This is a genomic window from Bradyrhizobium sp. 4, from assembly GCF_023100905.1.
In the GTDB taxonomy this organism is placed as follows: domain Bacteria; phylum Pseudomonadota; class Alphaproteobacteria; order Rhizobiales; family Xanthobacteraceae; genus Bradyrhizobium.
Map to the genome: position 1 here is coordinate 1,482,404 of NZ_CP064686.1, position 115,343 is coordinate 1,597,746.

Consider the following 115,343-nt stretch of genomic DNA (forward strand, 5'->3'; position numbering starts at 1 on the left):
TCCGCCGCAATTGCAGTATTTCTCCCCCGGGCGTCCGGCCGTAGAGCGCATTCAACCCAAAATCTCGGCCAGCGCCGTTGCCAGACCTTACCTCGATCCCCTACCGGGAGGCCCATCCTTCCTCTTGATCGGCGACGTAGGCAAGCTCCTGCCGCAACGGCCCGCTCGCCCGGCCGCCTCTCGAGGAAGCGAAAGCCGGCAGCCCGAGCACGAAAGACCTGGAGGGCCTCGTCGAACGCTTCGTCGTAGGAATCGATCCCACGACCGTGTGCATGAGTTCGTTCAGCACGTAGGCGCGAACGAGACTCCTCAACATAGTGAGGGCGTTCTCGGCGGCTTCGCCGAAGAGCCCGTAATTCGGCTAGGACGCCGATTATCAGCGTATGCAGGTTTTCACGAGCGTCGCGCCACTCGGAACAATCACGGCCGCGCTCCGGAAAAGCGCGGCGGATGGAGCCGGCCTTTCGAGCGCGTAGGAGCGTATCGCGTGAGCGACCAAGTTCAGCGCGTCTTCGACGATTTTTTACGCGAGCCTTCTGCGGCCGGCAGAAATTCCCGGTAGCCCTTGACGGCAAGGAAGCCGCGCATCTCGGCGAACGTTTCGCGCGGTCGCCTGTGCAGATCTCGACTTCCTGGGCAAGATCTTTCGCCAGCTCCCGGTCCCAGGCGCTCGAGAGCATTTCTTTCACGGAAGGGTCGCGAGAGTTTTGTGGCAGTCATCGTCCTCAACCTCCGAATGGTCATGCGTCGTGAACAGCACCACCGCGATGCCGACCACAGCACGGTCGCGGATATCGTCGCGACGGTGGACAGAACGCTCATTGCCCTGAGAGCGCCCGTTAGGCCCTCCTAGACCAATGGATAAACGCCACTGCAAAAAGGATCCTCCAATTCAAAGTAGACCAGCATTCCGGAGGTTCGTACTCCAACTGGTGGATCCAGTCCGGCCCTGAACCGCCAGGCAGAGCTCTAACATTCGGCTAGGCGTCGGGCCGCGGTTATGCGAGTCTTGCAGCATTTCGAGGCGTGTCGGAAACGGAGGGACCCGATGTGCGATCGTTAACTGCGTGTCTCTTTCGGCGTGGTTGGAATTGGGACGGGTAAAGTCCTCGGACACTCAAAGTGACATGTGCCAGTGAAAGTACGCTCCACGACTGGACCGTAGGTGAGCGTGTAGTCGTTTGCGAAGCGGCTGGACCGCGTCTGAGCGGCAAGCAAGGAGTCGTTCTCGGGTTCGGTGCTACGCGCAGCAGGCTTCGCGTGTTGCTCGACGGTTGCAGAGGGCCGATCACGTTGCACATCACCTTCGTGGACCCGGTCGTGCAGCACGATCGCGCTTGAGAATGGTGCTGCCTACAAGGGGAAAGTCCGCGCGGCGTAGCACAATCGCAGCGCGGAAGCGGAAATGCGCGCCATTCTGGAGGCCGCCGTGCGTCCCGAGAAGATCGGCCTCACCAATGCCGATGTCGAGGCACTTGAACATGGCCGCGACGCGCGTCTCGCTGAGCCGATGCGCTTCGAATGATCCTGCTCGATACGAATCTGGTCTCCGAGCGATGAAGTCCGAACCGCATCCATCGGTTCGTGACTGGCTCGACGCCCAGGGGCCCGAGACGCTGTTTTTCTCCAGCGTCACCATCGCCGAACTGTTGTTCGGCATCCGCGCGCTGCCGCGCGGGTCGGGAGAAAGAAGGCCCTTGGTCAGCACCTCGACCTTGCAGCCGAGAACGGCCTCCCAACGTCCGTTCTGAGGCTGACAGCGGAATGGCGTACTGCTTCTGCTGCTGGACATCGGCATGCTGATGCCGCCGAGGATGATGATCGAGATCACGCCGATCGCGATCGGTGCTGGTCAGCTTGATCGCTGATCATCATGCTGGTCATCCCGATCATGATCGCGCGCGCTTCGAGGTTAGCCCACGGGCGCCGGTCACGTCGGCATCTCGCCGTGCGATGGCTCGCAACGTGCGCGCGCGATTTGGTGGCACTGGGCTTTTTGCCGAGCCCTAGTCCGGCGCGATCCTCAACCGAGGTCCGCCAGTGCTTGGACTTCTCCCGGAAGGCTCTGCCGGGGCGGAGGCGGTTCACGACGACAACAGTCTGCCAGGAATGCGGCGAAGGGACCGACATCACCTTGTACGCTCGCGCTCTCGAGTGCCCGCATGTATTCGTCGCGTCTGCCGACGGGAATGATTGTCCAAGGCAGTCCTCCCGATGCCATCATGACATTCATGAGGAAGCGGCCCGTTCGGCCATTGCCGTCTGGAAGAGGGTGTATGAAGGTGAATATGAAGTGTCCGAGCACAGCTCTCACGCGCGGATCCTTCTCCTCCTTCAGGCAATCAAGAAAAGCCTCCATGGCGTCAGGTACCGATTCCCAAGCGACCGGTGTGTGTCCCGAGTTCCTGATGAAAACGAAGTGAGTTCGATAACCGGCGAGGTTTTTGGGCTTGATGATGCCGGCTTGAACTGAGGGCTGAAAGAGGGCCCGGTACCAGTCGAGGTGCTCTCGATCGGCGATCTCGGCGGCGTCCTCGCCGTTGAGCACGCGGGCCACCGCGCCACGGACCACTTGGAACGCATCCCAGTAGCCCTTCGCGGCCATTGCATCCGTTTGTTTGCGATCTCCATCGCTGCCGTTGGGATCCCATTTTCCGGTCTTCACCTTCTCGATCAGTTCCTCCGTGACCGAGTAGCCTTCGATAGAAAGCGAGTGGTACGCGTCCGAGGTGTACCGTTCGTCGATCGCGGCCAGATATCCGTCATGATCGTTGATACGCCGCGGCTCAAGCTTGAAATTTGCTAACACCTTTTCGCGTATCTCCGCCCACATGAGACGGATTCGCGTCATGATTGGTGGCGTGGCCCGGCTTGGAAGCTGCATCGGTACCGGCGCTTTGAATGGATCGGCATCTTCCCTGACATCGTGCCCGCCCGCCGTCATCGCGGTGACGATATCGTCGGCGGCCCGCGTGTTGCCCAGCAGTCGGTACGCCCCGGCGATGCGCCCCGCCGCGGCCGCATGTCCGCCTTCCAGGAGGACTTTTAGGATTGCGCTGGCATTCCTCTGCGAACCGAGCAGGGCGATGACGTCGTTCTTCTGCGTCTGCCAGAAAGCTGGCGCGGCAGCGCAGATCGCCTCCGGCGCCGGAAAGGTCTGGACCCCGGCGGTCTTGACCGGGGTCACCAGCAGTTTGGTCGCCTTGTACAGATAAAGGGAGGTGCCATGGAGAAGGGGCTGGGTTTGGTTATTGGCGGTCGGTGCCGCGATCACGATCTGCTTCGGAACGTTGAGATTTTCTGCAAGTAGCGGGATTGAGTTTTCTGCCGAGAGGACCCAGTCACTCTTGAAGCGCTCGTTGCAGTAGGCGCGGCAAAACTCCCAGAACGACGAGTACCACGACGTGCTGTCGCCCGACCGCTCCTCGGGCCGCGTCATCAGCACCCATCCTTTGATGATCTCCTTCAGGAACCCGGCCTTCACCAGCCGTTCGCGGTGGGTGCGCGAAAGTTCGTCGCTCCGGAAGATTCGTCGATTTCCGCCGTTGCTGAGGGTCTTCAGCTCAGTGAGGGACTGGGCGAGTTTTTCGTGGAGAGTGGGCATGTTCCAGCTCGCGAGGTTCCGATAGTTTGATGTCCTGCGAATACAATAATATAACGCTGTTTAATATCAATAGTATTATGCTGGCGTTCTCAATAAAATTCAGTTGCGTAATTACAATAAATTATTGCAAGGCGCTTAGGCCGAGAAGCCGAGCTAGACCTGGCTAGAGCGCCTTCCGGTGGAAGGCCAACGTTAAGGTGCTTGTCTGGCTGAGAATGTGGCCGCCGATCGGCAAGGAACCCGGTTATGCCTACGCTTAGCGAGTCCTCCTGAACAACATCGACGCCCATCGGGCCGGATCCTGACGGGCGCGCCGGCGTTCCGAGCCAGGCGCCATGGCCAGAGCGTTGCGGCGGGCCCGCGCAATTGACCCTTCTCCTCAAGGATTCAAAATCGAGCTGCGTCATCGAAGGCGAGAAGCCGCCGCAGGATCTTATCCAGCGGTGGGATAGGGTCATCGGCGAAGCAGGATGGACACCGCTCGATGAGACGGTGTTCTTGCGCCTGCACCGCATTGTCATCGGTGATGAGCGTTTCGTGAAGCTCGGCTTTCGGAAGGAAGGCGGTTTCGTCGGTGAGCATGACCACGAGACGCAGAGACCCATTCCCGACCATATCAGCGCGCATCACGAAGATATCGCCTCCCTCGTCCACGGATTGATCGCGTTCGACCAGGCCTGGTCAATTGAGCTTGCCCCCGTTGTGGCTGCCGCCGTGCTGGCCTTCGGGTTCGTCTACATCCATCCATTCGAGGACGGCAATGGCCGCACCTGGCACGACGGATTCAATCCGGCGGCATCCACTTTCCGGTTTCAGCCGCCATCCTAAGACAAAATCGCCGAATACAAGGACGGATTAGAAAGCTATTCGAGTAGATTGCTGCCATGCGTCCAATGGCAGCCTACTCCACAGGGCAACGTCAAGGTCCTGAACGATACGGCTGACGTTTACCGCTTTTTCGATGCAACGCCGCACGCGGAGTTTCTGTACGAATGCGTGCAGAGGACCATCGAACAGGATCTTCCGAAGGAAATCCGGTTCTTGCGGAGCTTCGATACATTCCGGGCGGGCGTCGAAAACATGATCGACATGCCGGAGCGCACCCTCAACAATCTCTTTGGATTCTTGCAACAGAATGAAGGGCGACTCTCAAAGCGCGCCCGTGACAACGAATTCTCCCAATTAACGCCAGACGAAGTCACGAAGATTGAGGAGCTTTATCAAACGGCCTTCTCGAACGACTCCGGAACAGCGAGCTGAGCCTCTGTCATCTTCATTGGATCATAGCCTGGATGTCGAATCAGAATCCTCTTCAGCGGCCGCCACAAAATATGATCCAAAGGCTCGCCGCGTGCGTGAGTTTTGATCCTAGACGAGACCGACGAGATGGTCGATGCCCTCATCGTATTTTCCGACTACTCGTTGATCGTGCTCCAGAGCGAAAGCGATGAGTTCGAGAAGCTCTGCGCATTGCCGCCCCCTCACGTTCTATCCGATGAGGTGCAGGCTCAGACAGCCGAAGAAATCGACCGCATCAGGCGCATGGCGGCGGATGGTCCGCGCGTCCCGAACAGATGAAGACTCAGATCGCCGAAACGGAAGCAAGCATTGTGGCCTTTGCTGAACAAGCGAGGGCTGGGGAGACATTCGCGGAGCGCGATGAAGGACGGATTGGTCTCTCACAGGCCAAAGAGCGTTGAGTCAATGAGCGTGCCGCTCTGAACCGCGAGCTTCCAAGCCGACAGGTCGGGTATCGTCGATCGATCTGTGGAGCAGGGCTGCTCCCATGAGACCAGCCAAGCTGGCGACCGGCATTGAACAGGCCGATGCCGGATGCGCGGTTGCGGTCATTGAGGTTGCTGAAGCGATCAGGGTGATCGACAGGAAACGAAATGACCGATGCCCCGTACGCAGGAGCATCGGTAGGACACGGATATGGTCGGCGCCGGAGGCGATACGGGAGCTGGTGTCGGTGCTGGTGCGGGTGGGGCCTACTGGGGGCCACCCGTATACTTGTCAACCGTCGACATGAGCGGCTTCGGGGTCGACAGATTGGACATCAGCCCGAACCGACCTTCGGGACCAGTCTTGTCCAGCTCGTCGATCAGCTCGTAGAGATCGATCCACTCGATGAACGAATGCTGAGAGAACTTCGCCAGCATCGCATCCAGGTTTGAGTTACAGGCCGACATCGAGGCAGACGTCGAGGTGTTGACGAAGGTTGCGTCGTAGACCTCGGCGCCGTTCATCTCATTGATGGCGACTGGAACGCCGTAGCTCGACAGCTTTGTGAACAGGTTGAAGTTGGGACGAACTCCGCCCCAGTAGTTCGTCGGGTCCACGCCGGCATGCTCGTAATAGTGATAGCCGAGCACATCGATCTTGACGCCATTCGCCTTCATGAAGTCGCGATGTAGCCGAACATCGTCGATGTGGTGCCGACGATGCGCCGAAGGTTTCTGCCGGTGTCGCGGCGTACCTGCTCGATCGCGTCCGACATTCCCCGCAAGAGATTGGCGAAGTCGGCCATCGACGGATATGCCGCGAACTCGGCAGAGGTCCACCCCTTGCCGAACAACGGAGAGCCGTTGGCATCACGGACGGTCAGATTGATCTCATTACCAAGTTCCCAGTCGCCGACTGAAGATGCGAACTGGCGAACAAACGCCAGGGTCCGATTGTAGCCCTGGGAGTAGATCGCAGCAGCTTCGCCGGCAGGATACTTGCCGGCATCGGTCTTGTCGCCCCACATTAGCGGAAGCGCCAGAACAGGTTCAAGAGTGACGCCATAGTTGGCGGCAAGGCCCACGATCGAGGTGAAGCGCGTCGCTACCCATGGATCAGTGTCAGCCGCCAGAGGAATGGTCAGGCGGTATCGCTTGAGTTTATGTGCGGCGAGCGTCTTGAAGACGTCCTCGTCATTGATCTGGCGGTACGCCCCGGAGGCAAACATGGAGTGGCCATTGACGCCGATTTGAACTGTCAAGTCTTGTTCCTTGATTGCGCGAGGAAAGAAGAGGACGCCCGACGTTTTGCAGCAGATCTGATTTCGGGCGCGGCGGGGTAAAGGAGGAGAAACCCCCGCCGCAGTCGGGCCTTAGCAGTCGGTCGGCGCTCTGTGTCGCCGCTCCCTATTCTGTACTGCGAGTATGGTTGTATTTTGGCCTACTCTCCCCTGAGGGAGTGGACTCCGCGGACGTCCGAGACTGAAGGGAGCGGCGCGCGCCAAGCCGGGGCTTCCGTTTATTGGCGCCAGGATTGGGAGCCTCGGCCATGAGGTAGCTCGGTTGTCTCAATCCCTTGTGATCGCCCCAGTTGAGCTTCTGATCGCTCCCCTCGCCGCATGAGTGGGGGCAGTCAATGAATTCACAAGTCCAAGAGAGGATGCCCGTGAAAACGCTTCAGGAATCCACTCTTGCCATCGCCATCGTGGCAAGCACACTTGCGATCGCGGTGCCAGCGTGTGCAAATTCCGCGGCTTCGGAATAACCGGAGCGCCGTTCCGGCTCAAAGCTGTCGAACCAGGGGGAACCCTCATGATTTCCGGCCATCGGAAGGCGGTCGCGCTCTTTTCCTCCTATGCAGCGACCGGGGACCACACGCGTCTCGTCAGCTTCGCGCGGACCGCTCTGCCCCGTTTGCGGCACCACCTCTCAATGGCGCGCCGCCTCTAAGCGGGATACTCCAAAAGGTCGTCTGGCCAGGTCGCGGATGCGCTTAGCGGCCGGCCGTCGATCTCGCTGCGGCGTGCCTGTCAGTGACTTCTTTCGCGACTGAGCAACGCCGATTTCCGTCCGCACAGCTGGGCAACGGCTGGGACGGCATCAGTGCTGGCCGGCTCAGACGAGCTTGGAACGAGTCCTTCTCTGATGTGTTTGCGGGAACCGATGGGACGGTGCGACAAAGCCAAAGGATACCGTTATGAGCAACAACGCGCGCGACATATGTCGGCCTTCGGCACCTGCAGGAAGCCAATGAACAACTCAAGCGACTGAAGGACTGCCTGCAGGCTTGTGGGGAGAGCACCTCCAGTGCCAAGACAACGGCGCTACCGGCGAGGGCAAACCTGCAGGCCATGGCGCATGCGATGGCTGGACGAAATTCTGAACAATACGTTTACCAACAATGCTTTCGAGCCCTTCGAAATCGCTGCTTATAAGTCTCTCCTGGCTCTCTGCCCCGCGACCGGAATGGATTCAGCGCGGCCGCCGCTCGAGGCGACATCGAAGGAAGAGGAGCGGATGGCCCAATGGATAGACGCAAACGTACGGTGGAGTATGTGGAGCACGAGCAACGTGAGGCCGCCTGATCTTGCAGGTAAAGCCGGCGCATCGCCTTTGGTCAGCGGTGCTGGCGATACCATGGTACGGAGGATTGCACTCGGGCAATTGCCCTTCCGGCATTTGGTTAACTTTGCGCCCGGTCGGAACGCGCTCTGGAGGAGCGCGTTCGTTCTGATGAGGCAAGGAGGGAAACACAATGAAGCGGATCATGACCGAAATCACGGTTTTATCTCCAGCGGCATCCGGGCAAACGAACAAGCCAGATGTCTCATCTGCTCCGAGTGCGCAGAACTCCGGCGCCGGAATACCAGGTCAGCCGGGTAACAAGAACGGTCCTGCTGTCAAACCATGAGAGACGGTTGGCTCCAGCTCCGCGACAGACCAGCGCAATCCGACGGTTCAGGCGCAGGACCCATCTAACGTTAAAGGGTTGCCGGGAAGTAAGAGCGGCCCGCCTGCCAAGCAGCCGTCTCGCGACTAAGCGGATCTGAAGCAGGGGCCACGTCGCAGTATCTGGAGCGCGAATACTCTGGCCGGCATAGTGGTGCAGTCAGCTCGACCAGCAAGGCCCTGGCCGACCGGGTCAAGGAAGATACCCTCGAGAAGTGAAGGCCGAAAACCCTTGTCCGTTCCGGTCGACCTCGTCACCACCTCGGCCAGCGGGCTCGATCCGGATATTTCGCCGGAAAACTTCCGCGCCTTCGCCACCCGCGGCACCGGAATAGGGCGGCTCTTGCTGGGCGAGCCCCGGGTTAACGTTCTGGCCCTCAATCTGGCGCTGGATGCCGCGGCGTCCAAATGAGACCAGCTAGGCCGAGCCCAGTGTGAGGACTATCCAGTGTCAGGACTATATTGCCGTATGGTTTAAGCCGGCCACGATCATGAAAAAAGACCCGCGCCGGACGCGTTGCTGGAGGCCGCGCGGCGGGAGGGCGATCAAGCCGGAAAACTGAAGATCTTCGTCGGTGCCGCACCCGGTGTCGGCAAGACCTATGAGATGCTGCAAAGCGCGAATGCAAGGCTGAAGGCGGGCATCGATGTCATCATCGGTGTGGTCGAAACCCACGGGCGGCCCGAGACCGAAGCGCTGCTGAAGGGGCTGGAAGTGCTGCCGCGCAAGCGGCTGAGCTACAAGGACCAGACGCTGGAGGAAATGGACCTCGACGCGCTGATCGCGCGCCGTCCGCAGATCGCCCTGTCGACGAACTCGCTCATACCAGCGCGCCGGGCAGCCGTCATCCCAAACGCTATCTCGATGTCGAGGAGTTGCTGTCCCGTGGCATCGACGTCTACACGGCGGTCAACGTCCAGCACATCGAAAGCCTCAATGACGTGGTCGCGCAGATCACGCATGTACGGATGCGCGAAACCGTACCGGACAAGATGTTCGACCGCGCCGACGCGATCGAGCTGATCGATCTCACGCCCGACGATCTGGAGCATTATTTCTCGCCGGGCAATCTGACCGCGCTGCGCGAGCTGGCGTTGCGCCGCACCGCCGAGCGGGTCGACGAGCAGTTGCTCACCCACATGAAGGCCAATGCCATTGCCGGTCCCTGAGCCGCGGGCGAGCGCATTTTGGTGTGCCTCAGCGAGGATCCGCGCGCCGCGGGCCTGGTGCGCTACACCAAGCGGCTGGCGGACCGGCTGCATGCGCCCTGGACCGCGGTCACCATCGAGACGCGGCGCAGCCTGCAACTGACCGACGGGCCGCGCGACCGATTGGGCCGACACGATGCGGTTGGCCGAATCGCTCGGCGGCGAGTCCATCGCCATTCCCAGTGTCGGCCGCCGCATCGCCGATGATGTCGTTCAGTTCGCCCATGCCAATAACGTGACGCAGATCATCATCAGCAAGTCGACGCGCCCATGGTGGTTCGAGCTGATGCGCGGTTCGGTGGTGCATGATCTGGTGCGGCGCGCCGGCAATATCAGCGTCAATGTCATTGCCGGCGAGGAGCTCGCCGCCGAGCCTGTTCCAAAGAAAACGGTACGCAACGCGGAACGATCCAAACCGTTCGATCCAAAACCGTATTTGATGGTGCTGCTGGTCGTGGCCGTCGGCCTTGCGCCAGCGTCGCGGCCTCGCTGTGCTACAATTTCTTCTTCCTGCCGTCGATCTACACCTTCACGATCACCGAACCGACCAACGTTGCCGCCTTCTTCTTCTTCTTCATGCTGATTGCGATCCTGGTCTCCAATGTCGCGGCGCGGGTCCGCACCCAGGCGGTTACGGCGATCGGCAGGCTCCGCACCACCGAATCGCTCTACGCCTTCAGCCGCAAGCTTGCGGGCACCGCGACGCTGGACGACGTGCTGTGGGCGACCGCCCATCAGACCGCGCTGATGCTGAAAGTACGCGTCGTGCTGCTGCTGCCGGAAGACGGCGTGCTCACGGTATCCGGCTATCCGCCTGAGGATGAACTCGACAGGGCCGACCTTGCAGCGGCGAACTGGACCTGGTCCAACGATCGCCCGGCCGAACGCGGCTCGGATACGCTGCCGGGCGCCAAGCGGCTGTTTTTGCCGACCGGCCGCGGGCTGATCGGCGTCATCGGCACCCTCGTCGACTGCGTCGAGCGGCCCGACCTGGCGGCGGGCACCGAAGAACTCTCTAACGCGCTACAGACCGTGCGCGCCCTCGACGACCAAGCTCGTCGGGTTGACGACAGCTCGCGAGAACCAGTCGCTCGCTGGTATCCTCGGTTGCTGGCTGGAGAGCCGTCGCGAAGACCTCTTCGTCGACGAACTCCGCGGAAAATTGCTGACCGTCGTGAAGAGCGACATGTTCGACAAGGACGGCCGCCCGAAGCCTGGTGCGAGCTCGTGCTGGCCGAATGGCAAGAACGACTGGCGCCCTTGTTCGAACATGATCGCGGCGAGATGTCGTTCCTTGATGCTCTCTACGAAGAGGGACGGATCGACGTCAGCAGTCTCCAAGGCGATGCCGCCGTCAAGCACGCGATAGAGAACTTCCCCGCGCTGCAATGGAAGGCTCTGAACATCAGGAATCACGACGCCGGTCTTCCGCGCTTGTGGGCAGGCTCCGACGTTACGCCAGAGGGAGAGTAGAAGTTCTCCTTATTTGTCACACCAGGACGAAACGGGAGGGTGGGAGAACGGCGGCGGATGCCCGTTTCCGTAATCTCTTCGTCCCAGCCAGCTCAAGACGCTCCTCAGATAAGGTGACAGCGCCCGATCGCAGGCCCAGGCGGCCTGACCTGCGGCCTTCGCCGGCCGGTGTAGGCCGCAGCCCGATTCATTAACGCTTGAGCCAGGTCTCGGATTTTCTTTATCGGTCCGGGAGAACGCCTCCGTCAGCCAATCGTCAGCCAGACGGTCTATCTAGGCCTGCCGCGCCTCATCAGCCTGAACCCAATGCAAACGCAGGAGTGCCAATCATCATGTATGGTCGAATTGGTGCCTCGTTCGATGTCCACTACGGTGGCGAAGCTGACGAAGCGAATCAGTCGGGAGCCACCGGGCAAACGGACGTAGGAAGCCAAAGATTCGCGAACCTGTTTGCCCGGATGCATTTGGCCGGAGTGGTTCTACCGGCAATTCATCTTCGCGTAGATGGACGAAGAACGGTCCCGGTGAAAGGCAGCGCGCAATCAAACCTCCACTCTGTCTCTGAAAAACTGAGGATAGCGAGTGCGGCGTGATGCGATCGCGTGCCAGTCTCGGCCGATCTTGGGCTGCTGGCGTGTACTTTGGCCAGGATCTAGGCCGCGCCGTCTCGGGTCCGGGCTGACCATGACGGTTGCCGAAAACATGCCGCAGGTTCCTCAGATCTCATGCCATGCGCCATCTGGGCGATTGCACTTATGGGCCAAAGCCTTGATACACCATGGCTGAGCGACATCAGCCCGCAACATCATAAGCAGCGATTCTCGCCTTTATCAGAGATGGAATATGACGGGCATTGGCCGATCTGGCAGATCGCGCATTGGGGATGCTGGAGCCGGATCGAGCAGTTCACGCTCGCACTCAAGCCTAGCCCCTGGGGAAGGCAGTCAATCGTTCGATTCCGTCGTGGAGCGGATGCGCTCTGGGCCCCAAGATAGAGGGACGCCCTCCGCTAGCATGGCGCGCGGTGCCGACGATGCCCTTGGCGACAGGTCTTCCGGTCCCTCCGTTGGCCCAGATCGAATCCTAGGCGCTGCGCCACGTGCAGTCACTGCGCGGCGGCGCGGCTTTCCCTCAGTGTCGGAGGGTGGAGACACAACGCCGGTCGCCAGCCAGCCGCCAACTTCGGGTGTGGCAGTCTCCATTTCCTCATCAGAGGAAGAAATCAACGCAACAAAGCGACACATGGATCGCCTGGTTGAGGAACTTGACGCTTGCCGTAATGCGGCCTTGCACGCCCAGAACTCGGAGGAGGCGCAAGAGCTGAGCGATCGGTTCATCAAAGCAGGTTCGGCAGTTCTGGAGTACTACGCGAGGCTGCGCCCGGCCGTGGCGCGGAGCATTCTGTCCGACGCTGAGGTCCGTCGATACCGCTATGCCGTGCTCGATGCGGCCCACCAATGCAACGCACTGGCCTCATCGACTATCGCCGCCTTGCAAGAGCGCAGAAAGAATTCGGCAGCCCTGTTCCAGCGGATTTTCGAATCCAACGCTACCCCCGACCAGCTGAGCCGAGTGGCTTCCAGTGTGGCGAAGGAGCATGCGGCTTGCATGGAGTGGTGGGGAAAGAAGCTGTTGCGCTCGGAACGGATGGTGTCCGTCTGCGAGGCCACCGCCAACTTGCCAAGCACGACGCCCGAGATGCGGAAGCCCGAAGAGGCCGCACTACGCCTGAATACCGGCTTGGTACTTCATGCGGGGTACATGCGTCTGCAATCGCGGATTGCGCTCGCGCAGCTTATGATTGAGTCTCAGGCGAGCACGTTTGAACCGGCCGTGAGGGACGCCCTCATGGGTGAGAACGGGGGGGTGCATCTGCTCGGGACCTTTGTCCACGATGTTAATCCGGCATTCCTCTCGACGGAGGAAGCCGTTCTGCACAACGACGGAGCGGCACTCGACGCAGAGCACTGCACCGTTCTGGAAGGAGTCATGGAACGGCTTTCGGAATTTGCGTTGGCGTTGCACGACGACATCCTTGCCAAGCTAAGCGATAACCGAACAGGTGCCAGCCTGCCATTCGAACTGTTGGGCCAGATCGTAGACGACGCACGGATCACTGCGCACGAGGTCATGCACTTCCTGGCACTGCAGCTGAAAACGTCAGCCATCATTGCATCGCCTGCCGACGCTGGCGCTACGGTACCGGCCGACACTGCCGGCAAGGCAGCGGCGGCCAAAGGCACCGCTGCGCGCAGGGAGGGGAAAGGCAACCGCAAGCCGGCTGCTGATGCCGCGAGTTCGGCCGGGCGGCCCGAGCCGCAAGTCGCCGCGGGCGACAGCGACACCGCGCCAGCGGACAAGGTTCTCGTGCGCTCGGATCCAGGTACGAAGAAGCTTGTGAGCGCCAAGGAGGCGCATGCGAGTGCGTCGTCGGCGGCGGCACACTCGGCGGTCTGGCAGGCCCCGGCATCGACGGAGGCGTTGGCGCCACTGGTCAAGCGGTCGGACGAGCTTTTGCAGTTCGATCTGGCTGGTCAGCAAAGGACCGTCTCGCAAGCGCGCCAGATGAAGCCCGAGGACGCCGATCACGTAGTGGGCATCGTGGTCGAGCGCCTGCAGACGCAGCCCGCCGAGATGCAGGCCTGTCTGGACCCGCTGGAAGAGCCTGGTCGACGCGGCCTGCTCACGCCTGCGCATGTGCACGAAGTGCACGAGAAAACAGTCCGGCTCAAGATGAAGTTGTCCGAGGCGCAGGGACTGGCGAAGGCGGCGAACCCGGAATCAAGTCTTGCCCCTGGGGAAGGCAGCCAATCATTCGATTCCGCCGAGCGGATGCACTCTGGGCCTCAAGATAGAAGGAAGTCCTTCGCTCGCATTGCGCGCGGTGCCGATGATGCCCTTGGCGACAGATCTTCCGGACCCTCCGTTGGCGCACATCGGATCCTGGGCGCTGCGCCAGGTGAAGCCACTGCACGACGGTGCGGTTTTCCCCCAGTGCCGGAGGGTGGAGCGCCAGGTCGAGAAGAAACCTTTTTAGGTTCTGATGACAAACCCTGGCTCGGCAATAAAGGATCCAGAAGCTCGCAACCAGACACGGTGCTACCCCATAGGCAAACGGAGTCCGACCCGGGTGCAGGACCGGGAAGGCGGCGTTTCGTCCATGTAGCCGAACAGAGCTTCAAGCGTGGATACTCGGAAAACCTACTTAATAACGCTTTACATGACATTTCCTTCGCTGGCGACATCACTAAATTCTCGTGCGCTGTGGTGGAGTATGACAGGAAGCTGCAGGGTCGAGCGGACCACGCAACATTCCTGCAAAAGGCCGCTTCCGAGTTCAAACGCGAATTTGTCCCAAGATGGGAACAAGATATCCGCGCCCGGAATACATGGGGGTACGCCACCTCATGCAACACCATGAGCCGGGAGGCTGGAGGTCAGGCAGGCGTGGAAGCGTGCAGGGCCATGGCAGCTCAGGTGTCGAGCCTCGGCAATGCACTAAACGACGTCGAAAGCAAAACGCTTTCCCTATTCGTATTGTCGTTCAGTCGATATCCCGGGGTGGCGGAATGTCGCAATGGAATGATCCGAATCGCCAGATTTTTTCGTGAGCAACGCGGAGCACTTTCGGAGCTCAACGCTCAAAGTCTCGCTCTGCTGGTCAACGGCTTCAGCAAGTGCCCGGAACAGGAGAACTCTCGTGAGGCCACAATAGCAGTTGCCGCTGAGATTCGACGCCGCGCTCCCGGGCTCTCTGATTTTGGTCCGCAGAGCCTGGCTATCGTGGTGAACGGTTTGAGCAAGTGGCCGGAAGAGGCGGAGTATCACGGTGCTATAAGGGCAATTGCCAGCGAGGTCCGTCACCGCGCGGGCCGCCGCGACGTCTGGCTCTCTGACTTTGGTCCGCAGAACTTGGCTACCGTGGTGAACGGTTTGAGCAAGTGGCCGGAAGAGGCGGAGTGTCGCGGTGCAATGAGGGCAATCGCCGTCGAGGTCCGTCGCCGCGCGGGTCGCCGCGATGTCTGGCTCGCTGATTTTGATCCACAGGCGTTGGCGAACCTGGTGAACGGCTTCAGCAAGTGGCCGCAGGACTGTCGAGATGCTATAGTTCAAATCGCCGTCGAGGTCCGTTACCGCGCGGGCCGCCGCGATGTCGGGCTCTCTGATTTTGATCCACAGGCGTTGGCGAACTTGGTAAACGGCTTCAGCAAGTGGCCGCAGGACTGCCGAGACGCTATAGTTCAAATCGCCGACGAGGTCGTCCATCACCGCGGCGACCGGCTCTCCAATTTTACTCCCCAGCACTTGTCGAACCTCGTGAACGGCTTCAGCAGTTGGCCGGAGGGGGCGAAGTGCAACGACGCTATACTTGCAATCGCCGACGAGGTTCGTCGCCGCGCTGGCCGAGCGGACCGGCTCTCCAGTTTTACTCCCCAGCACTTGTCGAGCTTGGTGAACGGCTTCAGCAGGTGGCCGGAAAGGACAGACTGCCGCAGCGCTATAGTTGAAATAGCCGACGAGGTCCGTCGCCGCGCCGACCGGCTGTCTGGGTTTGATCCGCAGGGTCTGGCGAACCTGGTGAACGGTTTCAGCAAGTGGCCTGATGAGACGGGCTGTGGCGACGCCACGCTGGCGATCGCCGGTGAGGTCTGTCGCCGCGCCGACCGGCTATCTGGGTTTGATCCGCAGGGTCTGGCGAACCTGGTGAACGGTTTCAGCAAGTGGCCTGACGAGACGGGCTGTGGCGAAGCCACGCTGGCGATCGCCGGTGAGGTCTGTCGCCGCGCAGACCGGCTTTCTGGGTTTGATCCGCAGGGTCTGGCGAACCTGGTGAACGGTTTCAGCAAGTGGCCACAAGAGGAGAACTCACGTCACGCCACCGCTGTGATCGCCGGTGAGGTGCTTCGCCGCGCCGACCGGCTCTCCGATTTTACCTCTCAGCACCTGGCGAATCTGGTGAACGGCTTTAGCAAGTGCCCACAAGAGGAGAACTCACGTCAGGCCACCGTTGTAATCGCCCATGAGGTCCTTCGCGCCGACCGGCTGTCTGATTTCACTCCGCAGGGTCTAGCAAACCTGGTGAACGGTTTCAGCAAGTGGCTGCAAGAGCAGGACGCTCGCCAAGCCACAGTCGCGATTGCCAACGAGGTCTCTCGCCGTGACAACCGGCTCTCTGATTTTACTCCGCGGGAACTGGCGATCCTGGTGAACGGCTTTAGCAAGTGGCCGGAAGAGGCGGTGTGCCATGGGGCGATAATCGACATAGCGGGCAAACTCGGCTCGGGAGACCTCCGATTCGGAGCGTTCACCACAACTCAGCTCAGCATGATAGCCAATGCTCTCGGGCGAGGTGTCACGAGGGGAGAGGGCACTGGAGAGATCATACAGACCGCTCTGCTGAAGAATCGGCTGCACGGTATGGCCCACTACCTTCACTATGCCAGTGATCGCCTGGAGCAGACCCAGGTTCTGAACATCGCCATGATTTTCAAAGCGCTGGCTAAGGCTCAATTGTTTGACGATCTCGGTTTGCTCGCACGCACGGGGTTAGACCGGCTGGCGGAACTGCATCGTGCCCCTGGCTTTGCCGCTGAGAACGACCTCGAAACCATGGGTACTCTCTGCGTCGCTCTCCTGCCGCTGGCGCGCAGCCCGCACCTGCGCTGGCACCGGAGGTGGGCTTTAAACTTGCTGAACGACATTCAACCGATCGTCGAGCACAAGATCGAGGGGCATCTCAAAGCAAGCGATGCCGAGCGAGCCCGAGGGCCGTACTCGAGCCGTTGCCCCGCCTTGTCGATCTATCAAACGCTCAAGGCCCGTGCGGTTTTCGCGGCATTGTTCCGCCGGCCCTATGTCGAAGGCAAGAAGTCCGATTTGCGGGTGAGGCAGGAAGAGCTGCAGCGCAAGACTAAGGAGATTTTGGACAAAACGGGCGGCCTCGTCGGAGGCGATCTTTCCAACATGAGCTGGAACCTGATGGCGGAGATCGCGGCGGAGAGTCCGGTCGATGCGCTGGACACGTTCTTGGCGCAGAATGCGGCGACGGTCCAGGCCCAACATCCAGCGTCCGTGTTCGACGTCCATCAGGTGTTGCGAACCATGGCCCACGAGCCCAGACCTCCGCAGGGTGACGCGGGACTTATGCAGTTGTCAGTGGTGGACATGCAGGGCCGGCCAGTGGCCACGGAGCCCGAGACACGCTATTCGATTTTTCATCGCCTGACCTCGGGGGTTTTGCCCGTCGTCGCGGTCCAGCTGCCAGGAAAGCCGAGCGCGTTCATGCTGGCGCGTACGGTCACCGTCGAGGGTGTGCCATACCGCATGGACCTGTTCGGCGGAAGCAAGTTAAAGCCGCCCAAAAAGCCCGTGTCGCAGATCGCCGGCCGCCTTCCAGGTGTGGCGAGGGCAGAGTCTTCGGGGGGAAAGCTGCTGGCGATTCCGTATGCCGAAACGGCGCCGGGCACAGCGTTCGAGCAGCTGTCACGTGCCTGGGCCCCTTTCAAAGAGGCATACTATTACACTCAGCGCAGGGGTTTTGCCGCGCCGCCGGCAATCAAGGACCTAGGTCCTCGGGACTACGCGCTGGAGGGCGCCTTCAAACTGTCGCTGCTGCCGGACCGTCCTGCCAGCGAGGAGCATCCCTTCAAGCTGACTGGGCCAGAAGGCCCGATCGCCTTGCGGCCGCATGATGGTTGCGGTTTTATCAAGGCCTCGCTGGCCAACCGTATGCCAGCTGTAAATCGCGCCCGCCGACAGGAAGGTCCTGATCGGGTGCCTGCCTTTGCTGAGGGAAGAAGAATGTCCGTTCCCGCATCGGCGCTGCAACACTATCCCCGAAGCGAGCCGGTGACCGATGAGGCGCGGGAGAAGGCCAAAACCTGGCTCGAGAGCAGACAAGGGCGAGAGTTGACGTCTGAAGAGTTGTTTCGCACCGTGACGGCCGGACACATCGACGGTCCCGGCGCGGTTGCCGTACCGTCCAGCGATGACTGTCTCCATGTGCCGACGCTCAAGAGCGAGACGTTGATGGGGGCGAGCGGCGTGCTGATCGGGCGCTCGCCCTACGACAAGCCCAATCTGCGCCCGTTTGCCGCCGAGCGAATCAAGTCGGCCGTTGAGGGGGACCCGACCGCTGTGTTCCTCGAAAACTGCACAGCCATCCAATACAGCTTCAATGTCGCGCAGAAGTCGGGGAAGGAACTGGCGGGCGACGATCCGACTTTTTTTGCCAAAGGCATTCTGATGGTTGTGCCGGATAAGATGTGGCCGGCCGGCTACGCCGACCGTGGGCTGGTGTTGTCTGCCGAGGACGTCAAATGCCATTCGAGCTGGACCTCGAGCAAGGACCGCGCCAAGGTGGACACGCCGCTCGAGTGCGTCGGCATCCTGCAGGCTACCGAGGTGTTCGCTCCGGGCTCGTTGGTTGCCGTCCCGATCGGGGAACAGAAAAAACTTGACGGAGACTTCGACGGGGACACCGTCGTCATTGTCGGCGACCGGCCGCAGCTTTATGAGCATGTGCGCCAGTTCGATCGCAAGGAGCAAGCTCTCGGACTTCCGTCGCTGAAGCCGCCAAAGTCGCATACCCCCGCGCTTGAGGGCGACAATTACCAGTTCGGTCGCGCCCGCCAGATCCTCGCCGCCACGCAGGATGTCCTGGGAACCTATAGCTGCCTGCAGCGAAACTTTCTGGCTCAATCCCATGAAGCACAACGCTGGTTTGCCGAGCGTGCTGTCTTTGGCACCTATGAGGGCGTTCACCACGAGCTCAGGCGAGAGATCCGTCAGCTGTTGGGCCAGGAAGAGGTGAGTAGCCACGATATCCAGAACACGTTTGCGAGAGCGAGGAGCGAGATTGAGGTCGCCAAACATCTGGTTGCTCGCGAAATGGCCGAGTTGCTCGTCGACGACCTAGCGGCATGGGCAGTGAAGCCGAATGAGCAACCTCTGCCCGAAACAATCGAAAGTTCGAACGCCGCAAACCCGAGCCTCAGCGTAAGGCTCTGCAACCTTTTCCCGGATCTGGCGGAGACCTATCCGGCAACGACTCAGCCACGAGACCGCATCCAGCTTTTACTCGACCACTATCCTCCTCGCATCGATCCCCGCCCGGATGGTTACAATGCGGACGACCTCGTAAAAAGCGCAAACAACTTGCTGAGCCTCGGCATCAAGGTCGGCACCGACGCCTATAAATCCGATACTGGCGCCAACCTCTTTTTCCAGAAGAGCAGTCATCTTCAGCGGCTCCTCTACAAGACGCCGGGCTTGAAGTCCGTGCCCTACGTCAAGGGCGTGGCGGCGACCCTCGCCCGCGGAAGGTTTGATGTCGATGCGACCTTGGAGGATCTGAGGGACAACCCCACTCTGGCGGCTTCAATCATGGAGACCTCGATCAAACTCGCTGCGGAGCAGGGCATTTTGCGCAAACCGTCCGGCCTCCGGCCAGCCGCTGACGATGCTGACATGATCACGCTGACCCGCGAGCAGGCCTCAGAACGCGCTCAAAATGAGGCTGGCCGAGCTATAGCCGAAGAGAGGAAAATCACCGCAGCGGCACGCGAGGTTGCCGGAATCCTTGCGCAAGCCGGCATCGAGGTGAAGATGCCCCATCTGGAGCGCCGCTTGAAATCGCATGCCTCCATGACAGATCAGCTCACCGGAATGAGCATCCCACCCAGCAGCGCCCCACAGCTCTTCAGCAACGCGGTACGCCACGTCTTAGAAATTCCTGACAAGGATTTTACACGTGCCTTCAAGAAAGCCATGCTGGCCTTCGAGGAGCGGGACTACACCGAACGCCAGACAACCAACTGGTTCAGAATGCGCAGTCCGACTTTCGTCGGCATCAAGACAGTGCTCACCACGGCGGACTCTTATCGCTTCGAAGTGGAGTTCCACACGCCAGGCAGCTATCAAGCCAAGCTTGCCAATCACGACAGCTATAAAATTCTCGGCAGGCTGCGGCGGCAATCAAGGGAGGATGCTTTGGAGCAAGCTCAGGCCGAGAAACTGGTGCAGCGGACGAGAGAGGTTTGCACAGAGATTGCGATCCCCGACGGCGCCCTGGGCATACCCCACTGGGGAGCCGAAGGAGATCGTAAGGACGGTGCCGCTGCGGCATTTGGATTGCGAGCTTTCGATGAATCAAGAATGCCCGAGATCGCCAGGTCAACGGAGGCAAGAGAGATTATCGCGGCGACTTGTTCACACCGCGCAAAACCAGGGTGAGCCGCAGCTCCCCTGTGCGGTTCTGACCGGAATGGTATCGCCGATGTGCGGAAGCGAACAGAACAGCCATTTTGCCTGTGAGTAAGCTCGCGCTCGCTTGGCCCTTCTAAGGTTCAAGCGCCTCCAGCGGCCTCGGCCTCCACGCCCCCAAAAGTCCCCATGGCCGAGGCCGTCTTTAAGGCTACCGATGGCCCCATGGCGCCGATGGACCCTTCGACATTCAAATGGAAAGTTCCGAACCTCGGCGCCGAGCCGGCCACAGACGCCTCAAACGAACCGCGGCTCGACGTCCGACAACCGAAACGAACGCTATGGCTGCACCAGTCCTCTCCGGCCGCCTTAAGGAAGCTCTGCAAGTCGTAGGAAGTTTGCGAACAGTACGTCCCCTTGTGGGGTGAGTATCGACTCTGGATGGAACTGCACGCCATATGTTGGTTGATCGCGATGGGCGAGGGCCATGAGTTCCGCATCATCCGAGCGTGCTGTCACCGTCAGGTGACGGGCAGATGAAGGATCCAATTCGACGATAAGCGAATGGTAGCGCCCCACACGAAGTGGAGACGGTAGTTCTTTGAAAAGCCCGCCGCCTTCATGTGTGACATACGAGGACCGACCGTGCATAGGACGACGGGCGCGCGTTACGCGTGCGCCGAACACCGTCCCAATGCACCGGTGTCCGAGACAAATCCCGAGAATTGGCACCTGACCCGAAAGTTCACGAACGACGGCTGTCGATATTCCAGCCTCAATTGGAGTGCACGGACCGGGGGAGATGACAACCGCGCGGGGCCTGAGGTCAGCAAGTTCGCTCACGTCCATCGCGTCGTTCCGGACGACACGTGTTGCTGCACCAAGCTTGCGAAAATATCGCGCAATGTTGAAGACGAAAGAGTCGTAGTTGTCGATAATGACAATCAAGATGCACCGGCGTCTTCAGCAATGAATGCGCGAAAATGCGCTCTGCCTTTGCAAGGCTCTCCTCATATTCGGCGGCCGGATCGGACATTGCTGTTATCCCGGCCTGCATGGAAGACGGCCTGGCCGTCGCCGATCGTTACGGTGCGAATGGCAATATTTACATCCATATGTCCATTGAATCCTATGTAGCCTATGGCCCCGCAATACACCTCTCGCGCCACACGCTCGATATCCAAGATAATTTCCATCGAGCGTACCTTGGGAGCTCCGGTAACTGAGCCGCCGGGAAAGCAGGCCCTAAGTAGGCCTACGGCATCCTCTCCGTGTGCTAGCTCACCCGTAACGACGGACACGAGATGGTGCAGTGAGGCATAGGACTCGAGATTGCATAAGGACGGGACGTGGACTGATTCAGGCGTGCAAACGCGCGAGAGATCATTGCGCAGGAGGTCGAGGATCATGGTGTTCTCGGCGCGGTCTTTCTCCGAATGTACCAGCGTCTCAGCGCGACGCCGGCCTTCCTCGCAATCAGCAAAACGCGCCACCGTCCCCTTGATAGGTCGCGTTTCGACCTGTCGCCCGTCAAACTTTAGGAAACGCTCGGGCGAGCTCGATGCAATGGTGAGCTTGCCATACCGAAGAAGGGCGGCAAAGGGAGCCGGATTCATTTTCCGCAGCTGACAATAGAAGGCTATCGGATCGAACGAGTTCGCCAGGCGAGCGCTGAAGCGCTGCGCAATGTTGACCTGGAAGGCGTCACCCGACAGAATGAGATCAATCACGCGCTGTACCGCCGCGATGTATCCCTGGCGACTGAAGTTTGAATGCCATGAGCCGGCCTCGCCTGGTTTAAAATCAGGAGGAGGGGCTGAGACTGTAAGCAGCCCAGCAAATCCTTCGGCTCTTTGGCGAGCTCTCTCACGCCGGCGAACTGGATCCTGCTCCGGCCACCCGGTAGAAAGGATCCAGCATCTATCATGGCGATGATCGAAGCTTATCACGACGTCGTAAAGATGTAGGAGTGCCTGAGGCAAGCGATGCCCCCGATGGTCGGCACCGGCAATCGCTCCAGTGTCCTGTTCAGCTCGTATCCAAAAAAGCCGGCGGCGCCGCCCTGGAATGCCCGGAGATCGGCGCGATGTATTTGCGGATAGTTGGCTAGCAGAGCGCGAAGTGCCGCCCACGGATCGCCCACAATGGACTCTCCGTTGCAAATACCTCTCCCGTCCGCGATGATGTAAGTGCTGAAGGGATCGCACGTCACATACGAGTACTGCCCGAGCACCGCGTGTCTCGATGCGCTATCCAGGAACGTGAGGTGCCTCCGATGCGCGAGGCGTCGCATGGCTATGAGGGCTCATTCCACTGCAGTTCCAATACATGCATTAGTCTGTCGCTCAGCGATACATGGCCGATTGTAATCCCGTCCGGCGAAGGCGTGCTTCATGGGCACCCAAAACCCCCTACTTGCCTGCCAGGTTAATTACGCCCGCGGGTAGGGCCTGCCAAATGGCTCCGCATCTGTTGACATGCTGTAATCGGCCGCGAGACGTAGCTCTCGGAGCGGTCTTACCTGCCGGATCGACTCCTGGTGAAGCCCGTGCGCCTTATAGGCTACGAGTTCGACTTCGTCGTCGAATTCACCGTAGACGATCACGTCAATTTCGTTGCCAAGCCGGTCACTCTTGCGGTTGCGAGCGACCTCAAGCCGGCGTGCGTGCGGGATTTTGGCGAGTACGGAAAGGCCGTCGACTATTTTGTCGACATGCGCCTTATCTTTTGCGGTGAAGAATACGATGTGTCGAATCATAGATGACCGTCGGTAATCGCGAACTGCGGTTTGACTTCGCCCAAAGCGACAGATGCCTCATCGCAAAGTCTGCAAGCCTCGGGCAGCCGTTCAGATGCCACTGCAGGGCAGGCGCCCTGCACCATCGCGGTGGCGGGTGTTTAGCTAGCTGTTCTTCCTCCGCTATTACACAAGGTAGACAATCTCTGAGACGAAATTCTGCATCGAAGTAAGGAACCGCCTGATCATAGTCGCTAGGACAACTTCAGTAGATGCTTCCGTCGACGGTCATTAGCTTCGCGCGGATCTCGTGCATGAAACGGTCTCACTTGCAGGATCGGCGCATAAGAACTGCAGCAAAATGCGCTCCTTCGTTGAACACAGGCAGGGTCACCAAACAGAAGGGGGAAGGCCGCCGCCAGCCCCTGAAGCGATGACATCGACGCGTGACTTCAAGGTTGATTCCGCTCTTCGGCTGATCACCGCAGAGAGATGATCGTGAAACGACTTTCAATCGCGGAACGTGGCGATAGTCTTAGCCATACATGTCGCCTGGGAGGAGCTTATCGTTTCGGCGCTGCTCGTCGCGAAGCAACGAAGAAAGGTAGTACCTGGTGTACACGCTTGCCTGGAGGCGCTTCCAACGCGCAGCTGCATCGCGCCGGAAGGCTGCGCTGCCTTCCGGAAAGTCGCTGAAATGCTGCTCCGCCTTCGCCAAGTTTTGGGAAAAATGGCCGCCCGAGGTGCCGCGGTTCTGATCGAGCACTCCTAGACGGCCTTCACTTGGACCGCGTTGCTGGCATGGGCGTGAGAGCCCAACGCGCTGGTACATCGGTGGATGCGATTGCCCAGGGAAGCGCGGCTGCCATCTGCTTGACATCAATACAAGTAATTCGATGGTCTATCCTTAAGCAAAGCCTAGCGGAGGCAAGACATGCGCTATCTGCTGTTTATCGCTGCTAGCACTTCCCATGCCACTTGGCTTTGTCTCGCCTTCGGGTGTACGTCCTGCGACACGCTTGGCAGGACGCTCATTGTCTGCAAGGACGTATCTGGGGGGATCCTGGCAGTTGCCAGTTCTCGTTCGGGGATGGACGCCTATTGCGGTATCGACCCGAGACATACGCATTGGCGCGGCGGGTAGAACGATCGCGCTGACAACCAGTACAAGACGCCACGAAAAGACGCACAAGGGAAATGCGGGGTGTTGTTACGAAATCGTGTCTTCGACGAATAGTAGTGGCCTTTGAACGTGTGCAGCAGAAGCTGCTGACCTCGCAATGGCGGCCGCCGCTTAGATTGCGACCGCACTACTGCGCCTTAACCGCGCTTAGCCCTTTTTGCATCGCATGACTTGGCTGGCCGTGTCAAACTGTCGACTCTTCGATGGCCTGACGCTTGGGTTGCCACGGCTACTGCGAATTGAGCAGCAAGCGGACGGCAAGCGCACCGGCGCCTCAGGTCAGCGACGCCTCTAAGCGGCTCGCCTGACAAGTCTGTACGGTCGGGTTATCCACACGCCATCGAATTAGCGGCGGCAGACGCGCGTCTGCATAGCTTTCATGATCTGCTGCGCTGGAAAGCACTCCCATGCTTGCATTTGACGAAGGCGCGGCAGTCACTCCGAGCTCGTTTGAAGGATTTCACCGCGGAATTACGCGCAACGCAATTTTCGGCCGACAGGCAGGGGTTCATCGAACGAATCGATCGCGATATGCCGCTACAACAGAGGGTGAGCGCGAGGCCTGTTTCGGGAGCTGGAAAGTGCCAAGTATCCCGGGGAAGGGATTGCAGCAGGGCATGGTACGCAATTTCTATCAGCTCTGTATGGGGAAGTATGCCGGAGCGTTGATGCAGCGCAGCAGGTGTGAGCGGCAACAAATCCTCTGGCTGCAGTTCAACTTGATGAGGCTCGGAAAAGAACTCGCTCCGGTAGAGTATTGCCTCCCTGGGCAGAGCCAGCCAGTCCGACATGCAAGAGATGCGGTTAAGACAACGCGCAGGCAAATTGCCAGAATGATCGCATCGGCGCGCCCTGAGGCCCAGCGTGACGCAAGGCGCTTCCAAATGACAATTTGAATCTGGGAGTTCTTGCTTGATGGTCGCGCGACCATTGGAGTGTTTATGCACGCGCCTGCTACTTTGGAGGCGTATGTTTCCCTTTCATGGTTGACGAGTTTTCACTCGTCCGCCATAGAAAAAGGGTGGTCCCCCGGGATGCGCGCAATACTCAACTGCTTCGGTCGCAAGAATCGGATTACCGTTCGCCTAGCATATTCGGTGACGCGGGGACTTCGGGAGGGCGGTGGCTTCAAAATCGTAGGCGAGACAGGTGAGATTAAATTGTATCGCTTCCAGCTCCGAAATCGACCTGAGGCCATCTGACGGAACGGATCGAAAATGAGCCACGCTTCGGAAGTATCAGTTGAGCGGATCACGATTCCAATCCTGCAGCGGTGGAAGCAGGAGCGGCGGCGTGTCGTCATGACCACCGCCTACGATGCGGTTACTGCAGGCATCGCTGACCCCATCGTCGACATCATTCTTGTCGGCGACAGTGTTGGCAACGTCTGCCTCGGATTCGACAACACGTTGCCTGTCAGCGTGGCGATGATGAATCATCATCTCGAGGCTGTTGCGCGCACAAGGCCCCGTGCCCTGCTCGTGGCCGATATGCCGTTTCTCAGCTTTCACCTCAGTCCGGAGGAGACGATACGCAACGCCGGAGGATTCCTGCAGCGAGGTGCAGATGCAGTGAAACTCGAGGGCGGGGCCAAGCGCGTGGAAATTGTGCGCGCCCTGGTCGATTGCGAAATTCCCGTCATGGGCCATCTCGGCCTCACCCCGCAGAGCGTCAATATCATGGGCGGATTCAAGGTGCAGGGCCGGAAAGCCGATGACGCTTTGCGGCTGCTTGATGACGCTCACCGTCTGCAGGAGGCCGGATGCTTCGCGTTGGTGCTTGAAGGCATTCCGGCCGAGCTCGCCCAGCGAGCGACCGAATCGCTGTCGATACCAACTATTGGAATAGGCGCGGGTCCCGGGTGCTCGGGCCAAGTGCTCGTATTCCATGACGTGCTGGGGCTGACCGAAAGTCGTCGGGCCAAATTCGTTCGCGCCTATGCAGATGGTTTTCAGCTGTTGCAGGAGGCGCTGTCGCGCTGGGCTACCGATGTCCGCAGTGGAGCGTTCCCGGCGCCGCAAGAGTCCTATCGGCTTCCTGAAAGCCTGGGTGACATCATCGCAAACTGGGCTCCTCCTAAGACAACCTGATGTAAGGTGCTACGATGCAGACGATTACGACGGTCGCTGAGCTTCGTCGTGAACTGGCGAAGGCTTGCAGCGCGGGCAAACGCGTCGGGCTCGTGCCGACAATGGGCTATTTGCACGAGGGCCATCTGGCCCTGGTCAAGGCGAGCCGAGCGCAATGCGACGTCACCGTCGTTAGCATCTTCGTCAATCCGACGCAGTTCGGACCAAACGAGGATCTCAGCAGCTATCCTCGCGATTTCCTGCGCGATGAAAAATTGTGCCGCGATGCCGGTGTTGCGATTGTCTTCGCGCCGGGTGCACGGGAAGTCTATCCGGCTCAATTCGAGACCTTCGTCGAACCGGGCGAATTGGCGAAGCCACTATGCGGGGCTTTTAGGCCTGGGCATTTTCGCGGCGTCGCAACCGTGGTATGCAAGCTGTTCAACATGGTGCGTCCGGACGTCGTGTTTTTCGGGCAAAAGGATTTTCAGCAATGCGCGGTCGTGCGTCGCATGGCGACTGATCTAAATCTTCCGATCGAGATCGTCACCGTGCCAACCGTTCGGGAACCGGACGGGCTCGCGATGAGCAGTCGCAATCGGAATCTGAGCGGGGAAGAACGTCGGCGAGCCGTTGCCATCAGTCGTGGGCTGTTCGCCGCGGCGGATGAGTTCCGCTCAGGAGTGCGGGAGGTGGACAAGCTGATTGCGATCGCGGAGCGGCATCTTGAGACCGTTGATCGGCTGCAATACCTTGAACTTGTCGATGGTGATACGCTCAAGCGCGCCACGAGTCCGCTGCGGCTTCCGGCGGCGCTCTGTGCCGCAGCCTACGTCGGTTCGACCCGGCTGATCGACAACGTACTGCTCGCGTTGCCAACTCTGTAGCGCAATTCAGAACCAAATCGACAAACTGTGTTCTTCTTATCCGTTTCGGCGGTCTCGCCGGTGTAACACTGGAAGTTCCGACGCGGCTGCCCCTCGCGCTTCGCCGCGGCAAGAGTTCTAGCCGGGGTAGATCGAAGTGGTCGAAACTAATGCGCGCGTAGCCCGCATCGACCGGGGGCTTGCGCAATCAATTCCGACTGAAGATGACGCGCGACTGTCTGGGGCAGCGCGTATTCGCCGATCTTGCACTGATCCTTCTTGAAGGAGAGAACATGCGCGTAACGGAACACCGACACGCGATCCGGACGGAGTTCGATGCATTTGGCGCACCGGATCTAGCACTACAGTTGCAATTTTCGGGTGGTTCTGAATCTATGGGCCACCATCATTCGGGATTTGATGATTGGTGGAGCGTCGGTCGAAGATGCGCGACGCTGTGGGCTTCTTTGTTGCGGCAGACCGAGCAACGGATTCGTCCGCTGTTTACGTAGGAGCGGGTCGCGATCTCGGCGGGGCAGCTTTCTCGATGGAATGTTGGGCAACGAGCGCATCCCTCCCGCACACGGACAAGAATCAATGCCGGTCCATGTGCACAGCCAATTCGATGAAGAAGTCGTCAATGGCGAGCCGTGACGGGGGGCGTTGACAAAGACGATGGGTCTAGCAGGCACACAAGCCTCTGCGTACCTTCGATGATCAACTGTTTATGTCGGCGTCTACATCGCGATGTCGGTTGCCACAAGCTCAGGCTACGCAAGCCCAGAGTAACAGGGTTGCAAACCAAGGGCCTCGCATTAAGGCCGATTGCGATCGGCGGACAATTTCATCTCGTCGTCAGCTTTGCGACTGAGCCATATTGATTTGTCGCGGATATGACTACGGAAGGCGAGGCCGCATTGGCGCGCTGAAGGGCGTCACGGAATCGCAATACGCGGCCGTGCTCCTTCAGTGCGCGACCGCGCTCATCAATCAGCAAGTATCAAGCTTGTTGAGAGCCCCCGACGCTCCATGCCTAGCCGGCACAGTTGCCCGATCGTATCGAGTCGTCACGTGCGTTTTCGCGGTGGCATCGTATTTGCAATCAAAGATGTTGTCGCGGATCGAACTAGAACAGTGACGACCGACGCGATCCGATATCACGCGCTGAACCGTCCGGCATGGCGGATTGCGCCAACAAACGATGTCCTCTCGACCGCCGAACCTGCGCACTCTCTGTCGCTCGGGAGTCCGTCGTTGGTACAGCGCCCGCAGGTCGTCTATCAATAGGGTCCCTGTCATGGCGTCTGCTGGTCAACCATCCTCTCGGTTAGCAACGCGTCTTGCATTCTTCGTTCCCGGGGTTGGCTTCGGGGCCTGGGCTCCGCTCGTACCATTTGCGAAAGACCGGCTGGCGGCCGATGACGGCGTGCTTGGCCTACTACTGCTCTGCCTGGGTGCTGGATCCATCATCGCGATGCTTCTGACCAGTGTTTTGAGCGCCCGCTACGGCGTCAGGCTGATCATTCTTGTGGGTGGGCTTAGTCTCGCGATCGTCCTGCCGTGCCTCACGACAGCTAGCAAGTTGGCGCTCGGCGTCGCGCTATTCGCCTTAGGCGCCTCGATAGGCTCGATTAGCGTGGCCGCGAACATTCATGCGATGGAGGTGGAGCGCACGGCGGAGTGCCCGCTGATGTCCAGCTTCCACGCTCAATTCAGCATCGGGGGACTTGTGGGGTCTGCAGCCATGACCGCTTTTCTCTCGCTGCAGATTGACGCATTTGTTTCGGCTGTGGTCTGCTCGGGATTGATAGTGATCGCGATCATGCTGGCGTGGCCGCGATTGGTACCAACGGCGCAGGCGGACCAGGGACCGTCGTTCGTTCTGCCGCGTTCCATCGTGCTCCTTCTAGCCGTGATTGCGGCGATCGCCTTCCTTATCGAAGGCGCGATGCTCGATTGGGCTGCCTTGTTGGTCGTCGGCGCTGGTCTTGCTCCAAAGACGCAGGGCGGCTTAGCGTATGTACTGTTCTCCATAGCCATGACGGTGGGACGCCTTGCTGGCGACGCCGTCGTCGAACGGGCGGGGGACCGCGCGACACTTATGTTCGGAAGTCTACTGGCCTTGGCAGGTTTCGGAGCTCTGCTGGCGGCACCGGCGGCCGTCATCGCCATGATCGGCTTGCTGCTCATTGGTCTTGGCCTATCGAATGTCGCCCCGATTCTGTTCCGGCGCGCCGGCACGCAGGAGGCGATGCCCGTTGGTCCGGCGATTGCCGCGATCATGACGGTGGGTTATGCCGGAATTCTCATTGGGCCAGCTGGTATCGGCTTACTGGCCAAGTACGTGGGACTGCCGGCCGCATTTGGGGTCCTAGCCGGGCTCATGTGCCTCGTCGGGCTCTTGGCGCCGATCGCGACGGCGAACACACGGTGAATGCGTTTGAAACGTGAAAGAGCGGCACCCGCGCGCAAGAGAAGCTCCGATCGTGTCTTGTCTCTGATCGAGACGGCAATGAGTTGGCTAGCTGATATCTGCCTGGCGCCGATGATCAGCTACTTTTTGCTGGTCCCAAAGCGGTGCGCTTCTCCGGTAGTGCTTCAGGCCCGGCGATTGGTGGTCCGCGTTCTTACAGAGATCTGCCTTCATGCCTACGATAGGTCGCTTGATGCGCTTGCTGTTCGCCCAATCGTTTCATCCCAGGCTTCTATGCCTATGTGAATCCGCGCTTTCGGCTGCTCGCAAGCTCGAGCGTTCAACCCAATTGCCCAAAGCGGACGTTCGCCGAGCAGGCGTTGATACCTCACGGACTTCGAAATACCGGTATCTGGTATCTCGCAGCCCCTGGACAGGTTTGTGCGGTGGCCTTAATCAATCGAATTCTGCAAGCCCGGTCGATTTGATCATTCTTTCTCGGGACTATCCCGACGTTCGAAGCCGAGACAACCTCGCCAGTGCGGGCGGTGCTCGATAGGGTCGACGAGAGTGAGAAGGACCACGAGATCGGCCTTCGTACGGATCTCGCATGGAAGAGTCTCGAAGTCGGCACCAGAAGAGAAAGCTGGATTGACGCGTACACGACGTGAAGATATTGCAGTTTTTGGTCGGCACGCTTTCTCATGGGCATGGTTGGGTCACTTCGTTCCCTTAGGATGGTGCCACGCTTATCGCAAACCCTGCAGATGAACCGCTCCTTACAACGCGGACGTGTGTCTCTCGCGCCATAATGTTGCTCCGAACGGAGCAAGCCGCGTACCAACTCTTAAAACCAAAGGGTGCAGGCGTGGCCCCTTCTCGGCGCTTCTCCTTGAGCTTGAACGACGGCTGAAAGAAGTTGACGTAGAGTTGCCGCCGAATAGAGGCGGCCCATCACGTGCGCCGTGTCGAGGCCAACGAAGCGGCCGTAGCCCATCAAGCGACGCACAACGCACCATTCTTCTGCTCGACGAAGGCCTGACCGTTCTTGTTGTAGGCACGCGAGCGCGTCACCCCGAGCTTCGGTTGGCGCACCGCGGCGCGAAGACCTCGTTCATGAACCTGCTGTCGTTGTCGAAGTCCACACCGCGTAGAAGCCAGCGGAACCGGCTCTGTGCGTGTTTCATAGCCTCGACAACCAGCGAGCCATCCCGCCTCACCTGCGGGTACCGACGAAGCCGGCCATGCATTCCAATCTGAAGCCGGCCGGGTATTCCGATCGGAAGCCGGCCACCCTTGGCGTCAATCGCATGGGTCGATTTGATGATGTCGTTGAGGGATAAGAAGGTCAAGTGGCCGGTTGACCTGGAGCGGATTGCTTTTGCTTTCTGAGGCTCTCTCCTTTGAGGTCGATGCGGTAAGCGTTGTGGACGAGGCGATCGAGGATTGCGTCGGCGATGGTGGGATTTCCGATAATTTCGTACCAGCGATCGACGGGCAGCTGGCTGGTGACGATGATCGAACGAGCTTCATATCGGTCCTCGACGATCTCGAGCAGATCGCGGCGCTGGTCGGCATCGAGCGGCTCCGGTCCCCAGTCATCAAGAATGAGCAGATCGAGGCGAGCGATAGCACGCAGCATCTTGGTATAGCGGCCATCGGCGCGACCGAGTGCAAGGGCCGCGAAGAGACGTGGCACGCGATGGTACGCAACTGAGAAGTCGTCTCGACAAGCCTTGTTGCCGAGGGCGCAAGCGAGCCAGCTCTTGCCGACGCCGCATGGCCCGGTAACGAGGAGATTATGCCGTGCCCGGATCCAGTCGCCAGCAGCGAGTTTTAGAAAGAGCGCGCGGTCGAGGCCGCGGATAGCGCGGTAATCGACATCCTCGACGCAGGCGGCATGACGTAGCTTGGCGGCTCGAGCTCTGCTTTCGAACCGCTTTTGTTGGCGCAGCGTTTTCTCGTGTTCCAGGAGCAAAGCCAACCATTCGGCGTGTTCGAGGCTGCGCGCTTCGGACTGGGCATCGAGGTCCTTGAAGCCTTTGGCCATACCGTGGAGACCGAGGCTATGCAGCAGGTCGAGGGTGGGATGGGTCAGCATGCTGGATAATCCTTTCAATGGAAGTAACCGGGGCCGCGCAGATTGGGATGTTCGATGATCGCGTCCTCGGTATCGCGAGAACTGCGTTCGAGCTTGTTGGCGATGATGGAGGCGATGCTCTTGTAGGTCAGTGCGCTGACCGCGACCGCGCGGGCCGCGATCAGCTCGGCGCGTTCGGGATCAATATCCTTGAACAGCCGAAGCACGCCGAGACAGGTCCGGAATCCCTGTTCGGGATGAGGCCGATTGGCCAGGATGGCGAGGACGAGCCCCTCGGTGTTGGGCCCGATCGACCGCCCCCAGCGCCGGAATCGATCGGGAGTCCACTCGGCGTAACGCCGATGCGCACTGGGCATGTGATCGGGATCAGTGCCGTGCCGGCGGCCGCCATAACGGCGCTGATGAGCAGCAACACGCAAACCCCGATGGAACAACTCGATGGTCCGGGTGGTGGCGCGAACGTCGACCTGCTCCCGGATCAGGCCGTGTGGAACTGAGTAGAAGAAGCCGTCGACCTCGACGTGATAATCGAGCGAGACGCGGGCCAGGAGCCATTCCGCGAACTGATAGTCGGCATCCGGCAACGGCGCCAGGACGGGCATCTCGACGGTCTCGAACAATTGTCGGCGGCTGACGCTGATCCGGCGCATGACGTGCGCGTTGATGCGCTCCAGCGCGGCGGCGATTGCCGCGTTCGCCTCAGCCAGCGAGAAGAAGGTCTGCCGGCGAAGCCGCCCGAGGATATAGGTCTGGGCAAAACGCACTCCGGCTTCCACTTTTGCCTTATCCCGGGGCTTTCGTGGCCGTGCCGGAAGGATGCCGACGCCGTAATGGGACGCCATCATCCCGTAGCTGCGATTGATTTCAGGGTCGTAGAACGAGGCCCTGTGGACGCCGGATTTCAGATTGTCGGGCACGACAAGGCGCGGCACCCCGCCAAAAAATCGGAACATGCGGACATGGGCCTCGATCCAGTCCGGCAGTGTCTGCGTCCAGGTCGCCTCGGCGTAGGTGTAATTGGAGGCGCCAAGCACGGCGACAAAGATCTCCGCTTCACGCACGACCCCGGTTGCGCGATCGACGATCATGATTTTCTTGCCGGAGTAATCGACAAACACCTTGTCGCCGGCCGGATGGTCCTGCCGCATGGTCGGCGACAGGCGCCGCTCGAACTCCCGGAACAGATCGCAGAAGCGACTGTAGCCATAGCCTCCCGGGTGAACCGCGCGATACTCTTCCCAGAGCACCATCAGATTGACGCCGGGCCGCTTGAGTTCGCAGGCGAGCGAGGCCCAATCTGGCTCGGCGCGCCGACGGAACCCGCGCTTGACGCCGGCATGGGCGAACAGTCGTTGCTCAAGAACGACGTCCGTGAGGTCGCCTGCCAAAGGCCACGCAAGCCCGGCCGCCGAGGCCCGCTTGAGATTGTCCTGGATTGTGCTGCGCGCCACGCCGAGCGTGCGTCCGATCTCCCGGGCGCTCACCCCGTCCCGGGCAAGCCGTAGCATTTGTCGTATCTGTCTCATGGTCAGTTCTCTCTTGGCCGGCATCCGCTTCCCCTCGTTGATCAAACGAGGGACTTGATGCCTGAGGGACTGACCCAAACGAAAACGCCGACCTTCTCAGAAACCTGGCCGGAAATTGATCGGAATGGCGGCCGGCTTCATTTCGGAATGGTGGCCGGCTTCAAATCGGAACGATGGCCGGCTTCACGTCGGAATACCCGGCCGGAATAAATCGGAATCCGCACCTCACCAACGGCAGGCACTCCGTCCAGCCCGTCGCGAATCGGCCATCGTCATGGTCTGGATGAACGATCCCGCCACCGACGTGCCGCCAGGGGCGGCCATGTCGACCTCGCAGAAGCCCGGCCGCGGGTTGTCCAATTAAACGTCCGGTTCGGAACTTCCCGCCGGATGACGCTCATCATACGGCGCGTCTCAACAACATCGATGCGAAAGCGTGGCTCGCCGACGCCTTCGCGCGCATCGCGGACATGCCACAGAGCTGCCTACACCAGTTGCTGCCGTGGAATTAGACGTCGCTCACGTCGACGTCCTCCGCTCAGCGCACGTCAACAGAGTCAATTTCGTCTTCACCATTGGTCGCGTGGCAAAGGACCTCGGCGAGGACGAGGACTGGCTCTGGGATGTGGCCAACGGAGTCGACCCGGTGGGCGGCGTCATCTCGGTTTACAGCATAGGTAACGACGGCGTCATGGCGTTCACCGACTCGGCTAACCTGATGGAGCTCATCAGGATGCACAGGGGAACCGAACCCCTCAGGCGTACTGTCCCCGGCTTATCTCGGACGGATACAGTTCAACCAGCTGCACGCGCTATTCAGTTGAAGCCGACTTCACCCACTTAGCCGGTTTCGCAGTGCCTGCCGATCGACGACGAGGTAGAGGAGGCTCAGATCTGCGTGCCGTCTTCCCGCGAGCCGTCTGACCAGCGCCCGGGTACCGTCGACCACAAACACTCCGCAATCATAGCCGTTCCCCTGCTGGCGCATGGGGGCATCTCGCAAATCGGCTCCCACCCGCGCTGCGAGCTTTGCTGCAGGTGTGGCATTGTATGCCTTGGCGGAGTCGTAGTATGCCTTGGCGGAGTCGTAATGATAGGCGACCGGCCTGTCGCGATCGCGGCGATCTACCAGCAGCAACGACCAATGGGATCCGCGGGCATGAAGGTTCGTAGCGCTCGCATCACTCACCGGCAAGAACAGGAAGTCGGCCGTATCGTTGCCATTCCGATCGTTGACAATGCGATGGAATGCGTCCAGGGCGTCGCCGTCCGTACCATGGCCCACCTGAAAGGCGATGAGAGGATCGACGAACCGGGTCCGGGCGGCGAGGTTTGGATTGTTTTGCTGCAACTCCTGCGACAGCAGCTCGTAGTCCCGCTGGATATGCGCATCACCCAGCCATTCCTCGGCTCCGAGCACCCGTCCGCTGCGGTCGCCGGCAGAGGCACTCGCCCTCGAAGCGCCGATCCGGGCATCAGGAACTGAGGATGGGCCAGGGTGATGGATCAGTTGGGCGTCGCGGCGTCCTCGCGGCCCCAACGCAATGGAGTAGGTCTCACCGTTGATAGAGACCGGCTGGGGAGCCATTTGCGAACTCGGCAGCAGCATTTTATTGTCCAGTACATCGAGCAGGAAGTCTGGCACCGCCTGTGTGCCATGCTGCCAATCCTCGCCGACGAGATATCCGATATCCTCGAGCTCTTGCGGCGTGCCTGATGAACCGATGAAGAACGGCGGTCTGCCGGCAGGGCTGAGCACCGGCCTTGACTGGGCGTCGTCACGCATTTCCTGCGGTGTGGACGGCAGATCAGTGAAAGAAGCCAAACCGTGGTAGATGTCTGAGGACCGAGCTGGCGCGCCCTCTGGAGTTGGCCACTCGAAGTCGGACGGCACTCGTGGAGACCAGGTTAAGCTCGAGCCGGCCAGGTCCTGCCAACCCGGTCCAACCGGGCCTTGCGCTGCCGGCCACTCACTTGGATCAAAGTCGGACGGCACGTGCGGGGACCAGGTCGAGCTCGACCTGGCCGGTTCCTGCAAGCCAGCCTGCCCAAACGGATCTAGCAGCGGCGGCCACTCACTTTCGGACGGCGGCGTCGGCAAATCTCGCACCCAGGTTGAGGTTGAGTTCGAGCTAGCCCTCTGCTCAGGGAAGGTCACACCCAGCCCTCTGTTTGCCTCAACGAGTTGCAGATACTGCCTGAGCTTCCTGAGACTCAGGCCAAGTTTCCCTTTGGCTTCCGTGAAAGCCCGGTGGTCTGCCTCCAGCGAGCGCCGCTGCTCACTATTGCCGTTGATTCGGCTCGCGATGCTTTCCCTACCCTCTGTGCGGAGCCAATTACTGAAATTGCGTTGGGCCGAAGCAGTATTACGAATTGTTTTTCTTCTCTGTTCGGAAGCTGGGTCGAGGTTTCTCAGCTCTTCCTTGGCCAGGCTCTCGATCAGGCTGGCGTCATCGTCATAAGCACGAAGTCCTTGTTGGGGCTCGAGACCCAGGTATTGTCGAAGGAGATCGAGTGGGGGTGTCTGCTTTGTGGCTTTGCTGTACGCCGCATAATCTGCGCTCAATGACGACTGCTGCTTAGCATTGCCCTCGATACGGTCCATGATGCTCGGCCTGCCCTCTCTTTGAAGCCAATCACTAAAAGAGCGTAGCCTGGAAGCCCTCGCCGAAGCGCAGATTTTCTCCTTGCGAGTCGCGTCGGATCCAAGCTTGGATAGAGCGTCCGTTAAAAAGTCACTGATCGTGGAGACGTCCTTCGGATGAGCCGACAACGTTTCGCGCCCCATCAGGCGGGGCCCGGCACCGACAGCTTGGAGCCCGTCAGCCCCGATCCTGCGGAGATGAGACAATGCCGCGCTGAGGCGGTCACGATCATCGCCGCCAGCTACGAAGTACTCGTTGATGTCGTCGGCGAGCGACCTTGGCTCATTGAATGCCCGAGGAGCCAGGGGCCCCTTGTTCTGCGCTCGGAGCCAACGAGCAAACGCGTTGAGCGCTTGCACATTGCCCTTGATCGTTGCAAGCGGGACCTTTCCAGTCCCGCGGCCTCTGGTACCATCGGGATCTACTCTGTAGTCTTTGACGTTTTCCACGAACTGGCGGATCATCCGCTCGTCTTGGGGGTGCATCGGTTGCTCTCGCGTACCCACCCCAGCTGGAGCGGATATGGGATTTCCAGCCTGGAAAGTCTGGAGTGTATCCAAGGCTCCACCCACATAGTTCCTGCTATTGGCGCTCGCCACCTTCTTAAATTCATCTTTATAGGCTGTCAGCAGATCAGCATTGCCAAGCAGGTCGTTCAGAGTGACGCCTTTGGGTTGGAGGAATTCGCTGAACATTCGAAGAGCCATCACATAATTCTCGATCGTCTTCGTCTTACGGTTCGCGCTGCCCAATGCCGTCTTGAACTCTTCAATCAGCGCTAGGTCTGCTTCGGACGGGCGACTGCGCTTTGCAAAGTCGATGCGAAGCTCCGAGTAGACGTCATCAGAGGCTTGGCCGCCGGACCACTTCTCACGGTGGTTTCCTCCAAAGACTTTGCTTAACCCTGATTTGACCCGAGAGAACAGTCCACGCGGCTTGTTGTCCTTCGTCCGCGCCGTAGGTTCTTCCTCCGAGGGCGCTGCGTAACGCATGCTGCTGAAGGGCCTGTCCCGCAAGTCAGACCGGTAATTATTTGCAGCCGAGCCAAGATGAGCGTGCGGAACATCGACACTGCGACGCGTACTGCTGAACGAATTGTCCCGCAGGTTGGACCTTGGCCGCATTCGCATCGAACCACCAACGTCCGTACGCTGGATGTTTTCATGCGACCGTGCGGCTGAACTGTCGGGGGAACTAACCCCGGAACTCTCCTCAGGAGAGCGGAGTTGCAGCTCGCCCAATTGCTGCTCGAAGCCAGCTTGATCGGCAGGGTCGACGTCGGCCTCTTGCCCCGCACGCTGCAACGCCTGCTGCTCGGCGTACCAGCGCATCCAAGAGTTCGGATCGTTATAGATCGGTTCCACACGACTCTCCTAAGATGAGAAGATTCTTCATAGCTGCCCCGGAGCCACACTCCGGCGCATTGACCACAGAGACTCCGGCTTCAAAAAGCCGGACGTCAAGGTCGCCAAATTGAACAAAAAGGGACTGTTATCGCGCGTCGCTCCGAGCTCGTGCATTACTCACACCTGCCCGGTCTTGGCTGCTGCAGAAAAGCGCCCCGGCTCCTGGGCAACAGGTGACCGCTCGCCAAACCTCAAAACGATCCAGGAGAAACGAAACCCAAATACTCGCACGACTCAAAAAGCCACGGTGTTGCCGCCCCCTTCCGGGACATCGCATGCGGCACATCGGCGACCGACATTGGGCCGCCCCACTGCTGTTGGAAGGCGACCGGGTTTCAATACTTGCACTGCAAGCTCTGCTTCCTCTTCAGATCAACGTCCTCACATTCGCTACAACCAACCGAGCCTCTCCGAGTGATCACGAAGCTTCAGAGAAGGCCGTATGTATGATTCAGACTGTACAACCTGACGCTACGTAGACTTCAAGCCCCCATCGCTGTCGCGTCGAGCCTGATTGGGTTTTTCATACCCGTTTCACGATGCGGCAAATCCTCGCAGCTTGGTGATCTACCCCGCTTTCGAGCACCTTAATTGCGCGAGGCGCGCCGCCGCCGATAAGACGTGTTGGCAGCGGCGTAAGCGCGAAGCTTTGGCCGTTCAGGCTTGGAAGTTCAGGGCATGAGAGTATCGATCTCAGAGATCGGCCAGCGCCGCGCGATCCGTTCGAGAGTTTGCGTGAGCCAGGAGTGCGGGTCTGGTTGTTCATCTTCGTTGGTCTGCAGCAGCGTGGCGATGGTGGCCCAGGTCCGGCCACCATGGCTGCCCGCGAAGAGCGCGTTTTTTCTCGTGATGGTTGGTGGCCGGATTGCGCGCTCGACGGCGTTGGAGTCGAGCTTGATGCGACCGTCGCTTAGGAAGCGCTCGAGAGCGGTGCGCCTGGATGTGGCACACGGATCGGCCTCAAGCGTGTAGGGCATCATGGGCGATCGTCCCGGTCGGAAGCCATACGAGGATGGCAAGAAGTCGGTTGAAATGTTCCTGAATGCTGTGCTGTGCCTGCCTCACGTAATTTGCTCCCCAGTGGGATGGGACCGCGGGCGCGATAATGAGGCAACTGAGCATGGCGATTCGGAGAGAGCTGACGGGCGCTGTGGGGCAGCGCTACAGAGAGGCGAGACGCGCGGAGAAGCGCGAATCTGGACCAGTTTGTGCTTGTGACGGGCTTGCATCGAAAGCATGCGATGCGCCTGCTCCGAGGAGATGAGGCAATCCTCGGTTCGGCGCACCCGTCGCCGGATTACGAGGAAGCTGAGCGAAATGCGCTGGTAGTGCTTTGTGAGCCATCCGACCGGATCTGCGGCAAGAGGCTGAAAGCGCTGCTGCCGCTCCTGATCGAGTCGATGGAACGCAACGGTCACATGGGCCTGGCTCCTGAAATCCCGTGCGAAGCTACTGGCGGGGAGCGCGTCCACGATCGATAGGGCGCTGGGCAAGATCCGAGAGGAAGGTGGACGCCACCGGCGCGGCCCGGTGGCGAGCGCAGAGCGACGGAATCCCGGTACGGACGTCCGCCGGCTGGAAGTATCCGGCGCCGGGCTTAGTCGAAGCCGATCTGGTCGCTCACAGTGGGCCCTCGGCGCGCGCCGGTTTTATACAGACGCTGCTCACGGATATTGCGACCTGTTGGACGGAGTGTGCGCCGTTGCTGGTGCGCGGGCAAACGCTCCTGAGCACCGTGACGACAAAAGTTCGCCGACAGCTGCCGCCCTCGCTGCACGGCCTGTGAGCAGATGAACATCGAGTTCACGCGTTGCCGACCCTACCCGCAAGAACGACCAGGCGTTTGTCGAACAGAAGAACGGAGCCGTGGTCCGACGCATCATCGGTTATCGGCGGTTTGAAGGACTGGAGGCGGCTGCGGAGCTATCGCCCAAAGTTGGTGACGGCGGGAATCGGAAAGGCGGCATATCGTGGGGGTGCTTGACGCCTCCACTTCTCCACCGAAGGAGCGATATGCCGTGTCCAACGATAACGTCATCCATCTGATTCAGCCAGGAATCTTCGACGATCAACTCACAGAAGTCTTGCGCAATGGAGCGCGTGCCCTGCTGGCCCAGGCGTAAAGGCCGAGGTTGCAGACTTTCTAGGCCAGCATGCCGATTTGAAGACCCGGGACGGCCACCAGCGCGTCGTCCGCCACGGTCACCTGCCGGAGCGCGAGGTGATGACCGGCATCGGTCCGGTCGCCGTCCGCCAGCCGCGTGTACGCGATCGCGACGCGGACGCCGCCGATCCTGGCCGCATCCGGTTCTCGCCGTCGATCCTGCCGCCCTACATGCGCCGGTCGAAGTCGATCGAGACGCTGCTGCCGATCCTTTACCTGAAGGGTATCTCGACCGGCGACTTCTCTGAGGCGCTGGCTGCGCTGCTTGGCAAGGATGCTGCCGGGTTGTCGGCATCCGTCATCGGCCGCCTGAAGGATGGCTGGCTCGACGAGCACGGCGCGTGGCAGAGGCGCGATCTGTCGGCCCAGCGCTACGTTTACATCTGGGCCGATGGCCTCCATCTCGAAGCCCGGCCTCGAAGACGAAAAGCAGTGCATCCTCGTGCTGATCGGCGCGACGCCCGAGGGACGCAAGGAACTGGTCGGCTTCACCGATGGCGCCCGCGAGAGCGCGCAGGACTGGCGTGATCTGCTGCTCGCCCTGAAGCGGCGCGGGCTCGACCTCGCCCCGCAGCTCGCCATCGCCGACGGCGCGCTCGGGTTCTGGAAGGCCGCCGGTGAGGTTCTGGCCGAAAACGCGCGGGCAGCGCTGCTGGGTGCACAAGACCGCCAACGTGCTCGCCAAACTGCCGAAGAGCCAGCAGCCGAAGGCCAAACGCGCGTTGCAGGAGATCTGGATGGCTGAAACGAAGCTCGCCGCCGAGCTGGCGTTCGACGCCTTCATCGAGAGCTACGCGCTGAAGTACGAGAAGGCCGCCGATTGCCTGAGCAAGGATCGAGACACGCTACTGGCGTTCTACGACTTCCCGGCCGAGCACTGGAAACACTTGCGGACGACGGATGAGATGGACAAGCAATTTTTTTCATGACCGAGATGACGATTGCAGAAATCGCGTACGTCCATTCTTTTGTTCGGCTGCGCCGCGGGCCATTCTTCCGTCCCGGCCATCGATCTCGCAGCCGCCGCGCGCAGGGGCGGTCAAGGCTGGCCGCGTTTGCGGCCACCGCAAGGCTTCGCCTTGACCGGCCCGAGCACGGCGGCATGCTGGCGTGGAACGGGACTGCATTCCTGGCTGGCACTTGCCGTCAGGCGGGATTATCCTGGGTGGGCGCGGGCGACCTCGTGGCGAAGCGTGGCGCATCGGCTGCAAGCGCCACCAGGCTGCCCTATTTTGTCTTGCCGAGTTGAGGCGCCCGCGCGCCGGTTTTTGGCCGCCGTGGTTTCCATTGCGTCACCAAGCGCTCGTAGCTTTGCTCCGCCTGTGCGGCAATCAACATCTCGCGGTCGCGCAATGCCTTGATGTTGTAGGCATACGCTGGCCCACGCCGGCTGCCTTTCTGTTGCGGATGTCCGGCTTGAAGCTGCATCGCCCGGGTCTTAATGGCGACCAGTGCCGGGCGCGCCCACAGGTAATCCTCGCCCTTCGTCAACAAATGCCAGCAAAGCACGGTGAGCTTCCGGGCCACGGCCACCGCGGCGATCTGATGGCCGCGCCGGGCGCGGATGCGCACGAAAAACGCATGCAGCGGACCGGGCGCCTTGGCCGCTGCCCAGGCCGCCTCGACCAGCATGGCGCGCGCGTGACTGCGGCCGATCTTGCTGATGCGGCCGTGATGGGCGGCGCCCAGTCCGGACTGCCGTACCCGCGGGTTCAGCCCAAAATAGCTCACCAGCTTCTGCGGGCTGTTGAACCGGCTGATGTCGCCGATCGCCGCCATGATGCCGGCAGCGACCGCCAAGTTGACGCCGGTGATCGTCATCAATCTGTTGACCGCGGAATCGTCGATGGCGTCCTGCGCGATCTCGCGGTCGAGCAGGGCCAGATCTTCCGCCAGCCGGTCAAGCTCGCGGACGTGCCGATCGATCGCCGCGCGCTCATCGTCCGGCAACGGTTGGGCGGCCAACCACGCCCGGCCGCGGCCGTTGAAAAGATCGGCATGCGGGCACTTCGGGATCAGGTGCGCGTGCAGGATCGAATGCACCTCGTTCTTGAGCCGCGTGCGATGCCGCACGACCTGGTAGCGCCGCGCCACCAGCCGACGCTTGCGTTCCGTCTCCGCGTCAGGCGTCCAGATCTGCGGCAGGTACCCGGCCGCCTGCAGACTGGCGCGCCTGCCGGCATCGATCTTGTCGGTCTTGACGTGAGCCTGGGCGATCGCCTTCACCTGCAGCGGATTGGCGATAATCACCCGTGCCACGAACGGTGCCAGAACCCGCGATACCGCCATGCTGTTGCCGGTCGCTTCGACCACCACCTCATCACTGGCCAGCAGGGTCTTGCCAAATCCCTCCAACGCAGTCCGCGTCATATCAACCCGGCCCGCATGTCGGAGCCTGCCATCCTCCCAAATCACCACCTCCCCGAAAGTTCGGTGGACCTCGATGCCAATCACCCGTCGCATTCGCACCTCCTGCCAATCAGACCACATGACGGGAGCTACGGGCGACACGACAACTACGGATTCGCGCTCTCAGCGCAACCGGGCGAGTCGCAGAGGCGGCCAGCTACTAACTCGAGCTCGCGGCTCATCGAATGCATCGGCCTGCCCGCACATCGTGCTCCCGGTGCCTCTGTCCCGATGGTCGCACCATACGCCACGACGCAGAACACCGCAGCGGAACGTTGGCACCGAGAAATCTCATACCGATTACCAACCCCATCGAAAGCACCTTCGCCACCGTTCGCCACCGCACCATCCGATCGAAGGGCTGCCTGTCCAACAAGACGGCACTCGCGATGGTCTTCAAACTGCTCGAGGCCGCGCAGAGAAGCTGGCCTCGTCTCGATGGCCACAACCAGTTGCCAAAACTCGTTGTCGGTGTGACATTCAATGATGGGATCGAGGTCATCGCCAAGCCGACCGACCGTCAGCCCATAACCGCCGCCGCCTGACCGGCTCCGGCCGTCACCAAAATTTGGCGATAGCTCGGCTGCGTTGCTCGCAGAACTCTATCGCTCAGTGCGCCTGTTCGTGAACTTCTTACAGCCGTCATTCAAGCTGATAGCGCGATGGCGCACGCGTCCGTAAATCTAATAGTGGCACCGACGCCGCCGCATGAGCGGCTGACAGCTAACCCACATACCTCCGATGCGGTTCTGGCCCGACTGCAGGAAATCTGCTTCAGCTTGGACCCGGTCGCGTTGCTCCGTAACATTCGGTCTGCGCAGCAACGTCTGGCCGACCTTGCCGACGTGAAGTCGTCGGGCGATTCCATTACTGCGGCCCCGCCCATCGACTTCTTCCTCGACAGCTTGCGAACGGCTTGGAAAGAGGGCGCATCTCGACGGACGGACCGTCCGATCCTCAAAGCGAAGCGAGGTCGTCGTCCCCTGATCCGCTCGTTTAGGCGACCCCACAGCTGCAGGAGTGGTTCAAGGCCGAGCCGTGGCGAAACGGCGCCGAGCTCCTGATAAGGCTGCAGGCGGAATATCTGCTATCCGGATAAGTTGCTGCGAACGCTTCAGCGCCGCGTCAAATCCTGGCGCAGCGAGGAGGCAAGCGCGCTGCTGTTTGGATCGGAAGATCATCCAGGGCGGTTCGATGAGGAGGGAGGCCGGTCGTTGCGCAACCCGGCCAGCTGGACCGGCCTCCCAGGTACCGGCCGTCCGTCTTCTCGGGAGCAAAATAAATGAGCCAACGATCGCTTCTTCGGGAACACTCCTCCATGAGGCATACGGCAGTACCGCTTCATTGTCGCGCAGTGTCAATCAGCGCTTGCCAAGCCGGCGGCCAGCGTCAATTATCGCTTAACTTGGCCGCCTTGTCTCAAGTTGATTGACGCGCCACAAAGTCCGGACATGGGGCCAGGAGCGTTGTTAACGCCGGCGCTCCGCGCGGGCTTTCCATGTGGACAACAACGGGATCTCTCAGGTTTCCTGGTGACCCATCCCGCACCTTTCCCCTGATCCGAGACCCCGGCCGAAGTCGATGAGCCTGGCCATAGCGGCTTTCCCGGTGCTGCCCCCAGATCGAACACGGCGAAGGCTTCAGCACGACCATTGATTTCGAGGCGTCCGGTCGAAAATCCGGGCCAGACCGTGGATCGCATGGCGTCCGAGCTGCAGATGGAGGCGTTCCGTTGAGCCGCACCGGGCCAGGCTTCGGCCTCGCCCGATTTTCGTTCGCCATTCAGGGCCCATCCCTCCGAGGACCGGCCTTTCGCGGTCGTGGCAAGCATCGTGTCGATCACAGGCGGAGCATGGCCGCTCCGGCGTCTTCGGCGTCATCGAGCGCGAGCTCCGGCGCCGTTCAGCCATCGAGCCCATCATTGCCCACATGAAGAGCGACGGCCACCTCGGCCGCTGCGATCCCAAGGGGCGTGTGTGCGATGCCAGCAACGTCATCCTCACCGCCGTCAGCCACAACCTCCGCCGCGTGATCGCCTGGCTGAGGGATTTGCTGACATCAATCCTGATCATCCTGTGGCAAGCAGGTGTCCGGTCGCAGGCGCTCAAACCGCCTTCTTAGCGGCGACGATTCCACGATGCTTGGCGGCAGCGAGTCAGTCCGAGCCTGATGAGATTTCCGCCGATCAGGCTAGCTTGGCTCCGAAGCCGCCGCACACAAGCTTGTCGAGATCGCATCTGGCATTAAGCCGGTTCAGGACGGGCCACATCGCGCCGGTCAACACGTCCGTCCTTTAAGGTCGGCGGCAGCGGCGCAGAGCTTAGCGCCAGGATCAGAGCGCATGGCTGCTGTGGCTCAATTCGCTCGACATCTCTCCTGATTTGGTGTCTTCGACCGAATTGGCCGAGACACCCTATCTCCCTCAGATTGGCGCATCAAACGGCGAAATCACTTCGGACGGGCCTGATGGTGAACATTGGTGCCTTGTTACAAAGTACCTCGCGGATCCAGTCGAATTGTCGGTTTCGCTCGGCTGAGGCTTGACCTTTGCCGCAGCTCTCCGTTTGCCTGCGCTCCTTGCTCCACCGCCTGCCCAAACATGAATGCCTGCGGATCTGGGCATTACATAAAGTCACCATCCTCTTCGGAATCTGCTGCAACCTCAGTATCACTATCGACCTTGGAGAGATAAAGCTGAGATTTAGTTGCCCGCTGCCATTCACCGAGGCTGTTTTTTGTCCACTGGGCGGACTGAGTGGGGTCAAGTACCATGTCGTCCTCGTCCACTTCAACGAAGCCCATTGTCTCTGCGCGGGCCTTCGCTTCTGCATTAGCAGGACGCCAGTTCACCAATGGTCGTTCGCCGTCTTGCCGAAGCTGATGTTCGAGCAGAATATCGCCGGCGTTCGCGACAAGCGGATGAGCAACCTGAAAATCAACAATTGAGGTGACTTCACTTCGTCCAGGGAACTGTTTTCGCCACTTATCGCTTTCGAACTCAGTCATGTTGAATCCGGCCTCCGTTCTTTGGAGGCCAACGCTCACATTTCCTAATTGGTAGCTGTAATATCGGGCGTCTTCTGAATCTCTTCTGATACCGTATTCCTTAGCGACCTCTGCTGTGCGCTTAGCTCTTGCGGATACAAATTCCGAGTACTCGTGTGGATTGTTGGCGATGCGGTTGATTGCGTCGCCATGAAAGGTCCTCACTTCTGTCCTGAAGGTAGCTCTGTCGATCTCGACCACAGGAGGTTTTCGAACGAGGGAATAACTCGGTTGCGAAGGTGAGCTGCCAGCGGACTCCTGCAATCGCGTTCTAGCGAACGCATCCGCGAAGCCCTGGCTTTCGGCACCCGCTTCCTCAGCGTTTGCTGCCCGATGATATCTTTCTTCGGCCGGAATATCGGGCCAATTGTTAACTCGACCGTACATGACGACTGCACCTGGATCATACGTCTTGCATTGCTTCAGGTCGTTAGACCTTACCCGATTGATAGACAGCTTAGCTGTCCGTAAGCTGACGCCAGCGCATAAAGGGAAAATCCGACCCCTTTGGGCAGCTCGACCGCGTATCGTCGAGGCGTTGCGCGATGCAGGCTTCCACGTTATCCACCCAGCACGAGGCGAGGAGGTGCTGGACTGGTGCAAGCGGCACGTCGCAAGGGGAACATGATGCGGGGCACTCGGACCCGCCGAGGCGTCGAGCTCGCCGCGAGGAAAGCGACTTCCACCGCCGCCCGAGCGTCTCGTGCGCTGGATGGCTTGCTCGACCTGGTGGCACTCCCAGTCCGAGGCAGCGAACTGCACGCAGTGTCGACTGGATGGTGGGCGCGTGGCGCGCAACGCGATCGCGAGAGTGACTCCGGATGACGTCGCCTACTACGTGGCACTGCCGTTCGACGAGCGCCTGAACGGCGGTTGGCGTAGGAAGGGGCGCGCCGTGCTCGAACTCATGGAAGCTCCGCCTTCCGAAGCCGAGTCGAGAAGACAGGCAGCCGGAGCTGAGCCATCGACTACCACGCCCGCGGCTCGTCTTCCGGTCTCGAGCCAGCTCTGCTGGATCAGTGGCGGACGACGGTCTGGCCGCCGGCGAAGTGGTAGATTACCTGAGCGCAAACGCAGCTCTTGTGCTCGCCGAAGCGCTCTCGCGGAAGCCGCGCACTGCTCGTGGCGATCGCCTTCGCGGCCAAGATGGCTGGGACGATTTGGGCCATGGCCACCCGGAAGGTGGATTATCGGAACCCAGCGCAGGCAGTGACGGCATCATGACGAATGCAGCACGAAATAGCCTGACGTTGGTGAAGGGTGTGAGAAGGGGACGACCCTAATGGGCGGAACGATCGAACAGATCTGGATCAGGAAAACCAGTTAGAGCTGAAGAGCCGAGGTGCTCGGAGATGAGAATTGGACTTGATCCGCGGATCACCGTACCGGCCAGCGGCTTCTGAGGACGCCGTAAAGGAAGGCCTGACAGAAGAGCGCATCGTCCACACGCCGAACGGGTCAGAAACTTCTTGCATCACGGGCGGCAACGACAGAAGGCTCTACACGAAGTACCGTCAGCCCGCCAGTGGCCGCCGCCAAGGCGTCGTTTAGTCCGTCAACCGCGTATCGGACCCAGAACAACCCCGCCTACCATCGCAGAAGAAGGGTGGCGCGGCCGTCGCCGGCCGGACCGGTTGGCCGATGTGTTTTGAGTCAGAAGTGGTGCCGATGCTCGAGGCAGCCCGATATCACCGATGCGCAGTGGCTGCAGCGGCTCCATTCGTTTGGGCTGTCGCGAGCCAGCTTTCGGCCCAAAGGACAGATTGCGGAGCTGCGAGCCTACGTGCGCCAGCGCGAGCGTCTGATTGGGTACGCGGCCTCCCACATCAAGCATATGCACAAGGCCTTGACGGAGATAATCTTCAACTCCACCAGATCTCGCCGACATCACCGGCGCCACCGGCTGCGCCTCATCCGCGCGATCCTGAGGCGCTGGCGTGCTTGCGCCATTACAGTTGCCACGCTAGCGCGGAGACGATCGTGAACGCGCTCACCGGAAGCTATCGCGCCGAGCGTCTGTTTGCGCTCGAGCAGGCACTTGCGCTTTAGGACGCCTACCACGAGAAAGCATCTGTCTGCGACGCCCCGGATCGAAGCCGTGTTGAAGGCGCGTCGGAATCGAACCGATCAGGCGAACGCTCTAGCTTACGAACGTCCGCGTGGCGCTGTTCCGTTGCTCGGAAAGGACATCACCACGCTCGACGGCCTCGGTCCTTACCTCTCGCTGAAGCTGATCGCTGAATGGGGCGACGACCTCTCCTCGTGGCGAAGTGCAAAGCATTTTACCTCCTGGCTGGGACTGGCGCCGAACGACAAGGTCTCCGGCGGCAGAATGCTCTCGTCCCGAACGCGCGGATCCGGCGGTAGGGCGGCGGCAATTCTGCGCCTTGCTGCCGTAACCGTGGGCCGTACAGACACCGCGCTCGGCGGCTTTTACAGGCGACTTTCATCGCGCGTGGGGTGCGCCTCGAGTGCAGCGCGCGTTCTTCCGCCGCTTGCCGAGCGGCGGCTTCGCCCTGATGACGTGGCACATACCGACTTTCTCGAGGCCGTACTGTCGAGCGGCGCAGAAGTTGCAAGCGTCCGTCCCTGAAAAGGTAGATACGAATCGCACCTTACCCGCAACTGGCCTTTCAGGCCACCTTCTGAGACGACGGCGGCGTAGCGACCTAACTCGGAACGCCTGCGGCCTGCATGGGCTCGGTAAGGCGTGCCTTCAGGTCGTCCAAATGGTCCTCGGCATAGGACTGCACTTTCGAGATCGCCGTATCGAGGCCGAACTGCACGGTCTGTTCGAGCATCTCCTTTGCGAGGCCCTCGCGCAGCGCGAATTTGACCTCGGGCCCAGCAACAAAGCTAATGGCCTGCCCCGCAAGATTAAGGCCAACCTCTTTCAGAGCCTGTTTCATATCACCTCCGCTAATGCCCGTATGCAGAAGGCTCAATGCTTGCGACTCGAGCTCGAGCACCATCGATATGCCATCGGCCAACTCGCCCAGTCCCGGAATGACGCCGAGCAGGCCTACTGCCGTGGCCTCCCAGTCGAGCACCTTCGAGCCCACCTTGGCTACGTCATCGACCGCATGCATGAGGACCCCGCCATTCTTCTTCGGAGACGCGACATCGGGTTGGTCGGATACCCCCATCAACATGTCTGTGACTGCATTTTGTTCAGCGGCGGTCTTGGGGACATGGGTCTTGATCTGCTGAACGGTATGGTTCGCAGGTGACATGTTGCTATAGAAGTGCCTGAAGTCGTTGTTGCTGATATTACCGGAGTCGACCGTATGCCCGCCGCCTAAATCGAAGAACTCCTGATGGGTCTTGTAGCCCGTAATCGAATTGTTTAGCAAACGGAACAAGATCGGGTCCGAGAGCAGTTGCGATGCCGCTTCTCGTATCTTCGGGTCGAGAGTCTTGTCCTCGACCATACTCGCCAACTTGTGTCGTGTCAGGTCACCGTCCCCGAAGAAGGCGTTCTGATTCTTGTTGATCGTGTCGAGCGTGTTCAGCTCGCCTTGCGTGGAATTCATCGACGAGGAGGCGACTTGCAAGAAGTCTTCCTTGTGGATTTTATCAGTCGCACCACCGCACAACTGCTCCCAGGCGTCCGGGTGCTCGAGGAAGTGTTGAGCCGCCGCGATCAGCTGAGGCGGACACTTACCAGTGTCGGCTTTGCCGTCGACGATCCGCTTGAAATCGTCCAGGCTCAAATTCTTGGGCAGGTAGTCAGAATACTTGTAAAGCTCGCGCAATGCATCATTCAACGTCATGACCGATGCTTGTCCATTCGAGGTGCCGTCGGATGGAATATAGTTCTGCTCGTAGCTTTGCGCTTGCTGCTCCTGGAATGTAGCAACCTGCGAATGGCTGGCGGAAAACTCTGACAGATCCTTGGCCTTGATCTTGCCGCCGCAGCGGCCGTCCCCTTGGGAGCCAATCGCATAGAAGAGCTCTGGATCGCGTCGCAATCCTTCGATCGCCTCCTTCAGATCCGGGGGCGTCGACGGATCGCTGGCCTTGGCTGCCAGCGAGTCCCAGCTGAGTGGGCATTGGTCCTTATGCCGGTTCAGCACTGCCACGATCTGCAACTCGGCATTGGTGAGCGTGCCGCCGTTCCAGGTGATCCTAGAGCTTGGCACCGGAGTGCTCGGTACGTCAGGCGATGGAGCAGCCGTCGACGATGCGTCTGCACCAGGGGTGTCGACCGAAGAGGAATCGACCGAGGAGGAATCGACCGAGGAAGAAAAAACCGGATCCTTCATCACCGCCTCGATCGCCGCCTTCGAGTGCGCTGACAACTGGTCCAGCGAATCCTGCGGGATCTGTCGTTCTGATTGCAGCAGATCCGGTGGCGTGGAGGGAACGTCGGATTTCTCTTCCCGCGAGCAGATGGACACCATCGCCTCGAACATCGAAGGTTCGCCTTCCCGAATCTGGCCGGGGGTCTGCGCGGATGATCCCAAGGCCGACGAAGCCCCCGGAACAAGCCCGAACAGAGCTGGATCTGCACTGGCGGGCAGCGAAACGCTGTTGAGCTGCATTAGGTTCATTTCCATTCCATTGCGGTAAATACTTGGCATCGACATCGTAAGATCGAGGCTTTCACGTTAAGGGGGCGAGCTTTCGAGAAGCTGACGACTTTTAGACGGAGCAGGACGAGCCAATGTCGGTCGTCTTAACATCCCGGAGAGGCGTCATCGTGCTCATGAAACTCATCTCCGGCTCAGAGCATGTGCAGGCACGACGCTGCTCTGACGCTTTCGCAAAGCAGGTGCCTGCGGTCGTCAGTCCCGAGTGACGATCGCTGTGGGGCCGCGAAACAACATCACCACCGATTCCCGCGGTAGCATTTCCAACTGCGCGCGGTTTTGCCTCTGACTTGCCATCACACCATTGCTGATCGAGCAATGTGATGAGGTGCGTTGGGCCGGCGCCGCGATCTGGCGCTCGTCGGCATTATGTAGAGATTGAAAGTGGGGCCGAGAAATTCGCGCGGTGGCAGTCGCGGCATGTACCTGCGAATGCGCGCTCTCAGCTGGGTTCACTTGACGATAGTGAGGTTGTTCTCATTCTCGTCAGCTTCTCGACAGCTAGTCCCAGTAGCGTGAGCAATGTGAATCGCTCGGTGGTGATACCACCGTTTTGGCGGAACTGAAGTGAGAGGCACCAGATGGCCGGGGCAATCGAAGGCGTGATCCATACCAATTCTGACACTGGCAGCTCGCAGTCGGTAGCTGATCGTCAGAAGTTCGAATCGGCGTTCGGTTCGGTTCTTGCCAACGTCGCGATGCAGGCGATGGAGCGAAACATGTCAAATCTTCGCGAAGCTATAGCTGAAACAGAAGAGGATACCTGACGCCGGTTCTTCGACGTCAGTGGAGTGTTGCCATTGATGGCAGCAAAAAAATGGAAGGTGAAGCGATATGACCAAAACAAGCTCTACTAGCCCTTCTACTGGTGGTGTCCACGACTCCCATGATAACAAGAATGCTAGCAAGACTGATAACAAGACTGATACCAAGTCCGCGGGTCCCGGCGTCGGTAACTCGTCGACCGATAACGTTGGTGGGACGGGTACTTTCGAGAAACTGATCGACGACTTGAAGGCGGTTAACCAGCAGGCCATGGTGCAGGACCTAAAGTTGCGTGCACTGACGACCGAGCTCTCGAGTGAGAGGAAGGCGGCCAGCGAGCGCGTCAACGGATAAACGGTGAAGGCGGGGCGAATCGTCGCTCCGCCTTTCCCGTCATAGTGGTGCGGCCTAGGAATGAGTCGTGCGACCAATCCCCCTGCCGTGCTCCTCATAGTTCGGAGAATTGTCCGTGAATGAGGCCGCCTCCTTACATTTCGAGGTACTGTCGGGACCGTATGCCGGGCTAAGCGGGAAGGCTGCTGTCGGAACGAGCCTTATCGGTAGCGGCCTCGACGCGGATATGGTTTTCGTCGAACAAGGGCTTGAGCCGCATCACCTACGTGTCACCCTAGTTGGCAATTCAATCGAGCTTGAGGCGCTTGCAGCCGTAAGCACCCCAGAGGGCGACGGGGATATTGCCGCAGGTGAACGTGTTGTTCTTTTTCTTCCTGCCGTCATTCGTGCGGGCGCCATGTCTATTCGCTGGTCGATGCAGAATGCGATTGAGGCTCGGTCGATCAGCCTCTCGCGCGTTTGGATCTCAGCTCTCGCCCTCGTGCTCCTCAGCTTTCTTGGCGTAGGCAGTCTCTCGACGATTTTCTTCAAAGCCAGCGGAAGTGCACCGACCGGCATTGCTCCGCCTGCCGCAGAGCTTGTACCCAAGCTGGGTATGAATCGGCCTGACGATCGGCGAGCTCAGGCTGCGGCCGAAGTGCTGAAACAGGAAATTGATAAGGCGGGCCTGCTCGATATCAGGGTTGGTTCGGGGCCGGGTTTTGTTAGCGCTGAGGGAAAAGTCACGCCTGCAACCGTTGCGAAATGGCAGGAGCTCCAGCAATGGTTCGATGGTCGTACATACGGTGCGGTGACACTGGTGAACGGAGTGATCGTCAAGGAGGAAAAGCAGCCATCCTCAATCGCGATCGAAGCTGTTTCGCGCGGACCCCAGCCCTATCTCTTTGTCGGTGGGCAGAAGTATTTCGTCGGCGCTCTCTTGGCCGACGGATGGGCGGTCACTCGAATCGAGGATGGGCGTGTGCTGCTAAGCCGCAATGGCCGCGTTGTTGCCGTTCCGTATTAGGGTTTCCGGGCCCGAAGGAAGGATAAGGAGATCGTCATGTCAAAGGTGTCCCGCTACGATGTCGGGCCTGGCACTGCTTCGCAGAGACTCAGCGAGCACCATCATCAACCAGTGATAGGGCCGACCATCCAACCCAATAAAGGTGAGACGGACGGTGCTCGTGCAAACGGCGAGAAGGAGCTGGCGTCGATCTGGGGCGAGCTGAACACGCGCTATATGCCGCTGGATCTAGCGATCGAAGCCGCATCGGAGGCCAAAGATATTGATGCAGTCGGGCGTGTCAGTCTCAACGAGATGCGCACTCGCATTTATGAGCTCGAGCAACGCGCTGGGATGGCATCGCTCTACGGGCGCGATATCGCGCACGATCTACTCTCCTTCGTCACGCCAAGCCTTCGTCATCCGGACATGCTGCGGGCGGAGCGGTATAGCATTGTTCTGGAAGGTCTCGTCCATAAGCTGGCGGCCGCGCCTACGGATCCGATAGCTGGGGGCGGTATCGTCGTCCTACGGCAGGGACTGCACTGGCTAGCGCTGCTCCGCCGGAATCGGAATAGCTTGATCGAAGCCTAACAATGTTCAACTCCGATGGAGCGCAACGGACGACCAACGTTTCCAAATCCGATAACGACTCGCTGAGTTCCGGGCAGGAGCGCGATTTGCTCTGTACACTTTCGTATCTTCACCTTGCATGTGGGCAGAGCGCAGAATGCGTGGCTCTCTTACGACTCATCGTCGGCAAGGACTCGCGAGACGTCGATCTATTACGGATTCTCGCCTATGCCCTCATCTTGGAAGGTCTCGGAGGTGAGGCGTTGCAGGTCATAGATAGGCTGAACACACTTGATGACGAACCCTCGGCGCGTATCTCTTTGATGCTGTTGCGTAGCCACGCCCTGCGGCGGGCCGGCCTCATAGACGAGGCGCTCGCCGCTTTCCAACGCTATGTCTCGTTGCGTGACGGCACTGGCCTGATCAATCAACGATCGGAAGGTCCCCATGACCAGCGTCCTGCGTAAGATCATTGCGCGCGCGTCGGCCAGCTCCGATTTGATGGTCGCGTTGATGCTGCTTCTGACGGTCGGCATGATGATCATGCCGATCCCGATAGTGGCGATCGATACGCTCGTCGGCTTCAATCTGGGCTTCGCCATATTGCTGCTGATGGTCGCTCTCTATATTAGCACTCCACTTGATTTCTCGTCCTTGCCAGGCGTCATTCTGATTTCCACGGTATTCCGTCTGGCGCTCACCGTATCAACGACGCGGCTGATCTTGGCTGAGGGGGATGCGGGCAGCATCATTCGCACGTTCGGTGATTTCGTCATATCGGGGAATATCGTCGTTGGTATTGTCATATTTTTAGTCGTGACCATGGTGCAGTTCATCGTCGTGGCCAAGGGGGCTGAACGCGTGGCGGAGGTGGCGGCGCGGTTCACGCTCGATGCTCTGCCAGGCAAGCAGATGGGAATCGATGCGGAATTGCGCAATGGCCATATCGATCAGAACGAAGCCCGCAGCCGGCGCGCTACATTGGAGAAAGAAAGCCAGCTTTACGGGGCTATGGATGGCGCCATGAAATTCGTAAAGGGCGACGCCATCGCAGGATTGGTGGTTATCTGCGTCAACATGCTGGGCGGGATCACCATCGGCCTGCTCTCCAAGGGCATGTCTTTCCAGGCGGCGCTGCATCAATATACCCTGCTGACCATAGGTGATGCGTTAATCTCACAAATTCCCTCGCTGCTGCTCTCGATTACAGCTGCGACAATCATCACTCGTGTAAATGGGGTCGTAAGGCTCAATCTTGGGACCGACATCGTTAACCAGCTCACAGCAAACTCGCACGCATTGCGGCTGTCTGCCTGCGTCCTCGTTGTAATGGGGGCTATTCCGGGTTTTCCGCTCCCTGTCTTTCTCGTCTTGGCTGCAGTCTTTGCGGCAGCGAGCTTTGCCGACGGTGGGACCCAAAGCGGCAAGAAAAGCGCTGATGTCTCTCGCCCGGCTCCCACAGAGTCTAACAAGGAAATCGTGCCTGCGGAGGCGCTTCCCATCGCGTTGTTCCTTGCGTCAAGTCTGACAGGGGCGATCGACAAAGAAGAATTGCAACAGCACATTGCACGCGTTTCGGGACTGATCTCGTCTGATCTCGGCATCACAATTCCGCGCATCCCCATCGAGGTCGACGAGCGCTTGCCAGACCTGCAGTACAGGGTGGATGTCGAGGGCGTGCCCGTCGAGCAGGAGTTAATTGATCCAACCCAGCTCGCACTCCACGACGATCCGGCCAACATTGAATTGAGTGGCATCCCGTTTCGGCATGACCGGGAGACGGATCAAATCTGGATTGAACAGAGCAATGCACCGGCTCTCAAAGCAGCCGGCATCGGGCACCACCGTCCCATTGAAATCCTGGCCTTGCGCGTCCATTCGGCGTTGACACGCTATGCACAGTGCTTGGTGGGTATCCAGGAGACGCGCCAGTTGCTGGGCCGCATGGAGACGGAATATTCCGATCTGGTCAAGGAGGTGTTGCGTACGACGCCGATCCCTAAAGTAGCCGACGTCTTGCGGCGCCTCCTGGAGGAGGGTATTCCGATCCGGAACACACGACTGGTTCTGGAGGCATTGGCCGAATGGAGCGGACGTGAACAAAACGTCGTCTTGCTCACGGAACATGTTCGCTCCGGTCTGAGACGGCAAATCTGCCATCGGTATGCCAACGCACACCGCGTCGTGCCGGTCTTTGTCATCGAACGTCAAACCGAGGATATCGTGCGCAGCGCGGTTCGAGAGACTGCCAAAGGACCCTACTTGGTTTTGAGCGACGGGCAAAGCGAGGCGCTGCTCTCAAAAATGCGTCACATCCATTCGAACGTAGTTCGGGCGCAGATCAAGCCGGTTATCCTTGCTACGATGGATATTCGACGCTTTGTCCGCGGCTTTCTCACCCGTAATGGGATCGATCTTGCTGTTCTATCCTATCAGGACCTTGCCTCGGACTTCACAATCCAGCCTGTTGGATCCATTACACTCGCAGCTGCAAAGGACGACGACGCCCCGTCCGAGGAACTCAGCAACACGCTCCTTGCGCCCGATTCACAGGCGCAGCAGTCAATTTAAGAAGGACCGCATGAATTCACCTCGTAAGGCAGCGCGGTGGCGCTTGGGTTCATTTTGTCTGCTTTCGTGCTCGGCTCTCTTCGCCACTCTGGGGCTCTGCAGTTGCGCTAGCTGGGATAGACCAGCTCTTCAAATGCAAGAGCGGCCGGCGCCAAAGTTGCTCGGCGCCAAAGATATCGATCCAGCTATGCGCGAACGCATTGAGTGCGCGATCGGCCGGACTCCTGACCAGGAGCTTTGCGCGACGCGTTGAAGCAAAAAAGCTCGGAAGATCAACGCAGCGGATCGGTCTTGCGTGTCGATGCGAAAGCGCCTCGCATTGATTGCTCGTCAACGTCTGCCTGGACCTGCGACCTATATGCGCTCAAGACTAAATGCGTTAACTTGAGAACGTGGGACGCTTCGTGAGCCACAACCGCAATACAAGCAATCGCGTCAGCGCAGCGTATTCCGATTGCGCGGACCAAATCACGTTGTCCGCAACGATCGGTGCACGATATCGCGCAATGCAAGCACCCGCCCGCTGCGCTGGCGCTGCCGCCCTACACAAGCGACCCGGGCATACCTAATAGTAGCGGACGTATTGGTTCTGTTGTCTCTTGCTCGAGGTCTCGCCGGCCGGCTATCACGCCTGGCGCGAGCGTCCGGACAGAGCACGCACGACGACCAATGCTGCGCTCTCGACTGATATCTCATCAGGACAGCGGCGCTCGGGGACGGCAACCCACGGGTCTATGCCGCGCTGCGGGCACAAGGACCTGGCGCCAGCCCTGGCCGGATCGAATGCCTAATGCATCGGCAAGGCATCGGCGCCATGATGGCCCGGCCGCACCGCGTTGCCGACAGCCGTCATGGCCTGCCGATCGCGCCAAACCTCATCGATCGCAACTTTAGGGCCGCAGCAGCGAACCGGATCTGGCTCGCCGAAATCACTTACGTTTCGACTGCAGATGGCTGTTGTACCTGGTGGCGATCATGGACCTCTGTCAACGGGCAGCGAACTTTCCGTGAGAATGTCCAGATTTCCCTGGGTGACGGCGATTGTGCTTCGGGGATCAGCCGCTAAGTCATTGGTCCTTCCAGGCGGGCGGCCGCGGCGCTTGGGCTGCGGCGGGTTGGCGAGCGGACGTTTTCCGCGACGAGAGCGGCGTGCTGGCGGAGCCGATAGCTCGATCCCTCGATGTGATAACAATTGCGTGGGGAAGCAGTCCATCAAGCACTGCTGTGGCCAGTTTGAATTGAGGATCATCGCGCCCTTGTCATAGCGGGCGTCTTCCAACTGGAAGAACAGATTGCCGCCGCCAGGCGCGACCGGGAGGTAACCGATTTCGTCGACGACAAGGAGGGAGGCGCGGGCGAGGAACCGCAGGTGCTCGCGCACGGTGGTCGTCACGATGTCCGCGATCGTGGCGAACGCGACGCTCTTTCCCGCCTTCACGGCCTCGACCGCGAGTGCCGGCGTGAGATCGCTCTTGCCGGTGTCGCAAGCAGATGAATTTCAATTGGGCAAGCGCCAGAATGCGATTGCGATCGAGCTGGAATGCGAAGTCGAAGCCAGCGAGCCTTTTTGACCGTGGTCAGGCGAGACATTCTCAGCGCGGTGCTGACACCGCGACTGTCGCGCACGGGCAGCTCCTCGATAAGCGTTTCGAGCGCCTCAATCCAGGTGACTTCACCCTCTTTCAATCCGCCGCAGCGTGGTGTCCAGCATTCTGAGCGCACCTGGCATGTTGAGTGCGACTAGGCCTTTCTTGACGCTGTCGATCGCTGCCGGCTGCGCGTGGATGGTTATGGCCGGCCTTCCGATTGGGGGAGGCGCTTGCGACACCTCGGTAACACCCAGCGACCGCCTTGGCATGTGATCGCCGGCCCGATCGACGAGGGCTTCGGATACGCCTGGTCGCGACCTAGACCGGTTGACCGCCTGTCGATGCTAGGGCGCGACGCGAGTTCGCCGGCGGCCTTCTCTAGAACGGGATGGACGGCAACGATTGCGCTTGATCGAGAATGGGATTACATCGGGCAATTGCTGCACCTCGACACTGCGCCGCGTATGGTCGGGTATGCTGTAATAGTTCCCACTGATTCACACGAGCCCGTCGTGGCTGACACGGGTGGCGTTCGGCATTGGACTGGACCCCGCTCTGACTCATGTGTGGAACGGCCCGGGCTGCAAGATCGTTCTCTGGTCGAACAAGGGATGACGGTGCGGTCATATATTCGACCTGTAAACGCGGCGCCCGGCCGCTGGCCACGATGATATCCGCGGAAGCAATCGGCCAATCAATTTCTCGCGCTCGAAGCGCAGTAAGCCAGGCGGTCTGATTGCGACCGGGAATGTCGTCATTCGGGGTTCATCCAGATTTGCACCTTGCCTCCTCGGCAGCTTTCTTCTTCCGCCGGAGACTTCTTAAGATTAGGCTTCAGCATTGCACGCGACGCATGATAGATGCCGCCTCTGACCAGCAAGGCCCATATGGTGCGCGCAAGCTATTGGCGAACTCCACCGCTATGAGCTTGACGGCCCGTCTTTGCAGCATGGTCCGAATCCAGAGCGGGGCTTTCGAGCCTCGCTTGCCAAGCTTGATGATTGAGGTCGCACCAACGATCAAGTGCGTCCGTAGTTGCCGATTTTCAGGCTTTGATACTGCCCCGAGCCTTTCTTTCCCGCCGCTCGACTGTGCCCTCGGTGTTAACCCGTCCAAGCCGCAAAATGCGGTGCAGTCGCAAAACCGGGGCCATTCAAGACTGCTGTCCGAACGCCAGCGCCGCTACCAGTGCCTTCTCCGAGCGCTGATAGCGTTGAACAGCTTGGTCGAGAACCGCCCCTGACGGTCCTGCGGCACCTTCACCCGGGGTGATCAGCGAGCGGGTATAGTAGCCGGAGCGATAGCCCAGCCGCGCCTCGCCCAGCGCCTCCGCCATCGTGGCTTCGAGAGCTTCCTGCACCGCACCCCGGATTAGCGGTTTCAGGATCCCTTTCCGACGCAATAAGCTGTTTGACGGTAGAGCCATCCGTCCTAATCTTCGTCACGGTCTTGGTGGCCTTGCTCCGCTAGGGCGGTGATCTTCGCAAGCACCGGATTTACTATGACCGCTTCAGCCGCTAGCTTTTGCAGAACCTCCCGCACACTACCACCGGATATCCCGATACTGATGGACAAGGTCGCGCAGCGACAATTCTCGTGTTCTGGAGCCGATTTACGACACGTTCGTCTCGCCCTGCTTGTGCGGCGTCTGATCAGACGATCGGTCCAGCCTCCTTGCACACCCCGCGTAACGGCTGATTGAGCGGTATCATCTTGGGCCCGGCCCTTGCGCAGGCAAGGTACCCTCCTGACGCGGCAGGTCTGAAGAGTACGGGGCTTCAGTTCGCCCATCCCGAACGATCGTCGCGGAGGCGCCGCGATATAACATCAGCACAGATTCCCGAGACGGCATCTCGATGGAGCGAGGTCGCGCCTGCGCCTCCGCCACGAGACCATTGAGCGTCTGATCCACGAGTGCGATGAAGCGTGGTGGACCGGACGCAAGGACTAGGCCATTTCCCGGAGCCGATCTCATGATGTAGCGTTCGTCGGAAATGGCGAGCGCATCGAGGGTTGCCTTGAGCGCGTCGCAGCTGATTGAAGTTAGCAGAAGCAGACGAGTTTGCGCTTCCTTTGCGGTAGAGACGTAAAGCACGAGCCCATCGTAATACCATTGAAGATTGTAGACTTGAGTCAGATGATCAAGGAACTCGCGCGGTGGCAGGTCCGGCATGTGCCCGCGAATCCGACCCTTCACCTCGGCGCTGATGGTGACTTTAATATTGAGGTTGTTGCCGAATTCCTGCAGCGCGGCAGAAAGCTCCTGATCCAGAACCGTATATCGATAAGGGGTCGAGGGCAGCGACAGGGGAGCGCCGCGCGCGATCTGTGTTCCGCCGGAAACGAAAACGGCGACACACAGAACTCCGTTCAAAACGTGCGGGATTATGGATCGGATGAGCATTCATGGTTCTCTTTGACTTAAACTAACAGGAGTACGTTCGGTACGTGAACGCGAAACGTGATCTTTAGATGGCGATGTGCGGGCGAACTCGTCAGCTTGTCGTCAGCTGGCCTGTCTAGGACATTGAGCCGCTAATCGGCTTGAACGGCTGGTCGTATCACATCTCGATGAGAGCGAGTCTTTCCATGATGATGTTAGGCGCTGCGCCGATCTCTCACAATCTAGAAGGCCTGTCCAAGGCCTGTTCGGCAACAGCGGTCGACGAGCAGGTCCAGTTTCAGCAGAGTCTCTTGCAAGCGGCTTCGGTTCAAGACCTTGCGCCTCCAGTAACGGGAGCGGCGGCGGTTCCGCCGACATCCGAGGTATCGCGTGCAACAACACAGGCGAGCCCGCTGGGCGATCGCATCCTCCAGAATCTTTCTGCGATGTATCCGGTCAATGCAGTTCCAAAAGGTGCGGAGACCGGGTCGACGTCGGAGCCCCTTTTGCTGCAACCGGGCAAAGCGGAAGCAGGTGTGCCGGGCGCCCCCAGTGGCGCAGGTGACTTCGAGGCGATGTTGGCGAATCTGAAGGATGTTTCTGATAGCGTCATCCAGGTAACACTCATTTCAAATGGCATCGGTAGCCTCGGTTCATCTCTGAATAAGCTGATATCGGCGGGCTGAGTGGGGCGCATGATTGGTTTAATCGATCGCGACAGCGATCAGGCGCGCCCATTCCGCAAGCGGCTTCAACTTGTGGCTCTGCTGCCGCTCCTGCTTGCCCTGGTTGGTTGCAAAGCCGATCTCTACACGAAAGTTCAGGAGCGTGAGGCCAATGAGATGCTTGCGGTCCTCCTCAAGAACGGGGTCGATGCCCTCCGCGTTGCTGCTAAGGACGGGACTATCACGATCCAGGTCGAGCAGACTCAGATTGCTTCCGCAATCGACCTGCTGAATGGCGAAGGGTTGCCGCGCCACGCTTTCAAGAGTCTAGGCGAAGTGTTCAGCGCGGCGGGTCTGATTGCTTCGCCAATCGAGGAGCGCGCCCGTTACGTCTATGCGCTGAGCGAGGAATTATCTCGCACGATCAGTGATATCGATGGTGTCCTCTCGGCGCGCGTCCACGTTGTTCTGCCAAAGAACGACCTGTTGCGACGTGACACCACGCCATCTTCGGCGTCGGTTTTCATCCGACATGACTCGAGGGCAAATCTCTCAATCTTGCTGCCGCAGATTAAAATGCTCGTCGCCAACAGCATCGAGGGCTTATCCTATGACAAGGTGGCTGTTGTTTTCGTCTCAGTCGAGCGGCCCGCACTAGAGCCGCGACCGGCGGCTGCGGCTGGTCTCGCCCAAGCATCTGGAGTCATTTCGACGCCATTGGTTGCGGTTGGCATGGGTCTCGGCGGGTCTGTATTCGGCGTGCTGTCCTGCGTCTTGCTGAGCGCTCGTGGGCGTCAGCGCAGGCAATCATCTCAGAAAGTTAGCGCTGTTGGTGGGCGCTCGGCTGTCTCTGCTATGGAGATGATTCGCAAAGCGATTAAGCCTAATGCGGCGTAGTGTGGTATCCGACATGACGAGACCGAATCCGTCTGCCGAGCGGCATGATCCGCTGAAACTAGCCTCTGTAGGTATTCGTAAGCTTGCTGCCACGATTCATCCGACCCGCCTTGCCGCGCGACTTGACGCGAACCTCTCGTCCGCGACGTTGGTGCGACTGCAGAAGAGTCCTAGGCTGCAGATAAGACTGCAAGCGTTGCTGCTTGAAGATGAAATGGGCTTGAACGGAGGTGACTTCGAGCCAGACCTTCTCCTCGGGCATGATCCGAGCAGGGCTGCCCTCCTCGCCGGCGGCATTTGGCATGCCCGTTCGCTGACAAGGCTGGTTTCAAAGCATGATGTCGCCGCTCTGGTCGAGCACGTCGGCACCGAGGTGCTGGCTTTCGGGATCCGACATGCAGCGCATGCGGTTTCGACAAGATTAATTGCTGATCCTCAACAACTCGCGCTCGGGATTGAAGACGATGGACATGCCTGCCTCGGCGCTTGGCTCGATGAAGCGTCAACGCTTGATTGCCGCCGCGTGCTTCTACGCCTAGCTGTCGGAACGGCCGCCGACAATCCGGCGACTGAACACCGCGATGCCGCGGGCCAATTGTTTTCGCCGGTGTTGGCCCATTTGGCGAGGGAGGCCCCAGCGGGATGACAGACGACGAAACTGCGCCGCCCGTCGCTCCGCACATCCGCCCCCTTGGGCCACTCATAGCGGCGAGGGATCTCGAGATTTGGCACAGCGCCCTCGAGGCGGGTGCCGTGGCCGAGCGCAATCTGAAGCGCGTTCGCGGCTGGGCGCGCAGAGCTTATCAGAAGGAGCGTGCGCGCGGCCATGCTGAGGGGGTGAGGGCCGGCGCCGAGGAAATGGCACAGCTGGTCGCGCAGGCTGCCTCGGAAGTGGCACGACGAAAGGCCGTTTTGGAGCAGGAACTGTCAGCGCTCGTGATGGACATCGTAACTGATCTACTGGGCGATTTCGATCCCGGCGAGATGTTGGTGAGGACGGTTCGTCACACGATTTCGCACAGATATGGCGGGCCGAAACTGTCCCTTCATGCGTCCCCCATGGATGCTGATGCGCTTACGCGCGAATTTGCTGCCTGCGACGGACGGGAGGACCGGCCGGAAGTCCGAATTATTCCGGACCCGGCGCTGTCAGCGAACGAATGCGTGCTGTGGAGCGAATTTGGCAATATCCATCTCGGACTTGACGCGCAGCTCCGCGCATTGCGTTCGGGGCTTGGGTTAGATCATGAGGCAGACGAATAGTGACGGCGCCGAGACCAGACCATAGCTGTCCTGATGGAGATGGGACTCTGCACGCGGCGCTGGCGCGTCTGCGAACTACGGCAAGCCATGTGGACACGCGTGCCGTACGCGGGCGGATCACGCGTGCGATCGGCACGTTGATCCATGCAGTTTTGCCGGATGCTTGTATTGGAGAAGTTTGTGTGCTCAAGGATCCGCGCACCGGATGGTCGCTTGAGGCCGAGGTGATCGGTCTGTTGCAGGACGGCGTATTGCTGACGCCGATCGGTGACCTGCAAGGCATGTCCGGCCGCGCAGAAGTCGTTGCCACTGGCCGAATGCACGAAGTGCCGGTCGGCCCCAATTTGCTTGGCCGGGTGATCGACAGCTTCGGCCGTCCACTCGATGGCAAGGGCGCAGTCAAAGCCATGGAGACGCGCCCGCTGCGCGGCAAAGCGCCAAATCCAATGACGAGGTGCATCATCGCTCGCCCTCTGCCACTCGGTGTTCGCGTCTTGGATGGTCTTCTGACATGCGGCGAGGGCCAACGCATCGGCATTTATGGAGAGCCTGGTGGCGGCAAGTCGACGCTACTGTCGCAGATCGTAAAAGGCGCGGTCGCTGACGTGACCGTGGTTGCGCTGATAGGCGAGCGTGGACGCGAAGTGCGTGAATTCATCGAGCGGCATCTTGGGGAGACTGCCCTCCGCCGCACGGTCGTCGTCGTTGAGACCTCCGATCGCTCAGCGACGGAGCGGGCGCAATGTGCTTATACGGCAACCGCGCTCGCCGAATATTTTCGCGATCAAGGCCTGCGCGTCGTTCTGATGATGGATTCATTGACGCGATTTAGCCGCGCTATGCGGGAGATCGGGCTTGCTGCCGGTGAGCCACCGACTCGCCGGGGCTTTCCTCCCTCTGTCTTTGCAATGTTGCCAGGTTTGCTGGAGCGCGCTGGTATGAGTGAGCGTGGCTCAATCACCGCCTTCTATACCGTGCTTGTGGAAGGTGACGGCACGGGCGATCCAATCGCCGAGGAAACGCGTGGCATTCTCGATGGTCATATCGTTCTTTCACGCTCTCTCGCGGCGCGGGCGCATTTCCCCGCCATCGACGTACTGTCGAGCCGCAGCCGCGTCATGGATGCCGTCGTATCTGCACCGCATCGCAAGGCAGCATCCCTCTTCCGTGATCTTATCTCCCGTCATGCAGAGGCCGAATTTTTGATCAAGGTTGGCGAATACAAGCAAGGCAGCGATCCGCTGACGGACCGAGCTGTCGCTTCGATCGATGATCTGCGCGAGTTTTTGCGCCAGGGTGAAAACGATGCGTCCACTTTTGAGGAAACTGTCACATGGATGTGCCGTCTGACCGCATGAGTTGCATACACGTTTCGAGCTTGCGGCAAGTGAAGGATATGCGCGAGCGTAGTGCACGTAGTGAGTTGTCCAATATGGAAGCCAAGCGTCATATCGCGACCTCGGCCGCGGAGCACGCATGGCAGGAACTTGGAATTGCTGAAAAGCATCATACAGATGCCCAGGCGGAGGTTTACCAGCAGTTGATGTCGGTCGGTACCTTGTCCGTCGTTGAACTCGATCATTGCCAGCTCACCCTTGAGAGGCTAGCGATTGAGATCACCTCGAAACGCCGCACACTTGAGGAGGCGCGTATCACTCAAAAGCAGGCCGAGACAGCGGCATCCGAGAGGCGTGCGCACTGGGCGAAGCGTTCCGCAGCGACTCATAAATGGCGACAAATCGAGACCGACGTCCGGCGTGCGGCCGATACCCATTCGGAAGTAACAGCCGAGCTAGAGGCTGATGATGAAGTCTTGCTTCGCCATGGGAGGGGTTTGCCCACGCTGGTGGCGGGCGATTCAATTTGATGACCGCTAGTCCAGTTGGGAACCAAATGCGCTGCCCTGTACAGTCGCCTCCTGCAACTCGCGCGAACGCATACGCGAAGTACGAGCCGAGCCAGCGTCTAACCCAGAGTCTCGTCTCATGGCTCAACAGAAACGTGCGGCCCTCCGCCTCTTTGCGGAGTAACCTTTGCGACAAGCCGCTATCGGTGCGACTGGAACGACTTGTGTGGCAGGAGGAACCTCCGGCTCTGTCGATGCTCGATTGCGTTTGGCGCCTCGGCGATGATGCGCTCGTGTTGTCGATACCGCATGCGCTTGCGGAGGTCTTGATCTCGACAGTACAGAGTGGCCTAGCTTTACTTTCCGAGCCAAGTCGTTCGCTGGTTCTCGAACTTGCACTTGAATCGTTGCTCGCGCACCTGGAGACTGAGACAGAGCAGCAACTGCGACTCCTTCATGTTGGAAAGGCCGAGAAGAACGGGCCTTATATCGAACTCGACATCATCTACGGTCCGGTCAGGGGCAAAGGTCGCCTATTTCTTTTCTCGCCTCTTGACGGACCGATACCGCCGGCGTTCCGCGCCTTAGGCGAGCTACTCGGCCAATTGCCGCGACAGTTGTGCGAGGTCCCCGCACAGCTACCCGTTACAATTGCAGGAGAGATCGGCTCCCTCCGGGCGTCAGCCTCGCTTCTTCGCAAAACACGTGAGGGCGACGCTTTGTTGCCGGATGTAATGCCATTCGCCCGCGGTCAGATCATCCTCACTGCCGGCCCGTTATGGGCCGCCGCAGATGTCACTGGCACCCGCCTGATTCTGCACGGACCGTTTCGCTTGCGGCCGCGCCCTCTGGAGTATGCGCATATGACGACACTGCCCGGTTTACAGCAGTCGCCTTCGGAAGCCGATCTCGACGATATTGAGATTTCGCTTGTCTTTGAATGCGGCCGCTGGCCCATCACGCTGGGAGCCCTGAGAAGCATCAGCAAAGGATATGTATTCGAACTTGGCCGGCCGGTCGACGGCCCGGTCGATATCCTTGCAAACGGCGTACGTATCGGGAGTGGCGACATAGTACGTATTGGGGACGAGCTCGGCGTTAGACTGCGTGGCGGGTTAGCGGGCAATGACTAACATTGAACCGGCAATACTGCCGCTTCTTGCGGTCACGGCCGCGCTCGGCTTGTTGGTCTTCGCTGTCGTCACGACCACGGCGTTCGTAAAGGTATCTGTCGTTCTCTTCCTCGTTCGCAATGCGCTTGGGACCCAATCGATTCCACCGAACATCGTTCTATACGGCGCAGCATTGATGCTCACCGCCTTCACGAGCGCCCCCGTCTTTGAGCAGAGCTACAATAGAGTCGCCGATCTGCAGCTCCGCTATCAAACGCTCGAGGATTGGGTAGCCGCCGCGAAAGTGGGGCAGGAGCCGCTGCGAGGCTATCTCAAGAACTTCACCAATGAAGAACAGCGAGGCTTCTTCCTGTCCTCGACCGAGCGTGTCTGGCCGGAAGAGATGCGCGGCAGAGCGACAGCCGATGATTTTGTCATTCTCGTCCCATCTTTTCTAATCTCAGAACTCAAGCGTGCCTTCGAAATCGGGTTTTTACTATACCTTCCGTTTATCACTATCGATCTGATCGTAACGACCATTCTGATGGCCATGGGCATGTCAATGGTGTCTCCGACAGTGATCTCAGTTCCTTTCAAGCTGTTTCTGTTCGTGGCGATTGACGGCTGGTCGCGGCTTATGCACGGGCTGGTGCTGAGCTATACAACACCTGGAGGGTGAGCATGGATGAGGCCACTATTCTCCCTTTTATGAGCCGATCACTGGTGCTTTTCATGACCTGGGTTCTGCCTCCGCTCATTGCAGCGGCGGTCGCCGAAACCATCATCGGCATCATCCAGGCGGCAACGCAGATCCAGGATCAGACATTGCCACTGACTGTGAAGCTTTTGGTCATTGTTGGGATTATAGGTTTGTTTGCTCCGGTGCTGAGCGCCCCGCTCATCGAACAAGCCAAGCAGATCTTCACTGATTTTCCCGCGCTCACGACGGGCTACTAGCAGCAGCCGTCATGTATGATCTGTCAACCGCCGACACGCCAAGTCTGATCCAGGCGACCATCGAACTCGTCGTTGCTGCCGGCCTTGGTGCGGCCCGCCCCGTGGGCATCATGCTGGTGCTTCCGGTATTTACGCGTCCGCAGATCGGCGGCCTGATCCGCGGTTGCCTTGCCGTCGCGCTCGAACTACCATACCTGGCGCACATCGCCGATGGCCTGAAGGAGCTAGATCCGGACACTCGTCTGCTCAAGATCCCGCTACTCGGTCTTAAGGAGACGTGTGTCGGCCTACTGATCGGCGCCCTCCTCAGTATTCCCCTCTGGAGTCTTCAGGCCGTCGGCGAGTTCATCGACGCGCAACGGGGCATCAGCAGCGTGGTCACTCCCGCCGATCCCGCGACACGCAGTCAGGCTTCGGCGACGGGACTTCTTATCGGGACCACCGCGACCACGATCTTCGTCGTATCGGGGGGCCTGCAAACCATGATCAGCGGGCTTTACGGCAGCTATCTGGTTTGGCCGGCTTATCAGCTTGGACCCACGCTGAGCATGCAAGGGACACTGGAGTTGTGGGGCGTGCTCGACAGCATCATACGTACCGCCGTCCTGGTCTCTGGACCTGTGGTAGCTTTCCTCTTGCTGGCCGACATATCAGCGCTTCTGCTCGGGCGCTTTGCGCCGCAATTCAACCCGCGGGACCTATCGTTGACGATCAAGAATATAGGTTTTGCGATCGTCATGGTGACTTATACGCTCTACCTCATCGAATACATGCAAGCGGAAATCATGCAGTCGAGCCGAGAGCTGGAGAGGCTTGAGAGGAAACTGAAGTGAGCGACACGAGCGAAGAGAAAACGCTCGCCCCCACTGAAAAGAAGCTAAGCGACTCGCGCAAGAAAGGCGTGGTTCCGCATAGCACGGATCTAGTCAGGGCCCTCAGCGCTTGCGCCGGTCTCGGTTATGTCTGGTTAGAAGCGAGTTCCATCTACGACAAATGTCGTGAAGCGCTCATGCTGACTGACAAGCTGCTTGATAAGCCGTTCAATATTGCGGTCGATCTTGCGCTCGGCGTCTTGCCCGAACTTGCACTGGGAATTGTTGGCCCGCTTCTTGGGAGTATGGTCACCTGCGCAATTCTGACGACGGTCCTAGCCAATGGTGGATTAGTGTTCTCCTCCGAGCCGATGACGCCGAAATTCGAGAACATTGATCCCATCAACGGACTGAAGCGCATCGCCTCTTTGCGTTCCCTCATCGAGCTTGGCAAGACCTTGTTCAAGGTCTTCTGCCTCGGCGCGATCTTTGTCCTCGTCGTTGTCGGCGCGTGGAAGACACTGGTCTATCTGCCGGTTTGCGGCACGGGCTGCGTCGAGTTCGTGTTCATTCAAGTGAAACTGTTGATCGGGATTGCAAGTGGTGCATTTCTTATCGGCGGATTGGTCGATCTCCTCATCCAGCGTTGGTTGTTCTTGCGCGGCATGCGCATGACTAAGAGCGATATGAAGCGCGAGGACAAGGAGCAGCAAGGCAATCCGGAGGTCAAACGCGAACACCGACGCCTTCGGCGGGAGCAGGCGAGCGAGTCTCCTCTCGGCGTGAGTCGCGCGACATTGATCTTGACTGGGCGCGAGCTGCTGGTCGGGGTACGCTACATCCGTGGCGAAACGGGTGTCCCGGTCCTGGTTTGCCGCGGCGACGGGGAGGCGGCTTCACGGCTCTTTGATGAAGCGAGGCGCCTTCGTCTCAGTATCGTCGAAGATCACGTCCTGGTCCGTGAGCTAATCCGCAACACTAGCCTTGGCAATTCCATTCCTGTCCAGTACTTCGAGGCTGTCGCAAAAGCACTCTTTGCCGCCGGCCAAGTCTAGTTCGTGTTGTGAATGAGGTCGCATCGAATGACTGATGTTCTCGCTATCGAGAGGGCTGCACGGTCTGGGTGCCGGCAGACGTGGGATCTGACGGCAGCTTGTTGTTAGCCATACCCAAGTTGCTGTTATTGCCGGTCGCGAAGGTTTTGTATGTGGCAACGGGAATGGCCGCACGATTGCCATCACTCGGCACAACGGCCTGATTGTCAATCAAGTCGCGCGGATCGTTGACCATGCCGGCCAAGTTGTTGCGGATCGAGCAGCCAAGCGTCGGATCGAAAGAATTGTCGTTCACTGAAGGGCCGACGATCGCAATCGACGGACAAACGGGAGGGCGCGCCTCGTACGTAATCGCCTCGATTCGGGCGGCAGAGCCATCACGCCTATCGATGAATGGACCGTACAGGCGGATGTTGTGAGCGTCGACGCCCACTGCGCGGGCCTCAGCTGCTATCTGCGCCCCGAGCCGACGTGAGCCGACGATATCAAGATGGAGCGTGTCGTACCGACCGCGACTGGTACTCGCTATGAAGTAACGCAGACGCTGCCGTTCGGGCCCTCCAAGGGTCTGTAACAGTAAGACGTTCTTCTCTTGTTCAACCAGGATCGCTTGCGCGGTCGGCTCGAGGTAAGTCGGCGCGGTGCTTGCGCAGCCACCTAGACTGGCCGTCAGACCGATGAAGGGGCGCACGAATCGTAATCTCATTGGTCGATCCTCATTCGATGGTGTGGCCGGTGCCCCTTGTCGCGCCTGGTACGCTTATCGGGGGAGCACCGCGAACAGGCGAGCGCGTTGCCAATGTGTTCGTCAGACTGCGCGCGAGGTCTGAGGGCGGAGCGATGCGGTCGGTGGGCGCACTCATCTGCTTCGAGTTCGATCTTGGCCGCACGACGTAAGGCGTGACGATGATCACGAGTTCCGTCTCATCCTGTTGAAATGACGATGAGCGAAATAGCGCACCAAGAATCGGAACGTCGCCGAGCCAAGGGAAAGTCGTGATCTCAGTGCTGAAGTTGCGCCGGATAAGCCCACCAATTGCAAAGCTCTGGCCGCTGGCGAGCTCGACAACCGTGTTTGCACGCCGGGTGGAGAGAGCCGGCACGGAGATGCCGTTGATGTTGACAGCACCTTGTGACGATAGTTCGCTGACTTCAGGCTTCACGCGGATATTGATCTGATTGTTACTGAGAACGGTCGGCACAAACTCCAGGCTGACGCCGAAGTGACGGAACTCGACAGAGACCTGCCGATTGTCCTGCAACACCGGAATGGGAAATTCGCCGCCGGCGAGGAAGCTGGCGGATTCGCCTGACATTGCGGTGAGGTTCGGTTCAGCAAGTACGGAAGCGAGGCGCTCGTGAGCCAGTGCATCGAGCATAGCGCTGACGTTCACATGGCCAGTGTTGACCCCCATCTTCGCCGTACCGCCGCCCTGCGCCGCGCCGTATCCACCACCACTGCCACTGACCAACCCGAGAGTGAAAGGGCCAGCTTGACCGGAAGCGGAGAGGTTGACGCCGAGCTCCTTCATGGCGCTCCGCGAGACCTCCGCCACCCGCACGCTCAGATTCACCTGCAATGACCCCGCCACCTGAATCTTGTTGACGACGAGCGCACCAGACCCAAGAAACTGCTCGGTCACTTTCATCGCTATATCGACGATCTCCGCATTGGGCGCCGTACCGCTAAGGATGGCCCCACGCGGGGTGTAGCTTACCTGGATGGGATAGTCACCGACCTGGGCTTTCAGCGTGGCGCGCAGATCCTCGATCGGCTGGGTGACGACAACACGCAGCTCAGCGAGAGCCTCCCCGGCCTCGTTCAGTGCGAACAAGGTGGTCCGACCGGATTTTTTGCCGAAAACAAAGATGGTCCTGTTCGAAGGTGCCTGATAGTCCGCGACCGTAGGATCTGCGACAAAGATGCTCGCGGCTGGCGCTGGCAGGTGAATCGTCTTACCTAGCGAAGAGGAAAGGGTCAGCGTTGCGCTAATGCCGTCGGCAGCCGTACGCTGCGGCCCACTTCCATCATCCCGCTTGATCTGAGCTACGGCCGCAGCCGGGAATAGCAGGATGACCACGCACAAAAGCTGCCAAAGACAAGGAAGAAATGTGGACGAAAGGCCGTTGGCGGCGATCGATCCTCGAGTGACGCCAGCATGCTTGTCAAGAATGATGCTCAAGATGGTCTTTTCTTTCAAGTTCAATTAACTACGCGGTCGATGCCGCGCCTTTCAATTCAAGCACGTAGCCGATCCCGCGCGCGGTTTTGATCCGTAGCGTCGCACCGGACCGACTCAAATGACCGCGCAAACGATAGATTCCGACCTCAAGCGCATTGGTTGAGACCTCGTCGTCAAATGCATAGAGGCTATCTTCCAATGACGCACGAGCCACGGTGCGGCCGGCGCGGCTGAGCAGATGTTCGAGAATGCACACCTCGCGGCGGGCAATTGTCAGTGGTCGACCATTGACCGTCGCTTGCCGACCGATCGAATCGAATCGTAGATTGCCAAAGGTAACAATGGGGGCCGTCATTTGCGTTGACCGGCGCAGAGTAGCGCGCATTCGTGCGATGAGTTCATCAGTAGATACGGGCTTGGGCAGGAAGTCGTCCGCACCGCCATTAAATAGCGCTATCCGCCTACCGAGCTCATTGAAGTTACTCATCATCACGGCAGGCATCGAATGTCCGTCACGTCTCAACTGCTTCAGCCAATCCAAGCCGTCTCCATCCGGTAGAACCAACTCGAGCAAGAGAATGTCATAGCTGGCGCAAGAAAAAGCGGCGGCGGCCTCGTCCAGGGTGCACGCTACGTCAACGGCAAAACCGCAATCGGAGAGCGCATCTTGTACAACGCGCGCAGGGTCCCTCTCATGATCAACGAGTAGCGTTCGCATTCCAGGACATCCTATCAAGTAACGCCAAGACACCCACCACGTCACGCCACCCCCGAGCGGAATTGAACAGTCCGGCCTCCGCGTAAGCATTGGAATCCGGAATAGACGAAGAGCTGCGGTACAGGCGAATCGCATATTGGATCGGGATTCCATTGTGAGCTCGACTGGCGTTGTTCACTGTCTCACGTGGCGCGCGTGAATCTTGGTGACGTCGAATGTGCTCTTTCCATCGGGGCGTAGGCGGCAATCAATACAATGCATCGATAGGCGGGCAGCACCCGCTCAGCGCCGGAACAATCGCGGCAGTTGTCGCCGACATCGTGAAGTCGAGATGATTGCCGAGAACACATTGATTGGTGAAATCGATGGTTTGGTTCGATGCATTCACATGGCGGATTAGTGACAATGCCGTTCCATGGTCTGGATCTAAATCTCCTCATCACGATCGATGCTTCCGATGGCGAGCGCAGCCGCACGGCCGCAGGTTTGATGGGGGAGCAGCGATGATATGCGATTTGCATCGCGGCCCTCAATTTGCAAAGCCTCACACGCCGGCAGGCGTTCCGTGCTTGAGCAACGAACTTCCTCATTCGGCCAAAAAGGTGAGCCTCCTTCGTGCTCCGATCACCGGAGCGACAGTGATGGCCAAGCGCGGCTACGCTCAGCTGGAGAACGCCATAACGAGGCCGTCCTGCCGCGCCTTCCTATTGTTGACTTTTATAAAATCACCGAGACGCTTTGGAAAGAAATGCTCAACGGCCGGACAATCCAAAGACGGGGGGTGACATGAACTTGGCCGCACCGGGCAAAACCGTGCCTACAATCCGATCGCGGTGTCCATGATCACGTACTCATCGCAGCTTTGCCGACAGCAAACCTACGACGTTGCGTGATGCACGGCGCTTTCCCTACCCGGCAGCACATGAAGTGTGAAATCAATTCTTTGGATAGATTGCATTCACATCCTGGATAGTGACAAGACCTCTGAGGTCTGTGTCTCAGTCTCCTAGTCGCACCTGATGCTCTGATGACCGAACGCAATCTGTCGCTGACAGCTCTGGTAGGGTGAGCGATGATTTTGGTGATTTTGCATGACGGCGTCTTCCTGCAAGGCTCACATTGGGCACCGACTCTTCTGGACTAGCAAACCCAGTCATGGTCACTCGCCCAGCAATGTCGGTTTGGCTCCATCCGGACGTGAGAAAAATGTTGTTCTGATCGACATTCTACGTCTGATCAGAATGTGCAGCATCTCGCAATCGGTGGGCGACTTGCTCAGGAAATCGCATGGTGCATGACCGCGCGTCTGCAAGTTGTCCCGTCTGAGCCGAAGCGCCCCGGTCCTAGAGAGCTTGACGGCCAATAAGTCTTCCGCAGAGTGCTTGGCCGGCGCATTGGAGCGCGGACAGCTGCTTTGGTCACGTTGTGGTCAGCTAAGCTGTATATCCTCCTGACAAAGCTTGCCGCGCACGAGCTCAATCGCGTGCACTTTGCCAATGCGGGAGCGATCTGATGTATGGGCAGAATCGGTGGATCCGTTTTGCGGAACGGTTGCCGGCCTGGAGCGAGGTGGGTCGTCGTCGACGGGCGCGTCGCCATACTCCTTGCGTTCCAATCCGCCCATTATCAAGATCGTCGACCGAGAATCTGTTCATGCGCAAAGTGAAGAGAGTTTTGTCCAGTGACATCATGCACATCGCCAGTAACCCGCAGGAGCACTCGGATTTTGTCGGAGAAAGCCGAGCGGGCTGCAACTGCCGGTGAAGGCTATTCCAGTACTTACGGTGATCCGGATAAGCCCGCGCGATTTTTCAGCTATCAGGTCGGGTGACGAAACTGTGAGCCGGAGGCTCAGTCCGGATCGAGGGAGACCAGTTTCGCCGACAGTTCGGGCGTAACGTTATCACGTCCCTGCTAGATGTACGCAGTACTCATCCGCTCGACGAGTGCGCGGGCGATATCCTGCTGGAGCATGAACTGCGAATGGACGGCGATCATCCGTTGGTCTTATCACGTCCTGGCATAGGAGGTATGGAACCCCGTCTACGGAAATGGGTTTTGTTCATGGCGGGTCGCAAAAAATGGGTGCTTGATCCTCAACAGCATCCCAAAGTGTGGACGGAGAACGAGAACGACCAGTAGCACCGAGTAGACAGCCCTACAAAGTATCTTTCCAAAGTCGAGGATAGCGATGGTCAAGAGAGCTGCGAGACGGATTTCGTCTGACGATGATCCCTCGTATTACCTGGAGCGCGCTGTTCGAAGATTGGCTGTGGGACAAGGCGATTCGGAATGATGAAGGCGGCTGGAACCGACTGGTATTTCGCTATTGCAGGGGCCGATTCAGTAGTGAACTTGAAGGAAGCGCTCGCGCCGGATAGTGCTCGTCGCGCGTGACAGATGCCCGGTTTCGAACGTCAAGTTTGACTTCCTGGCTACCGCTTCCGGCCGCGACGGGCAAAGAACTCACAAAACGCCTCAGCATTTTGCAGTTTTCTGCCTCGGCTCAGCGCTTCGGCGGTGAAGTTTATGCGGGTGCCTCCGAAAACGACCCATGTGTCAATGGTGACATCGCTCGGCAGCTCAATCCACTCCTGCGGCCGGGGATTGTATATTTCGGTCGATTCAGGCGGGCGCCTCTGTGGCAATCCTTCGATACGTCAATCAGACAATCGAGGCTTGGATGATGCGGAGGTCCAAACGCTTTATGGGTCGCAAGGCCAAGACCGGCCGCGTTCTCGAACGGCTATCTCGCGAACGTCCCGGGTTTTTGCACAATGGAAGGTCGGCATACCCAGCTCGTTCGCCTAATGGGAGCCCAGTGACGCGAGAGTCTCACGTGGGGATCCATGAGAGCCCGGCAGTGAGATTCCGCCGGCCTACTCGCCAAGCCGTCTGCTCGGATGTGTGAGGGTAAAGCCAAATGGCCTAGCTACTCGACCACGATCCACGGCGATGTGGGTTTCCTGTGCAACCGGAAAAACGCCCTTCGTCAGCTACTCGTCAGCCAGTCTGTCTATCCAGACAGGCTGCGCATTCTCGACTTGATTGGAGATGGAATATGACGGGCATTGGCCGATCTGGAAGATCGCGCACTGCAGATGCTGGAGCCGGATCGAGCAGTTCACGCTCGCACTCAAGTCTAGCCCCTGGGGAAGGCAGTCAATCGTTCGATTCCGTCGTGGAGCGGATGCGCTCTGGGCCCCAACATAGAGGGACGCCCTCCGCTAGCACGGCGCGCGGTGCCGACGATGCCCTTGGCGACAGGTCTTCCGGTCCCTCCGTTGGCCCAGATCGAATCCTAGGCGCTGCGGCACGTGCAGCCGCTGCGCCACGTGGAGCCACTGCGCGGCGGCGCGGCTTTCCCTCAGTGTCCGAGGGTGGAGACACGGCGCCGGTCGCCAGCCAGCCGCCAACTTCCGGTGTGGCAGTCCCTATTTCCTCGTCAGAGGAAGAAATCAACGCAACAAGGCGACACATGGACCGCCTGCGTGAGGACTATGCCGCTTGCCGTCAGCCGGGCGAGGATGCCGAGCTGAAGGAGGCGCTAGAGCTGAGCGATCGATTCGTCAAAGCAGGCTCGGCAGTTCTGGAGTACTACGCGAGCCTGCGCCCGGCCGTGGCGCCGAGCATTCTGTCCGACGCCGAGGCCCGTCAATACTGCTATGCCGTGCTCCAGGCGGGGCGTCAGGGCAACATGGTGGCCTCGGCGATTATCCTCGCCTTAGAAGAGCGCAGACAGGTATCGGCAGGCCTGTTCCAGCGGATTTCGAAATCCAACGCTACCCCCGACCAGCTGAGCCGAGTGGCTTCCAGTATGGTGAAGGACCATGTGCCTGTCATCGAGTGGTGGGGAAAGAAGCTGTTGCGCTCGGAACGGATGCAGTCCGCCTGCGAGACCACTGCCAACTTGCCAAGCACGACGCCCGAGATGCGGAAGGCCAACGAAGCCGCACTACGCCTGCACACCGGCTCGGCACTTTATGATGGGTGCTTGTATCTGGAATCGCGGATTAAGCTCGCGAAGCTTCTGATTGAGTCTCAGGCGAGCACGTTTGAACCAGCCGTGAGGGACGCCCTCATGGATGAGAACGGGCGGGTGCGTCTGCTCGGGACCTATATCCAGGATGCTTTTCCGGCATTCGTCTCGACGTACAAAGCCGTTCTGAACAAGGACGGAGAGCCACTCGACGCAGAGCACTGCACCGTTCTGGAAGGAGTCATGGAACGGCATTCGGAATTTGCCTCAGAGGTGGAACGTATCGTTGCCAGGCTAAGGGATGCTAGAACGGATGCCGACCTTCCATTGGAACAGTTGGACCAGATCGTGGAAGGTGCATGGGTCACCGCGCACCAAGTCACGCGACTTTTGGCAGTGCAGCCAAAGAGGCAAGTGGAGCCGCCTGCCCAGACTGCGATATCGGAAAAGACCGACTTAGCGGCTGAGAACCACGCGGCGCGCAGGAAGGGGAAAGGCAAGCGCGCACCGGCCGCACGCGAGGGGAGTTCAACGGCCGGGCTGCGCGAGCCGCAGCTCGCTAGGCCCGACGCTGCCACAGCCTCTACTGCCAAGGTTATCGTACTCTCGGATCTGGGTACGAAGAAACTCGCGAGTGCGGAGGAGGCACGCGCGAGGGCGTCATCATCGGCGACCGGGCACCTGGCGATGTGGCAGGCTCCGCCCTCCAGGAACGCACTGACGGGACTACTCAAGCGATTGGACGAGCTGCTGCAGTTCGATCTGCCGGCTCAGCAAAGCGCCGTCTCGCAAGCGCGCCAGATGAAGCCTGAGGACGCCGACCACGTCGTGGATCTCGTCCTTAAGCGCCTGGAGACGCAGACCGCCGAGATTAAGAACTGTGTAGCCGCGCTGGAGGAGCCCCGCCGACATGGCCTACTCACGCATGCGCAATTGCCTGAAGTGCACGGAAAAATAGTCCGGCTTAAGACGATGTTGTCCGAGGTTCAGGGACAGGCAAACTCGTTGAACGCACGAAAGGCGGCGATCACGATCGATTGCATGAAGACGTACGCGTTTCCGTCGCAGAAGTACCTTGAACAATTGCAGGCGGCCGAAGAACTTGCGTCTGTGGATCCACCCCGCGCCTTGAAGAGCGAGCCAGCGACGCTGTTCGAGGTCAAGCTGCAGCCCAAGGCGCTGCGCAGTGGTAGGATGCCAAATCCGATGTGGGTGCACATCCATACCAAGCTGCCGGTACATGCCTGGCAGTTGGCCACGCTGGGCGGCGCCGACTTCGCCGCTTGCCACGTGAAGTCCAATGAACAGCGCGGCTACAATCGGCAATGGCAGAGCGCTCGAGCCGCCACGGGGCACGAGAACGTTGTGATCCACCGCGGCAAGCTCACGCCTGCGTTCTGTAAGTCGTTGTTGAGCATCGTCCCATGCGACTCCCTTCGCGAGGCGGAGCATGCGTCGATGCAGTTCGCGCGCCTCAGGATGTAGTTACCTGAGTGTCTCACGCCAGAGCGTCGCTGTGGTGACACCATCAAGCAGACCGTTATCAACGAGAGGAAATCCTCGATGAAATCGAAGCCGGCGCGGGCTCCTCGAACAGATCGACAACGGGTCCGACTGAAATTCGATCGGGAGCGTGGAGACCCCGACTTCCGTTCGCTTGAAAAACAGCATCGCGGCCCTTGTCGCCGCGCTTGCGATGGCCGGGTCCGAATAGCCTAGGATCCGGCTATGCTTCAGATCGTGAATGAAGCAGTTTTGCGCATTTGTGTTCGAGATCCCATCGCCGATCGCTTCGTAAGTGTCTGCGGCGCCGTGCTTAGCGCCCTACTGTCAATCGGCGTTCGACTGGGGGTCTGACTCATTTCCGATGAAGTTTGCCGGGCGACTGTGGTTCTCAAACGGAGAATCAGCGCCATGCGGACGGGCTTTCAAACCTCATCGCTAGTACCGAGTGGTTTGGTGTTTGATGGTGTAAGTGACTCAATGGATTCGCTTATTCTGTCTGTTAGGTCGGAAGCTGCGGAGGCTCGGTGCCCTTTGTGCGCGACAGCGTCGAGCCGCATCCATAGCCGCTACGTCCGGCACGTTGCCGATTTGCCATCAGCGGGCAGAAAGGTGCGCCTCCGATTGCTCACGCGGCGCTTCACATGCGAGGTGCCGCATTGCCGCCGGCGGATCTTCGCGGAGCGGTTCGGAGAAGACATCGTCCCGCTGCGACGGCGCCGGACAGCACGGCTGGAATACATCGTCCATCACTTGGGCTTGGCGCTCGGCGGCCGGCCGGCGGCAAGCTTCGCCAAGCGGCTCATGCTGCCTGTCAGCAACGATACCCTGCTACGGGTGGTCCGTCGGCGGACGGCGATGCCGACCGATCCATTGCTTGTTGTGGGCATCGATGACTGGGCGTTCCGGAGAAACCATCGATACGGGACGATCGTGTGCGATTTGGAGCGTCGGCGGATCGTTACCCTGCTGCCCGACAGGGAGACTGCGACCGTTCGGGCGTGGCTATCGAAGCACCCAGCGATCAACATTGTGTCGCGGGATCGCGGTGGTGGATATGGCGAGGCAGCAGCTAAGGCGCTGCCGAACGCCATCCAGGTCGCCGACCGCTGGCATCTGATGGAAAATGCGAGCGCGGCCTTCCTTGATGCGGTGCGCCGCTCCATGAACAGAATCCGAACCGCAATCGGAGCGACAACGATCAACCCGGAATTGCTGACCTATGCGGAAAAGCTGCGCTATCAGGGCTATCTGCGGCGCCAGGACAGCCATGCCGCAATTGCGGCTCTCGTCAGCGACGGTGTGCCGTTCAAGGAGATCGTCCGCCGCACAGGACATAGTCGCAATCTGGTTCGCCAAATTAGCCGCGGTGGCGGTACGGATATGTTCCGCACCCGTCAAAGCACCCTGGACGGGCACCTGCCGTTCCTGGACGCGCAATGGTCAGGCGGCTGTCGCAACGGTGCCGAACTCTGGCGCCGTTTGAAGGGACAAGGCTTTATGGGATCGCTGCGCGTGGTGGCGGAATGGGCGACGCGACGGCGGCGTGCCGAGACTATCAGCCATCAACAATTGCAGAAGGTCCCCGCCGCCAGGACGATAGCGCAGCTGATGACGACGAAGCGCGACCACCTGACCAGGGCCGAGACCGTCACGCTTGCCGTCATCGAACAAAACGTTCCTATGCTGGCCGATGCCCAAGCTCTCGTTGGCCGCTTCCACGCGATGATCCGAAAGAAGGCCGAGATGGAGCTCGAACCTTGGATTGAGGAATCCAAGCGGAGCCTCATTGCCTCGTTCGCGAATGGCATTGCCAACGATAAGGGCGCGGTGCACGCGGCTATCACGCAACCATGGTCCAATGGCCAAGTGGAAGCTCAGATCACCAAGCTCAAGCTGGTCAAACGGCAAATGTACGGGCGCGCTAAGCTCGATCTCCTTCAGGCTAGGCTGATTGGCGCGCCATAAAAACAATCCCGATCATCGAATATGCGTCAGAGCCCGACTGGGACCCCCTATCGGCATCCAAAAGGGGGTCTGACTCATTTCTGGTGAAGTTTGCCGGGCGACTGTGCTTCTCAAACGGAGAATCAGCGCCATGCGGACGGGCTTTCAGATCTCATCGCTAGTACCGAGTGGTTTGGTGTTTGATGGTGTAAGTGACTCAATGGATTCGCTTATTCTGGCTGTCAGGTCGGAAGCTGCGGAGGCTCGGTGCCCTTTGTGCGCGACAGCGTCGAGCCGCATCCATAGCCGCTACGTCCGGCACGTTGCCGATTTGCCATCAGCGGGCAGAAAGGTGCGCCTCCGATTGCTCACGCGGCGCTTCACATGCGAGGTGCCGCATTGCTATAGCGCGACAATCTGGATGGGAAGCGCGCGACAATCAGGATGGCGAGTCGGTGTCGCAGCGAGGTGATGATTGCCGCGATGATTGTCGCGCGCAAGAGTTTTGTTCGCTCTGATTGTCGCGGAGCGTCAATCAGCGAGTGTTTTTGGTGTCGCGTGCGAGGATGGTCGCCCTGGACCACGCTTCCGCTCGAGCGCGGTGCGCCTGCGATAGCTTTCGACGTTCATCTCGACGATGGTGGCGTGGTGAACGAGGCGATCGATGGCGGCGAGCGTCATAGCAGGATCCGGGAAGACCCTGTTCCACTCTCCAAAGGGCTGATTGGCGGTGATCAGCATGGAACGCCGCTCGTAGCGAGCGCTGATGAGCTCGAACAGCAGGCTGCGCCGGGCGGGCCGAACAGCAGCAGATTGGCGCCCTTGCCGAGCCAACCATCGCCGGCGGCGAGCGCGGTCACCTGCGCCTTGGAGATCATCGGCACAGCCTCGAAGTCGAAATTGTCGAAGGTCTTTCCAGCGGGCAGCCGCGCCTCGACGAGATGGCGCTCGACGCGGCGGCGGCCGCGTTCGGCGATCTCGTGCTCGGCAATGGTGGCGAGAAAGCGGGCTGCCGGCCAGCCTTCCTTGTCGGACTGCTCGGCAAATTGCGGCCACAGCACCTTGATGGCTGGCAGCCGCAACTCGTTGAGCAATAGATTGAGGCGCGCGGTGTCAATGGTGTTGGCCGTGCTCATGCGGCACCTCCGATCTCGCCGGCACCGATGAGGCACTCATAGGTGGCGAGCGGTGCGAGCTGCACCACGACGTGCGGCACGCAGGCCGGATCGGGAGAGAAGTAAGCGCGCAGCCGGTTGAGGTCGGGCAGTCGGCCGGCATCAAGCTCGGTCGCGAGCTGATCGGCGAGTTCGGCCTCGCAGCCGCGCTCATGGGCCAGTGCGAGCAGATCGACCATGATCCGGCAGGCTTTCCTGTCCGGCAGCCGTTCGCGCAAGCAATCGAAGGTTCGGCGATAGGCATCGCGCGGGAACAGCCGATCACGGTAGACGAGATTGAGCAGCGCCATTGGCTTGCGCCGCAAGGAATGGATCACGTGCCGATAATCGACGACCTGGTCGTGCTTGCCGTTGGGATGCGGCCGCCCACGCGGCAGGGTGACGAGATGGGTGCCGCCGACGAACACGTCGAGATGATCGTCGTAAAGGCGCACCCGCAGTTGGTGCCCGATCAAACGCGACGGCACGGTGTAGAACACCTTGCGCAAGGTGAAGCCGCCGCTTGACGTCACGCGGACAATCACCTCCTCGTAGTCCGAGGTGCGGCGATCTGGCAACGCCTGCAGGGTGGCGCGCTCGTGGTCGATCCGCTTGGAGTTGCGGGCATTACGGCGGCTGACGATCTCGTCGATGAAGCCGCGATAGGCGGCGAGATCATCGAAGTCGGCAGTGCCGCGCAACAGCAGCGCATCGGCGATCGTCCGCTTGAGATGGCCATGCGAGCTTTCGATCGCCCCGTTCTCGTGGGCGATGCCGCGATTGTTGCGGGAAGGCCGCATGCCGTAGTGGGCGCAGAGGTCCTCGTACCGCCTGGTCAGATCGTTCCTCGCATTGCGATCGAGATTGCAGAAGGCGGCCGACAGGCTGTCGGTCCGATGCTCCCGCGGGGCCCCACCGAGCGATCACAGGGCATTCTGCAGCCCTTCGGCCAATGCGACGAAGCTCTCGCCACCGAGCACGACATGGGCGTGTTCAAACCCGCAATAGGCCAACCGGAAGTGATACAGGCGATGATCGAGCGGCACGCCAGCGATGGCGACCCCAAGCTCGCCCATATCGGTGAAGTCGGACAGGCCGACCTGGCCCACTTCGTGGGTCTGGCGGAAGATGACCTCCTGCTCCTCGCCGTGGATCGCCCGCCAGGCGCGGATCCGGCGCTCGAGCGTGCGGCGGATTCCAGCCCCCAGCTCAGGATGGCCGTCGGAGCATCTCCTCGAAGATCGCCACGGGCCGCACGCCGGGAGCCGCCTTCAGCATCGGCACGACCTCCAGGCCGAAGACGTTAGCCAAGGGATCCGGCCGGCGCCTTTGCCGCGGTGACTTCTTTTGCGACGGAAGGCGCAGATCATTCTCGAGCCGATAAGCGGTCGACGAACTGAACGACGCCTTCGCGGCCGCCTCTGGCGGCGAATTGGTTTGACGGAACTTCATGTAGAGCCTCATCTGGTGATCGGTGACATGGCAGCCTGGCAACGGGTGATTCCTCTTTGGCGAGAAGAACCATCCATCACCGGCCAGCCGCGATCGCCAGACGGCGCGGTCCGCTCGGATCGCGCCGTCGCCGGGCTCGTAACTCCGGTCGGGCTACGTCCTCCCTGCGTCACGAGCCCGGCGAAGCTCTCTCATCCTGATTGACGCTGCACTTCCATCCTGATTGCCGCGCCGCAGCATTGCGGCCGGCGGATCTTCGCGGAGCGGTTCGGAGAAGACGTCGTTCCGCTTCGACGGCGCCGGACGGCACGGCTGGAATACATCGTCCATCACCTGGGGTTGGCGCTGGGCGGCCGGCCGGCGGCAAGCTTCGCCAAGCGCTCATGCTGCCTGTCAGCAACGATACCTTGCTACGGGTGGTCCGCCGGCGGGCGGCGATGACGACAGATCCATTGCTTGTTGTGGGCATCGATGACTGGGCGTTCCGGAGAAACCATCGATACGGGACGATCGTGTGCGATTTGGAGCGTCGGCGGATCGTTACCCTGCTGCCCGACAGGGAGACTGCGACCGTTCGGGCGTGGCTATCGAAGCACCCAGCGATCAACATTGTGTCGCGAGATCGCGGTGGTGGATACGGCGATGCAGCAGCCAAGGCGCTGCCGAACGCCATCCAAGTCGCCGACCGCTGGCATCTGATGGAAAATGCGAGAGCGGCCTTCCTTGATGCGGTGCGCCGCTCCATGAACAGAATCCGAACCGCAATCGGAGCGACGATGATCGACCCGGAATTGCTGACCTGTGCGGAAAAGCTGCGCTATCAGGGCTATCTGCGGCGCCAGGACAGCCATGCCGTAATTACGGCTCTCGTCAGCGACGGTGTGCCGCTCAAGGAGATCGTCCGCCGCACAGGACATAGTCGCAATCTGGTTCGCCAAATTAGCCGCGGCGGCGGTGCGGATATGTTCCGCACCCGTCAAAGCACCCCGGACGGGCATCTGCCGTTCCTGGACACGCAGTGGTCAGGCGGCTGCCGCAACGGTGCCGAGCTCTGGCGCCGCTTGAAGGGACAAGGCTTCAAGGGATCGCTGCGCGGGGTGGCGGAATGGCGACGCGACGGCGGCGTGCCGAGACTATCAGCCGTCAACAATTGCAGAAGGTCCCCGCCGCCAGGATGATAGCGCAGCTGATGACGACGAAGCGCGACCACCTAACCAAGGCGGAGACCGTCACGCTTGCGGTCATCGAACAAAACGTTCCTATGCTGGCCGATGCCCAAGCTCTCGTTGGCCGCTTCCACGCGATGATCCGAAGGAAGGCCGTCGAGCTCGAACCTTGGATTAAAGAATCCAAGCGGAGCCTCATTGCCTCGTTCGCGAATGGAATCGCCAACGACAAGGGCGCGGTGCACGCCGCTATTACGCAACCATGGTCCAATGGCCAAGTGGAAGCTCAGATCACCAAGCTCAAGCTGGTCAAACGGCAGATGTACGGGCGCGCCAAGCTCGATCTGCTTCAAGCCAGGCTGATTGGCGCGCCATAAAAACAAACACGATCATCGAATATGCGTCAGAGCCCCGATTGGATGCCGATCACCCCGAAAACGGGGTCGTTATTCCATGCCGAAACACAATTCGTCGAGATATCGAGAACCAGGTCCGCAGTCTAATCAAAGAATACGGCTTGCTCTTCCCACGCGCGATCGGACTGCGGTTTCGCAATCAGGTCTGCGAGCTATTGGGCAAGGATCATCAGCTCCTCGGTGTGATCGCGCCGCTTCTGTCGATCCATGAGCAGATCTGCAAGCAGCAAAGCAAGTTCGACGACGAAGTCCGCCAATTGGCGAAGTCGGATGAGACGACGCGCCGCCTAATGACGGTTCCTGGTGTCGGCGTGGTGACCGCGTTGACCTTCCGCCATACGATCGACGACCCATCGCGCTTCCGATCGGCATCAAGCGTCGGCGCCTATTTGGGTCTTACGCCTCGACGCAACCAGTCTGGCGAAACTGACATCAATGGCAAGATATCACGATGGGGCGACCGTCTTCTCCGAACTTACCTGTACGAGGCGGCGACCGTCCTGCTTTATCGAACAAAGAAATGGTCCTCTCTCAAGGCTTGGGGCATGAAACTCGCCAAGCGGATTGGCATGCGAAAGGCAAAGGTCGCCATCGTGCGCAAAATCGCCCTCGTTCTTCACTGTATCTGGGTCGATGGCACATCTTTCGACTGGGGCCAGGCGAAGGAAGCCTCATCCGATCATGTAAAGTTCCTGGTCCGGTCTGCCGGACTGGCGATGTCCCGCTGGGACGGTGTTGTGGCGACCTCGTTCATTCGGCTGGTGGCGGCTTGACTGTACTCCGCTGCAGACGTTGAGGCGCCCGACCCGGACATCATCATGAGGCGCTCCGCGACCTCGGAAAGGACCATGACCCCAGCGAAGACATCAACAACCCCGGGCGATCCAATGCCTGGCCGGCAAAGCACGTATTAGCCGCGCCCGCGCCGTCTCCGCAACCCGGACCAGCTCCGACGGCGCGAGCACTACCACTGTGCCGTGGGCGAGTTCAGAAATGTAAGCTTGACAACAAACTGCAATTAAAGGGCCGAATGACAGATTACAGATCAGCGGTGCCCACGTCCAGCGAATGACCCAGGCGTATCCACGTCCCGCGGCCACCCTTTCGGCTGCTCACTCCGACCGCCCGGCCGGGTGTTTCAATCCTCAGGTTCAAATGGAATTTCCTGTCGATCCCATCAGCCCGACCAAGCTGTTCGTGGCCATCAATCAGTGTCATCAGTGAACACTCATGTCGGCAGCCTCGCCGGCGCTTCGTCTGGCCCAACATACTTCTAGAGAGGGAGTGATCGTAAGCGTGGATCACACAATGAGAGCCGAGTCTTTTGTTCCGAACATCGACCGCTACGATCCCCGACCGCGCCCGCCGTCTCCCCTCGCGACCTGCGTTGGCGCGGCCGGCTGCAGCGTGAGGCCGTGTTCCCCGAGAACTTGGCGCGTCAGCGCGCCATTGATCTCGCGGGCGATCTCGTCGCGGATCTTGGCCCCGAGCTGCCGCTCGGCGTCAGCGTCGCCGTTCAGATGAAGATCAGTGAGCCGTTCCGTCAGTCGGCTCTCGAACTCCTCACCCATCGCATCGACGAGCCGATCCTGCATCTCTGCATGAGCTTCGGGCGCGATGCGGCGCAGCACCGTGTCCCAGGGTTGCCAGCTCGTTGCCAGATAGTCGGCGAATTCCGCCGCCTCCTTGCTTCGCACGACGGCCTCGGCGGTGGCAAGGTCATGTTCGTCCACGTGAGCCACACCGAAGTAGCGCATGGCTGGGGCGATGTGCTTCAGGTCCAGCCGGTCGCGCAGTTTGACTTGATATGCGAGATAGACCTCGATCTCGTCGACGAACCGGAGCGAGCTGACCTTGTCTCGGGCTATCCCGTCCAGCACGCCCAAACGGAACATGACCCGGCCTTGTTCGACGAGCTTGTCGAGGCGCCCGTCGTAGGCTCCCTCCTCGACATCAGCGTTCAGCCGTGCGGTCTGCATGTCGTTCCAAGCCAAAGTGATGCGATCCTGGCAGCTCGCGCTTGCTCCAATGGCCGACTGGAAGTACTGGGCGCGCAATCCCGGCCTGATCGCCGCCTGCCGCAGATCGTCTGCCACTCCCACCCGGAACTCGGAATTGCTAGAGTTCACCGTGTCCAGTAGCCTATCGAGGAAGCGAGCGTATTCTTTAGCACCCGGCTCTTCTGCGAAGGCTCGCCAGAGCGCTGCTGTGTTCGGTTCGTTTGGGAGCCAAGCCGCGACCGCCTCGCACAGAGGCCGCGCTTGATCTTGCGCCGCCCCGTCATGCACCGAGAAGAAGATCTGCGGTCCGGCATAGTCCTGGCTATTCAAGGTTGACGCCAAGTTCGTTAGCACCCGCTCCGGCAGCGGATTATTTTCTAGCTGAACGCGGCATTCCGAGCCGAGCTGCGTCGGCAACGTCTCGGGCAGGCTGGTCAGTTGGTTGTTCCTGAGGTCGAGCCGACGGAGCCCAGCCGGGAAGGCGGCAGGCAGACTGGTCACTTGGTTGTTGCTGGCCTCGAGCTGCTGAAGCGTTGGTGGCAGGGTATCGGTCAGACTGGTCAGCCGATTGTTGCTGAGGTTGAGCCGACGGAGCCCAGCTGGCAAGGCTTCGGGCAGATCGGTCACTTGGTTGTTGCTGGCGTCGAGCTGCTGAAGCGTTGCTGGTAGGGTATCGGTCAGACTGGTCAACCGATTGTTGCTGAGGTTGAGCCGACGGAGCCCAGCCGGGAAGGCGGCAGGCAGGCGGCTCACCCGGTTGCCGCTGACATTAAGATCTTGAAGTCCGGCCGGAAAAGCGTCGGACAGGCTGGTCAGCAGGTTGTTGCTGGCGTCGAGCCAGAGGAGGTTGGCCTGGCCCTCGATCGACAAACTACTCAGCCGATTGTGCATGATAGAGAGCCCCTGCATCTCTGGCGGCAGGACGGGCAAAGTGGTTAGCGCCAGAGATGCCAGATTCAGCGGCACGTGTACATCAGCCACTTCCTGCCAGGCTCTCACTCGGCTTACTGCCTCTCGCCGATCCTCCTGTTCGCCCTGTCCCGGTTCGGCGACCCAGCTTTCCAGCTGTCCTTGAGCCGGGGAAGGGCCGGTGGCCACCCTCAAGGCTTCGACCCACTGTGCTGCAGCCTGAGTAAGACCGCACAGGCAGCTTTGCCGGTGCCCACGTTCGGAAGTTTCGGAATCAATGCGGGCGCTTCGCTGGGTCTGTTCTGTATGCATAATTCTTCTTCTAAATGAAGGAAGTGGCGCCGGAGCGGCGGTTCTCTACCTTGATCGCCATCGCTACTGAGTGAGTACCGAGACATGATAAAGCAGGCTCCAAGACCGGGCTTGCCAACCTAGGACCGCCCGAACACGCTACCCATTCGTTCGCGGTCAGATGCAGCCGATCATAGTACGTTCGCGAAATTTGAGTCGTCCAATTGGTTGACATCCATCAAGGGCACATCCCATTCTCCTCCGCAGATCAAGCTGGATCTGGCGGTCCAGGCAGCGGCGTCTCACCATAGCAGGCTTAGCTGTCCATGAGCTGACGAGCCGCAGGACAAGACGCCAGTGTGCCGACGGCCCTATCAATGGAGCCGCATCCATTCACTCGCGCAACGTCCCCTTCTGACGACATCCGATGCCATTCGTCGACCGAAAATCCGCATAGTTCTCGCGGATCAGATCGAGTTATTTGACTACATCCTGGGTTTCGGCCCGAGCGACAGCGGTAACACCCATGTCGCGGTGGCTGTCGGACATGCCCTTATCGCGGTCGACGGTCTCGTCCAAAAGCGCCACCTGCTCGGCGCGATTTGTCGCGACCCACGCTCCTCTCGCCTCGACGGCTTCGATTGTCTAATCTTGACCAGTAGGAACTCGATGCGGCCGAGACTCGGATCGATAACCAGCTCGGTTCTCTTGGTCGATTAGCCGTCACCTAAATGCAATGCGATCAGCTGCCCGTCGCCGGGGTTATGCTCCTTTCCGAGATCGCAAGCGCCTCATGATGATGTCCGGATCGGGTGGGTCATCCTCTGCAATGGCGGGCGGGCGAGCTCGCCACCAGTCGATTGACCGAGGTCACCACGACCACCGTCTCAGCGGGACATCGCCGGCCCGGCGGACCGGGCCAGAAACTTGCAAATTAAGGCCGGGCCGGCGCGTGGCCCCAGTCAAACGACATGCCGTCGACGGAAATGCAGTGGAGGATCACAGAGATATTGTGCGCAATGGCGACGTTGCCTTTTCATACCGACACGCTTCGCGAGCTTTATTCCCAAGGCCTTCCGCGTTTCGCTCATGGTGAGCGGCGATTTCAGCGATGGTGAGCAGGCATTTCGCGCGATCGGCCGCGCCTTTGAGCTGATCTGCCGGCGCGTCAAACTTTTGTGAAATGCTCGGGCGAACTCGATGCAATGGTGAGCTTGCCATACCGAAGAAGGTCGGCAAAGGGAGCCGAATTCATTTTCCGCAGCTGACAATAGAAGGCTATCGGATCGAACGAGTTTCGCCAGGCGAGCGCTGAAGCGCTGCGCAATGTTGACCTGGAAGGCGTCACCCGACAGACCAATCACGCGTTGTACAGCCGCGACGGCCTGGCCTGGTGTAAAGGAGGGGGCTGAGACTGTAACCAGCCCAACAAATTCTTCGAGTGTTCGGCGAGCTCTCTCACGCCGGCGAACCGGATCCTGCTCCGGCCACCCGGTAGAAAGGACCAGCATTTGTCATGGCGGTAATCCAAGCTTATCACGCCTCGTAAAGATATAGGAGTGCCTGAGGCAAGCGATGCCTCCCGACGGTATCGTTCCAGCGTCCTGTTCAGCTCGTAGCCAAAAAGCCGGCGGCGCCGCCCTGGAATGCCGGGAGATCGGCGCGACGGCCTTTCCGTTCTCGCCAAAATCCCGCACGCACGCCGGCTTGAGCTCGCTCGCAAGCGCAAGAGTGACCGGCTTGGCAACGAAATTGACGTGATCGTCTACGGTGAATTCGACGACGAAGTCGAACTCGAAGCCTATAAAGCGCACGAGCTTTACCAGGAGTCGATCCGGCAGTAGCTCTCGGAGCGGACTGACCTGAGCGAAGTCAATCCGCAACTTCGCGATGAACTTTGAGTAGATGCTTCCGTGGAGGTCATTAGCTTCGCGCGGATCGACGCTCGACGACGGGGCAGAAGACACTCGATGTGCAGGAGATCGAGTGCGGCAACGCGGAAGAAGCTCTTCAGCTTGGCTCTGCCGGGGAGGCTAACCAACCGATCGAAGTCTGGTGTGGCCCACGGCGGCTCGGTCGCTTTGAGCCAGAGCGAAGGTAAGCGAGACCGCTGCCGCCCCTCATTCTTGACTTTGGCCGAGCGTCGCCTTCATCAAGGCGAGCAACACATCAGCCAGCAAGAGACGGTGATAACCTAAACGTCGATCGTTATGGCTGCACGATGTGCCATCGGGGATGGGTGACGAGTACCGCGGATACGCACGGGCAAACGAGAACCCGTCAGCCCTACGTCGCTGGCGGGTTTTTCTTTAGGGACGCAGCCGAAGTCCTGCTGCTCGGCAGAGTGATCGCTTACCGCCTGAGAAAGACTAAAGCAGAGCGAAACAGTGCAGGAACATCGCAGGACAAGAGCGCGTCGAGACAAACGAGGTCGCCTACACTGGTTGGGTGGGGAGAACATCGAACGGTCGTACTATGACCAGCCGAGCCGTTCTGTAGGCCTCGCACCATCATTGCTCGCTTCGTGCCCCTATTGTGCCCCCGCTTTTTTGGGGCACATACTTGGAGAACCTTGCCGCTAAGTGGCTGATTTGGCTAGGTTAATGGTGGGCGCACAAGGGATCGAACCTTGGACCTCTCCCGTGTGAAGGGAACGCTCTCCCGCTGAGCTATGCACCCGAAACCATCATGCAGGCGGCCCGAGTTCGGCCACCGACGCTTTGGAGCCCGCGATTTAGAAGTGCGGGCCGAACGTGTCAAGTTTCGAGGCGCCCGAAGACGTTAAAAGCGGCCCGGAAACCTTCCGCAGACCGCGCAATTCGGCGGTCAGACCGTTTGGAGCCGCCTACGCGCCCTGCTGGCGGGCGCGGGAGGCGTGGGCCTGGAGCGCGCGGATGCGTTCGGCCAGTGTTCCGCCACCTTCGGGCAGGGTGCCTGCGGCCGTGCCGTTGGTCGGGGCGTCATTGGCCGGGCGCGGCGCCGGCCTCGGCGGCTGGCCGGCCTCGGCCGCGAGCAGGGCCTCGATCGGCGAGTTCGGGCCTTCGAGCTGCATCGCGAGCTTGGCCACCTCGGCGGCGATATCGTTGATGCGTTCGCGCAGCAGCGCGTTCTCCATCCGCTCGGTCGCCCAGGAGCTCTCGGCCTGCTGCTGGATCGCGTTGATGTCGCGCTGGAGCTTGGCGCGCTCGTCGCGGGCGGTGCGCAGCTGCTCCTCCAGCGCGGTCTTTTCCGCGCGGATCGATTCCATTGCGGCCGACGATTTGCCGCCGCTCAAGGCCGCGATCTCGACGCGCAGCTCCTTGATGGTGCGCTCGGAACTCTCATTGGCCTGGCGGAGCTGGTTGTTCTCATAGTCGCGCTCGGCGAGCAGCTTGCCCTGCGTGGCCAGGCGGCCTTCGAGATCGCCGACACGGCCCGACAGCATCTCGGCCTCTTTCACCTGCACGATGAGCTGGCGATCGAGGTCCGTGACGCGCTGGCTCAGATTCTCGACGCGGCCGCGGGCGTCGCCGAGCTCGCGCGAGGCGGTCTCGGATTCGGTGCGCTCCTGCGCCAGCCGCGCCTGCGTCGCGGCAAATTCCTTCTCGGCGTCGCCGACGCGGTTCTTCAGCTCCTCGATCTGCGCACGGACCGCGACCAGCTCGACCTGACGGCTCTCCGCCATCATCGAGCGGTCGGACAGTTCGGAATTGATCTTTGCGAGCTCGCCCTGCTTGTCCGTCAGCGCGAGCTCGGCGGCGCGCAGGGCTGCGGTCTTGGTGTTGAATTCCTCTTCGGTGGCGCGGAGCTGCTCCTTCACCGCCTTCTCGCGCGCTTCGAGCGCGAAGATCGTGGCGTTCTTCTCGCCGAGTTCGATCTTCATGCGGTTGATGGCGTCGCTCTTCTTGCCGAGCTCGGCGAGCTGGCTCGTGGTCTTGTTCTTGAGCTGGTCGACGCTCATCTCCAGCCGTCGCGCCGACATGGCGAATTCGGCGCGGAGCTGGTCCTTGTCGGCCTGGATCTCGGCCATCGACAACGGCGTGGCGGCCTCGAGCCGGCGCGTGGTCAGGCGCACGGCGCGGTTATGCACCAGCGGCACGATCGCGAGCCCGCACAGCATCGAGAGCAGGAAACCGATCGCCAGGTACATGATCGGTTCGACCATGGGCCAGAACTCCCAAAGCTAAGGAAAATTTACCAAGGACATTGCATGCGGGGCCCGCAAAAAGCCAGCCCCGACATGTCGTTAACCTTGATCCGTCGCCGCAGGGGAAAGCGGGACGTTAGAACGGGTTCCAGGTCGCGCGCGGGGTGAATTTCAAATAGCCGATATTGGCTCCCAGCCGCAGGCCGAGGCCCGAGCGGATCGGCACCAGCACGATGTTGTTGGCAGTGAGTGCCGTCATGCCGAAGCCGCCGATGATGTAGGCCGAGCCGTCGAGGCCGGCGAAGCGCTGGTAGATCGCGTTGGTGGCGGGCAGATTATAGACCAGCGTCATGGTGCGCGCGCCGTCGCCACCCCAGTCGAAGCCGAGCGAGGGACCCTGCCAGTAGACGCGCAGGTCGCCGGCGTTCTTGGTGTAGAGCGTGCCTTCGCCGTAGCGCAGACCGGCGACGAAAGCGCCGGAGCCCTCCTCACCGAGGATATAGCCGTTGGGCAGGCCCCATTGGCTGACCGCCTTCTCGATGATCGAGGCGAGACCGCGCGAGACGTTGCCGAAGAAGCGGTGGCCGGCGTTCACGAGTTCGTCCGGCCCATAGGTGCTGGGCGTCTGGGTCCGCTGCGGCGGCGGCAAATCGGGCGGCGGCTGCTGCTGGGCGGAAGCCGGAATGATCCACCCGACCATCGCGGCAAGCGCGACTGCGGCAAGGCGTGATGCGAAAGTCATAAAAGAACCCCTGGTATCGAATCCGGTCGCTTCCTTAACCTGACGCCAACAGGCACGGCTCTAGGTTGCGCCGGATGTCCCCTCGACTCGGATGTTATCCGCAGCAACTATGACGGCACAACGGCAGGAAGCCAGCCCTTTGCGCCCCGGAATTGCCTTGATCGGCCTTCTGGTCTGCATGCTGTCGGGCATTTGGATCCTCTGCGCAGGGGTGCCGGCGCAGGCGGCCACCACCGAGCGGATCGTCGTCAACCGCTTCAGCGGCGTGGCGATCGAGGGCTTCGACCCCGTGGCCTATTTCGTCGCTGGCGCGGCCGTGCAGGGAACGGCCGAATTCGAGGCGAACCTGTGGGGCGCAGTCTGGCGCTTTCGGAACGAGGGCAACCGAGCCTCTTTCCTGGCACATCCCGAGGTCTACGGGCCGCAGTTCGGCGGCTACGATCCGGTCGATATCGCCCGCGGGGTCACCATCGCCGGCAACCCCCGTTTCTTCGCGATCGCGGCGCAGCGGCTCTATCTGTTCAGCCGGGAAGCCAATCGCGACGGCTTCGCCGCCAACCCCGAGCGCTTTCTCTACGAGGTGGGCAAGCGCTGGCCGGCCCTCCAGGACAAGCTCAGCCAGTAGCGCCCTTACGACGTCAGACTCTTGCCGCCTGCGGGTCACCCCAGGCGATGAACTCCGGGATGATGAAGCCGCCATCGTGCCGCTCGCCGAAGCGGAGCGCGCCGCCCTTGCCGTCGGTTACGCTGCCGCCGGCTGCGGTCACGACCGCGTAGCCCGCCCCGACGTCCCATTCACAAGTAGGCCCGAAGCGGGGATAGATGTCGGCACTGCCTTCCGCGATCCGGCCGAATTTCACGGCCGAGCCGACCGTCTTTCTGACGGCGTTGGGGCGGTGATCGATGAAGGCCTCGGTTCTGGGATCTCCATGCGAGCGGCTCACCGCGGCGATCCATGGCTCGCCCAGGGGCGGCAACTTGCGGGTATGGATCGGCTCGGCAGCGCGGATCGTCGCGCCGTCGAACCTGACGCGCTCGGCGCCGCGGCCGACGATGCCGCGCCAGAGCAGCCCGAGTGCGGGCGCGCTGACGATGCCCAGCAGCGGCACGCCCGATGTCACCAGGGCAAGGTTGACGGTGAACTCGTCGCGCCCGGCGACGAACTCCTTGGTGCCGTCCAGCGGATCGATCAGAAAGAAGCTGTCGCGGAACGGCGGCGAGGCGAGCTGGGTCCGCTCTTCCGAGAGCGTCGGGATCTCGCCCGCGAGCTGCGCCAGCCCGTCCGCGATGATGCGGTCGGCGGCAAGGTCGGCCTCGGTCACCGGCGAGCCGTCCTGCTTGCCGTCGACCCGCATCGCCGCGCGGTTGACCGCGAGGATGGCTTCGCCCGCCTTCACCACCAGCGCGGTGAGCGGCTCCATCAGGTGGGAGGCGGCCGCGCCGTCGATGATCCGCTTCACCTGCATGCCTCATTCATCGGCAATTCCATCCCTGCTCGAGTGATTCGCCGCGGCATTAGGGCCGGTTCGAACCGATCGCAAGCTAGCTGCCATGGGCTTGCGAATGTTAGAACCTGCGGCATTCGTCAAGCATGCTTGATTCGCCGCGTCCGCGCCGTGCAATTCCAGGAACCCTTTATGTCTGACGCTTCGTCACCCGCTACCGTTGCCGCTCCAGATGCGCTCGAACTCGCTGCGCTGCTGTGCTCGCGGGTCTGCCACGATCTCATCAGCCCTGTCGGCGCCATCGTCAATGGGCTCGAAGTGCTCGACGACGATCCCAAGCCCGACGACCGCGAGTTCGCACTCGACCTGATTCGCAAGAGCGCGAAAACCGCCTCCGCTCGCCTCCAGTTCTGCCGTCTTGCCTTTGGTGCGGCCGGCTCGTCCGGCGCGCAGATCGATCTCGGCGATGCCCAGACCATGGCGCGCGGCCACATCGAGGACGGCAAGTGCTCGATCACCTGGAATCTGCCGCGGATCCTGCTGCCGAAGAATCGCGTCAAGCTGTTGCTCAACATGCTGGTCGTTTCGCAGCACACGATCCCGCGCGGCGGCACGCTGACGATCGATCCGATCGGCGAGGGCGAGACGATGAGCTTCCGCATCACCGCGACCGGACATAATGCGCGCCTGCCGCAGAACATCTCCGAGCTCCTGAGCGGCGAGCGCGGCCCGGCCGCGGATGCGCACGCGATCCAGCCTTATTATACGCGGCTGTTGGCAGAGGCCTGCGGGCTCACCGTGAGGCTCGCGCATGAAGGCGAGGCCATCACCATTATCGCGTCGTAGACTCGTCGCCGCTCCCAAACGTTAATCGAATCTTTACAAGGCGCTTCGGCTTGTCCGGAGCGCCTTATCTATTTGTTGATTCCGTTCTTTTCCACATACTCAACCATTATTAAACGCTTTGCGGTGAAGCTGGCCCCATTCCGAATTGGCGCATCACGTCTTGTGTGCGCGCCCTCCCTGTATGAAGGCCTGTTTTCATGGATGATCTGTTGCGGGAGTTTTTGACGGAAACCAGCGAGAGCCTGGACACCGTGGACAATCAGCTGGTGAAGTTCGAGCAGGAGCCGAACAACGCCAAGATCCTGGATAACATCTTCCGGCTGGTCCACACCATCAAGGGCACGTGCGGCTTCCTCGGATTGCCGCGGCTGGAAGCGCTGGCGCATGCCGGCGAGACGTTGATGGGCAAATTCCGTGACGGCATGCCGGTGACCGGGCAGGCGGTGACGGTGATCCTGTCCTCGATCGACCGCATCAAGGAAATTCTGGCCGGGCTGGAGGCGACCGAGGCCGAGCCCGAGGGCACCGACCGCGATCTCATCGACAAGCTGGAAGCGATGGTTGAGCAGGGCATGGCGGCAATGTCAGGCTCGGCGCAGCCGATGCCGGCCGGTGCTGCTGCTCCCGTGGCCGAAGCGCCGCCGCTGGTGCCGGAAGCGCCGGCTGCGGTGGAAGCCGCGCCGACCTCCGGCGTGCTGGCCGACCAGAGCCTGGAGCGTCCGCTGCGTCCGGGCGAAGTCTCGCTCGACGAGCTCGAGCGCGCCTTCCGCGAGACCGCGATCGAAGTCCCGGCCCCGGTTGCCAAAGCCGAAGTCAAGGCCGAGCCCCAGCCTGCCGCTGAAGCGCCAGTGGCTGTTGCCAAGGACGCTGCCAAGGAAGCCAAGGAAGTTAAGGCGCCCAAGGACAAGGCCGCGCCGAAGAAGTCGATCGCCGACGAGGGCGCCGGCGAGGGAGCCAGCATCGCCAACCAGTCGATCCGCGTCAACGTGGATACGCTGGAGCATCTGATGACCATGGTCTCCGAGCTGGTGCTGACCCGCAATCAGCTGTTGGAGATCTCCCGCCGCAACGAGGACACCGAGTTCAAGGTGCCGTTGCAGCGGCTGTCCAACGTCACCGCCGAGCTGCAGGAAGGCGTCATGAAGACGCGCATGCAGCCGATCGGCAATGCCTGGCAGAAGCTGCCCCGCATCGTTCGCGACCTCTCGAGCGAACTCGGCAAGCAGATCGAGCTGGAGATGCACGGCGCCGACACCGAGCTCGATCGCCAGGTGCTCGACCTGATCAAGGACCCGCTCACCCACATGGTGCGCAACTCCGCCGACCATGGCCTGGAGACCCCGGCCGAGCGTCTCGCCGGCGGCAAGGGCGAGCAGGGCACCATCCGCCTGTCCGCCTATCACGAGGGCGGCCACATCATCATCTGCATCGCCGACAACGGCCGCGGCCTGAACACCGACAGGATCAAGGCCAAGGCGATCTCCTCAGGTCTGGTCACCGAGGCCGAGCTCGAGAAGATGAGCGAAGCCCAGATCCACAAGTTCATCTTCGCGCCGGGCTTCTCCACCGCTGCCGCCATCACCTCGGTGTCGGGACGCGGCGTCGGCATGGACGTGGTGCGCACCAATATCGACCAGATCGGCGGCACCATCGACATCAAGTCGGTGGCCGGTGAAGGCTCCTCCGTCACCATCAAGATCCCGCTGACGCTGGCCATCGTCTCCGCGCTGATCGTGGAAGCCGCCGGCGACCGCTTTGCGATCCCGCAGCTCTCCGTGGTCGAGCTGGTGCGGGCCCGCGCCAACTCGGAGCACCGCATCGAGCGCATCAAGGACACCGCGGTGCTCAGGCTGCGCAACAAGCTGCTGCCGCTGATCCATCTCAAGAAGCTGCTCAAGATCGACGACGGCGCCGTCTCCGATCCCGAGAACGGCTTCATCGTGGTGACCCAGGTCGGCAGCCAGACCTTCGGCATCGTCGTCGACGGCGTGTTCCACACCGAAGAAATCGTGGTCAAGCCGATGTCGACGAAACTGCGTCACATCGACATGTTCTCGGGCAATACCATCCTGGGCGACGGCGCGGTCATCATGATCATCGACCCCAACGGCATTGCCAAGGCGCTCGGCGCCGCCGGCTCCTCGGCCCATGACATGAACAACGAGAACGGGACGCACAGCATCGGAAGCGGCGAGCAGACCACCTCGCTGCTGGTGTTCCGCGCCGGCTCGTCCCAGCCCAAGGCGGTCCCGCTCGGGCTCGTCACGCGCCTGGAAGAGCTCCCGGCCGACAAGATCGAGTTCTCGAACGGTCGCTACATGGTGCAGTACCGCGAGCAGCTGATGCCGCTCGTCGCCATGGAGAGCGTCACCATCGCGAGCCAGGGCGCCCAGCCGATCCTGGTGTTCTCCGATGACGGCCGCTCCATGGGCCTCGTCGTCGACGAGATCATCGACATCGTCGAGGAACGGCTCAACATCGAGGTCGGCGGATCCTCCTCCGGCATTCTCGGCTCGGCCGTGATCAAGGGCCAGGCCACCGAAGTGATCGACGTCGGCCACTTCCTGCCGATGGCGTTCTCCGACTGGTTCACCCGCAAGGAGATGAAGCCGTCGCTGCACTCGCAATCGGTGTTGCTGGTCGACGACTCGGCGTTCTTCCGCAACATGCTGGCTCCGGTGCTCAAGGCCGCCGGCTACCGCGTCCGCACCGCGCCGACCGCGCAGGAGGGCCTGGCCGCGCTGCGCGCGCAGACCTTCGACGTGGTCCTGACCGACATCGAGATGCCCGACATGAACGGGTTCGAGTTTGCCGAGACCATCCGCTCCGACAGCAATCTGGGCGCGATGCCGATCATCGGGCTCTCCGCGCTGGTGTCGCCGGCGGCGATCGAGCGCGGCCGTCAGGCCGGCTTCCACGACTATGTCGCCAAGTTCGACCGTCCCGGTCTGATCGCGGCGCTGAAGGAACAGACCGCAGGCGCCGCCGGTGCCTCCGAGCTGAGCCGCGCAGCAGCGTAACCAGCGGGATCAGGAGATACGCACATGACCAAGAAGACCCAGTCCGGCGAAGGCGCCATGGTCGAATACGTCACCGCGATGATCGGCGGCCAGCTGTTCGGCCTGCCGATCTCCCGCGTCCAGGACGTGTTCATGCCCGAGCGCGTCACCCGCGTGCCGCTGTCCTCGCGCGAGATCGCGGGCGTGCTGAACCTGCGCGGCCGCATCGTCACCGTGGTCGACATGCGCGCCCGGCTCGGCCTGCCCAAGCCCGAGGACGGCAAGATCCCGATGGCGGTCGGCGTCGACCTGCGCGGTGAATCCTATGGCCTGTTGATCGACCAGATCGGCGAAGTGCTGCGGCTCGCCGAGGACGGCATGGAAGAAAACCCCGTCAATCTCGACCCCCGCATGGCCAAGCTCGCCGGCGGTGTCCACCGTCTCGACGGCCAGCTCATGGTCGTCCTCGACGTCGATCGCGTCCTCGAGCTCGCGCCCGAGATGATGGCGGCCTGATACGCCGGCACATCCGCCGACGTATCTGCAATTGGAATTGCCCCCGCAAAAAGGGGAGGAAGCAGAGGTTCACATGCGAACTTGTCTCGTCGTTGATGATTCCAGCGTCATCCGCAAGGTTGCGCGCCGGATCCTGGAGGGCCTCGACTTCCAGATCCTCGAAGCCGAGGACGGTGAGAAGGCGCTGGAGGCCTGCAAGCGCGGCTTGCCCGATGCGGTCCTGCTCGACTGGAACATGCCGGTGATGGACGGCTACGAGTTCCTCGGCCATCTCCGGCGCATGCCTGGTGGCGACCAGCCCAAGGTCGTGTTCTGCACCACCGAGAACGACGTCGCGCATATCGCGCGCGCGCTGCACGCGGGCGCCAACGAGTACATCATGAAGCCTTTCGACAAGGACATCGTGACGGCGAAATTCCAGGAAGTCGGCCTTATCTGAGACCGCCCCGGAGGCTGAACGGCTCCTTCGGCGTTTGTTTTCAACTGACCGTTTCAGTCTGAGTTGGTGAGTAATGAGTGTTGCGTTCGCAGGTAATTCGACCCCGGGCTCGTCGCGGGAAGCCGGACCGTTGCGGGTGATGGTCGTCGATGACTCCGTCGTCATCCGTGGTCTGATCTCGCGCTGGATCGGTGCCGAGCATGACATGGAGGTCGCGGCGTCGCTGCGTACCGGGCTCGAGGCGGTCAACCAGATCGAACGCATCAACCCCGACGTTGCCGTGCTCGATATCGAAATGCCCGAGCTCGACGGTATCTCCGCGCTGCCGCAACTGCTGGCGAAGAAGCGCGATCTCGTCATCATCATGGCCTCGACGCTGACCCGCCGTAACGCGGAGATCAGTTTCAAGGCGCTGTCGCTCGGCGCGGCCGACTATATCCCGAAGCCGGAATCGACGCGCGAGGCGTCGGCTGCGGACATCTTCCATCACGACCTGATCCAGAAAATCCGCCACCTCGGTGCACGGCTGCGCCGCAAGCCCGCGGTTGCGAGCCCGCCGCTTGCGCCCGCGGGCCCGGCTCCGGCTGCACGTGGACCGCTTGTCGCGCGGCCTGCCGCGTCCGCGGCGGCTCCGGCCCTGCATGCGCCGTCGTCGTCCTCGCCGCTGTCCACGCGTCCGTTCTCGACCCAGGCACCGAAGGTGCTGCTGATCGGCTCATCGACCGGCGGTCCTCAGGCGCTGATGGCGCTCGTCGCCGAGCTCGGTCCCGTGATCGACCGCGTCCCGGTGCTGATCACCCAGCACATGCCGCCCACCTTCACCACCATTCTCGCGGAGCATCTGGCACGCACGAGCCGCAAGCCGGCAGCCGAAGCCGTCGACGGCGAGCCGGTGAAGCAGGGCCGCATCTATCTTGCGCCGGGCGGCAAGCACATGCGCGTCGTGCGTAGCGGCGGCGACGTGGCGATCGCGCTCGACGACGGTCCCGCCGTCAATTTCTGCAAGCCGGCGGTCGATCCGCTGTTCACTTCCGCCATCGACATCTGGCATGGCGCCATCCTCTCCGTGATCCTGACGGGCATGGGCTCGGACGGCATGCGCGGCGGCAAGGACATCGTCGCCGCCGGCGGCAGCGTGATCGCGCAGGACGAAGCCTCCAGCGTGGTCTGGGGCATGCCGGGCGCAGCGGCCAATGCCGGCATCTGCGCGGCGATCCTGCCGCTCAACCAGATCGGCGCCCGGGTCAATCGCCTGTTCGCGGGAGACCGCTCGTGACGCCGGTTGACTACGAGTATCTGCGCAAATTCCTGAAAGAGCGGTCCGGCCTCGATCTCTCGCCTGACAAGCAGTATCTGGTCGAGAGCCGGCTGCTGCCGCTGGCCCGCAAGGCGAGCCTCGCCGGAATTCCCGATCTCGTGCTGAAGATCAGGAACGGCGACGGGCGGCTTGCGAGCGACGTGGTCGAGGCGATGACCACCAACGAGACCTTCTTCTACCGCGACAAGATCCCGTTCGATCATTTGCGCGAAACGATCCTGCCGGGGCTGCTTCGGGCGCGCGCGGCGCGCAAGTCGCTGCGCATCTGGTCGGCGGCCTCGTCGACGGGACAAGAGCCCTATTCGATCGCGATGTGCGTGAAGGAGATGGGCGCAGCCTTCGCCGGCTGGCGCATCGAGATCGTCGCCACCGATCTGTCGCAGGAGGTGCTGGAGAAATCCAAGGCCGGCGTCTACAGCCAGTTCGAGGTGCAGCGCGGCCTGCCGATCCAGCACCTGATGAAATACTTCACGCAAGCGGGGGAGGTCTGGCAGCTCAATGCCGACATCCGCGCGATGGTGCAGTTCCGCCAGCTCAATCTGTTGCAGGACTTCTCCCATCTCGGCACGTTCGACGTGATCTTCTGCCGCAATGTGCTGATCTATTTCGACCAGGACACCAAGGCCGTGATCTTCGAGCGCATGGCGAAGGTTTTGGAAGCCGACGGTACGCTGCTGTTGGGCGCCGCCGAATCCGTCGTCGGCATCACCGACGCGTTCCGCCCGATCGCCGAGCGTCGTGGTCTCTATCAGCTCAACCCGACGCGCTCCGGCCGCCCGATGGGCGGATTGATGCCGCCGTCGTTGAAGGTTGCAGCGGCGCGGTGAGATGCGTTCTTCCCTTTCTCACAAGGGGAGAAGGGAAGAAGAGGCACTTCACAAAATCGCATGGGGCAGAAACCGCGAGCCGTTGCCGGTGATCGGGCTCTCGTCCTCGCGGATCGATAGGCCGCAGGGTTCGTGATCGACCAGCCAGCTTCCCACCACCGGATAGAAGTCTGAGAAGTTCGGCAGCGGCGCGAGCGCCTGCCGCACGAATCCTTCGGCGCCGTAGGGGCCTGCCTGCTCGTCGAGCGGCATTCCGCCTGCTACCAGCGTGACATTGGCGCCTTCGCGCGACAGCAGCGGCTTGCGCACATAGGAACTGCCGAGCTCGGCTGCCCGCGGATCGTCCTCGAAGAACGCCGGCAGCAGATTGGGATGGTTCGGAAACATCTCCCAGAGCAGCGGCAGGATGCCCTTGTTGGAGAGCACCGCCTTCCACGGCGGTTCGATCCAGCGTGTCGATGCGTCCTTGAGCTTTGCGCCGAAGCTGTCGTGGAACATCCATTCCCAGGGATAGAGCTTGAAGGCGAGCCCGATATCGCGGTCGTCGAGATCGACGAAGCCGCCGGCGTCATTGCGCCAGCCGATCGCCTCGATGTCGAGCAGCGTGGTCGCCAGTCCGGCCTGGCGCGCTGTGTCTTCGAGATAAGCGAGCGTGCCGGCGTCCTCCTCATTGCCCGTGGTGCCGGTGAGATGGACATGGCGGCTAGCTGCAATCTGCTTCCAGGCTTCGATCAGTCGTTCGTGGATGGAGTTGAACTGGTCGGCCCGCGACGGGATGATGCGCCGTTCGATCGCTTGTTCGAGCCAGGTCCATTGAAACACCGCGGCTTCGAAAATCGAGGTCGGCGTGTCCGCGTTGTATTCGAGCAGCTTTGCCGGTCCCTTGCCGTCGAATTTCAGATCGAGCCGGCCATAGAGGCTGCGGTCGTCTCGTGCCCAGCTCTCGGCGATCAAGCTCCAGAACGCGTCCGGTATCTTCAAGCGCTGCAGATGGCGCTCGTCGCCGATGACCCGGCCGGCGAGCTCCAGGCACATCGCGTCGATCTCGCCGGTCGGCGTCTCGATGCCACGCTCGATCTCGTCGAGCGTGAAGGCGTAGTAGGCGCGCTCGTCCCAATAGCGCTCGCCGTCGATGGTGTGGAAGGCGAAGCCGCATTGTTCGGCGGTCTGTCGCCAGTCGTCGCGCTCGGGGCAGACGATGCGTTGCATGGGTCAGCCGCCGCCAGAGAAGCCATGGCCAAACGAGCCGAAGCCACCGCGGCTCACGCCGCCGGAGCCTGAATCGGATGACGTTCCGGACGAGGAATGGCTCGAGGAGTCGCTGCTGAAGAAACTCGATCGCGACGACCAGCGCGAGCTGCCGCCGCCGCCCGACGAGCTGCTTCTGCTGCTGCAGGCGGTGCTCGCCTGCACCGGCGCGGCTCCGGGGACCGTGGCGCCGGGGACTATCGCCCCGGTAGCGGAGGGCTCGCAATTGTGCCGCGGCATCAGCGTGTAGGCGGTGGTGCCGACCGCAATCGTGCCCATCACCAGCAGCGCGACACGGCCGGAGCGCTTCACCGGCTGTTGTGCAGGCGGCGGTCCTGCCGCCGGCCGGCGCCTGCCGAACTCCTTTTTGGAGGGCTTGTCGGCCATGTCAGTAGATCATGCAGGCGGCGTTGAGCAGGCCCGCAGCAAGCGAGGACAGCCCGAGCCAGATCGCGGGCGCGAGCTCGCCGGCCGCGATCCGCGCCGGCAGATTCGGCACCGGCACCCTCACCAGAAAGAGCACGATGATCTGCACGATCAGCGCGATGAGCGCCCAGATCAGGCAATCCAGCACATTGGCCGAATGCGCGATGGCGCTGACCAGCGGCGCCACGAAGCCGAGCAGGCTGAGGCCGAGTGCGATCGCCGCGGCCGGCTCGTTGTCCCGGATCAGCTGGAATTCGTTATACGGAGTGATGCGGGTGTAGACGAACAGATACGTCACGATCGTGATCAGCCCGGTGCAGAAATAGACCAGGAAGGCGGGCAGGCCGGCGAGTGATTGCAGGATCATCGTTCCCCCATCGTGCAGCGACCATTCGTCGGCGGGGGAAGGATAGCGGTTCAAGGGCGGCAGGACGACGAGGCCGCGTTCGCGTCCCCAAAAAACAAAACCCCGCCATTCGCGGCGGGGTCCAGGCTGGGAGGAGCAAGCCCCGAAGGGCTCGCGGGTAAACCCCAGGATCAGGCGGGAATGCGCTCTTCGACCTCGTGCGGCTCGCGCAGCACGTAGCCGCGGCCCCAAACGGTCTCGATGAAGTTGCGGCCTTCCGAGGCATTCGCGAGCTTCTTGCGGAGCTTGCAGATGAAGACGTCGATGATCTTCAGCTCGGGCTCGTCCATGCCGCCATAGAGGTGGTTAAGGAACATTTCCTTGGTGAGGGTCGTGCCCTTGCGGAGCGAGAGCAGCTCCAGCATCTGGTATTCCTTGCCGGTCAGATGCACGCGCTGGCCGCCGACTTCCACCGTCTTGGTGTCGAGGTTGACGACGAGGTCGCCGGTCTGGATCACCGACTGGGCATGACCCTTGGAGCGGCGCACGATCGCGTGGATGCGGGCAACCAGCTCGTCCTTGTGGAAGGGCTTGGTCATGTAGTCGTCGGCGCCGACGCCGAGACCCTTGACCTTGTCCTCGATGCCGGCGAGGCCGGAGAGGATCAGAATGGGTGTCTTGATCTTGGAGACCCGGAGCTGCTTGAGCACGTCGTAGCCGGACATGTCGGGCAGGTTGAGGTCGAGAAGGATAATGTCGTAATCGTATAATTTACCGAGATCGACGCCTTCTTCCCCCAAATCGGTCGTGTAGACGTTGAAGCTCTCAGACTTCAACATCAGCTCGATCGACTGCGCGACGGCGCTGTCATCTTCAATCAGCAAAACGCGCATGCCAGTTCCCCATAGTCGCCGCTCCTGGGCGTCAGGTCGGCCGCATTCGCGGCACACAACAAAACGCCTTTGAACAACTGATTCGGATCCTGACAACAGATGGTTAACAAATTCTGATTCTGGAACGCAAGCCCTGTAGATGCAATTTTCGTCGAATCGCCCTAAGGTCTTGTGTGCGAAGCAGCTTTCGTTATCCGGTTGCGTTCAAGTTCCACTTTAAGAGACGGGCCTAACCGACTCCCGCGACTCAGCCTTCTTCTGAAGGGGAGCCACGCTCAGTCACAAAGACAGTGACGCAATGATTAACGATGCGGGTAAACACGAAGTTAAGCGCCGTTCAGAAATATGGCGAAACTTAAGGTTTTCGCCACGAAGCCCCGGATTATGAAGGCGATCACCTCATGAAGGCCCTCTAATGAAGGCTCTTGCCGAACAGATCGGCGATATTGACGGCATCAATATTTATGGCCGTGTCGTCGGCGTGCGCGGCCTGATGGTCGAGGTGGCCGGACCGATCCACGCGATGTCGGTCGGCGCGCGGCTCGTGATCGAGACCGGCGGCAACCGTTCCATCCCCTGCGAGGTGATCGGCTTCTCCGGCAACAACGCCGTCGTGATGCCGTTCGCCGGCCTCGACGGCGTGCGGCGCGGCTGCAAGGCCGTCATCGCCAATGCCGCAAATCAGGTGCGGCCTTGCGCGGCCTGGCTTGGCCGCGTCGTCAATGCGCTGGGTGAGCCGATCGACGGCAAGGGGCCGCTGCCGCAGGGCCCGGCGCCGATGCCGTACCGCAATTCGCCGCCGCCGGCGCACTCGCGCAAGCGCGTCGGCGCGCCGCTCGATCTCGGCGTGCGCGCGATGAACACCTTCCTGACCTGCTGCCGCGGCCAGCGCATGGGCATCTTCGCAGGCTCCGGCGTCGGCAAGTCGGTGCTGCTGTCGATGCTTGCGCGCAACGTCGATGCCGCCGTCAGCGTCATCGGGCTGATCGGCGAACGCGGCCGCGAGGTGCAGGAATTCTTGCAGGACGACCTCGGCGAGGAGGGCCTCGCGCGTTCCGTGGTCGTGGTCGCGACCTCCGACGAGCCGGCGCTGATGCGCCGCCAGGCCGCGTATCTGACGCTCGCGGTCGCCGAATATTTTCGCGACGAAGAGCAGGACGTCCTTTGCCTGATGGATTCGGTGACGCGCTTTGCCATGGCCCAGCGCGAGATCGGCCTGTCCGCAGGCGAGCCGCCGACCGCCAAGGGTTACACGCCGACCGTGTTCACCGAGCTGCCGAAGCTTCTGGAGCGCGCCGGCCCGGGCTTGGGCGAGGGCGCCATCACCGCGATCTTCACGGTGCTGGTCGATGGCGACGACCATAACGAGCCGATCGCGGATGCCGTCCGCGGCATCCTTGACGGCCACATCGTGATGCAGCGCTCGATCGCCGAGCGCGGCCGCTACCCCGCCATCAACATCCTCAAATCCGTCTCCCGCACCATGCCGAAATCGGCCGACCCGCAGTTCTGGCCGACCATCCAGAAGGCGCGGGCGGTGATGGCGACCTATGCCGACATGGAGGAATTGATCCGTCTGGGCGCCTACCGCGCCGGCTCCAGCCCCGAGGTCGACGAGGCGATCCGCCTGCACGAGCCGCTGGAGGCCTTCCTGCGCCAGCGCAAGGATGAAAATGCATCGCTGGCGGACGGCTACCGCCAGTTGGCGCAAATCCTCGGCAATTTGGAAACGGAACGCTAACTTTGTCCCGTCATCATCCCATCCCACAGAGTAGCAGAGCCGGTCTTGGCCCCCGTCGGGCCTGTGGGGAGACCGGTGTTGTCCCAATGTGTGTGTTTCTTGCAGCCAAGGGACTTCTGGGGAGTACGAGTCGATGAAGTCACGTGATACCCTCATCCGCCTGAAGAAGTTTCAGGTCGACGAGAAGCGCCGCCGGGTCAGCCAGATCGAGACCATGATCGCCGACTTCCAGCGGATGTCGACCGATCTTGAACGCGAGATCTCGACCGAGCAGGAGCGCGCCGGGATCAACGATCCCTCGCACTTCGCCTATCCGACCTATGCCAAGGCTGCCATCCAGCGTCGCGAGAACCTGACCCGCTCGGCCGACGAGCTGAAGGGCCAGCTCGACGAAGCCAAGGCTGCACTGGCCGAAGCCTTCGAGGAGCTGAAGAAGGTCGAGCTCCTCGACGAGCGCGATCAAGCCCGCGAACGCGCCGAGGAAAACGCCCGCGAGCAGGCCGATCTCGACAGCATCGGCCTGATGCGTGCCCGCATGGGCGCCGTCGCCTGAGACGCTAGCCGCCAGACCTGCGAGAATTTGCAGAACCCGGACCCCATGGGTCCGGGTTTTTGCATGTGCTGTCCACAGTGTGCCGCCGCGCCCCCTTGGTGGTCGGCTTTGTCGCGCGCTATGGTGGCGGAGTGCCAGCGCCTGCGCGGAACGCGACGGGCTGCGCATTGGGGGGCTGAATGCTGACGCCAGCAGAGCTGGTCGGGCTGATTGGGGCGGTGGCGCAGGGCGATCAGGCCGCGTTCGAGCGCCTCTACGTCGCCACGCGCGCGAAACTCTATGGCGTCGTGCTCCGTATCTTGCGCCGACAGGATCTCGCAGAGGAGGTCATTCAGGAGACCTACGTCAAGATCTGGAACAGCGCCGGCCAGTTCAATCCCGCTCTCGCGTCGCCGATCACTTGGATGGCGTCGATCGCGCGCAACCGCGCCATCGACATCGTGCGCAAGAAGACGGAAGTCTCCATCGAGGAAGAGCCGCAGGCGATGGAAGTCGCAAGCGACAGCCCCGATCCGCTGGCGCGGCGGGAGATGACTGAGGAATTGAGACGGCTGCTCGAATGTATCGGCCGGCTCGAGCCGGACCGTCAGAGGCTCGTGCTTCTCGCCTATTACAACGGCTGGAGCCGCGAGCAACTGGCGGAGAAATTCGCGGCGCCCGTCAACACGGTGAAGACGTGGCTTCGGCGCAGCATGTTGGATATTCGCGAATGTCTCGGGCTATGAGGGCTTGGACCATGAAGGCTTGGGCTATGAGAGCTCGTACGGTGAGGGTGGGTCTGGACCGCAAGTGATGGCCTATACGGAGGACCATATCGCGCTCGCCGCGGAATATGCGCTCGGCACGCTCGACGCCGGCGAGCGCGCGCAGGTCGAGACCATGATGGCGGTGGACAAGGCGTTCGCCGATCTGGTGCAGGCGTGGGCATTCCGCCTCGGCGTCCTCAACCAGATGGTCGGCTCGATCGAGCCGCGTCCGATCGTGTGGGAGAACATCAGTTCCGAGCTCGCGCGGACCGGCTTTGCGCAGGATCCGCCAGCGCTGCCGGACGCAGCACCGCCGCCACCCGTGCCGGAGTTTTCCTCGCCCGACACCATGCCTCCGCAGGTGCCGTCGGAGACTATGCAGCAACCGCCGCCGCAGCCTCCCGAAGTGAAGCAGCCCGCCGCGGCGCGACTTGAGTCCGATGCGATACCCGACGTCGTGCCGATCTTCATGCCGCAGGTCCACGCGCCGAACCCGGATGTCGTGCGTGCGCCACCGCCGCCGGTTGCCGACAACAGCAACGTGATCCGGCTCGAGGGCCGCGTGAAGCGCTGGCGCACCATCGCATCCGCCGTCGGCGCGCTCGCGGCCGCGCTGCTCGTGACGCTGTCGCTTCAGATCTTCCTGCCCGACGCGCTGCCGGGCGGCTTGCGACCGCCAGCGCGCATCCAGACGGTCGAGGTGAAGACACCGGCGCCGCTCCCGGTATCGTCGCAATATGTCGCGCTGTTGCAGGGCCAGGGCGGAGGTCCCGCCTTCATCCTCACCATCGACGGTGCGACCAAGAACTTTACGGTGCGCAAGGTCGGCGCGACACCGGAGCCCGGCAAGAGCTTCGAGCTCTGGCTGATCTCCGACAAGCTGCCGCGTCCGCGCTCGCTCGGCGTGATCGGCGCCGGCGATTTCACCGCACGGCCGGTGCTCGGTTCGTACGATGCCGACGTCGTCAACGGTGCGACCTACGCCGTCACCGTCGAGCAGGCGGGCGGTTCGCCGAACGGCCAGCCGACCTCGGCGCCGGTGTTTTCCGGCAAGCTGATCGAGACCGTGCCGCCGTCACAGCCGCAGGCGCCCGCCAAGAAGTAATCGTCGTAGCTCGGATGGAGCGCAGCGCAATCCGGGACCACTGCCCTGTATTCCGCTTTGCTCCATGGGGCCTACAAGTGCGTAAACCTGTCGCCACGGTCCGTCCCACCGTCGTCTTCCGACAAATCCCGCCAAATCCGCCCCCGATTTGAACCTCTCCGCGTTTCGCGGCGTCAAATGCCCGGAATTTGCAGTCGGCGCCGCCAATCATGGTGCCGGAGAGGGGCGAGAAATCAGATGGATGCAACGAAAACGTCGGGCATCTTCATTCACCAATACGCGGGATTGCCACACGGCCAGGCCTTCGAACATTGGCGCGAGCGGACTTTCGGGGCCTGCGGCCTGGATATCGGGCCGAGCCGGGGCGACAGCATCGATTGCCGGCTCCAGGTCAGCGTGGTCGACAATATCGCGCTTGCCATTCCCGAAGGCGCCTCCGCGCAATATTCACGCACCCAAAGCCACCTTGCCGACGGCAGCGACGATCTCGTCCTGATCGCGGCGCATGCGGGTCTCGTCCGCGTCGGGCAGAACGGCCATGCGGTGGAGCTTGCGCCGGCGCAGATGGTGCTCGTCGACATGGGCATCACCGGCACCGTCGGTCACACCGAGGAAGATCGCTTCACCACCATCCGCATGCCGCGCCGCGCGCTGCTCGACATCAATCCGCGTGCCGAGGACAAGCTGTCGCAAGTCCTCTCGGACGGCGCGGTCGCCGAGACGATCTTGCGCTACCACTCCCTTGCCGCCCATCATGCGCCGCATCTCGACGCCGTCGGCCAGCGCCTCACCGCGCAGCACATGGTCGATCTCGTCGGCCTCCTGCTCGGCACCGACGCCGAGCATGCAAGTCTCGCGCGCGGACGAGGTCATGCGGCGGCCCGTCTCGATCTCATGCGCGCCGACGTGATGGCTGCGCTTGGCCGCAACGATCTCTGCCTGTCCGAGATTGCCACGCGCTCCGGCCTGAGCCCGCGCCAGGCCCAGCGCCTGTTCGAGCAGGCCGGAACGACCTTCACCGAGTTCGTGCTGGAACAGCGCCTGCTGCAGGCGCGCAAGCTGCTCGGCGATCCCCGCGCCAGGACCCGCAAGATCAGCGACATCGCGCATTCGTCGGGTTTCTCCGATCTGTCCTATTTCAACCGCGCTTTCCGCAAGCGCTTTGCCGCGACGCCGTCGGAACTGCGCGAGGCCTGAGCGCGCCGAGAATTTGTGCGGCGCGCCGGTGCCACCGCAGTTGGTCCGCCCGGCCGGATGAGTTATATCTGTCTGCGCGGTCAGACGGCTCGATCGTTCGTCGCTTCCTCGTCGCTCTCTTGGGAAATGCAGTCAACGGACATGGCGCGTATCGTCGTGCTCGGCGCCGGGTTTGCAGGTCTGTGGGCGGCCATCGGTGCCGCACGCAAGCGCGAAGAGATCGGCGCGTCCGGCGGTGACATCGAGATTCGTGTCATCGATCGCAATCCGTATCACAACATCCGCGTCCGCAATTACGAGGCCGATCTCAGCGAGGTCGCGCTTCCGCTGCCGCAACTGCTCGATCCGATCGGCGTCAGTCACGGGATCGGCGAGGTCGAAGCCATCGATCCGGCACGGCGCGAGGTTTCGCTGGTCACGGGTGGCGGCGACGAGACGCTGGCTTATGACCGGCTGGTGCTGGCGCTCGGCAGCGAAGTGATGCGTCCCGACATTCCCGGCCTTGCCGAGCATGCTTTCGACGTCGACACTTATGCAGCAGCGCTGCACCTCGAGGATCATCTCACCTCGCTCGGACGCAGCGTGCCCGCACCGGGGCGCTCGACGATCGTCGTGGTCGGCGCCGGCTTCACCGGCATCGAGGTCGCGGCCGAGATGCCCGACAGGCTGGCGCGCGCCGGCATCACGGGCAGCCGCCGCATTATCCTGGTCGATCCCAATCCTGTGGTGGGCGCCACGATCGGCGCGCATGCGCGTCCCGTCATCGAGACGGCGCTGGCCTCGCTCGACGTCGAGACACGGCTTGGCGTCCGCGTCGTCTCCGTCGAGGCCGCCGGCCTGCGCCTGAGCTCGGGCGAGTTCATTCCGACGCGGACGGTGATCTGGTGTGCGGGGATGCGCGCGAGCCCTTTGGCCGCGAGCTTCCCGGACGCACGCGATCGCCTTGGACGGCTTCTGGTCGATCCCATGATGCGGGTCGCGGATGTCGGCGGCGTGTTCGCGGCCGGCGACGTCGCCTCGAGCGTGGTCGACGGCTTGCATCCGACCGTGATGTCCTGCCAGTTCGCGCGTCCCATGGGCCGCTTCGCCGGCCACAATGTGGTCGCCGATCTCGCGGGCCTGCCGATGCTGCCGCTCCGGATCGACTGGTACGTGACCGTGCTCGATCTCGGCGGCTGGGGCGCACTCTATACGGAAGGGTGGGACCGCGAAGTCCGCGCCACTGGCGCCGCCGCGAAGGCAACCAAGCAGACCATCAACCGCAGGCGCATCTATCCGCCGCTCTCGGGGCGCAAGGACGAGCTGTTCGCGGCAGCTGCGCCAACCGTGCAGGCGCCGCCGCCGACTTATGGGGCGCGGTAGTATCGGTGCCCGTTGGGGGGTGACTGCGGTACGTTTTCCTTCGTCATTGCGAGCGTAGCGAAGCAATCCAGAATGTCTCTGCGGAGGGGTTTTGGATTGCTTCATCGCAACAGCTCCTCGCAATGACGGAGCTGGACGCGCGTGCGCTCACGATGACGGCATACCCCGGACATGAGAAAGCGCCCGTGGGGGGCGGGCGCTTTCTGTAGTCGACTTGGGGTTGGGGTCGTCTACATATCCACGTGGCGACTTTGGGGGGCTGATAAAGAGCCGCGTGAATTCCTGAAACTCAAATCTCCTTAGCGAACGAGGGACACGTTCGCACTGGTGATAGCGATCGGCTTGCCGGCCTTCATGACGCGAGCGGTCTGGGTCAGGCCTTCATCTGAACTCGTACGCGCGGTGATCCCGAGACCCGCCACCGCGATGCCGGCAACGAGCGCGACAACCACGATCTTGAGGTGGGTCGAGCGATCTGCGCTGTAAATCGAGTGGTTCATGGAAGGCTCCTGCCGCCATCTACCCGAAGTAGTCGCCTGCGTGTTTGGGCAGGTTCATGCTTCCGGTGCCCAACAACCTAGTATTGGGAGGATTCGTTCCCAAGAGGCGATCACAAGAGCGTGACAGGACGTGAGAAGCCGCGATCAAAAACGGCTCTAGATCGTGCAATTTTGCAATTATTTCAAAGCTGTAATGTGTCTGTCAGGCGCCTTCCCGACCGTTGATCGGCAAGGCGCCAAAAGCTTAAAAACCATTTGCATGTGGCCAAAAAACACACGGCTTCTTAAGGCAAATCAGATGCTTCCGACCGTTTTCAGTCTCGCCCTGGGGTGGATTTCAGCCTGCGACAGCACGGTCGTCTGGGCCCGGAACCGCTCGACCAGGGAACGCACGAAGGGACGAATTGCCGCAGAGGTGACCAGCACCGGGGCCTCGCCTTCGCGGGCGGCGCGCTCGAAGGCCTCGCGCACGCCGGTCATGAACTCCGACAGCTTCGAGGGCTGCATCGCGAGGCTTCGCTCCTCGCCCTGGCCGATAATGGATTCGGCGAAGGCTTGTTCCCACCGCGCCGACAGCGCGATCAGCGGCAGATACCCGCTGTAAGAGGTGTTCTGCGCACAGATCTGCCGTGCCAGGCGGGCGCGGACGTGCTCGACCATGGTAGCCGGATTGCGCGAGAAGGCGAGCGAGTCGGCGATGCCTTCGAGGATGGTCGAGAGGTCGCGGATCGAGATGCGCTCGGCGAGCAGCAGCTGCAGCACACGCTGGATGCCGGAGACGGTGACCTGTCCCGGCACGATGTCCTTGACCAGCTCGCCTTGCTCCTTCGGCAGCTCCTTGAGCAGCTTCTGCACCTCGCCATAGGAGAGCAGGTCCGACATGTTGGCCTTGAGCAGCTCGGTGAGGTGGGTCGAGAGCACGGTCGCGGCGTCGACGACGGTATAGCCCTTGAGCGAGGCCTCCTCCTTGAGGCTGGCATCGACCCAGGTCGCGGGCAGGCCGAAGGTCGGCTCGGTGGTGTGGATGCCGGGCACCTGCACCTGGCTGCCGCCGGGGTCCATGACCATGAACTGGCTCGGCCAGATCTTGCCGGTGCCGGCGTCGACCTCCTTGATCTTGATGATGTAGGTGTTGGCTTCGAGCTGGACGTTGTCGAGGATGCGCACGGCGGGCATCACGAAACCCATCTCGATCGCGAGCGAGCGGCGCAGCGCCTTGATCTGCTCGGTGAGGCGATCGGTGCCGTCGGGACCGTTGACCAGCGGCAGCAAGGCATAGCCGAGCTCGATCTTGAGGTCGTCGATCTTCAACGCCGCGGAGATCGGCTCCTCCGCCGCAGCGGAGCCGGCTGCACCCGGCGTTCCCGGCGCAGGTGCGGTCTTCGCAACTTCCTCAGCCCTGGCATTTGCCCGGTTGCGGTTGCGGGCGTGCCAGGCGAGCGCACCGGCGCCGGAGCCGAGCGCCAGGAAGGGGAGGGTCGGGATGCCCGGCAGGGCCGCCAGCACCAGCATGACCGCCGCGGACATCGCCAGCGCCTGCGGATATCCGGAGAACTGCTTCATCAGCGCCTTGTCGGCGGCGCCGGACACGCCGGCCTTGGAGACGAGCAGGCCGGCCGCGGTCGAAACGATCAGCGCCGGCACCTGGGTCACGAGGCCGTCACCCACGGTCAGCAGCGTGTAGCTGCGGCCGGCGTCGGCAAAGGACAGGCCCTGCTGCGCCACGCCGATGATCATGCCGCCGACGACGTTGATGAAGACGATCAGGAGGCCGGCGATGGCGTCGCCGCGGACGAATTTGGAGGCACCGTCCATGGCGCCGAAGAAGCCGCTCTCGTCCTCCAAATCCTTGCGCCGCTGCTTGGCCACGGCCTCGTCGATCAGGCCGGCGGAGAGGTCGGCGTCGATCGCCATCTGCTTGCCGGGCATGGCGTCGAGGTGGAAGCGCGCCGCGACTTCGGCGATGCGGCCCGAACCCTTGGTGATGACGACGAAGTTGACGATGATCAGGATGGCGAAAACGATGATGCCGATGACGAAATTGCCGCCCATCACGAAGCTGCCGAAGGCCTCGATGACGTGACCGGCGGCATCCGTGCCCTCGTGCCCGTGCGACAGGATCAGCCGGGTCGAGGCCATGTTCAGCGACAGCCGCAGCATGGTCGAAATCAGCAGGACGGTCGGGAAAGCGGAGAATTCCAGCGGCGCCTGGATGAACAGCGACGTCATCAGGATCAGGATCGAGAGCGTGATCGAAATCGCCAGGAACAGGTCCAGCACGATCGCAGGCAGCGGAAGGATCAGCACCACCAGGATGGTGAGGACGCCGAGCGCCAGCGCGATATCGCCGCGCTTGAGGATGTTGCCGATCTCGGCGAGGGTGGGGAAACCGGCGTTTGTGCCGCCTACGCCCTGTCCCGCGGTGACGTCGACCATGGTAGCTGCCCCTCCGCGCGACTGCCGTCCGCGCGCCCCAAATGTCTGCGCGGCGGCCGAAGGGCCGCCGTTCCGAAAGTGAGGCACCGCACTGGCGTCCACAGGGCAATCCCCGTTCTACGCGGCTGACGACACTCGACTCCACTGGGCAATTCTTGCCGGGTGTATGGTTAGCAAACGGTTAATAAAGGCTGCGGCATGGGGGCTGACCGGGGTATTTCGGCCATCTGGCAGGCAAGCAGTCGTCATGCCCGGCTTGTCTCGCCGAAGGCGTGGATGGCCGGGACGAGCCCGGCCATGACTTGTGGAAGCGTCTGGGGCCGAAATCGGCGGACGGAGCAAGTAGCCCTACTTCGCCTTCTCCATCCGGGTCACCGTATAGCCCGAAGTCGCCTCCTCGGCTTCGAAGGTCACCTTGTCGCCGACCTTCACCTGCTTGAGCACGGCCGGGTCCTTGACGCGGTAGACCATGGTCATGGGTTCATCCATGCCGAGGTTCTTCGCGGCCCCGTGCTTGAGCGTGATCTTGCCGGCGCCCTCGTCGATCTTCTTGACCTCGCCGCTGATGGCGGCGCCCTGGGCTGCCAGGGCACCTGTGGCAAGGCCGACGGCCAGCGACAGTGCGGCGGCGATGCGGATGATGCGATTCATGGTGACCTCCCTTGCGTTATTTCACGGTGACGTGGCCGACCATGCCGTAGTCGCGGTGGTCGGGTATCAGGCAGGAAAATTCGAACGTGCCGGCCTTGCTGAACTTCCAGAGGATCTCGGCTGTCTTGCTCGGTGCGAGCCTGACACCGTTGGGATCGTCGTGCTCCATGTGCGGATGCTTCTTCATCTCCACCGCATGCGCGAGATTCTCTTTGGTGGTGGCGAGCAGGAATTCATGGTCCTCCTTGCCGACGTTGCGCAGCACGAAGCGGATCTGCTCGCCGCGTTTGACCTCGATCCTGGCGGGGGCATAGTCCATCTCGTTCAGCAGGATCTCGATCGTGCGCGCGGGCTTCTTGGGATCGCCGGGCTCGCCGGCCGAAAAGGTGCCGTGCCCGTGCTGGTCGTGGGCAAAGGCCGGCGCGGTGGAAAGCGCGGCCAGCGCGAGACCGAGCTTGATCGTCGTCTTCATTGGTGTCTCCAGTTGGTGGTGGTTCATCGAAACGCTCACATCTTCATGTTCTTCATCGGCGGTCCGCCTGGTTGTTGCCGCACGGGCTCCGGGGCCGGCGGCGTGACTTCGTAGGCGACGGTGCCTTGCGGGAATTGGTAGGGGCCCGGATCGCGATAATCGTCGCGCGCGAGGCCCTCGCGGATTTTCATCACGGTGAACATGCCGCCCATCTCGATCGGGCCGAACTGACCGGTGCCGGTCATCATCGGCAGCGTGTTGTCGGGCGCGGGCATCTCCATGTTGCCCATCGCCATGCCGGTCGAGCCCATCGCCATGCCGTCAGGCGCGAGCTTGCCGACGGCCTTGGCGAGATCCTTGCGCGACACCCCGATCATGTTGCGCATGTCGTGTCCCATCGCATTCATGGTGTGATGCGACTTGTGGCAGTGAAACGCCCAGTCGCCGGGGTTGTCGGCGAGCACGTCGAACACTCTGACAGCGCCGACCGGTACGTCCGTCGTCGTCTCCGGATATTGCGCGCTCTCCGGAATCCAGCCGCCGTCGGTGCAGGTCACCGCAAAGCTGTGGCCGTGCAAATGGATCGGATGGTTGGTCATGCTGAGATTGCCGATGCGCACGCGCACCTTGTCGCCGAGCCTGACCGGCAGCGGATCGATGCCGGGAAACACCCGCGCATTCCAGGTCCACATGTTGAAGTCAGTCATCTCGTTGACGCGCGGCAGATAAGTGCCGGGATCGACGCGATAGGTGCTCATGACGAAGACGAAGTCGCGGTCGACCGGGCGAAAGCTCGGGTCGCGCGGATGCACGACGACCATGCCCATCATGCCCATCGCCATCTGCACCATCTCGTCGGAATGCGGGTGGTACATGAAGGTCCCGCTCTTCCTCATCTCGAACTCGTAGACGAAGGTTTTCCCCGGCTGGATGTGCGGCTGCGTCAATCCGCCGACACCGTCCATGCCGCTGGGAATGATCATGCCGTGCCAGTGCACGGTGGTGTATTCGGGCAGTCTGTTGGTCACGAAGATGCGGACCTTGTCGCCCTCGACGGCCTCGATCGTCGGGCCCGGCGACTGGCCGTTATAGCCCCACAGATTCACCTTCATGCCCTCGGCGAATTCGCGCACCACGGGCTCGGCGACGAGATGAAATTCCTTCCAGTCGCCGTTCATCCGGAACGGCAGCGACCAGCCGTTCAGCGTGACGACGGGGCGATAGTCCGGCCCACTGATCGGGTGCAGTGGCGGCTGCATCACCACCTTGTCCATGTGCGGGGCTTCCGGAATGGAGGCGGCCTGTGTGCGGCCGCTGACGACGGATGCGCCGGCGAGCGCGGCGCTACCCAAAAATCCTCGGCGAGAAAACATGTTGGCCTCCATGTCAGTGACCGCCATCGGCAGGCGCTGCCGCGGCGAGAGTGGTTGAATTGTCGCCGTCAGCGGGCGCGCCGCCGCCGTTCACGGCGGTCTGCAAGTCGGATTGGGCAAGGAAAAATCTTTGCCTGGCATCGATTGCGCCGCGCAGCGACGCGAGCCGCTGTCGCGCCTCGGTGAGCAGCGCGAAAATGTCGACCTGCATGCTGGAGAAGCGGAGCTGCATCTCCTCGGTGATGATCTTTCGCAAGGGGATGATCTCGCGCTGATAGTGGCTGGCGATGTCGTAGCCGGAGCGATAGACCCGATAAGCATCGCGCGCTTCGGAGCGTACATTCACGGCGCGTTCGGTCAGCCGGTTGAAGGCGAAATTGTAGGTCTCCGCCGCTTGCCGCACCCGCACCTCGCCGCCGTCGAAGATGGGGATCTGAAACTGCACGTCGAAGCCGCGCTCGCGGAACGGCGCGCCTTCCGGATCCCGGGTGCGGCGGGAGATGCCGGCGAGATCGAGCAGTGTCACGAAGCGCGTCGCCTCGGTGAGGTTCAGCGACTTCGCCAGCGCCGTCAGCTCGAGCCGCGCGATCTGCAGGTCGATGCGATGGGCGACCGCGTCGGCTTCAATCGACGGCAAAGCCTGCGGCCGGCGCGGCAGCGGCGGCAGTTGATTGGGCAGCCGGAAGTCGAGGCCGCCGTCCCACAGCCCCATCAGGCGCGCCAGCTTTTCGCGCGCGCTCGTCGCCGTCTGTCGCGCGGTGGCGAGGTCGGCGGTGGTTTCGGCGTAAAACACCTGTTCACGGGCCTGATCGAGCCTGTTGATCGAGCCGGTTTCGCCGAGCTTGACCGCGAGCTGTGCGGTCGATTCCGCCGTCGCCTTCGCATCCGTCAGCAACGCCACCGTCTCGTTGCCGCCAACGGCGCGCCAATAGACGCGGCGGACATCGGCGGCAAGCCGCAACGTCGCGAGGCTAGCTCGCAATTGCGCCTGGCGGAAACGGTCGCGGGCGATCTCCGAGCGGAACGGCAGGCTGGCGAGCGCGAGGATGTCGCCGACAATTTGACGTTCGATTTCGCTGGCGCCATTGCCCGAGATCCGCGAGACCGAGAACACGGGGTTGGGCGGCAGGCTCTGCTCGACGAGATCGGTCTCGGCCAGCGCGAGCTCGTTATAGGCGGCTTGAAGCCCCTTGTTGTTGAGCAGTGCGATCTGCACGGCGGTCTCGACGCTGAGTGTTCGCGACAGCAACTGGCGAGCGCGCGCGTCGACCGCGCCGGCTCCCTCGGCCGTCCGCACGAAGGCGACATCCTTTTTGATGGTCTGGCTCGTCAGCTCCGAGACGGCATTCATGCCGCTGTCGGGCGAGAAGGCCGCACAGCCCGACAAGCCGAGCGAGGCAAGAACGAGCAGGCTTGGCGCGAGACGGTGTGTCATGGCGCGCTCCTACCGGTCTTGTTTGGGTTGCGGCGCGACGCTCTCGTTGCGCTCGCGCCAGGGTGCCGGCGTCGCGGGCCGCAGGCTGGTGTAGGGCGCAATCGTCGAACGATAGCCGGCGCGCGCGACCTTGGCCGTGGGATCGGCAGGATCAGCGCCGGCGACTCGTGTCGTTGCCGGCATGCAGCCGGATAACGCCAATGCAGTCGCGGCCAGCAGCGGCCAATTGAATCGAAAGTGTCGTCCCCGCGCCGCGAATGCAGCGGCGGACTTCGCCCCGGAAAGCGTAAGCATGAGTCATCCCTGATCTGTCTGGAGACCACAGGCTCGCGCGCAGATGCGCGCTCGGCCTGACGTCGTCGCGTGTCAGATCAGGCGATGGGAGGGCGGTAGTGCAGGGGCGGCGCCGCGCTGTGCAGGCTGGCCACGATCTCGGGCGAGCAGGCGGAAACCGGCTGAAGCGGCTTTGCGACGCTGGGCAGGTCGGCCGGCAACGCGCTCACGCACATCATCGCGCAGCACGGTCCCGCCGTACCCTTGCCGCCGTGATGATGAGGGGCCGGGGGCGCGTCCTGCGCGGCGGCCTGGTGATGCGCATGCGGCCCGGCGTGGTCATGCGAGGCGCCGTCATGCGTGTGGCCGGCCTGCATCTGGTGATGCACCGGCACGCGGTCGGCGACAAGCGCGTCGTCGAGGCACGGTGCTGGAGCGCTACCCCAGGCGAGGCTTGCGGCCGG

The 115,343-nt window shown here is 61.2% G+C and carries 82 protein-coding genes, 1 tRNA gene and 16 pseudogenes (1 of these 99 cut by a window edge); 58 read left to right on the forward strand and 41 right to left on the reverse strand.

What is annotated here, in order from left to right:
* The first annotated feature begins 1,330 nt into the window (after positions 1-1,330).
* Positions 1,331-1,525: pseudogene (locus IVB45_RS06820) on the forward strand (hypothetical protein).
* A gap of 31 nt (positions 1,526-1,556) precedes the next feature.
* A complete protein-coding gene (locus IVB45_RS06825; protein WP_345946931.1) occupies positions 1,557-1,751 on the forward strand; it encodes a hypothetical protein in 195 nt (64 codons plus the stop codon).
* Between the two features lie 272 nt (positions 1,752-2,023).
* Here the strand turns inward: IVB45_RS06825 and IVB45_RS06830 are convergent, their stop codons facing one another.
* Positions 2,024-3,604 carry a Fic family protein gene (locus IVB45_RS06830; RefSeq protein ID WP_247363286.1) on the reverse strand — a complete coding sequence of 527 codons (1,581 nt, stop codon included), beginning with the start codon at positions 3,602-3,604 and terminating at the stop codon, positions 2,024-2,026.
* 366 nt (positions 3,605-3,970) lie between these two features.
* Here IVB45_RS06830 and IVB45_RS06835 point away from each other — a divergent pair, with 366 nt between their 5' ends.
* The 3 genes from IVB45_RS06835 (at position 3,971) to IVB45_RS06845 (ending at position 5,182) form a co-directional block, all read left to right on the forward strand.
* Positions 3,971-4,432 (forward strand): Fic family protein, encoded by a 462-nt coding sequence (locus IVB45_RS06835; protein WP_256469461.1) that lies wholly within the window; start codon positions 3,971-3,973, stop codon positions 4,430-4,432.
* A gap of 48 nt (positions 4,433-4,480) precedes the next feature.
* Positions 4,481-4,864, forward strand: coding sequence for a hypothetical protein (locus tag IVB45_RS06840; RefSeq protein ID WP_247363290.1), 384 nt, complete (start codon positions 4,481-4,483; stop codon positions 4,862-4,864).
* A gap of 126 nt (positions 4,865-4,990) precedes the next feature.
* Complete coding sequence (locus tag IVB45_RS06845; protein WP_247342204.1) at positions 4,991-5,182, forward strand: hypothetical protein; 192 nt, start codon at positions 4,991-4,993, stop codon at positions 5,180-5,182.
* Positions 5,183-5,595: 413 nt separating this feature from the next.
* On the opposite strand, the gene IVB45_RS06850 is transcribed toward IVB45_RS06845, so the two are convergent.
* Positions 5,596-6,006 carry a hypothetical protein gene (locus IVB45_RS06850; RefSeq protein WP_247363293.1) on the reverse strand — a complete coding sequence of 137 codons (411 nt, stop codon included), beginning with the start codon at positions 6,004-6,006 and terminating at the stop codon, positions 5,596-5,598.
* The gene (locus IVB45_RS06855) at positions 6,003-6,590 is read right to left on the reverse strand and encodes a hypothetical protein (protein ID WP_247363294.1); all 588 of its coding nucleotides are present in this window, start codon (positions 6,588-6,590) and stop codon (positions 6,003-6,005) included. Before IVB45_RS06855 ends, IVB45_RS06850 begins: the two co-directional genes overlap by 4 nt.
* A gap of 1,096 nt (positions 6,591-7,686) precedes the next feature.
* Here IVB45_RS06855 and IVB45_RS06860 point away from each other — a divergent pair.
* The 5 genes and pseudogenes from IVB45_RS06860 to xopAD all read left to right on the forward strand — a co-directional run bounded on the left by IVB45_RS06860 (position 7,687) and on the right by xopAD (position 20,193).
* Positions 7,687-8,211 carry a DUF892 family protein gene (locus IVB45_RS06860; protein WP_247363295.1) on the forward strand — a complete coding sequence of 175 codons (525 nt, stop codon included), beginning with the start codon at positions 7,687-7,689 and terminating at the stop codon, positions 8,209-8,211.
* Positions 8,096-8,368 (forward strand): annotated as a pseudogene (locus IVB45_RS06865) (hypothetical protein). The gene IVB45_RS06860 and the pseudogene IVB45_RS06865 overlap by 116 nt, the downstream one beginning before the upstream one ends.
* Positions 8,369-8,445: 77 nt before the next feature.
* Positions 8,446-8,689, forward strand: a pseudogene (locus tag IVB45_RS06870) (potassium-transporting ATPase subunit C); the annotation flags it as partial.
* Positions 8,690-8,794: 105 nt separating this feature from the next.
* A pseudogene (locus IVB45_RS06875) lies at positions 8,795-10,446 on the forward strand (DUF4118 domain-containing protein); the annotation flags it as partial.
* A gap of 1,755 nt (positions 10,447-12,201) precedes the next feature.
* Positions 12,202-20,193 (forward strand): XopAD/skwp family type III secretion system effector, encoded by a 7,992-nt coding sequence (xopAD, locus tag IVB45_RS06880; protein WP_247363297.1) that lies wholly within the window; start codon positions 12,202-12,204, stop codon positions 20,191-20,193.
* A 339-nt stretch (positions 20,194-20,532) separates the two neighbouring features.
* On the opposite strand, the gene IVB45_RS06885 is transcribed toward xopAD, so the two are convergent.
* The 5 genes from IVB45_RS06885 to IVB45_RS06905 all read right to left on the reverse strand — a co-directional run bounded on the left by IVB45_RS06885 (position 20,533) and on the right by IVB45_RS06905 (position 23,666).
* Positions 20,533-21,111, reverse strand: a complete 579-nt coding sequence (locus tag IVB45_RS06885) for an aminodeoxychorismate/anthranilate synthase component II (RefSeq protein WP_247350635.1) — start codon at positions 21,109-21,111, stop codon at positions 20,533-20,535.
* 62 nt (positions 21,112-21,173) lie between these two features.
* Positions 21,174-21,893, reverse strand: a complete 720-nt coding sequence (locus IVB45_RS06890; protein ID WP_247350633.1) for an anthranilate synthase component I family protein — start codon at positions 21,891-21,893, stop codon at positions 21,174-21,176.
* 215 nt (positions 21,894-22,108) lie between these two features.
* Entirely contained in the window at positions 22,109-22,456 is a 348-nt protein-coding gene (locus IVB45_RS06895) for a hypothetical protein (RefSeq protein ID WP_247350630.1), read from the reverse strand.
* A 138-nt stretch (positions 22,457-22,594) separates the two neighbouring features.
* Positions 22,595-22,921, reverse strand: a complete 327-nt coding sequence (locus IVB45_RS06900; protein WP_247350628.1) for a Dabb family protein — start codon at positions 22,919-22,921, stop codon at positions 22,595-22,597.
* Between the two features lie 514 nt (positions 22,922-23,435).
* A complete protein-coding gene (locus tag IVB45_RS06905; protein WP_247350627.1) occupies positions 23,436-23,666 on the reverse strand; it encodes a hypothetical protein in 231 nt (76 codons plus the stop codon).
* A gap of 1,634 nt (positions 23,667-25,300) precedes the next feature.
* On the opposite strand from IVB45_RS06905, the gene panB reads away from it, so the two are divergent.
* The 4 genes from panB to IVB45_RS06930 all read left to right on the forward strand — a co-directional run bounded on the left by panB (position 25,301) and on the right by IVB45_RS06930 (position 29,452).
* Positions 25,301-26,173: a 3-methyl-2-oxobutanoate hydroxymethyltransferase gene (gene panB / locus IVB45_RS06915; RefSeq protein WP_247350624.1), complete on the forward strand. Its 873-nt coding sequence runs from the start codon at positions 25,301-25,303 to the stop codon at positions 26,171-26,173.
* 14 nt (positions 26,174-26,187) lie between these two features.
* Positions 26,188-27,039 carry a pantoate--beta-alanine ligase gene (gene panC, locus IVB45_RS06920; RefSeq protein WP_247350622.1) on the forward strand — a complete coding sequence of 284 codons (852 nt, stop codon included), beginning with the start codon at positions 26,188-26,190 and terminating at the stop codon, positions 27,037-27,039.
* Positions 27,040-27,218: 179 nt separating this feature from the next.
* On the forward strand, positions 27,219-27,530 hold the full coding sequence (locus IVB45_RS06925; RefSeq protein ID WP_247350619.1) for a hypothetical protein: 312 nt from the start codon (positions 27,219-27,221) through the stop codon (positions 27,528-27,530).
* 785 nt (positions 27,531-28,315) lie between these two features.
* On the forward strand, positions 28,316-29,452 hold the full coding sequence (locus IVB45_RS06930; RefSeq protein ID WP_247350616.1) for an MFS transporter: 1,137 nt from the start codon (positions 28,316-28,318) through the stop codon (positions 29,450-29,452).
* Between the two features lie 1,327 nt (positions 29,453-30,779).
* Here IVB45_RS06930 and istB read toward each other — a convergent pair.
* On the reverse strand, positions 30,780-31,532 hold the full coding sequence (gene istB / locus IVB45_RS06935; protein ID WP_247363298.1) for an IS21-like element helper ATPase IstB: 753 nt from the start codon (positions 31,530-31,532) through the stop codon (positions 30,780-30,782).
* Between the two features lie 14 nt (positions 31,533-31,546).
* Positions 31,547-33,058 (reverse strand): IS21 family transposase, encoded by a 1,512-nt coding sequence (istA, locus tag IVB45_RS06940; protein ID WP_247501283.1) that lies wholly within the window; start codon positions 33,056-33,058, stop codon positions 31,547-31,549.
* Between the two features lie 404 nt (positions 33,059-33,462).
* Between istA (IVB45_RS06940) and IVB45_RS06945 the strand changes: the two are divergent.
* Positions 33,463-33,570, forward strand: a pseudogene (locus IVB45_RS06945) (transposase domain-containing protein); the annotation flags it as partial.
* Positions 33,571-33,890: 320 nt separating this feature from the next.
* On the opposite strand, the gene IVB45_RS06955 reads toward IVB45_RS06945, so the two are convergent.
* Both IVB45_RS06955 and IVB45_RS06960 read right to left on the reverse strand, forming a co-directional pair.
* Complete coding sequence (locus IVB45_RS06955) at positions 33,891-37,067, reverse strand: Ulp1 family isopeptidase (RefSeq protein ID WP_346015316.1); 3,177 nt, start codon at positions 37,065-37,067, stop codon at positions 33,891-33,893.
* Between the two features lie 713 nt (positions 37,068-37,780).
* Positions 37,781-38,050: pseudogene (locus tag IVB45_RS06960) on the reverse strand (transposase); the annotation flags it as partial.
* Between the two features lie 164 nt (positions 38,051-38,214).
* Between IVB45_RS06960 and IVB45_RS06965 the strand changes: the two are divergent.
* Positions 38,215-39,026 (forward strand): annotated as a pseudogene (locus tag IVB45_RS06965) (ISNCY family transposase); the annotation flags it as partial.
* A gap of 101 nt (positions 39,027-39,127) precedes the next feature.
* A pseudogene (locus IVB45_RS06970) lies at positions 39,128-40,184 on the forward strand (IS256 family transposase); the annotation flags it as partial.
* Positions 40,185-40,500: 316 nt separating this feature from the next.
* Here the strand turns inward: IVB45_RS06970 and IVB45_RS06975 are convergent.
* The gene (locus IVB45_RS06975) at positions 40,501-41,718 is read right to left on the reverse strand and encodes an IS110 family transposase (protein WP_247448508.1); all 1,218 of its coding nucleotides are present in this window, start codon (positions 41,716-41,718) and stop codon (positions 40,501-40,503) included.
* Positions 41,719-41,984: 266 nt separating this feature from the next.
* Between IVB45_RS06975 and IVB45_RS06980 the strand changes: the two are divergent.
* The 3 pseudogenes from IVB45_RS06980 to IVB45_RS06990 form a co-directional block, all read left to right on the forward strand.
* Positions 41,985-42,227: pseudogene (locus IVB45_RS06980) on the forward strand (IS256 family transposase); the annotation flags it as partial.
* Positions 42,228-42,261: 34 nt separating this feature from the next.
* Positions 42,262-42,857 (forward strand): annotated as a pseudogene (locus tag IVB45_RS06985) (ISNCY family transposase); the annotation flags it as partial.
* 682 nt (positions 42,858-43,539) lie between these two features.
* Positions 43,540-43,803, forward strand: a pseudogene (locus tag IVB45_RS06990) (IS5/IS1182 family transposase); the annotation flags it as partial.
* Positions 43,804-44,304: 501 nt separating this feature from the next.
* Here the strand turns inward: IVB45_RS06990 and IVB45_RS06995 are convergent.
* Entirely contained in the window at positions 44,305-45,114 is an 810-nt protein-coding gene (locus IVB45_RS06995) for an effector protein NopP (RefSeq protein ID WP_247290864.1), read from the reverse strand.
* Between the two features lie 1,711 nt (positions 45,115-46,825).
* Here IVB45_RS06995 and IVB45_RS07000 point away from each other — a divergent pair.
* The gene (locus IVB45_RS07000) at positions 46,826-47,320 is read left to right on the forward strand and encodes an IS110 family transposase (RefSeq protein ID WP_247359458.1); all 495 of its coding nucleotides are present in this window, start codon (positions 46,826-46,828) and stop codon (positions 47,318-47,320) included.
* Positions 47,321-47,396: 76 nt separating this feature from the next.
* On the opposite strand, the gene IVB45_RS07005 is transcribed toward IVB45_RS07000, so the two are convergent.
* On the reverse strand, positions 47,397-49,271 hold the full coding sequence (locus IVB45_RS07005) for an HrpF/NolX family T3SS translocon protein (protein ID WP_247359459.1): 1,875 nt from the start codon (positions 49,269-49,271) through the stop codon (positions 47,397-47,399).
* A 629-nt stretch (positions 49,272-49,900) separates the two neighbouring features.
* Here IVB45_RS07005 and IVB45_RS07010 point away from each other — a divergent pair.
* The 6 genes from IVB45_RS07010 (at position 49,901) to sctV (ending at position 54,567) form a co-directional block, all read left to right on the forward strand.
* A complete protein-coding gene (locus IVB45_RS07010) occupies positions 49,901-50,086 on the forward strand; it encodes a hypothetical protein (RefSeq protein ID WP_247290861.1) in 186 nt (61 codons plus the stop codon).
* Between the two features lie 67 nt (positions 50,087-50,153).
* Positions 50,154-50,438, forward strand: coding sequence for a hypothetical protein (locus IVB45_RS07015; protein ID WP_247359460.1), 285 nt, complete (start codon positions 50,154-50,156; stop codon positions 50,436-50,438).
* 115 nt (positions 50,439-50,553) lie between these two features.
* Positions 50,554-51,444 (forward strand): FHA domain-containing protein, encoded by an 891-nt coding sequence (locus IVB45_RS07020; protein WP_247359461.1) that lies wholly within the window; start codon positions 50,554-50,556, stop codon positions 51,442-51,444.
* Positions 51,445-51,480: 36 nt separating this feature from the next.
* Positions 51,481-52,017 (forward strand): hypothetical protein, encoded by a 537-nt coding sequence (locus IVB45_RS07025; RefSeq protein ID WP_247359462.1) that lies wholly within the window; start codon positions 51,481-51,483, stop codon positions 52,015-52,017.
* A gap of 2 nt (positions 52,018-52,019) precedes the next feature.
* Positions 52,020-52,463, forward strand: a complete 444-nt coding sequence (locus IVB45_RS07030) for a hypothetical protein (RefSeq protein WP_018458377.1) — start codon at positions 52,020-52,022, stop codon at positions 52,461-52,463.
* The gene (sctV, locus tag IVB45_RS07035; protein ID WP_247359463.1) at positions 52,444-54,567 is read left to right on the forward strand and encodes a type III secretion system export apparatus subunit SctV; all 2,124 of its coding nucleotides are present in this window, start codon (positions 52,444-52,446) and stop codon (positions 54,565-54,567) included. Before IVB45_RS07030 ends, sctV begins: the two co-directional genes overlap by 20 nt.
* Positions 54,568-55,540: 973 nt before the next feature.
* Here sctV and IVB45_RS38980 read toward each other — a convergent pair.
* Positions 55,541-56,005, reverse strand: a complete 465-nt coding sequence (locus IVB45_RS38980) for an ATP-binding protein (protein ID WP_276011502.1) — start codon at positions 56,003-56,005, stop codon at positions 55,541-55,543.
* On the opposite strand from IVB45_RS38980, the gene IVB45_RS38985 reads away from it, so the two are divergent.
* Complete coding sequence (locus tag IVB45_RS38985) at positions 55,974-56,138, forward strand: hypothetical protein (RefSeq protein WP_275992090.1); 165 nt, start codon at positions 55,974-55,976, stop codon at positions 56,136-56,138. The genes IVB45_RS38980 and IVB45_RS38985 overlap by 32 nt on opposite strands.
* An 852-nt stretch (positions 56,139-56,990) precedes the next feature.
* On the opposite strand, the gene IVB45_RS07045 is transcribed toward IVB45_RS38985, so the two are convergent.
* From IVB45_RS07045 to IVB45_RS07055, 3 genes and pseudogenes are all read right to left on the reverse strand, one after another.
* Positions 56,991-57,272 (reverse strand): transposase, encoded by a 282-nt coding sequence (locus IVB45_RS07045; RefSeq protein ID WP_247359464.1) that lies wholly within the window; start codon positions 57,270-57,272, stop codon positions 56,991-56,993.
* A 55-nt stretch (positions 57,273-57,327) separates the two neighbouring features.
* Positions 57,328-57,582 (reverse strand): annotated as a pseudogene (locus IVB45_RS07050) (transposase); the annotation flags it as partial.
* A 282-nt stretch (positions 57,583-57,864) separates the two neighbouring features.
* A complete protein-coding gene (locus IVB45_RS07055; RefSeq protein ID WP_247344785.1) occupies positions 57,865-58,560 on the reverse strand; it encodes a nodulation protein NolW in 696 nt (231 codons plus the stop codon).
* 185 nt (positions 58,561-58,745) lie between these two features.
* Here IVB45_RS07055 and IVB45_RS07060 point away from each other — a divergent pair, with 185 nt between their 5' ends.
* The 11 genes from IVB45_RS07060 (at position 58,746) to IVB45_RS07110 (ending at position 67,146) form a co-directional block, all read left to right on the forward strand.
* Complete coding sequence (locus IVB45_RS07060; RefSeq protein ID WP_247344784.1) at positions 58,746-59,225, forward strand: nodulation protein NolB; 480 nt, start codon at positions 58,746-58,748, stop codon at positions 59,223-59,225.
* A gap of 9 nt (positions 59,226-59,234) precedes the next feature.
* On the forward strand, positions 59,235-60,101 hold the full coding sequence (gene sctJ / locus IVB45_RS07065; RefSeq protein WP_247359465.1) for a type III secretion inner membrane ring lipoprotein SctJ: 867 nt from the start codon (positions 59,235-59,237) through the stop codon (positions 60,099-60,101).
* Positions 60,102-60,114: 13 nt separating this feature from the next.
* Entirely contained in the window at positions 60,115-60,747 is a 633-nt protein-coding gene (locus tag IVB45_RS07070) for a nodulation protein NolU (protein ID WP_247359466.1), read from the forward strand.
* A complete protein-coding gene (gene sctL / locus IVB45_RS07075) occupies positions 60,744-61,364 on the forward strand; it encodes a type III secretion system stator protein SctL (RefSeq protein ID WP_247359467.1) in 621 nt (206 codons plus the stop codon). Before IVB45_RS07070 ends, sctL begins: the two co-directional genes overlap by 4 nt.
* Positions 61,365-61,453: 89 nt before the next feature.
* The gene (gene sctN, locus IVB45_RS07080) at positions 61,454-62,722 is read left to right on the forward strand and encodes a type III secretion system ATPase SctN (protein ID WP_276011503.1); all 1,269 of its coding nucleotides are present in this window, start codon (positions 61,454-61,456) and stop codon (positions 62,720-62,722) included.
* Positions 62,698-63,231, forward strand: a complete 534-nt coding sequence (locus IVB45_RS07085; protein ID WP_247359468.1) for a hypothetical protein — start codon at positions 62,698-62,700, stop codon at positions 63,229-63,231. The genes sctN and IVB45_RS07085 overlap by 25 nt, the downstream gene beginning before the upstream one ends.
* Before the next feature lie 233 nt (positions 63,232-63,464).
* Positions 63,465-64,343 carry a type III secretion system cytoplasmic ring protein SctQ gene (gene sctQ / locus IVB45_RS07090; protein WP_346015302.1) on the forward strand — a complete coding sequence of 293 codons (879 nt, stop codon included), beginning with the start codon at positions 63,465-63,467 and terminating at the stop codon, positions 64,341-64,343.
* A complete protein-coding gene (gene sctR, locus IVB45_RS07095; RefSeq protein WP_247300634.1) occupies positions 64,336-65,001 on the forward strand; it encodes a type III secretion system export apparatus subunit SctR in 666 nt (221 codons plus the stop codon). Before sctQ ends, sctR begins: the two co-directional genes overlap by 8 nt.
* Before the next feature lie 2 nt (positions 65,002-65,003).
* A complete protein-coding gene (locus tag IVB45_RS07100; protein ID WP_018458364.1) occupies positions 65,004-65,279 on the forward strand; it encodes an EscS/YscS/HrcS family type III secretion system export apparatus protein in 276 nt (91 codons plus the stop codon).
* 11 nt (positions 65,280-65,290) lie between these two features.
* Complete coding sequence (sctT, locus tag IVB45_RS07105; protein WP_018458363.1) at positions 65,291-66,112, forward strand: type III secretion system export apparatus subunit SctT; 822 nt, start codon at positions 65,291-65,293, stop codon at positions 66,110-66,112.
* On the forward strand, positions 66,109-67,146 hold the full coding sequence (locus IVB45_RS07110) for an EscU/YscU/HrcU family type III secretion system export apparatus switch protein (RefSeq protein ID WP_247359471.1): 1,038 nt from the start codon (positions 66,109-66,111) through the stop codon (positions 67,144-67,146). The genes sctT and IVB45_RS07110 overlap by 4 nt, the downstream gene beginning before the upstream one ends.
* Positions 67,147-67,189: 43 nt before the next feature.
* On the opposite strand, the gene IVB45_RS07115 is transcribed toward IVB45_RS07110, so the two are convergent.
* The 3 genes from IVB45_RS07115 to IVB45_RS07125 form a co-directional block, all read right to left on the reverse strand.
* Positions 67,190-67,852 carry a CpaD family pilus assembly lipoprotein gene (locus IVB45_RS07115; RefSeq protein ID WP_018458361.1) on the reverse strand — a complete coding sequence of 221 codons (663 nt, stop codon included), beginning with the start codon at positions 67,850-67,852 and terminating at the stop codon, positions 67,190-67,192.
* A gap of 10 nt (positions 67,853-67,862) precedes the next feature.
* Complete coding sequence (locus tag IVB45_RS07120; protein ID WP_247282082.1) at positions 67,863-69,284, reverse strand: type II and III secretion system protein family protein; 1,422 nt, start codon at positions 69,282-69,284, stop codon at positions 67,863-67,865.
* Positions 69,285-69,357: 73 nt separating this feature from the next.
* Entirely contained in the window at positions 69,358-70,047 is a 690-nt protein-coding gene (locus IVB45_RS07125; protein ID WP_247282071.1) for a response regulator transcription factor, read from the reverse strand.
* A gap of 3,061 nt (positions 70,048-73,108) precedes the next feature.
* On the opposite strand from IVB45_RS07125, the gene IVB45_RS07130 reads away from it, so the two are divergent.
* From IVB45_RS07130 to IVB45_RS07140, 3 genes and pseudogenes are all read left to right on the forward strand, one after another.
* Entirely contained in the window at positions 73,109-75,511 is a 2,403-nt protein-coding gene (locus IVB45_RS07130; protein WP_247359472.1) for a hypothetical protein, read from the forward strand.
* Between the two features lie 429 nt (positions 75,512-75,940).
* The gene (locus IVB45_RS07135; RefSeq protein ID WP_247807608.1) at positions 75,941-77,497 is read left to right on the forward strand and encodes an ISL3 family transposase; all 1,557 of its coding nucleotides are present in this window, start codon (positions 75,941-75,943) and stop codon (positions 77,495-77,497) included.
* 244 nt (positions 77,498-77,741) lie between these two features.
* Positions 77,742-77,864, forward strand: a pseudogene (locus tag IVB45_RS07140) (transposase family protein); the annotation flags it as partial.
* A gap of 143 nt (positions 77,865-78,007) precedes the next feature.
* On the opposite strand, the pseudogene IVB45_RS07145 reads toward IVB45_RS07140, so the two are convergent.
* Together IVB45_RS07145 and istA (IVB45_RS07150) are read right to left on the reverse strand one after the other, a co-directional pair.
* Positions 78,008-78,612 (reverse strand): annotated as a pseudogene (locus IVB45_RS07145) (ATP-binding protein).
* Positions 78,609-80,094 (reverse strand): annotated as a pseudogene (gene istA, locus IVB45_RS07150) (IS21 family transposase). The pseudogenes IVB45_RS07145 and istA (IVB45_RS07150) overlap by 4 nt, the downstream one beginning before the upstream one ends.
* Before the next feature lie 228 nt (positions 80,095-80,322).
* Between istA (IVB45_RS07150) and IVB45_RS07155 the strand changes: the two are divergent.
* Positions 80,323-81,625 (forward strand): annotated as a pseudogene (locus IVB45_RS07155) (ISL3 family transposase); the annotation flags it as partial.
* Positions 81,626-81,663: 38 nt separating this feature from the next.
* Positions 81,664-82,437: an IS110 family transposase gene (locus IVB45_RS07160; RefSeq protein ID WP_247359236.1), complete on the forward strand. Its 774-nt coding sequence runs from the start codon at positions 81,664-81,666 to the stop codon at positions 82,435-82,437.
* Positions 82,438-83,007: 570 nt separating this feature from the next.
* On the opposite strand, the gene IVB45_RS07165 is transcribed toward IVB45_RS07160, so the two are convergent.
* Positions 83,008-84,885: an NEL-type E3 ubiquitin ligase domain-containing protein gene (locus IVB45_RS07165; RefSeq protein ID WP_247359234.1), complete on the reverse strand. Its 1,878-nt coding sequence runs from the start codon at positions 84,883-84,885 to the stop codon at positions 83,008-83,010.
* Positions 84,886-86,510: 1,625 nt separating this feature from the next.
* Here IVB45_RS07165 and IVB45_RS07175 point away from each other — a divergent pair.
* Entirely contained in the window at positions 86,511-86,708 is a 198-nt protein-coding gene (locus tag IVB45_RS07175; protein WP_247282076.1) for a Dabb family protein, read from the forward strand.
* A gap of 760 nt (positions 86,709-87,468) precedes the next feature.
* Here the strand turns inward: IVB45_RS07175 and IVB45_RS07180 are convergent.
* From IVB45_RS07180 to IVB45_RS07190, 3 genes are all read right to left on the reverse strand, one after another.
* A tRNA-Val gene (locus tag IVB45_RS07180) sits at positions 87,469-87,543 on the reverse strand.
* Positions 87,544-87,709: 166 nt separating this feature from the next.
* Complete coding sequence (locus IVB45_RS07185) at positions 87,710-89,008, reverse strand: hypothetical protein (RefSeq protein WP_247359232.1); 1,299 nt, start codon at positions 89,006-89,008, stop codon at positions 87,710-87,712.
* 118 nt (positions 89,009-89,126) lie between these two features.
* Positions 89,127-89,732 (reverse strand): DUF1134 domain-containing protein, encoded by a 606-nt coding sequence (locus IVB45_RS07190; protein WP_247359230.1) that lies wholly within the window; start codon positions 89,730-89,732, stop codon positions 89,127-89,129.
* 139 nt (positions 89,733-89,871) lie between these two features.
* Between IVB45_RS07190 and IVB45_RS07195 the strand changes: the two genes are divergently transcribed.
* Positions 89,872-90,357: a YHS domain-containing (seleno)protein gene (locus IVB45_RS07195; RefSeq protein ID WP_247359228.1), complete on the forward strand. Its 486-nt coding sequence runs from the start codon at positions 89,872-89,874 to the stop codon at positions 90,355-90,357.
* A gap of 13 nt (positions 90,358-90,370) precedes the next feature.
* Here the strand turns inward: IVB45_RS07195 and IVB45_RS07200 are convergent, their stop codons facing one another.
* Positions 90,371-91,198: a 3'(2'),5'-bisphosphate nucleotidase CysQ gene (locus IVB45_RS07200; RefSeq protein ID WP_247359226.1), complete on the reverse strand. Its 828-nt coding sequence runs from the start codon at positions 91,196-91,198 to the stop codon at positions 90,371-90,373.
* 171 nt (positions 91,199-91,369) lie between these two features.
* Here IVB45_RS07200 and IVB45_RS07205 point away from each other — a divergent pair, with 171 nt between their 5' ends.
* From IVB45_RS07205 to IVB45_RS07230, 6 genes are all read left to right on the forward strand, one after another.
* The gene (locus IVB45_RS07205) at positions 91,370-92,023 is read left to right on the forward strand and encodes a histidine phosphotransferase family protein (protein WP_027565198.1); all 654 of its coding nucleotides are present in this window, start codon (positions 91,370-91,372) and stop codon (positions 92,021-92,023) included.
* Between the two features lie 197 nt (positions 92,024-92,220).
* Positions 92,221-95,043, forward strand: a complete 2,823-nt coding sequence (locus IVB45_RS07210; RefSeq protein ID WP_247807609.1) for a hybrid sensor histidine kinase/response regulator — start codon at positions 92,221-92,223, stop codon at positions 95,041-95,043.
* 24 nt (positions 95,044-95,067) lie between these two features.
* Positions 95,068-95,538 carry a chemotaxis protein CheW gene (locus IVB45_RS07215; protein WP_007606277.1) on the forward strand — a complete coding sequence of 157 codons (471 nt, stop codon included), beginning with the start codon at positions 95,068-95,070 and terminating at the stop codon, positions 95,536-95,538.
* Positions 95,539-95,611: 73 nt separating this feature from the next.
* On the forward strand, positions 95,612-95,977 hold the full coding sequence (locus tag IVB45_RS07220) for a response regulator (RefSeq protein ID WP_007600538.1): 366 nt from the start codon (positions 95,612-95,614) through the stop codon (positions 95,975-95,977).
* A 73-nt stretch (positions 95,978-96,050) separates the two neighbouring features.
* Positions 96,051-97,253, forward strand: coding sequence for a chemotaxis response regulator protein-glutamate methylesterase (locus IVB45_RS07225; protein ID WP_247357250.1), 1,203 nt, complete (start codon positions 96,051-96,053; stop codon positions 97,251-97,253).
* A complete protein-coding gene (locus IVB45_RS07230) occupies positions 97,250-98,122 on the forward strand; it encodes a protein-glutamate O-methyltransferase CheR (RefSeq protein WP_247357249.1) in 873 nt (290 codons plus the stop codon). Before IVB45_RS07225 ends, IVB45_RS07230 begins: the two co-directional genes overlap by 4 nt.
* A gap of 48 nt (positions 98,123-98,170) precedes the next feature.
* Here IVB45_RS07230 and IVB45_RS07235 read toward each other — a convergent pair whose 3' ends face one another.
* The 4 genes from IVB45_RS07235 to IVB45_RS07250 all read right to left on the reverse strand — a co-directional run bounded on the left by IVB45_RS07235 (position 98,171) and on the right by IVB45_RS07250 (position 101,035).
* Complete coding sequence (locus IVB45_RS07235) at positions 98,171-99,331, reverse strand: glutathionylspermidine synthase family protein (RefSeq protein ID WP_247357248.1); 1,161 nt, start codon at positions 99,329-99,331, stop codon at positions 98,171-98,173.
* A 3-nt stretch (positions 99,332-99,334) separates the two neighbouring features.
* Positions 99,335-99,757 (reverse strand): hypothetical protein, encoded by a 423-nt coding sequence (locus tag IVB45_RS07240; RefSeq protein WP_247357247.1) that lies wholly within the window; start codon positions 99,755-99,757, stop codon positions 99,335-99,337.
* 1 nt (position 99,758) lies between these two features.
* The gene (locus tag IVB45_RS07245; RefSeq protein ID WP_247357246.1) at positions 99,759-100,163 is read right to left on the reverse strand and encodes a DUF350 domain-containing protein; all 405 of its coding nucleotides are present in this window, start codon (positions 100,161-100,163) and stop codon (positions 99,759-99,761) included.
* A 170-nt stretch (positions 100,164-100,333) separates the two neighbouring features.
* Entirely contained in the window at positions 100,334-101,035 is a 702-nt protein-coding gene (locus IVB45_RS07250) for a response regulator transcription factor (protein ID WP_007600544.1), read from the reverse strand.
* Between the two features lie 415 nt (positions 101,036-101,450).
* Here IVB45_RS07250 and fliI point away from each other — a divergent pair, with 415 nt between their 5' ends.
* The 6 genes from fliI to IVB45_RS07280 all read left to right on the forward strand — a co-directional run bounded on the left by fliI (position 101,451) and on the right by IVB45_RS07280 (position 107,739).
* Positions 101,451-102,776, forward strand: a complete 1,326-nt coding sequence (gene fliI / locus IVB45_RS07255; RefSeq protein WP_106946294.1) for a flagellar protein export ATPase FliI — start codon at positions 101,451-101,453, stop codon at positions 102,774-102,776.
* Positions 102,777-102,909: 133 nt separating this feature from the next.
* A complete protein-coding gene (gene fliJ / locus IVB45_RS07260; protein WP_007600546.1) occupies positions 102,910-103,329 on the forward strand; it encodes a flagellar export protein FliJ in 420 nt (139 codons plus the stop codon).
* A gap of 179 nt (positions 103,330-103,508) precedes the next feature.
* Positions 103,509-104,054 carry a sigma-70 family RNA polymerase sigma factor gene (locus IVB45_RS07265; protein ID WP_027568201.1) on the forward strand — a complete coding sequence of 182 codons (546 nt, stop codon included), beginning with the start codon at positions 103,509-103,511 and terminating at the stop codon, positions 104,052-104,054.
* 67 nt (positions 104,055-104,121) lie between these two features.
* A complete protein-coding gene (locus IVB45_RS07270) occupies positions 104,122-105,180 on the forward strand; it encodes an anti-sigma factor (protein ID WP_247357245.1) in 1,059 nt (352 codons plus the stop codon).
* Between the two features lie 237 nt (positions 105,181-105,417).
* Positions 105,418-106,377: an AraC family transcriptional regulator gene (locus tag IVB45_RS07275; protein WP_027568199.1), complete on the forward strand. Its 960-nt coding sequence runs from the start codon at positions 105,418-105,420 to the stop codon at positions 106,375-106,377.
* A gap of 141 nt (positions 106,378-106,518) precedes the next feature.
* Positions 106,519-107,739 carry an FAD-dependent oxidoreductase gene (locus IVB45_RS07280; protein WP_247357244.1) on the forward strand — a complete coding sequence of 407 codons (1,221 nt, stop codon included), beginning with the start codon at positions 106,519-106,521 and terminating at the stop codon, positions 107,737-107,739.
* A 299-nt stretch (positions 107,740-108,038) separates the two neighbouring features.
* Here the strand turns inward: IVB45_RS07280 and IVB45_RS07285 are convergent, their stop codons facing one another.
* The 8 genes from IVB45_RS07285 to IVB45_RS07320 all read right to left on the reverse strand — a co-directional run.
* Positions 108,039-108,239 carry a hypothetical protein gene (locus IVB45_RS07285; protein ID WP_247357243.1) on the reverse strand — a complete coding sequence of 67 codons (201 nt, stop codon included), beginning with the start codon at positions 108,237-108,239 and terminating at the stop codon, positions 108,039-108,041.
* Positions 108,240-108,533: 294 nt separating this feature from the next.
* Complete coding sequence (gene flhA / locus IVB45_RS07290) at positions 108,534-110,675, reverse strand: flagellar biosynthesis protein FlhA (protein ID WP_247357242.1); 2,142 nt, start codon at positions 110,673-110,675, stop codon at positions 108,534-108,536.
* Positions 110,676-111,023: 348 nt separating this feature from the next.
* A complete protein-coding gene (locus IVB45_RS07295) occupies positions 111,024-111,326 on the reverse strand; it encodes a copper-binding protein (protein WP_247357241.1) in 303 nt (100 codons plus the stop codon).
* A 16-nt stretch (positions 111,327-111,342) separates the two neighbouring features.
* Entirely contained in the window at positions 111,343-111,798 is a 456-nt protein-coding gene (locus tag IVB45_RS07300; protein ID WP_027568196.1) for a cupredoxin family protein, read from the reverse strand.
* Positions 111,799-111,833: 35 nt separating this feature from the next.
* Entirely contained in the window at positions 111,834-113,171 is a 1,338-nt protein-coding gene (locus tag IVB45_RS07305) for a copper oxidase (RefSeq protein ID WP_247357240.1), read from the reverse strand.
* 13 nt (positions 113,172-113,184) lie between these two features.
* A complete protein-coding gene (locus tag IVB45_RS07310; RefSeq protein ID WP_247357239.1) occupies positions 113,185-114,606 on the reverse strand; it encodes a TolC family protein in 1,422 nt (473 codons plus the stop codon).
* Between the two features lie 9 nt (positions 114,607-114,615).
* Entirely contained in the window at positions 114,616-114,900 is a 285-nt protein-coding gene (locus IVB45_RS07315; RefSeq protein ID WP_027568193.1) for a hypothetical protein, read from the reverse strand.
* A 77-nt stretch (positions 114,901-114,977) separates the two neighbouring features.
* Positions 114,978-115,343, reverse strand: partial view of a hypothetical protein gene (locus IVB45_RS07320; RefSeq protein ID WP_346015293.1) — the 3' portion only. 81 nt of this gene lie beyond the right edge of the window; the window shows 366 of its 447 coding nt (coding positions 82-447); its start codon lies beyond the right edge, outside the window — the gene reads right to left on this strand; the stop codon is at positions 114,978-114,980.

Excerpts from the sequence above, each read along its gene's own strand:
- IVB45_RS07100 (WP_018458364.1), top strand. The coding sequence starts at position 65,004 with ATGGATGAGGCCACTATTCTCCCTTTTATGAGCCGATCACTGGTGCTT.
- IVB45_RS06845 (WP_247342204.1), top strand. The coding sequence starts at position 4,991 with ATGGTCGATGCCCTCATCGTATTTTCCGACTACTCGTTGATCGTGCTC.
- IVB45_RS07280 (WP_247357244.1), top strand. The coding sequence starts at position 106,519 with ATGGCGCGTATCGTCGTGCTCGGCGCCGGGTTTGCAGGTCTGTGGGCG.
- sctT (WP_018458363.1), top strand. The coding sequence starts at position 65,291 with ATGTATGATCTGTCAACCGCCGACACGCCAAGTCTGATCCAGGCGACC.
- IVB45_RS07315 (WP_027568193.1), bottom strand. The coding sequence starts at position 114,900 with ATGCTTACGCTTTCCGGGGCGAAGTCCGCCGCTGCATTCGCGGCGCGG.
- IVB45_RS07085 (WP_247359468.1), top strand. The coding sequence starts at position 62,698 with ATGGATGTGCCGTCTGACCGCATGAGTTGCATACACGTTTCGAGCTTG.
- IVB45_RS07245 (WP_247357246.1), bottom strand. The coding sequence starts at position 100,163 with ATGATCCTGCAATCACTCGCCGGCCTGCCCGCCTTCCTGGTCTATTTC.
- IVB45_RS06850 (WP_247363293.1), bottom strand. The coding sequence starts at position 6,006 with ATGAAGGCGAATGGCGTCAAGATCGATGTGCTCGGCTATCACTATTAC.
- IVB45_RS07305 (WP_247357240.1), bottom strand. The coding sequence starts at position 113,171 with ATGTTTTCTCGCCGAGGATTTTTGGGTAGCGCCGCGCTCGCCGGCGCA.
- IVB45_RS07070 (WP_247359466.1), top strand. The coding sequence starts at position 60,115 with ATGACGAGACCGAATCCGTCTGCCGAGCGGCATGATCCGCTGAAACTA.
- flhA (WP_247357242.1), bottom strand. The coding sequence starts at position 110,675 with ATGGTCGACGTCACCGCGGGACAGGGCGTAGGCGGCACAAACGCCGGT.
- IVB45_RS06830 (WP_247363286.1), bottom strand. The coding sequence starts at position 3,604 with ATGCCCACTCTCCACGAAAAACTCGCCCAGTCCCTCACTGAGCTGAAG.
- fliJ (WP_007600546.1), top strand. The coding sequence starts at position 102,910 with ATGAAGTCACGTGATACCCTCATCCGCCTGAAGAAGTTTCAGGTCGAC.
- IVB45_RS07200 (WP_247359226.1), bottom strand. The coding sequence starts at position 91,198 with ATGCAGGTGAAGCGGATCATCGACGGCGCGGCCGCCTCCCACCTGATG.
- sctL (WP_247359467.1), top strand. The coding sequence starts at position 60,744 with ATGACAGACGACGAAACTGCGCCGCCCGTCGCTCCGCACATCCGCCCC.
- IVB45_RS07055 (WP_247344785.1), bottom strand. The coding sequence starts at position 58,560 with ATGCTCATCCGATCCATAATCCCGCACGTTTTGAACGGAGTTCTGTGT.
- IVB45_RS07060 (WP_247344784.1), top strand. The coding sequence starts at position 58,746 with ATGATGATGTTAGGCGCTGCGCCGATCTCTCACAATCTAGAAGGCCTG.
- istB (WP_247363298.1), bottom strand. The coding sequence starts at position 31,532 with ATGCTGACCCATCCCACCCTCGACCTGCTGCATAGCCTCGGTCTCCAC.
- IVB45_RS07005 (WP_247359459.1), bottom strand. The coding sequence starts at position 49,271 with ATGCAGCTCAACAGCGTTTCGCTGCCCGCCAGTGCAGATCCAGCTCTG.
- IVB45_RS07190 (WP_247359230.1), bottom strand. The coding sequence starts at position 89,732 with ATGACTTTCGCATCACGCCTTGCCGCAGTCGCGCTTGCCGCGATGGTC.
- IVB45_RS07175 (WP_247282076.1), top strand. The coding sequence starts at position 86,511 with ATGCCGGGAGATCGGCGCGACGGCCTTTCCGTTCTCGCCAAAATCCCG.
- istA (WP_247501283.1), bottom strand. The coding sequence starts at position 33,058 with ATGAGACAGATACGACAAATGCTACGGCTTGCCCGGGACGGGGTGAGC.
- IVB45_RS06895 (WP_247350630.1), bottom strand. The coding sequence starts at position 22,456 with ATGCGACGCCTCGCGCATCGGAGGCACCTCACGTTCCTGGATAGCGCA.
- IVB45_RS07165 (WP_247359234.1), bottom strand. The coding sequence starts at position 84,885 with ATGCATACAGAACAGACCCAGCGAAGCGCCCGCATTGATTCCGAAACT.
- IVB45_RS07010 (WP_247290861.1), top strand. The coding sequence starts at position 49,901 with ATGGCCGGGGCAATCGAAGGCGTGATCCATACCAATTCTGACACTGGC.
- panB (WP_247350624.1), top strand. The coding sequence starts at position 25,301 with ATGAGCCACGCTTCGGAAGTATCAGTTGAGCGGATCACGATTCCAATC.
- IVB45_RS07300 (WP_027568196.1), bottom strand. The coding sequence starts at position 111,798 with ATGAAGACGACGATCAAGCTCGGTCTCGCGCTGGCCGCGCTTTCCACC.
- IVB45_RS07265 (WP_027568201.1), top strand. The coding sequence starts at position 103,509 with ATGCTGACGCCAGCAGAGCTGGTCGGGCTGATTGGGGCGGTGGCGCAG.
- IVB45_RS07185 (WP_247359232.1), bottom strand. The coding sequence starts at position 89,008 with ATGGTCGAACCGATCATGTACCTGGCGATCGGTTTCCTGCTCTCGATG.
- IVB45_RS07205 (WP_027565198.1), top strand. The coding sequence starts at position 91,370 with ATGTCTGACGCTTCGTCACCCGCTACCGTTGCCGCTCCAGATGCGCTC.
- IVB45_RS07270 (WP_247357245.1), top strand. The coding sequence starts at position 104,122 with ATGGCCTATACGGAGGACCATATCGCGCTCGCCGCGGAATATGCGCTC.
- IVB45_RS06900 (WP_247350628.1), bottom strand. The coding sequence starts at position 22,921 with ATGATTCGACACATCGTATTCTTCACCGCAAAAGATAAGGCGCATGTC.
- IVB45_RS07310 (WP_247357239.1), bottom strand. The coding sequence starts at position 114,606 with ATGACACACCGTCTCGCGCCAAGCCTGCTCGTTCTTGCCTCGCTCGGC.
- IVB45_RS06860 (WP_247363295.1), top strand. The coding sequence starts at position 7,687 with ATGCGATGGCTGGACGAAATTCTGAACAATACGTTTACCAACAATGCT.
- sctJ (WP_247359465.1), top strand. The coding sequence starts at position 59,235 with ATGATTGGTTTAATCGATCGCGACAGCGATCAGGCGCGCCCATTCCGC.
- IVB45_RS07235 (WP_247357248.1), bottom strand. The coding sequence starts at position 99,331 with ATGCAACGCATCGTCTGCCCCGAGCGCGACGACTGGCGACAGACCGCC.
- IVB45_RS06930 (WP_247350616.1), top strand. The coding sequence starts at position 28,316 with ATGGCGTCTGCTGGTCAACCATCCTCTCGGTTAGCAACGCGTCTTGCA.
- xopAD (WP_247363297.1), top strand. The coding sequence starts at position 12,202 with ATGGATCGCCTGGTTGAGGAACTTGACGCTTGCCGTAATGCGGCCTTG.
- IVB45_RS07285 (WP_247357243.1), bottom strand. The coding sequence starts at position 108,239 with ATGAACCACTCGATTTACAGCGCAGATCGCTCGACCCACCTCAAGATC.
- IVB45_RS07240 (WP_247357247.1), bottom strand. The coding sequence starts at position 99,757 with ATGGCCGACAAGCCCTCCAAAAAGGAGTTCGGCAGGCGCCGGCCGGCG.
- panC (WP_247350622.1), top strand. The coding sequence starts at position 26,188 with ATGCAGACGATTACGACGGTCGCTGAGCTTCGTCGTGAACTGGCGAAG.
- fliI (WP_106946294.1), top strand. The coding sequence starts at position 101,451 with ATGAAGGCTCTTGCCGAACAGATCGGCGATATTGACGGCATCAATATT.
- IVB45_RS07295 (WP_247357241.1), bottom strand. The coding sequence starts at position 111,326 with ATGAATCGCATCATCCGCATCGCCGCCGCACTGTCGCTGGCCGTCGGC.
- IVB45_RS07215 (WP_007606277.1), top strand. The coding sequence starts at position 95,068 with ATGACCAAGAAGACCCAGTCCGGCGAAGGCGCCATGGTCGAATACGTC.
- sctR (WP_247300634.1), top strand. The coding sequence starts at position 64,336 with ATGACTAACATTGAACCGGCAATACTGCCGCTTCTTGCGGTCACGGCC.
- IVB45_RS07030 (WP_018458377.1), top strand. The coding sequence starts at position 52,020 with ATGTTCAACTCCGATGGAGCGCAACGGACGACCAACGTTTCCAAATCC.
- IVB45_RS07115 (WP_018458361.1), bottom strand. The coding sequence starts at position 67,852 with ATGAGATTACGATTCGTGCGCCCCTTCATCGGTCTGACGGCCAGTCTA.
- IVB45_RS07025 (WP_247359462.1), top strand. The coding sequence starts at position 51,481 with ATGTCAAAGGTGTCCCGCTACGATGTCGGGCCTGGCACTGCTTCGCAG.
- IVB45_RS07130 (WP_247359472.1), top strand. The coding sequence starts at position 73,109 with ATGACGGGCATTGGCCGATCTGGAAGATCGCGCACTGCAGATGCTGGA.
- IVB45_RS07220 (WP_007600538.1), top strand. The coding sequence starts at position 95,612 with ATGCGAACTTGTCTCGTCGTTGATGATTCCAGCGTCATCCGCAAGGTT.
- sctV (WP_247359463.1), top strand. The coding sequence starts at position 52,444 with ATGACCAGCGTCCTGCGTAAGATCATTGCGCGCGCGTCGGCCAGCTCC.
- IVB45_RS06825 (WP_345946931.1), top strand. The coding sequence starts at position 1,557 with ATGAAGTCCGAACCGCATCCATCGGTTCGTGACTGGCTCGACGCCCAG.
- IVB45_RS07250 (WP_007600544.1), bottom strand. The coding sequence starts at position 101,035 with ATGCGCGTTTTGCTGATTGAAGATGACAGCGCCGTCGCGCAGTCGATC.
- IVB45_RS07275 (WP_027568199.1), top strand. The coding sequence starts at position 105,418 with ATGGATGCAACGAAAACGTCGGGCATCTTCATTCACCAATACGCGGGA.
- sctQ (WP_346015302.1), top strand. The coding sequence starts at position 63,465 with ATGCTCGATTGCGTTTGGCGCCTCGGCGATGATGCGCTCGTGTTGTCG.
- IVB45_RS07015 (WP_247359460.1), top strand. The coding sequence starts at position 50,154 with ATGACCAAAACAAGCTCTACTAGCCCTTCTACTGGTGGTGTCCACGAC.
- IVB45_RS06995 (WP_247290864.1), bottom strand. The coding sequence starts at position 45,114 with ATGTACGGTCGAGTTAACAATTGGCCCGATATTCCGGCCGAAGAAAGA.
- IVB45_RS07210 (WP_247807609.1), top strand. The coding sequence starts at position 92,221 with ATGGATGATCTGTTGCGGGAGTTTTTGACGGAAACCAGCGAGAGCCTG.
- IVB45_RS07135 (WP_247807608.1), top strand. The coding sequence starts at position 75,941 with ATGCGGACGGGCTTTCAAACCTCATCGCTAGTACCGAGTGGTTTGGTG.
- IVB45_RS07125 (WP_247282071.1), bottom strand. The coding sequence starts at position 70,047 with ATGCGAACGCTACTCGTTGATCATGAGAGGGACCCTGCGCGCGTTGTA.
- IVB45_RS07225 (WP_247357250.1), top strand. The coding sequence starts at position 96,051 with ATGAGTGTTGCGTTCGCAGGTAATTCGACCCCGGGCTCGTCGCGGGAA.